Origin of the sequence: Methyloversatilis universalis FAM5 (assembly GCF_000214035.2) — a bacterium.
Lineage (GTDB): Bacteria > Pseudomonadota > Gammaproteobacteria > Burkholderiales > Rhodocyclaceae > Methyloversatilis > Methyloversatilis universalis.
In genome coordinates this window covers 56272-171614 of record NZ_AFHG01000029.1, presented here as the reverse complement: position 1 = coordinate 171614, position 115343 = coordinate 56272, and the positions used below count along the sequence as shown (strand labels likewise).

At 66.4% G+C, this 115343-nt stretch carries 102 protein-coding genes, 1 tRNA gene and 1 riboswitch (2 of these 104 only partly in view); of the genes, 39 read left to right on the top strand and 64 right to left on the bottom strand.

Translation table 11 applies throughout. The annotated features are described in order from the left end of the window. The 4 genes in view from METUNV1_RS02060 to nth are tightly spaced (at most 30 nt apart) and all read left to right on the top strand, a layout consistent with a single transcriptional unit that may run on beyond the window. On the top strand, positions 1-549 hold the 3' portion of the coding sequence (locus METUNV1_RS02060) for an RnfABCDGE type electron transport complex subunit D (RefSeq protein WP_008058354.1). The gene continues 456 nt to the left of window position 1, outside the view; the window shows 549 of its 1005 coding nt (coding positions 457-1005); the start codon falls outside the window, past its left edge; it ends in the stop codon at positions 547-549. After that, positions 546-1265 carry an RnfABCDGE type electron transport complex subunit G gene (locus METUNV1_RS02055; RefSeq protein ID WP_008058353.1) on the top strand — a complete coding sequence of 240 codons (720 nt, stop codon included), beginning with the start codon at positions 546-548 and terminating at the stop codon, positions 1263-1265. Before METUNV1_RS02060 ends, METUNV1_RS02055 begins: the two co-directional genes overlap by 4 nt. A gap of 30 nt (positions 1266-1295) precedes the next feature. Further along, positions 1296-1979: an electron transport complex subunit RsxE gene (gene rsxE, locus METUNV1_RS02050; protein WP_008058352.1), complete on the top strand. Its 684-nt coding sequence runs from the start codon at positions 1296-1298 to the stop codon at positions 1977-1979. Further along, entirely contained in the window at positions 1979-2638 is a 660-nt protein-coding gene (gene nth / locus METUNV1_RS02045) for an endonuclease III (protein WP_008058350.1), read from the top strand. The genes rsxE and nth overlap by 1 nt, the downstream gene beginning before the upstream one ends. Positions 2639-2951: 313 nt before the next feature. Here nth and METUNV1_RS02040 read toward each other — a convergent pair whose 3' ends face one another. From METUNV1_RS02040 to guaB, 9 genes are all read right to left on the bottom strand, one after another. After that, positions 2952-6338, bottom strand: coding sequence for an EAL domain-containing protein (locus METUNV1_RS02040; RefSeq protein ID WP_008058349.1), 3387 nt, complete (start codon positions 6336-6338; stop codon positions 2952-2954). Continuing rightward, a complete protein-coding gene (locus METUNV1_RS02035) occupies positions 6338-6781 on the bottom strand; it encodes a response regulator (RefSeq protein WP_008058347.1) in 444 nt (147 codons plus the stop codon). Before METUNV1_RS02035 ends, METUNV1_RS02040 begins: the two co-directional genes overlap by 1 nt. Beyond that, the gene (locus METUNV1_RS02030; RefSeq protein WP_008058345.1) at positions 6778-9798 is read right to left on the bottom strand and encodes a PAS domain S-box protein; all 3021 of its coding nucleotides are present in this window, start codon (positions 9796-9798) and stop codon (positions 6778-6780) included. Before METUNV1_RS02030 ends, METUNV1_RS02035 begins: the two co-directional genes overlap by 4 nt. Then, the gene (locus METUNV1_RS02025; RefSeq protein ID WP_008058343.1) at positions 9795-10808 is read right to left on the bottom strand and encodes an ABC transporter substrate-binding protein; all 1014 of its coding nucleotides are present in this window, start codon (positions 10806-10808) and stop codon (positions 9795-9797) included. The genes METUNV1_RS02030 and METUNV1_RS02025 overlap by 4 nt, the downstream gene beginning before the upstream one ends. A 132-nt stretch (positions 10809-10940) precedes the next feature. Next, the gene (locus METUNV1_RS02020) at positions 10941-13835 is read right to left on the bottom strand and encodes a PAS domain-containing protein (protein ID WP_008058341.1); all 2895 of its coding nucleotides are present in this window, start codon (positions 13833-13835) and stop codon (positions 10941-10943) included. Beyond that, on the bottom strand, positions 13819-14946 hold the full coding sequence (locus METUNV1_RS02015; protein WP_008058339.1) for a response regulator: 1128 nt from the start codon (positions 14944-14946) through the stop codon (positions 13819-13821). Before METUNV1_RS02015 ends, METUNV1_RS02020 begins: the two co-directional genes overlap by 17 nt. Before the next feature lie 353 nt (positions 14947-15299). Next, entirely contained in the window at positions 15300-16904 is a 1605-nt protein-coding gene (gene guaA / locus METUNV1_RS02010) for a glutamine-hydrolyzing GMP synthase (protein WP_008058337.1), read from the bottom strand. 35 nt (positions 16905-16939) lie between these two features. Then, positions 16940-17320: a four helix bundle protein gene (locus METUNV1_RS02005; RefSeq protein WP_043358830.1), complete on the bottom strand. Its 381-nt coding sequence runs from the start codon at positions 17318-17320 to the stop codon at positions 16940-16942. Positions 17321-17364: 44 nt separating this feature from the next. Next, positions 17365-18825 carry an IMP dehydrogenase gene (gene guaB / locus METUNV1_RS02000; RefSeq protein ID WP_008058332.1) on the bottom strand — a complete coding sequence of 487 codons (1461 nt, stop codon included), beginning with the start codon at positions 18823-18825 and terminating at the stop codon, positions 17365-17367. Positions 18826-18971: 146 nt separating this feature from the next. Here guaB and METUNV1_RS01995 point away from each other — a divergent pair, with 146 nt between their 5' ends. Then, the gene (locus METUNV1_RS01995) at positions 18972-19427 is read left to right on the top strand and encodes a DUF4124 domain-containing protein (protein WP_008058330.1); all 456 of its coding nucleotides are present in this window, start codon (positions 18972-18974) and stop codon (positions 19425-19427) included. Positions 19428-19473: 46 nt separating this feature from the next. Here the strand turns inward: METUNV1_RS01995 and METUNV1_RS01990 are convergent, their stop codons facing one another. After that, a complete protein-coding gene (locus METUNV1_RS01990; RefSeq protein WP_008058328.1) occupies positions 19474-19818 on the bottom strand; it encodes an RnfH family protein in 345 nt (114 codons plus the stop codon). Between the two features lie 4 nt (positions 19819-19822). Then, positions 19823-20263: a type II toxin-antitoxin system RatA family toxin gene (locus tag METUNV1_RS01985; protein WP_043358828.1), complete on the bottom strand. Its 441-nt coding sequence runs from the start codon at positions 20261-20263 to the stop codon at positions 19823-19825. Between the two features lie 93 nt (positions 20264-20356). On the opposite strand from METUNV1_RS01985, the gene smpB reads away from it, so the two are divergent. Further along, positions 20357-20803, top strand: a complete 447-nt coding sequence (gene smpB / locus METUNV1_RS01980; RefSeq protein WP_008058324.1) for an SsrA-binding protein SmpB — start codon at positions 20357-20359, stop codon at positions 20801-20803. A 7-nt stretch (positions 20804-20810) separates the two neighbouring features. Here smpB and METUNV1_RS01975 read toward each other — a convergent pair whose 3' ends face one another. Beyond that, complete coding sequence (locus tag METUNV1_RS01975; protein WP_008058316.1) at positions 20811-21236, bottom strand: hemerythrin domain-containing protein; 426 nt, start codon at positions 21234-21236, stop codon at positions 20811-20813. Between the two features lie 171 nt (positions 21237-21407). Between METUNV1_RS01975 and folK the strand changes: the two genes are divergently transcribed. Further along, positions 21408-21920 carry a 2-amino-4-hydroxy-6-hydroxymethyldihydropteridine diphosphokinase gene (gene folK / locus METUNV1_RS01970; RefSeq protein WP_008058315.1) on the top strand — a complete coding sequence of 171 codons (513 nt, stop codon included), beginning with the start codon at positions 21408-21410 and terminating at the stop codon, positions 21918-21920. Between the two features lie 18 nt (positions 21921-21938). Here the strand turns inward: folK and METUNV1_RS01965 are convergent, their stop codons facing one another. The 26 genes from METUNV1_RS01965 to METUNV1_RS01840 form a co-directional block, all read right to left on the bottom strand. After that, a complete protein-coding gene (locus tag METUNV1_RS01965; protein WP_008058313.1) occupies positions 21939-22487 on the bottom strand; it encodes an NUDIX domain-containing protein in 549 nt (182 codons plus the stop codon). A gap of 11 nt (positions 22488-22498) precedes the next feature. Then, positions 22499-23980: an NADH-quinone oxidoreductase subunit NuoN gene (gene nuoN / locus METUNV1_RS01960; RefSeq protein WP_008058311.1), complete on the bottom strand. Its 1482-nt coding sequence runs from the start codon at positions 23978-23980 to the stop codon at positions 22499-22501. A gap of 12 nt (positions 23981-23992) precedes the next feature. Beyond that, positions 23993-25471 carry an NADH-quinone oxidoreductase subunit M gene (locus METUNV1_RS01955; RefSeq protein ID WP_008058306.1) on the bottom strand — a complete coding sequence of 493 codons (1479 nt, stop codon included), beginning with the start codon at positions 25469-25471 and terminating at the stop codon, positions 23993-23995. Between the two features lie 102 nt (positions 25472-25573). Beyond that, positions 25574-27601 (bottom strand): NADH-quinone oxidoreductase subunit L, encoded by a 2028-nt coding sequence (nuoL, locus tag METUNV1_RS01950; protein WP_043358826.1) that lies wholly within the window; start codon positions 27599-27601, stop codon positions 25574-25576. Positions 27602-27606: 5 nt separating this feature from the next. Beyond that, on the bottom strand, positions 27607-27927 hold the full coding sequence (gene nuoK / locus METUNV1_RS01945; RefSeq protein ID WP_008058302.1) for an NADH-quinone oxidoreductase subunit NuoK: 321 nt from the start codon (positions 27925-27927) through the stop codon (positions 27607-27609). 13 nt (positions 27928-27940) lie between these two features. Next, a complete protein-coding gene (locus tag METUNV1_RS01940; protein ID WP_008058300.1) occupies positions 27941-28543 on the bottom strand; it encodes an NADH-quinone oxidoreductase subunit J in 603 nt (200 codons plus the stop codon). Positions 28544-28599: 56 nt separating this feature from the next. Further along, positions 28600-29079 (bottom strand): NADH-quinone oxidoreductase subunit NuoI, encoded by a 480-nt coding sequence (nuoI, locus tag METUNV1_RS01935; protein WP_197315191.1) that lies wholly within the window; start codon positions 29077-29079, stop codon positions 28600-28602. Positions 29080-29097: 18 nt separating this feature from the next. Then, positions 29098-30165 (bottom strand): NADH-quinone oxidoreductase subunit NuoH, encoded by a 1068-nt coding sequence (gene nuoH / locus METUNV1_RS01930; RefSeq protein WP_008058297.1) that lies wholly within the window; start codon positions 30163-30165, stop codon positions 29098-29100. After that, positions 30165-32489, bottom strand: coding sequence for an NADH-quinone oxidoreductase subunit NuoG (nuoG, locus tag METUNV1_RS01925; RefSeq protein WP_008058295.1), 2325 nt, complete (start codon positions 32487-32489; stop codon positions 30165-30167). The genes nuoH and nuoG overlap by 1 nt, the downstream gene beginning before the upstream one ends. Then, complete coding sequence (gene nuoF, locus METUNV1_RS01920; protein ID WP_008058293.1) at positions 32483-33817, bottom strand: NADH-quinone oxidoreductase subunit NuoF; 1335 nt, start codon at positions 33815-33817, stop codon at positions 32483-32485. The genes nuoG and nuoF overlap by 7 nt, the downstream gene beginning before the upstream one ends. Then, positions 33814-34296, bottom strand: coding sequence for an NADH-quinone oxidoreductase subunit NuoE (nuoE, locus tag METUNV1_RS01915; RefSeq protein WP_018228658.1), 483 nt, complete (start codon positions 34294-34296; stop codon positions 33814-33816). Before nuoE ends, nuoF begins: the two co-directional genes overlap by 4 nt. Positions 34297-34318: 22 nt before the next feature. After that, entirely contained in the window at positions 34319-35572 is a 1254-nt protein-coding gene (locus tag METUNV1_RS01910) for an NADH-quinone oxidoreductase subunit D (RefSeq protein ID WP_008058283.1), read from the bottom strand. Then, on the bottom strand, positions 35565-36164 hold the full coding sequence (locus tag METUNV1_RS01905; RefSeq protein WP_008058282.1) for an NADH-quinone oxidoreductase subunit C: 600 nt from the start codon (positions 36162-36164) through the stop codon (positions 35565-35567). The genes METUNV1_RS01910 and METUNV1_RS01905 overlap by 8 nt, the downstream gene beginning before the upstream one ends. Positions 36165-36179: 15 nt before the next feature. Beyond that, positions 36180-36656 carry a NuoB/complex I 20 kDa subunit family protein gene (locus METUNV1_RS01900; protein ID WP_008058281.1) on the bottom strand — a complete coding sequence of 159 codons (477 nt, stop codon included), beginning with the start codon at positions 36654-36656 and terminating at the stop codon, positions 36180-36182. A 57-nt stretch (positions 36657-36713) separates the two neighbouring features. After that, positions 36714-37070: an NADH-quinone oxidoreductase subunit A gene (locus METUNV1_RS01895; RefSeq protein WP_043358821.1), complete on the bottom strand. Its 357-nt coding sequence runs from the start codon at positions 37068-37070 to the stop codon at positions 36714-36716. Positions 37071-37216: 146 nt separating this feature from the next. Then, on the bottom strand, positions 37217-37588 hold the full coding sequence (gene secG / locus METUNV1_RS01890; RefSeq protein WP_043358819.1) for a preprotein translocase subunit SecG: 372 nt from the start codon (positions 37586-37588) through the stop codon (positions 37217-37219). A 9-nt stretch (positions 37589-37597) separates the two neighbouring features. Further along, a complete protein-coding gene (gene tpiA, locus METUNV1_RS01885; RefSeq protein ID WP_043358817.1) occupies positions 37598-38347 on the bottom strand; it encodes a triose-phosphate isomerase in 750 nt (249 codons plus the stop codon). A gap of 94 nt (positions 38348-38441) precedes the next feature. Next, complete coding sequence (gene pstB / locus METUNV1_RS01880; RefSeq protein WP_008058277.1) at positions 38442-39227, bottom strand: phosphate ABC transporter ATP-binding protein PstB; 786 nt, start codon at positions 39225-39227, stop codon at positions 38442-38444. Positions 39228-39272: 45 nt separating this feature from the next. After that, positions 39273-40196, bottom strand: a complete 924-nt coding sequence (gene pstA / locus METUNV1_RS01875) for a phosphate ABC transporter permease PstA (RefSeq protein ID WP_008058276.1) — start codon at positions 40194-40196, stop codon at positions 39273-39275. Positions 40197-40199: 3 nt separating this feature from the next. Further along, entirely contained in the window at positions 40200-41156 is a 957-nt protein-coding gene (gene pstC, locus METUNV1_RS01870) for a phosphate ABC transporter permease subunit PstC (RefSeq protein WP_008058275.1), read from the bottom strand. Positions 41157-41251: 95 nt separating this feature from the next. Further along, the gene (locus METUNV1_RS01865) at positions 41252-42253 is read right to left on the bottom strand and encodes a PstS family phosphate ABC transporter substrate-binding protein (protein WP_008058274.1); all 1002 of its coding nucleotides are present in this window, start codon (positions 42251-42253) and stop codon (positions 41252-41254) included. 113 nt (positions 42254-42366) lie between these two features. Continuing rightward, positions 42367-43638, bottom strand: coding sequence for an O-acetylhomoserine aminocarboxypropyltransferase/cysteine synthase family protein (locus METUNV1_RS01860; protein WP_008058273.1), 1272 nt, complete (start codon positions 43636-43638; stop codon positions 42367-42369). 128 nt (positions 43639-43766) lie between these two features. Beyond that, positions 43767-45122, bottom strand: coding sequence for a phosphoglucosamine mutase (gene glmM, locus METUNV1_RS01855; RefSeq protein WP_008058272.1), 1356 nt, complete (start codon positions 45120-45122; stop codon positions 43767-43769). Between the two features lie 12 nt (positions 45123-45134). Next, the gene (gene folP / locus METUNV1_RS01850) at positions 45135-45980 is read right to left on the bottom strand and encodes a dihydropteroate synthase (protein WP_043358815.1); all 846 of its coding nucleotides are present in this window, start codon (positions 45978-45980) and stop codon (positions 45135-45137) included. A gap of 64 nt (positions 45981-46044) precedes the next feature. Beyond that, complete coding sequence (gene ftsH, locus METUNV1_RS01845; RefSeq protein ID WP_008058270.1) at positions 46045-47931, bottom strand: ATP-dependent zinc metalloprotease FtsH; 1887 nt, start codon at positions 47929-47931, stop codon at positions 46045-46047. Between the two features lie 141 nt (positions 47932-48072). Then, positions 48073-48705 carry an RlmE family RNA methyltransferase gene (locus METUNV1_RS01840; protein WP_008058269.1) on the bottom strand — a complete coding sequence of 211 codons (633 nt, stop codon included), beginning with the start codon at positions 48703-48705 and terminating at the stop codon, positions 48073-48075. A gap of 39 nt (positions 48706-48744) precedes the next feature. Between METUNV1_RS01840 and yhbY the strand changes: the two genes are divergently transcribed. Then, positions 48745-49200, top strand: coding sequence for a ribosome assembly RNA-binding protein YhbY (gene yhbY / locus METUNV1_RS01835; protein WP_008058268.1), 456 nt, complete (start codon positions 48745-48747; stop codon positions 49198-49200). A 39-nt stretch (positions 49201-49239) separates the two neighbouring features. Here yhbY and greA read toward each other — a convergent pair whose 3' ends face one another. From greA to METUNV1_RS01805, 6 genes are all read right to left on the bottom strand, one after another. Next, positions 49240-49713 carry a transcription elongation factor GreA gene (gene greA, locus METUNV1_RS01830; protein WP_008058267.1) on the bottom strand — a complete coding sequence of 158 codons (474 nt, stop codon included), beginning with the start codon at positions 49711-49713 and terminating at the stop codon, positions 49240-49242. 1 nt (position 49714) lies between these two features. After that, on the bottom strand, positions 49715-52930 hold the full coding sequence (gene carB, locus METUNV1_RS01825) for a carbamoyl-phosphate synthase large subunit (RefSeq protein WP_008058266.1): 3216 nt from the start codon (positions 52928-52930) through the stop codon (positions 49715-49717). Between the two features lie 86 nt (positions 52931-53016). Continuing rightward, a complete protein-coding gene (gene carA / locus METUNV1_RS01820) occupies positions 53017-54159 on the bottom strand; it encodes a glutamine-hydrolyzing carbamoyl-phosphate synthase small subunit (RefSeq protein WP_008058265.1) in 1143 nt (380 codons plus the stop codon). Positions 54160-54347: 188 nt separating this feature from the next. Beyond that, positions 54348-56960 carry a PAS domain-containing hybrid sensor histidine kinase/response regulator gene (locus tag METUNV1_RS01815; protein WP_008058264.1) on the bottom strand — a complete coding sequence of 871 codons (2613 nt, stop codon included), beginning with the start codon at positions 56958-56960 and terminating at the stop codon, positions 54348-54350. An 81-nt stretch (positions 56961-57041) separates the two neighbouring features. Beyond that, positions 57042-57839, bottom strand: a complete 798-nt coding sequence (gene dapB / locus METUNV1_RS01810; protein WP_008058263.1) for a 4-hydroxy-tetrahydrodipicolinate reductase — start codon at positions 57837-57839, stop codon at positions 57042-57044. A 58-nt stretch (positions 57840-57897) separates the two neighbouring features. Next, the gene (locus METUNV1_RS01805) at positions 57898-58365 is read right to left on the bottom strand and encodes an outer membrane protein assembly factor BamE (protein ID WP_008058262.1); all 468 of its coding nucleotides are present in this window, start codon (positions 58363-58365) and stop codon (positions 57898-57900) included. A gap of 103 nt (positions 58366-58468) precedes the next feature. Here METUNV1_RS01805 and fur point away from each other — a divergent pair, with 103 nt between their 5' ends. After that, entirely contained in the window at positions 58469-58912 is a 444-nt protein-coding gene (gene fur, locus METUNV1_RS01800) for a ferric iron uptake transcriptional regulator (RefSeq protein WP_008058261.1), read from the top strand. Between the two features lie 55 nt (positions 58913-58967). Further along, complete coding sequence (locus tag METUNV1_RS01795) at positions 58968-59531, top strand: TMEM165/GDT1 family protein (protein WP_008058260.1); 564 nt, start codon at positions 58968-58970, stop codon at positions 59529-59531. A gap of 73 nt (positions 59532-59604) precedes the next feature. Here METUNV1_RS01795 and recN read toward each other — a convergent pair whose 3' ends face one another. Together recN and METUNV1_RS01785 are read right to left on the bottom strand one after the other, a co-directional pair. Continuing rightward, positions 59605-61260 (bottom strand): DNA repair protein RecN, encoded by a 1656-nt coding sequence (recN, locus tag METUNV1_RS01790; protein ID WP_008058259.1) that lies wholly within the window; start codon positions 61258-61260, stop codon positions 59605-59607. A gap of 83 nt (positions 61261-61343) precedes the next feature. Next, a complete protein-coding gene (locus METUNV1_RS01785) occupies positions 61344-62234 on the bottom strand; it encodes an NAD kinase (protein WP_008058257.1) in 891 nt (296 codons plus the stop codon). A gap of 174 nt (positions 62235-62408) precedes the next feature. Between METUNV1_RS01785 and hrcA the strand changes: the two genes are divergently transcribed. Next, positions 62409-63428, top strand: coding sequence for a heat-inducible transcriptional repressor HrcA (gene hrcA, locus METUNV1_RS01780; RefSeq protein ID WP_008058256.1), 1020 nt, complete (start codon positions 62409-62411; stop codon positions 63426-63428). Between the two features lie 82 nt (positions 63429-63510). Further along, positions 63511-64608, top strand: a complete 1098-nt coding sequence (gene hemH / locus METUNV1_RS01775; protein ID WP_008058254.1) for a ferrochelatase — start codon at positions 63511-63513, stop codon at positions 64606-64608. 61 nt (positions 64609-64669) lie between these two features. On the opposite strand, the gene METUNV1_RS01770 is transcribed toward hemH, so the two are convergent. Then, positions 64670-65203 (bottom strand): AP2 domain-containing protein, encoded by a 534-nt coding sequence (locus tag METUNV1_RS01770; protein WP_008058252.1) that lies wholly within the window; start codon positions 65201-65203, stop codon positions 64670-64672. A 146-nt stretch (positions 65204-65349) separates the two neighbouring features. After that, entirely contained in the window at positions 65350-66732 is a 1383-nt protein-coding gene (locus METUNV1_RS01765) for a protein kinase domain-containing protein (protein ID WP_008058250.1), read from the bottom strand. Between the two features lie 175 nt (positions 66733-66907). On the opposite strand from METUNV1_RS01765, the gene grpE reads away from it, so the two are divergent. The 3 genes from grpE to dnaJ all read left to right on the top strand — a co-directional run bounded on the left by grpE (position 66908) and on the right by dnaJ (position 70692). After that, positions 66908-67435: a nucleotide exchange factor GrpE gene (gene grpE / locus METUNV1_RS01760; protein WP_008058248.1), complete on the top strand. Its 528-nt coding sequence runs from the start codon at positions 66908-66910 to the stop codon at positions 67433-67435. A 91-nt stretch (positions 67436-67526) separates the two neighbouring features. Next, on the top strand, positions 67527-69455 hold the full coding sequence (gene dnaK, locus METUNV1_RS01755) for a molecular chaperone DnaK (protein ID WP_008058246.1): 1929 nt from the start codon (positions 67527-67529) through the stop codon (positions 69453-69455). Positions 69456-69558: 103 nt separating this feature from the next. Then, positions 69559-70692 carry a molecular chaperone DnaJ gene (gene dnaJ / locus METUNV1_RS01750; RefSeq protein WP_008058244.1) on the top strand — a complete coding sequence of 378 codons (1134 nt, stop codon included), beginning with the start codon at positions 69559-69561 and terminating at the stop codon, positions 70690-70692. Positions 70693-70769: 77 nt separating this feature from the next. On the opposite strand, the gene METUNV1_RS01745 is transcribed toward dnaJ, so the two are convergent. The 6 genes from METUNV1_RS01745 to cysS all read right to left on the bottom strand — a co-directional run bounded on the left by METUNV1_RS01745 (position 70770) and on the right by cysS (position 79325). Further along, the gene (locus tag METUNV1_RS01745) at positions 70770-72821 is read right to left on the bottom strand and encodes a TonB-dependent receptor (protein ID WP_008058243.1); all 2052 of its coding nucleotides are present in this window, start codon (positions 72819-72821) and stop codon (positions 70770-70772) included. Between the two features lie 63 nt (positions 72822-72884). Next, a complete protein-coding gene (locus METUNV1_RS01740; protein WP_008058239.1) occupies positions 72885-73673 on the bottom strand; it encodes a DUF4465 domain-containing protein in 789 nt (262 codons plus the stop codon). Between the two features lie 26 nt (positions 73674-73699). Then, entirely contained in the window at positions 73700-74518 is an 819-nt protein-coding gene (locus tag METUNV1_RS01735) for a hypothetical protein (RefSeq protein WP_008058237.1), read from the bottom strand. 169 nt (positions 74519-74687) lie between these two features. Further along, positions 74688-74910: riboswitch (cobalamin riboswitch) on the bottom strand. Positions 74911-75062: 152 nt separating this feature from the next. Beyond that, positions 75063-76928: a phosphoenolpyruvate carboxykinase (GTP) gene (locus METUNV1_RS01730; protein ID WP_008058235.1), complete on the bottom strand. Its 1866-nt coding sequence runs from the start codon at positions 76926-76928 to the stop codon at positions 75063-75065. A gap of 267 nt (positions 76929-77195) precedes the next feature. Beyond that, positions 77196-77924: a Crp/Fnr family transcriptional regulator gene (locus METUNV1_RS01725; protein ID WP_008058232.1), complete on the bottom strand. Its 729-nt coding sequence runs from the start codon at positions 77922-77924 to the stop codon at positions 77196-77198. A 21-nt stretch (positions 77925-77945) separates the two neighbouring features. Continuing rightward, a complete protein-coding gene (gene cysS, locus METUNV1_RS01720) occupies positions 77946-79325 on the bottom strand; it encodes a cysteine--tRNA ligase (RefSeq protein ID WP_008058231.1) in 1380 nt (459 codons plus the stop codon). A 150-nt stretch (positions 79326-79475) separates the two neighbouring features. Here cysS and METUNV1_RS01715 point away from each other — a divergent pair, with 150 nt between their 5' ends. The 6 genes from METUNV1_RS01715 to METUNV1_RS01690 all read left to right on the top strand — a co-directional run bounded on the left by METUNV1_RS01715 (position 79476) and on the right by METUNV1_RS01690 (position 84235). Then, on the top strand, positions 79476-80594 hold the full coding sequence (locus tag METUNV1_RS01715) for a nuclear transport factor 2 family protein (RefSeq protein ID WP_008058230.1): 1119 nt from the start codon (positions 79476-79478) through the stop codon (positions 80592-80594). Continuing rightward, positions 80591-81820, top strand: a complete 1230-nt coding sequence (locus tag METUNV1_RS01710; RefSeq protein WP_008058229.1) for a L,D-transpeptidase family protein — start codon at positions 80591-80593, stop codon at positions 81818-81820. The genes METUNV1_RS01715 and METUNV1_RS01710 overlap by 4 nt, the downstream gene beginning before the upstream one ends. 73 nt (positions 81821-81893) lie before the next feature. Next, positions 81894-82469 (top strand): peptidylprolyl isomerase, encoded by a 576-nt coding sequence (locus METUNV1_RS01705; protein ID WP_008058228.1) that lies wholly within the window; start codon positions 81894-81896, stop codon positions 82467-82469. Positions 82470-82529: 60 nt separating this feature from the next. Beyond that, on the top strand, positions 82530-83018 hold the full coding sequence (locus tag METUNV1_RS01700; protein WP_008058227.1) for a peptidylprolyl isomerase: 489 nt from the start codon (positions 82530-82532) through the stop codon (positions 83016-83018). Between the two features lie 15 nt (positions 83019-83033). Continuing rightward, complete coding sequence (locus METUNV1_RS01695) at positions 83034-83792, top strand: UDP-2,3-diacylglucosamine diphosphatase (protein ID WP_008058226.1); 759 nt, start codon at positions 83034-83036, stop codon at positions 83790-83792. A gap of 11 nt (positions 83793-83803) precedes the next feature. After that, on the top strand, positions 83804-84235 hold the full coding sequence (locus METUNV1_RS01690; protein WP_008058225.1) for a hypothetical protein: 432 nt from the start codon (positions 83804-83806) through the stop codon (positions 84233-84235). Positions 84236-84255: 20 nt separating this feature from the next. On the opposite strand, the gene METUNV1_RS01685 is transcribed toward METUNV1_RS01690, so the two are convergent. The 6 genes from METUNV1_RS01685 to METUNV1_RS01660 all read right to left on the bottom strand — a co-directional run bounded on the left by METUNV1_RS01685 (position 84256) and on the right by METUNV1_RS01660 (position 92165). After that, the gene (locus tag METUNV1_RS01685; protein ID WP_043358809.1) at positions 84256-85608 is read right to left on the bottom strand and encodes a sensor histidine kinase; all 1353 of its coding nucleotides are present in this window, start codon (positions 85606-85608) and stop codon (positions 84256-84258) included. Continuing rightward, complete coding sequence (locus METUNV1_RS01680) at positions 85605-86276, bottom strand: response regulator (RefSeq protein WP_043358807.1); 672 nt, start codon at positions 86274-86276, stop codon at positions 85605-85607. Before METUNV1_RS01680 ends, METUNV1_RS01685 begins: the two co-directional genes overlap by 4 nt. Next, positions 86251-89397 carry an efflux RND transporter permease subunit gene (locus tag METUNV1_RS01675; protein ID WP_008058217.1) on the bottom strand — a complete coding sequence of 1049 codons (3147 nt, stop codon included), beginning with the start codon at positions 89395-89397 and terminating at the stop codon, positions 86251-86253. The genes METUNV1_RS01680 and METUNV1_RS01675 overlap by 26 nt, the downstream gene beginning before the upstream one ends. Continuing rightward, complete coding sequence (locus METUNV1_RS01670; RefSeq protein ID WP_008058216.1) at positions 89397-90575, bottom strand: efflux RND transporter periplasmic adaptor subunit; 1179 nt, start codon at positions 90573-90575, stop codon at positions 89397-89399. Before METUNV1_RS01670 ends, METUNV1_RS01675 begins: the two co-directional genes overlap by 1 nt. Positions 90576-90580: 5 nt before the next feature. Beyond that, entirely contained in the window at positions 90581-91888 is a 1308-nt protein-coding gene (locus tag METUNV1_RS01665) for a TolC family protein (protein WP_008058215.1), read from the bottom strand. Between the two features lie 201 nt (positions 91889-92089). Further along, a tRNA-Thr gene (locus tag METUNV1_RS01660) sits at positions 92090-92165 on the bottom strand. Positions 92166-92299: 134 nt separating this feature from the next. On the opposite strand from METUNV1_RS01660, the gene METUNV1_RS01655 reads away from it, so the two are divergent. From METUNV1_RS01655 to METUNV1_RS01600, 12 genes are all read left to right on the top strand, one after another. After that, positions 92300-93820 carry a hybrid sensor histidine kinase/response regulator gene (locus METUNV1_RS01655; protein ID WP_008058207.1) on the top strand — a complete coding sequence of 507 codons (1521 nt, stop codon included), beginning with the start codon at positions 92300-92302 and terminating at the stop codon, positions 93818-93820. Next, the gene (locus tag METUNV1_RS01650) at positions 93817-94467 is read left to right on the top strand and encodes a response regulator (RefSeq protein WP_008058205.1); all 651 of its coding nucleotides are present in this window, start codon (positions 93817-93819) and stop codon (positions 94465-94467) included. The genes METUNV1_RS01655 and METUNV1_RS01650 overlap by 4 nt, the downstream gene beginning before the upstream one ends. A 126-nt stretch (positions 94468-94593) precedes the next feature. Continuing rightward, positions 94594-96333 (top strand): GGDEF domain-containing protein, encoded by a 1740-nt coding sequence (locus tag METUNV1_RS01645; RefSeq protein ID WP_008058203.1) that lies wholly within the window; start codon positions 94594-94596, stop codon positions 96331-96333. 332 nt (positions 96334-96665) lie between these two features. Next, complete coding sequence (locus METUNV1_RS01640; protein ID WP_008058201.1) at positions 96666-97856, top strand: flagellin N-terminal helical domain-containing protein; 1191 nt, start codon at positions 96666-96668, stop codon at positions 97854-97856. Positions 97857-97921: 65 nt separating this feature from the next. Beyond that, the gene (locus tag METUNV1_RS01635) at positions 97922-98269 is read left to right on the top strand and encodes a flagellar protein FlaG (protein WP_008058200.1); all 348 of its coding nucleotides are present in this window, start codon (positions 97922-97924) and stop codon (positions 98267-98269) included. Positions 98270-98279: 10 nt separating this feature from the next. Further along, positions 98280-99689: a flagellar filament capping protein FliD gene (gene fliD, locus METUNV1_RS01630; RefSeq protein ID WP_008058199.1), complete on the top strand. Its 1410-nt coding sequence runs from the start codon at positions 98280-98282 to the stop codon at positions 99687-99689. A gap of 79 nt (positions 99690-99768) precedes the next feature. Continuing rightward, positions 99769-100155, top strand: coding sequence for a flagellar export chaperone FliS (gene fliS / locus METUNV1_RS01625; protein WP_081471306.1), 387 nt, complete (start codon positions 99769-99771; stop codon positions 100153-100155). Positions 100156-100294: 139 nt separating this feature from the next. Further along, complete coding sequence (locus METUNV1_RS01620; protein ID WP_008058197.1) at positions 100295-100594, top strand: flagellar protein FliT; 300 nt, start codon at positions 100295-100297, stop codon at positions 100592-100594. A 7-nt stretch (positions 100595-100601) separates the two neighbouring features. After that, positions 100602-101846 carry a flagellar hook-length control protein FliK gene (locus METUNV1_RS01615; RefSeq protein WP_008058196.1) on the top strand — a complete coding sequence of 415 codons (1245 nt, stop codon included), beginning with the start codon at positions 100602-100604 and terminating at the stop codon, positions 101844-101846. Next, positions 101843-102151, top strand: coding sequence for an EscU/YscU/HrcU family type III secretion system export apparatus switch protein (locus METUNV1_RS01610; protein ID WP_008058195.1), 309 nt, complete (start codon positions 101843-101845; stop codon positions 102149-102151). Before METUNV1_RS01615 ends, METUNV1_RS01610 begins: the two co-directional genes overlap by 4 nt. Positions 102152-102203: 52 nt before the next feature. After that, positions 102204-102959 (top strand): flagellar brake protein, encoded by a 756-nt coding sequence (locus METUNV1_RS01605; RefSeq protein WP_008058194.1) that lies wholly within the window; start codon positions 102204-102206, stop codon positions 102957-102959. A 137-nt stretch (positions 102960-103096) separates the two neighbouring features. Beyond that, positions 103097-103984, top strand: coding sequence for a DUF4394 domain-containing protein (locus METUNV1_RS01600; protein WP_008058193.1), 888 nt, complete (start codon positions 103097-103099; stop codon positions 103982-103984). Positions 103985-104101: 117 nt separating this feature from the next. Here METUNV1_RS01600 and METUNV1_RS01595 read toward each other — a convergent pair whose 3' ends face one another. The 4 genes from METUNV1_RS01595 to METUNV1_RS01580 all read right to left on the bottom strand — a co-directional run bounded on the left by METUNV1_RS01595 (position 104102) and on the right by METUNV1_RS01580 (position 108627). After that, the gene (locus METUNV1_RS01595; RefSeq protein ID WP_008058192.1) at positions 104102-105457 is read right to left on the bottom strand and encodes an MBL fold metallo-hydrolase RNA specificity domain-containing protein; all 1356 of its coding nucleotides are present in this window, start codon (positions 105455-105457) and stop codon (positions 104102-104104) included. Between the two features lie 104 nt (positions 105458-105561). Continuing rightward, positions 105562-105885 (bottom strand): flagellar hook-basal body complex protein FliE, encoded by a 324-nt coding sequence (fliE, locus tag METUNV1_RS01590; protein ID WP_008058190.1) that lies wholly within the window; start codon positions 105883-105885, stop codon positions 105562-105564. A gap of 127 nt (positions 105886-106012) precedes the next feature. Continuing rightward, positions 106013-107419 (bottom strand): sigma-54-dependent transcriptional regulator, encoded by a 1407-nt coding sequence (locus METUNV1_RS01585; RefSeq protein ID WP_008058188.1) that lies wholly within the window; start codon positions 107417-107419, stop codon positions 106013-106015. Next, positions 107416-108627 carry a sensor histidine kinase gene (locus METUNV1_RS01580; protein ID WP_008058186.1) on the bottom strand — a complete coding sequence of 404 codons (1212 nt, stop codon included), beginning with the start codon at positions 108625-108627 and terminating at the stop codon, positions 107416-107418. Before METUNV1_RS01580 ends, METUNV1_RS01585 begins: the two co-directional genes overlap by 4 nt. A 203-nt stretch (positions 108628-108830) precedes the next feature. Here METUNV1_RS01580 and fliF point away from each other — a divergent pair, with 203 nt between their 5' ends. The 6 genes from fliF to METUNV1_RS01550 form a co-directional block, all read left to right on the top strand. Continuing rightward, positions 108831-110579 carry a flagellar basal-body MS-ring/collar protein FliF gene (gene fliF / locus METUNV1_RS01575; RefSeq protein ID WP_008058184.1) on the top strand — a complete coding sequence of 583 codons (1749 nt, stop codon included), beginning with the start codon at positions 108831-108833 and terminating at the stop codon, positions 110577-110579. Beyond that, complete coding sequence (fliG, locus tag METUNV1_RS01570) at positions 110572-111564, top strand: flagellar motor switch protein FliG (RefSeq protein ID WP_008058182.1); 993 nt, start codon at positions 110572-110574, stop codon at positions 111562-111564. The genes fliF and fliG overlap by 8 nt, the downstream gene beginning before the upstream one ends. Before the next feature lie 30 nt (positions 111565-111594). Then, positions 111595-112293 (top strand): flagellar assembly protein FliH, encoded by a 699-nt coding sequence (locus METUNV1_RS01565; protein ID WP_008058180.1) that lies wholly within the window; start codon positions 111595-111597, stop codon positions 112291-112293. After that, the gene (gene fliI, locus METUNV1_RS01560; protein ID WP_008058178.1) at positions 112286-113758 is read left to right on the top strand and encodes a flagellar protein export ATPase FliI; all 1473 of its coding nucleotides are present in this window, start codon (positions 112286-112288) and stop codon (positions 113756-113758) included. Before METUNV1_RS01565 ends, fliI begins: the two co-directional genes overlap by 8 nt. 96 nt (positions 113759-113854) lie before the next feature. After that, positions 113855-114292, top strand: a complete 438-nt coding sequence (gene fliJ, locus METUNV1_RS01555; protein WP_008058176.1) for a flagellar export protein FliJ — start codon at positions 113855-113857, stop codon at positions 114290-114292. 71 nt (positions 114293-114363) lie between these two features. Beyond that, positions 114364-115343 carry the 5' portion of a flagellar hook-length control protein FliK gene (locus METUNV1_RS01550; RefSeq protein WP_008058175.1) on the top strand. Its footprint extends 40 nt past the window's final position, so only the first 980 of its 1020 coding nucleotides appear in the window; its start codon is at positions 114364-114366; its stop codon lies beyond the right edge, outside the window.

Sequence of the window (115343 nt, the reverse complement as noted above, 5' to 3'; positions counted from 1 at the left end):
GTGTTCGGCGGCGAACGCGTGGTGGACGGCATGACCGGCGCCACGCCGCTGGACGCACTGCGCACCGGCCTGCTGACCGGCGGCGATGTAGGGGCGGTCATGCAGTCGCCCGCCTTCGGCCATGTCGCCGGCGCCGGCTGGGAATGGGTGGCGCTGGCCTGGGCGGCCGGCGGCCTGCTGCTGCTCGCGCTGCGCATCATCACCTGGCACATTCCGGTCGCCTTCATCGGCGCAATGGCGCTGGTGTCCGCGATCGGCTGGCTGATCGACCCGACGCAGTTCGCCAGCCCGGCTTTCCACCTGCTGGCGGGCGGCACGCTGATGGGCGCCTTCTTCATCGCCACCGATCCGGTGTCCGGCGCCACCACGCCACGCGGCAAACTCGTCTTCGCCGCCGGCATCGCGCTGATCGCCTGGCTGATACGCGCCTTCGGCGCCTATCCGGACGGCATCGCCTTCGCGGTGCTGCTGATGAACATCTGCGTGCCGCTGATCGACATGAAAACCCAGCCGCCGGTGTTTGGCCACAAGAAGGGGGACGCGCCATGAGCGAGGCCGCCGACCGCCCGGACCCCGCCCCCGCCGAGCCGGCCGACGCCATCGAGGCGCCGGGCGCCGCGGGCAGCGCGCTGCGTTCGGCCGCGCTGCTGGGGCTGTTCACGCTGGTGTTCACCGCACTGATGGCGCTCACCCAGGACGCCACCCGCGAACCGATACGCGCCTCGGTCGAAGCCCGCCGGCTGGAACTGATCGCCCAGGTGCTGCCGCGTGCCGACTACGACAACGCGCTGCTGGAGGACACGGTCACATTGCCGGTGCTGCCGGCGCTCGGTCTGAGCGAGCCGGTCACCGTGCACCGCGCCCGGCTGGGCGGGGCCCCGGTGGCGCTGGTGTTCGAGGCACAGGCGCCGGACGGCTACAGCGGCGCGGTCCGCCTGCTGATGGCGCTGCGCGCCGACGGCACGCTGGCCGGCGTGCGGGTGGTGGCGCACAAGGAAACGCCGGGCCTGGGCGACTACATCGACCCGGCCAAGGACCGCGCGAGTCCGAAATGGATTGCCCAGTTCGCTGGCCGCGACAGCGCCGACGGCGCGCGCTGGACCGTGCGAAAGGACGGCGGCGACTTCGCCTACATGACCGGCGCCACCATTTCCGCTCGGGCGGTGACCCGCGCCGCAGGACGCGCCGCGGCGGCGCTGGCACCGGTGCGCGACACGCTGTTCGCGCTGCCGGCAGGCAGCTCGGCCGAACCGGCATTCAGATGAGCCCCATGACGAGCGATCCGGACACACGACATGAACGCTGACGACCGCGCCCTGTACGGCGACATCACCCGCAAGGGCCTGTGGGAGAACAACACCGCGCTGGTGCAGCTGCTCGGGCTGTGCCCGCTGCTCGCGGTGAGCACCAGCTTCGTCAATGCGGTGAGCCTGTCGCTGGCCACCGTGCTGGTGATGGCGCTGTCCGGTGGCACCGTGGCCGCGCTGCGCACGCTGATTCCGCATGAAATCCGCATTCCGGTGTTCATCCTCATCATCGCCGCGCTGGTCACCTGCCTCGATCTGGCCTTCAACGCCTGGCTGCACGACCTCTATCTGGTGCTGGGCATCTTCATTCCGCTCATCGTGACCAACTGCATCGTGCTCGCACGGGTCGAGGCCTTCGCCGCCAAGAATTCGCCGCTGGCCGCCGCCTGGGATGGTGCGGCCATGGGCGTGGGCCTGCTGTGGGTGCTGGCGCTGCTGGGCAGCCTGCGCGAACTGGTGGGTGCGGGCACGCTGTTCGGCGGCATCGACATGGTCATTCCGGGCGCGCACGCACTGCAGGTGTTCGGCGAACACTACCGCGGCCTGCTGATCGCCATCCTGCCGCCCGGCGCCTTCATTTTCCTCGGCCTGCTGGTGGCGGCGCGCAACGCCTGGGTCGCCCGCGCGCAGGCGCGTGCCAGCCGCCCGCCCGCAGCGGCGGTGAGCGCCTGATGGCGGGGCGTGCGAGCCGGCTGACCCGGGCCGAGATACAGACGGTTTTCGAGCGTTTCCGCGCTGCCAACCCCGAGCCGAAGAGCGATCTCGAATACGGTTCGCCCTTCCAGCTGCTGGTCGCCGTCGTGCTGTCAGCACAGGCCACCGACAAGGGCGTGAACGTGGCCACCCGCAAGCTGTTTCCGGCCGCGCCGACGCCGGAGGCCATCGTCAGTCTCGGAGTGGCCGGCGTCGAGGACTACATCAAGACCATCGGCCTGTTCCGCGCCAAGGCAAAGAACGTGGTGGCGCTGTCGCACCAGCTGCTGGAGAAGCACGGTGGCGAAGTGCCGAATGACCGCGCTGCGCTGGAAGCGCTGCCGGGCGTCGGCCGCAAGACCGCCAACGTGGTGCTCAACATCGTGTTCGGCGAACCGACGATGGCGGTGGACACCCACATCTTCCGCATTGCCAATCGCATCGGTCTGGCGCCGGGCAAGGACGTGCTGGCGGTCGAGCATGCTCTGCTCAAGGTGGTGCCGAAGGCATTCATGCTGCACGCCCACCACTGGCTCATCCTGCACGGGCGCTATGTGTGCACCGCGCGCAAGCCGCTGTGCGAGCGCTGCAGCATCGTCGACATCTGCCGCTACCGGGACAAGACGGTCGCCACCTGAGCGCGTGGCCCACCCGGCAGGACGCGGCGGGCCGCTGCGATGGCGGCCCTGAACCGGAGACAGCGCGTACCCGGAGGCCCGATCGCGGCGAGGGCGCCGCTCCCACGGGGTCTCCGGCAACGGACTGGGCGAAGTTCCGCGGGAGCGGCGCCCGGCGGCGGTGACCGCCTCGAATCAGAGACAGCGCGAGCTCAGAGGCCCTTCGCGGCGAGGGCGCCGCGCCCACAACAGGCTGGGGCAACGGATTGAGCCGGTTTCCGTGGGAGCGGCGCCTTTGCCGCGATGACCGCCTCGAATCAGAGACAGCGCGTGCTCAGAGGCCCGATCGCGGCGAGGGCGCCGCGCCCACAGCGTCGCTGCACAGCAGGAAGCGCTGTTCGAATTCATCGGCCGGCACCGGCCTGCTGCGCAGATAGCCCTGCCAGGCGTCGCAGCCGCGCTCCTTCAGGAAGGCGTGCTGTTCGGGGGTTTCGACGCCCTCCGCGATCACCCTGAGCTTCAGCGTATGTGCCATCGCGATGATGGTGGCCGCGATTTCCATGTCGTTGCGGTCCTGCGGAATGTCGCGCACGAAGCTCTGGTCGATCTTGAGCACGTCGATCGGGAAGCGCTTCAGATAGGCCAGCGACGAATAGCCGGTGCCGAAATCGTCGATCGACAGTTCGACGCCGAGCGCCTTCAGCGCCTGCAGCCGCGCCTCGGTCTGCGCGTGATCGCCGGCCAGCATGGATTCGGTCAGCTCCAGTTCCAGCCGTCCGGGCCCCAGGCCGAATTCCCGGAACAGTTCGGCCAGCCGGATCGCCATGTCGGCGTGCTGCAGCTGACGCGCCGACAGATTGACCGCGATGCTCAGTTCATGACCGGCCGCCTGCCAGGCCTGCGCCTGGGCACAGGCGGTGCGCAGCACCCATTCTCCGATCGGCACGATGAGGCCGGATTCCTCGGCCACCGGAATGAAGCGGGCCGGCGACACCATGCCCTCTTCCGGATCGAGCCAGCGGATCAGCGCCTCGGCGCCGATGATGCGGCCGCTGGCCATGTCGATCTGCGGCTGGTAGTGCAGCGCGAACTCGCCGCGCTCCAGCGCCCGCCGCAGACGGGTATCCAGATGCAGCCGGTCCTGGGCGGCACGGCTCATCGCTTCGGTGTAGAAGCGGAAGGCACCGCGGCCGGCTTCCTTGGCCTGGTACATGGCCACGTCCGAGTGCTGCACCAGTTCGGTCACCGTCCTGCCGTCGTCCGGATAGACCGCGATGCCGATGCTGGCGCCGATGTAGATGTCGCGCTCCTGACTGACACGGAAAGGCTTGTGCAGCAGATCGAGCAGCGACTGCGCGACCTGGGCGGCGTCTTCCGGCATCTGGATGTTCTCCAGCAGCAGCACGAATTCGTCGCCGCCCAGCCGGGCCAGCGTGTCAGCCTCGCGCAGCCGGGTGCGCAGCCGATGCGCGATCTCGGTCAGCAGTTCGTCACCCACCGGGTGGCCGAGGCTGTCATTGACGTTCTTGAAGTGGTCGAGGTCGATGAACAGCAGCGCGAAGTGATCCCGCTGGCGCTCCGCCCGCTCGATCGCGTGCTGCACCCGCGACTGCAGCAGCAGCCGGTTGGGCAGATCGGTCAGCGGGTCGTGATGCGCGAGGTAGTCGAGCTGCGCTTCGGAGCGCTTGAGCTGGCTGATGTCGGTCATCACGCCGACATAGCGGCTGGCCCGTCCGGCCTCGTTGCGCACGGTGCTGATGGTGAGCAGCTGCTGGTACAGCTCGCCGTTCTTGCGGCGGTTCCACACCTCACCCTGCCAGTAGCCGCTTTCCAGCACGCTTTCCCACATCGACTGATAGAAGGCGGCATCGTGCCGGCCGGACTGCAGGATGCGCGGGTTCTGGCCCAGCGCCTCCTCCTGCGGATAGCCGCTGATTTCGGTGAAGGCCCGGTTGAGCGCGACGATGCGCGCGTCGAGGTCGGTGATGAACACGCCGTCGCGGGTGCTTTCGAACACCGCCGCCGCCTGTCTGAGTTCGGCCGCGGCCCGCACCTTCTGCACCGCCAGCGCGGTGATGCGGCTGAACTCGGTCATCATCGACAGCTGGGTCGCATCCGGAAGACCGGGCCTGTCCATGTAGACCGCGAAGGTGCCCAGCACCTTGCCGTCCTCGTCCTTGAACGGGACTGACCAGCAGGCACGGAAACCGCCCAGTGCCACCAGCGGCTGATAGTCCGCCCAGTACGGATGGTCGAGCACATCGGCCACCAGCACCGGTTCGCCCAGCCAGGCTGCGGTGCCGCATGAACCGACCGCCGAGCCCGGCATGGCGCCGTCGATGGCCGCGTTGTAGGCGGCCGGCAGCGCGGGGGCGGCGCCGGTACGCAGCGCGCCGGTCACTTCGTCGCACAGCAGGATGGACACCCGCATGTCCGACTCGATGGCCTGCATGTGACGCACGATGGTTTCCAGCACCGATCCGATCGGCGCCAGGCGCACCACCTGATCCAGCACCTCGCCGCGCGCCTCGTTCAGCAGCGCCAGCCGCTTGTCATGGGTGATTTCTGTCCAGGCGCCGACCAGTTCCATTTCGCTGGAGGCGGCCTCGTTCACGCGCCGGAGTTCGTCACGCACCCAGATCTCGCGGCCGTCGAGGCAGCGGAAGCGGTATTCGAGACTGATCTGCCCGTCGGCGGTCAGGCTGTCCATCCGGGCCAGCACCGCGTCGCGGTCCTGCGGATGCAGATGGGTCAGCCACCAGCCCTCGCGGCAGATGTCCTCCATCGGGTAGCCGAGGATGCGGCTGGCGTTCTCGCTCACCCAGAAGGTTTCATAGCGCCGGCCGTGGGTGCGCAGGTTGTAGACGATGGTCGGGCTGGACGCCATCAGCCAGCTCATGCGCCGGTTCATGTCGCGCAGCCGCTGTTCCTCGCGCGCCAGTTCGGCACGCCGATGCACTTTTTCCAGCGTGGCCGGCAGTTCGTAAAGCCAGCCCTCGTGCCGCACCAGGTAGTCATCCACGCCCAGATGCAGCGCGCTGGACGCCAGCTCCTCGCTGTCGCGGCCAGCCACCACGACCACCGGCAGCGCCGACTGACGCTCGATCCGGATCAGCTTCACCAGTTCGAGCGCATCGGCCGGCTGCGAACCTGAATCGATCAGCAGCACGTCGAATTCGGCCTCACCGCCCTCTGCCGGTACCCGTGCGGCCGCCTCTTCGGTGTCGACCGCCGCCTCCAGCCGGATGTGCGGCGCATGCCGCTGCAGGTGGGTGCGCATGCCCTCCAGCCCGCTGCCGCTGGCGGCCGCGGACAGCACGCGGATCGGACGGTCGCGTCGCGCGCGCATCGTGCGCTGGCGCTGCAGCGCCGCTTCGAGCACGCGCGGCAGACGCTCGAGATAGTGGTCCCGCTTGATCAGGTAGTCGTCGGCGCCTGCCTTGAGCGCGCGGATCGCGGCGTCGCCATCGCCCGAGCCGGTCAGCACGATGACCGCCAGCGGCAGGCCCCGTTCGCGCACATCGGCCAGCAGTTCGAGGCCGGTGCCGTCCGGCAGCTTCAGATCTGTCAGCAGCACGTCGAAAGGAGTCTGCGCCAGCAGTTCGCGCGCGCGGCCGATCGAGGTGGCGATGCGCAGTTCGATGTCGAGCCCGCAGCGTGCAAGGGCGCGCTGCGTCAGGTCGGCATCGAATTCCGAATCTTCGGTATAGAGAACGCGCATCACGACGGATGTTGATTCAGTTCGCACCAGTAACGTTCAATCTGGCTCGCGGTTTCGACGAAACGGTCGAAGTCTATCGGCTTGACGATGAAGGAGTTCACGCCCAGCGCATAGGCGTCGAGCAGGTCGCGGTCTTCGGACGACGAGGTCAGCACCACCACCGGTATGCGCCGGAACACCGGGTGCGTCTTCAGGTGACGCAGCACTTCGAGCCCGTCCACCCGCGGCAGCTTGATGTCGAGCAGGATGAGGGACGGCGGCAGCTCGCCATCTTCCCAGCGCTGCATCAGACCGAGCGCCTCCTCGCCGTCACGCGCGATGCTGATCGGGTTGGCGAGCCGGTTGCGCGCGAAGGCGCGACAGGTCAGATCGATGTCGACCGGGTTGTCCTCCACCAGCAGGATGGGCAGTCCGGACGACGGCTGCAGGTGAGTCGCGATCATGCGGGAAGCTCCAGATTGAAACAGGCACCTTCGCCCGGGGCGCTTTCCGCCCATACGCGCCCGCCCATGCGCTGCATGGCCTTGCGCACCAGCGCGAGACCGACACCGGTGCCGGCGAACTCGTCGCTGCGATGCAGGCGCTGGAATATCTCGAAAATGCGTTCGTGGTATTTCATGTCGAAACCGATGCCATTGTCGCGTATCGACAGCGTGACGCGGTCACCGTCGACCCGGGTCGAGAGCGAAATCACCGGCGGCCGGGCGTCGCGGCTGAACTTGAGCGCATTGTCGATCAGGTTGCGCAGCACCAGATCCAGCCCCTGGCGATCGGCGCGGACCACCAGCGACGGCACTTCGCCGATCACCTGCACCGAAGCCGCCGCCAGTTCGTCCGCCCGGCGCGCCAGCACCGACTTCACCAGTTCGCCCAGATCGACCCGGCTGCTTTCGAGCGACCGGCGCTCCATGCGCGAATAGGCCAGCAGGTCCTCGATCAGCGCGTGCATCTGCGCGGCACCGTTGCGGATGTTGCCGAGGAAGCGCCGCGCCTGGTCATCCAGCCGGTCGCCGTAGTCCTCCTGCAGGATGCGGCTGTAGCCGTCGATCCCGCGCAGCGGCGCTTTCAGGTCGTGCGACACCGCGTAGGAGAAGGATTCCAGCTCCTTCATCGCATCGGACAGCGCACGCGTGCGCTCGCTCACCCGCTGTTCCAGCTCGCGGTTCAGCGCGCGCAGCTCTTCCTGGGTTTCGTGCAGCGGCGTGATGTTGCGGGCGATGCCGAGCACCCCGATCAGGTCGCCGGCTTCATTGCGCATCGGCAGCTTGATGGTCTGCATCAGCATGCGCTCGCCGGTGTCCCGCACCGTGAGCCACTCGTCGTTGATGTGACGCCCGCCCACGCGGACCGCCATTTCGTCGTGCGAGCGGAAGCTGTCCGCCACCTCGCGCGGAAACAGGTCGTAGTCGGTCTTGCCCACCAGTTCCGACTCGCGCAGGCCCATCACCCGCTCGGCCATGCGGTTGCAGGACATGAAGCGGCCCTCCGGCGACTTCAGCCAGACCATGTCGGGCAGCGCTGCGAACAGGGTCCGCAGATGGGTGCGCTCCTTCTCGACCGCCTGTTCGGCCCGGCGTCTCGCGGTGATGTCGACGCCCATGCAGACGAAGATCGGATCGCCGTCGCTGCCCGGAATGCAGAAGGTGCTCGATTCGATATGGCGCAGCGTTCCGTCGCGATGGCGGACGGCTAGTTCTTCCGGGCCGATGCGCAGGTTCTCGCGCCGTATGCGCTCCAGCCGCGCCATGAAGGCCTGTGCTTTGCTGCCGGCAAGAACCAGATCGTCGATTCGCCGGCCGATCGCCTCGTCGATGGCCCAGCCGTACAGCGTGGCCGAGGCGTGGTTCCAGTACAGCACGCGGCCATCGCGGTCGAACCACTGCACCGCGACATTGGGCGCGCATTCCAGCGTGGCACGCAGGCGCTCCTCCGAGGCGCGCAGCGCCTGTTCGGCGCAGACCGCCTCGGTGGTGTCCATCAGCGTTCCGGCATATTTCAGCACCCGGCCTTCATCGTCGGTCACGATCTGGACCGAGGGCTGCAGATGACGGACCGGACCACGTGCCGGCGACGTGCGGTAGGCGAGCGCACCCAGCGTGCTGGCGCCGGCCTTCATCTGCTCCAGCGCGCTGGCCACCGCCGCACGGTCCTCCGGATGCACCAGGTCGAGGAAGCCGTCGAGCATGGGTGGCTGGGCGGCCACGTCCAGACCGAACAGCACGAACATTTCCGCCGACCACCAGACCCGGCCGGTGACCGGATGCACCTCCCAGCTGCCCAGCCCGGCAATGCGCTCCGCTTCGCGCAGGCGGTTGCGCTCGAGCGTGAGCGCCTGATCGGCCTCGTACCTGTCGGTGATGTCCTGCACCACCGCGATGTGAAAGTCCGGGGCTTCGCCCGCTGACCACAGGGGCGTGACGCTCAGCGTCACCCAGACGGTGCGCCCGTCGCGCTGGCGCAGCCGCTTGTCCATCGAGAACTCGCGGATGCCGCCACTCCGCAGTGCGTCCATCTGCGCCAGTTCGGCCGGCAGGTCGTCCGGATGGGTGATGTGCATGAAGTCGAGGGCCAGCAGGTCGTGGCGGCCATGACCGGCAATTTCGCAGAACTTGGCATTCACGTCGAGGAAACGGCCGCGCAGCGTATCGATCCGGGCGACCCCGACACCGGCCAGTTCGAACATGGCGCGCATGCGGCGCTCACCGTCGCGCAGCGCGGCGTGCTGGGCCTGCAGACGCAGTGCCATGTCGTTGAATGCATTGGCCACCAGCGCCAGCTCGTCGCGTCCGCCGATGTCCACCCGGGTGTCGAGATGGCCGCGGCCAATCGCCCGCGCCGCCTCGGACAGCCTGTTCGCGCGGCGCAGCCAGAACACGTGCAGGAACAGCGCGAGCACCAGCGCCGAAACCAGGATGGTCGCGGCATTGCGCCACAGTTCGAGCCGGCTGGCATGCAGTCGCTGGGCCAGCGGCAGTTCGAGGTCGGACCGTACCAGCAACCGGTAGCCGGACTGCAGACTGAGCACCGCCAGCAAGGCCCGGCCGTCCGGCGAGCGCTCGATGTGCAGCGTCTGGTCCGGCCGCACCTGCAGGTCCAGCAGGGCGCTGCCGTCAGCGTCGACCACCCGGTCGATGCGGTCCTGCCCGACGTCGGCCCGCGCCAGCGAACCCGCCACGTGGCCGCCCGGCGCAATCAGGTAGGCATGGGTCAGGTAGGGCCGCAGCCCCAGTTCGGCCACCACGCGGCGCAGCTGGAGCTGGTTGCCGTTGGCGACCAGACGGTCGAGCATCGCCTGTTCGACCCCCAGGCGCTCGGTCAGCGCATGGATCTGTTCGTCCTGAACCACGCTGCGGTACTCGCGCACCTGCAGCTGATTGTTCACGACGCTCAGCATCAGCGCGAACACCACCAGCAGCAGCGGCACCAGGGTGCGCGAGGGCAGCGCGGCAATCGATCTCATCGCCGCACCTCGGCCGGCTGGACGAACAGACGGCGCCAGTCCGGCTCCAGCATGATGCGTCCGCTCGCCTTGAGGTCACCGCCGGTGCGGGACAGGGCGAGCAGCGGCGAATCGGGCAGCGCCCTGAGCGCGGCATCGCTGTGCTCGCGGCTGAACAGCCGTATGCGGGCCAGGGCGCTGACGTATTCCTCCACGCTGAGGTCGGCCCCGGCCGCCAGCTCGCGCGCAGCCGCCTCGGGGTCGGCCAGCAGCGCACGGCGGCCCTGCTCGAAGGCCTCGAGCAGCAGCGCGACCTGGCGCGGCCGGCTCTGCAGTATTTCAGCCCGCACGGCCAGCACGTCCACCACCTCGCCCTGCATGTTGGCGCTGTCGAGCACGATGTTGAAACCGGCGGAGGCGAGCCGGGAAATGACCGGCTCGAAGGTGATGACCGCGTCCACGCTGCCCTGGGTCATCGCGGCTTCGTGCTCGGTCGCGGGCATGATGACCGCCCGCACCTCGTCCTGCCGCAGACCGCCCGCTTCCAGCAGCCGCTGCAGCATGATGGCGGCGAGCGCGCTGTCCTCCATGCCCAGCCGGGCGCCCCGCAGATGTTCGGGCCGGCTCATCCCGGCGCGCGCAAGCACCGCGTCCGCACCTCTGGACAGGCTGAGCACCGCGACCACGCGTACATCCACACCGGCGGCCGCCAGCTCCATCGCCTCCGGCAAGGTGAGGCCAGCCGCGTCGATCAGCCCGTTGCGCAGCTGACGGACGCTTTCACCGCTGGTTTCAAGCTCGACCACGCCCAGATCCGCCGGCGGGAACAGACGGCGTTCGCGCGCCAGCACCAGCGGGTCGTAGCCGATCCAGGGATTGAGACCGACCCGGAGCGGCTGTTCCGGTGCGCTGTCGCAGGCGGCCAGCAGCCCGGTCACCGCGATCAGCAGTGCGATGACCGCACCCCACCGGAAGGAGGGGCGGAAGGATGCGTTCGTGCCAGCGGGCGTGCAGCGGATTCCGGGCGGCATAGGGCTCACGGGTTAAGCCGGCGGTACCGGCGCCGCCAGTCTGCGTTTCGAATGCAGACAGTGCAACGGCATGCGCGAAAAAAGCTTTAAAACGACCGCCGTGCGGCCCCGGCGACGACCGCGCAGGCGAACTCAGGCAGCACCGGCCGCGACCCCGGTGGGCAGGACCAGACGCTGCGCGGACGCCAGCGCCGCGTCGTAATCGAAGGCGGCGATGCAGCGCAGCAGCGCGCCGCCCTCCTCGCCCAGCGACTCGATATCCGCCGCCATGTCACGCGCCAGTGCGCCGGCCCGGGTGTCGCCGGCCGCCAGCAGCGGCAGCAGGGCCTCGATGCGGCCGCGCAGCGCGCTGTCCGGCGCGCGCCGTGCCGTCGGGGGATTGCTGCTCCTGCGCTCCAGCCAGCGCAGCACCACCCGGTAGAACTCGTCCGGATCGACCGGCTTGGCGATGAAATCGTCCATGCCGGCCTCGACACAGGCGCCACGATCCTCGGCGAAGGCGTTCGCGGTCACGGCGATCACCGGCACCGTCGACCAGCCCGCCAGCCGCCGCAGCTGACGGGTGGCGTCCATGCCGTTCATGCGCGGCATCTGCAGATCCATCAGCACCAGATCGTAGCGCCGCTGCGCGGCCCGTTCGAGCGCCTCGATGCCGTCTACCGCCACGTCCGCCGACAGCCCGGCGTCCTGCAGCAGTGCCAGCGCGACTTCGCAGTTGGTGGCGTTGTCCTCCACCACCAGCACGTGACGATGGTGCCAGTCGCGCAGCAGGCGGGCGCGGGCGTCGTCGGTGACGCCGAAGCCGCCGCTGGCGTCGTCCGCGCCCACACCCAGCCGCGCGGTAAACCAGAAGCGGCTGCCCTGCCCCGGCTTGCTGATGGCACCGGCATCGCCGCCCATCAGCTGGGCCAGCCGTCGCGTGATGGACAGGCCGAGACCGCTGCCGCCGAAGCGGCGGGTGGTGCTCGGGTCGGCCTGTTCGAAGGCCCGGAACAGGCGGGGAATTTCCCGTGAATCGATGCCGATGCCGGTGTCGCTCACATCGAAGCTCACCACCACGCTGTCCGCGTCACGCTCGACCACCGACGCCGACAGTTCGATCTGTCCGCGCTCGGTGAATTTGACCGCATTGCTGAGGTAGTTCAGCAGGGCCTGGCGCAGCCGCGTCATGTCGCCGCGCAGCACCGCGGGCACGCCTTCGTGCCGGACACGGATGACCAGCCCGCGCTCCTCGGCGCGTTCGAGCATCATCGAACGCGCCTGATCGAGCAGTGCATCGATGCGGAAGGCGCTGGTTTCCAGCACCAGCTTGTCGGCCTCGATGCGCGACAGGTCGAGCACGTCGTCGATGATGTGGCGCAGATGGCTGGCCGCAGCTTCGATCTTGCGTGCCTGGGCCAGCTGCGTGGCGTCCAGCACCGATTTCGACAGCAGGTGGGTCAGCCCGATGATGGCGTTCATCGGCGTCCGCATTTCATGGCTCATATTGGCCAGGAACAGGCTCTTGGAACGGTTGGCCGATTCGGCCGCCTCCTTGGCCACCGCCAGTTCAGACGTGCGCTGCTGCACCTGCTCCTCCAGCTGTTCCTGGTGTGCCAGCAGTTCGTCCTTCAGGCGACGCCTTTCGGTGATGTCCTGCACCGTGCCGCGCAGCCGCACCACATGACCGTCCTCGACCACCGGCACGCCCAGCGCGCGCACCCATTTGATCTGTCCGGCGGTGGTGGTGATCGGCAGTTCGAGGTCGTAGGAGGTGCCGTGCGTCACCGCGCGCGAAATCGAGTCCAGCACCCGTTGTCGCCCTGCGTCCTCCAGCCGGTCCAGCGCGAGATCGAGCGAGGCAAGCTGGCCCGGTTCGGCACCATAGATGTGCATGACCTCGTCGGTGACCGACAGCCGTCCGCTGGCGATATCCAGCGACCAGCCGCCCACCTGGGCGATCTCGCCGATCTCGCGCAGCAGGGTTTCACGTTCCTCGAGCGCGCGCCGGGCCTCCGCCTGATCGGTGATGTCGGTCAGCACGCAATGGGTGCGCATGAACTGGCCCTGGGCATCGGTCTCGACACGCCCCACGATCAGACAGACTTTTTCGTGTCCGTCGCGATGCAGCAGCCGCACTTCGCCCCGCGCCTTCAGCGTGCATTTGAACCGCTGGAAATTGCCCTGGAAACGGTCGCGCTGTGACGGCACCCAGAAATCGCCGAAAGGCCGGCCCAGCATCTCCTGCGCCTCATAGCCCAGCAGTTCGCACAGCATCGGGTTTACGTCGAGGAAACGGCCTTCCTGGTCCAGCGACTGGTAGGCGACCGGAGCGAATTCGAACAGGCGGCGGAAGCGCGCCTCGCTGTCGCGCAGCGCGTGTTCGGCGTGCAGGCGCTCGGTCATGTCGCGCGCAACACCGTACAGGCCGATCACCCGACCGCCGGCATCGAGCAGCGGCCCCTTGGTGGTGAGGAACACACGCTCGCCGTCCACCGTGGGCAGACGCTCCTCGAAACGCAGTACCTTGCCGTGTTCCATCACCAGGCGGTCATTGGCGCGTACGCGGCGCGCAACCTCCGGCGGAAGAAAGACGCTGTCATCGCAACCGAGCAGCGCCTCGGCATCGACCTTGAACAGGCGCGCCACCTCTGGATTCATCAGCAGGTAGCGGCCTTGTGCGTCCTTGGCGAAGACCGGATCGGACGAACTGCGGATGATGGCATCGAGCAGTGCCTGCGTCTGGGCGCGCTGCGCCAGCATCGCGTGCTCGCTCTCCAGCGCGTCGATAGAACGCGCGTAGAGGCGGCTCACCAGCAGATAAAGCGCCAGCGCCGTTATCGCGACGAACAGCCCCCCCTTGATCATGCTGGCGTGCGCGAAATCCAGCGAATCGCGGGTCAGCGCATACAGCAGGTGATCGGACAGCAGTATCCAGCACGCCGCCACGCCGGCGTAGCCGAGCACCACCATCAGCACCGCTGCCCGGGCGTCGGCACGCGCCCGGCTCACCGGTGTATCCCTGTCTGCTTCAGTCAGGGTCTGCATGTCGCCGCGCGATTTCGAGGAAATCCGGATAGCAGCGCACGAAGGCCTCCACGACGTCGGGATCGAAATGACTGCCGCTGCGCCCGACGATGTAGGCATGTACTTCGTCGGCCGGCAGCGCGGACTTGTATACGCGGCGGGACAGCATGGCGTCGAACACGTCGGCCACCGTCATCAGTCGCGCCGACAGCGGAATGGCGTCGCCGGCGAGGCCGTCCGGATAGCCCGAGCCATCCCAGTGCTCGTGATGCCAGTGCGCGATCTCCCGCGCCAGCGCAAGAAACGCGGCCGGCCTCTCCTCGTCGCGCTCGGCGAACTCGATCGCACGCGCGCCCAGCGCGGCGTGCGTCCTCATGACGGTCCATTCAGCGTCGTCCAGACGGCCACGCTTGTGCAGGATGTGATCCGGTATGCCCACCTTGCCGATGTCGTGCAGAGGGGCCGAGCGGGTCAGCAGGTCGATGTAGGCCGGCGTCAGGACCGCACTGTGTCGCGGGTGGTCGGTCAGCGCCTCGGCCAGCAGCCGGACATAGGCCTGGGTGCGGCGGATGTGGCGGCCGGTCTCCTGGTCACGCGTTTCCGCCAGATTGGCCAGCGCGCGGATGCTCACCGCCTGGATATGCTCGTTCTCCTCCATGCGCCGGGCGACCTCGGCTTCCAGCCACGCGTTCTGGTCGCGCATCAGGTCGCGTGCGAGCTTGGCCTGCAGCTGCGTGCGCACCCGGGCGAGCAGCACCGCCGGCTTGATCGGCTTGGTGATGTAATCGGCTACCCCGAGCGCCAGTCCCGCCTCCTCGTCGCCGGCTTCAGCCAGCGCGGTCACGAAGATGACCGGAATGTCGCGCGTCGCCTCGTCGGCGCGCAGCCTTTCCAGCACTGCGTAGCCGTCCATGCCCGGCATCATCACGTCGAGCAGGATGAGCGACGGCTTCTGACCCTCCGCCGCCAGCCGGAGCGCGGTGCGGCCGTTGTTGGCCGCCTTCACCGCATACCCGGCCGCGCGCAGCAGACCGTCGAGAACCTCGAGGTTCTCCGGCATGTCGTCGACGATGAGCAGGGTTTCTACCGCAGGCTGCAGGGGCGGCGGCGCAAACTCGGCACGGAGGTTCACCGTTCGCTCCCGCGGGCGACAGCACTGAATGCCGAGCGGTCGGGCACCACTCTGGCCGGTGGTTTGGACATGGACATGGCGATACGGATATGAGGTCTGGCGGACCGGTTCTCGTTGTTCTGGCGGGCGCCCGGCCGGCCGGAAAGCGCGGACAGGCGTCGAGAATTCTCGCACCAATTTCGGCCGTCAGCGCGACGAAAGCGCGTCCGGAAGCGCGCACACAAGATTTAACCGAACGCCGGCGCACGCCCCCCTGCAAGGCGGGGGCACAAAACGAAGAAAGCCCGGATTTCCGGGCTTTCAGAGGAATCAGGTCTGCGCCGGCCAGCGGCCCGGGCAGGGCCTGACCGGTTTCACTCCCACTCGATGGTCGCCGGCGGCTTGCCCGAAATGTCGTACACCACCCGGTTGATGCCGCGCACCTCGTTGATGATGCGGTTGCTGACGCGGCCGAGCAGGCTGTGCGGCAGTTCGGCCCAGTGGGCGGTCATGAAGTCCTGGGTCTGCACCGCACGCAGCGCGACCACCCATTCGTAGGTGCGGCCGTCTCCCATCACGCCGACCGACTTCACCGGCAGGAACACCGCGAAGGCCTGGCTGGTGAGGTCGTACCAGCTCTTGCCGGTCTGCGGGTCGATGGTGGCGCGCAGTTCCTCGATGAAGATGGCGTCGGCGCGGCGCAGCAGGTCGGCGTACTCGGCGTGGATCTCACCGAGGATGCGCACGCCCAGGCCCGGGCCCGGGAAGGGGTGGCGATACACCATGTCGCGCGGCAGGCCGAGGGCCACACCCAGTTCGCGCACTTCGTCCTTGAACAGTTCGCGCAGCGGCTCCAGCAGCTTGAGACCCAGCTGTTCCGGCAGGCCGCCGACGTTGTGGTGGCTCTTGATCGTGGTGGCCTTCTTGCTCTTCGCGCCACCTGATTCGATCACGTCCGGATAGATGGTGCCCTGGGCGAGGAAAGTCGCCCCCTTGTGGCCGCCGTCGCCCGCCTTCAGCTTGGCCGCTTCCGCCTTGAACACCTCGACGAATTCGCGGCCGATGATCTTGCGCTTGGCTTCCGGGTCGGACACGCCCTTCAGATGGCCGAGGAACTGGTCGGCGGCATCGACGTGGATCACCCGCGCATGCAGGCGGCCGGCGAACATGTCCATCACCATCTGTCCTTCGTTCAGGCGCAGCAGGCCGTGATCGACGAACACGCAGGTGAGCTGGTCGCCGATGGCGCGGTGGATCAGCGCGGCAGCGACCGACGAATCGACGCCGCCGGACAGACCAAGGATGACCTCCTCGTCACCCACCTGTTCGCGAATGCGCTCGACCGCCTCGGCGATGTAGTCGCCCATGATCCAGTCGCCCTGGCAGCCGCACACGTCCAGCACGAAGCGGCGCAGCAGATCGGCGCCGCGCGCGGTGTGGGTGACTTCCGGGTGGAACTGCACGCCGTAGAAGCGGCGCGCCTCGTCCGCCATGCCGGCGATCGGGCAGCTGTCGGTGGACGCCATTACGACGAAGCCCGGCGGCAGCGCGGTCACCTTGTCGCCATGGCTCATCCACACCTTGAGCATGCCGTGGCCCTGATCGTTGCGGAAATCCTCGATGCCGTCGAGCAGCTTCGTGTGGCTGCGGGCGCGCACCTCGGCGTAGCCGAACTCGCGCACCGTACCGGCCTCTACCTTGCCGCCCAGCTGCTGCGCCATGGTCTGCATGCCGTAGCAGATGCCCAGCACCGGCACGCCCAGTTCGAACACCGCCTGCGGCGCGCGATCGGTCGATTCCTCGTAGGCCGACATGTGGCTGCCGGACAGGATGACGCCCTGCGCGCCGAAGCCGCGCACGAACTCGTCGCTCACGTCGCACGGATGGATTTCGCAATACACGTGCGCCTCGCGCACACGGCGCGCGATGAGCTGGGTGACCTGGGAGCCGAAATCGAGGATGAGGATCTTGTTGTGCATGGGGTATTCAGGAATCAGGGGACAGGGGCTGGGGGCTAGGGGGAGTCCGCGAGACGCGACGAGAGGGAGGCTTGCAGGCCTCTGATCATCCGGCCGAGTTCATCGGCGTCCTTCAGCGTGACGTTCATACGTTGCGCATCCACGTAATCAAGGCGATGCGACAGAAGGAGCTGGGTTTCGATCTCGGCAAGAGAGCCGGCAGCGATCGACAGAAAACGCAGGAAATCACGCGTGGAGCTTCTTGCATGGCCTTCGGCGATATTCGAGGGGACCGAAACAGCGGCGCGTCGCAACTGGCTCACCAGCGCGAAGCGCTCGCACTCGGGGAAACTTCGGCTCAGGGAATAGACAGCAAGGGCAAGGTCCATTGCGCGTTGCCAGACCAGCAAATCGCGATAGCTTCGCACCTCGCTCATTAAGCCCCGGCCCCTCCAGCCCCTAGACCCTGTTCCCCAGCCCCTCAATCCACGTGATAGTTCGGCGCTTCCTTGGTGATCTGCACGTCGTGCACGTGCGATTCGCGGATGCCGGCCGAGGTGATCTCCACGAACTGCGCCTTCGAGCGCATTTCGTCCACCGTGGCGCAGCCGCAGTAGCCCATCGATGCGCGCAGGCCGCCCATCAGCTGAGTGATCACGTTCACCACCGGGCCCTTGTAGGGCACGCGACCTTCGACGCCTTCCGGCACCAGCTTGTCCGCATTGGACGCCGGATCCTGGAAGTAGCGGTCGGCGGCGCCCTGCTGCATCGCGCCAAGCGAACCCATGCCGCGGTAGGACTTGTAGGAACGGCCCTGGAACAGTTCGATCTCGCCCGGCGCCTCTTCGGTACCGGCCAGCAGGCCGCCCAGCATGACGGCGTTGGCGCCGGCAGCGACCGCCTTGGCGATGTCGCCCGAGTAGCGGATGCCGCCGTCGGCGATCATCGGCACGTCGGTCGAGGCGAGTGCGGTGGCGACGTTGTCGATGGCGGTGATCTGCGGCACACCGACACCGGCGACGATGCGCGTGGTGCAGATCGAACCGGGGCCGATGCCCACCTTGACGCCGTCAGCGCCGGCGTCAACCAGCGCGCGGGCCGCGTCGGCGGTGGCGATGTTGCCGCCGATCACGTCGATGTGCGGGAAGGTGCGCTTGACCCAGCTGACGCGGTCCAGCACGCCCTGCGAATGGCCGTGCGCGGTGTCGACGACGATGACGTCGACGCCTGCTTCGGCCAGCGCTGCAGCGCGGTCTTCGGTGCCTTCACCGACGCCGATCGCGGCACCGACACGCAGACGGCCGTGCGCGTCCTTGGCGGCCAGCGGGTGTTCGGTCGACTTCAGCATGTCCTTGACCGTGATCAGGCCACGCAGCGTGTCGTTCTCGCCCAGCACCAGCACACGTTCGAGGCGGTTCTTGTGCATCAGCGAACGCGCTTCGTCGAGCGACGCGCCTTCGCGCACGAACACGACGCGCTCACGCGGCGTCATGATGCGCGAGACCGGCTGGTCGAGATTGGTTTCGAAACGCAGGTCGCGGTTGGTCACGATGCCGACCACGCGCTCACCGTCGAGCACCGGAAAACCGGAAATGCGGTGACTGCGTGTCAACCCGAGCAGCTCCCGGACCGTCATTTGCGGCGAGATGGTGATCGGGTCCTTCAGCACGCCGGCTTCGAAGCGCTTCACCTTGGCGACTTCGGCGGCCTGCTGCTTGGCGGTGAGATTCTTGTGGATGATGGCGAGGCCGCCTTCCTGGGCGAGCGCGATCGCCAGGCGGGCTTCGCTGACCGTGTCCATCGCGGCGGACATCAGCGGAAGATTGACACGGATATTGCGGGAGATACGGGTACTGAGACTGACGTCGCGCGGCAGCACGTTGGAGTGGGCCGGCACAAGCAGGACGTCGTCGAAGGTCAGCGCCTTCTGGATAACACGCATGACTACTTTCCCAACTAGCAAAAACGTATTATACGCTGGTCGGCGCAGCCGTCTGCATCCGGCCCCGCATCAGGCCCAGCGTCCAGGCCCTCAGTGTCCGGACCTTTACGCGGTGCCCCCGGGCACCCAGACCAGGAGTTTCCGCCGTGTTCACCGCTGAAGCGCGCGTACGCATCGCCGCAGTCCTGCTGCTCGGACTGCTGCCCCTCACCTGCGCCGCGCAGGTCTATCAGTACAAGGATGCCCAGGGGCGTACCGTGTTTTCGGACACGCCGCCGCCCGGCGCCAATGCCACGAAGAAGAGCCTGAACGTGCCGCAGCCGTCCGGTGACGCCACCCGCTCGACCCAGGACAAGCTGCAGGAATTCCAGAAGCGCCGGGAGGACCGGCTGGAAGCCGAATCCAAGGCGGCCAAGGAACAGGCGGAAAAGGACAAGGCGGCCGAAAACTGCACCCGGGCGCGCAACCGCCTGACCGCGCTGCAGTCCGGCCAGCGCATCGTGCGCTTCAACGCGCAGGGCGAGAAGGAATACATCGACGATCCGACCCGGGAAAAGGAAATCGCCTCGGCCCAGCAGTCAGTCGCCGAATGGTGCAAATGAAACCGTCTGCCGGGCGCCGACGCCCCGGGTCAGGGGCAGGCTCCGCTCAGGTCGCCTGCTCCGCCTCACCCCCGCCCTTCTTCAGCACCTTGCCTTCGGCTGCCCGCTGACGCCGGACTTCCTTCGGGTCGGCAATGAGCGGGCGGTAGATTTCCACCCGGTCACGATCACGCAGCGCCTGGTCCGCCTTCACCAGCTTGGCAAACACGCCGAGCTTGTTCTTCGCCAGATCGATGTCCGGGTATTTCTGCAGCAGCCCCGAGGCCTCGACCGCCTGCTGTGCGGTCGCGCCCGCCGGAAGCTCGACGGTCACGATGTCCTGCCGCTCCGGCAGCGCGTAGGTGACCTGTACGCGTATGCGATCGTTCGCGACGCCAGTGCTTTCGCTCATCGCCTCATGCTCCCCGGCCGTACGCCCGATCTGCCTGTTTCACGAAGGCATCGACGAAGGTATTGGCGATATGGCTGAACACCGGCCCGACCACCTTTTCGATCAGCCGGCTGGAGAATTCGTAATGCAGGTTGAACTCGATCTTGCACGCGGCATCGCCCAGCGGCGTGAACAGCCAGGTGCCGTCCAGCCGGTTGAAGGGTCCTTCGACCAGCCGTATCGTCATGCTGCGCGGGAACACCTTGTCGTTCGCGGTGACGAAGTGGGCCTTCACGCCGTGATAGTTGATGTCGATGCGCGCGCGCGTGAGCGTGTCGGTGCGCTCGATCAGCTGGCTGCCGCCGCACCAGGGCAGGAAATTCGGGTAATGCTCGACGTCATCGACCAGCCGGAACATCTGTTCGGCCGTACGCTCGATGAGCACGGTTTTTCGGACTTCAGCCATGTCATCAGAAGGTAAAATCCCGATTCTAGCCGCGCTGCATCACCCGGCGCAGCCCTGACTTCATTTCCGCACTCCCCTCACCGGTTCCGTTTCATGAGCATCGCCGACAACAAGAAGGCCTTTCACGACTATTTCATCGAGGAGCGCTACGAAGCGGGTCTGGTGCTGGAAGGCTGGGAAGTGAAGGCGATACGCGCCGGACGCACCCAGCTGAAAGAAGCCTATGTGGTGCTGAAAGGCGAGGAAGTATGGGTGATCGGCATGCACGTGTCGCCGCTGGCCACCGCCTCCACTCACGTGAAGCCCGACCCGACGCGCAGCCGCAAGCTGCTGCTCAAGGCCGAGGAAATCCGCAAGCTGATCGGCGCGGTCGAGCGCGCCGGCTATACGCTGGTGCCGCTGAACCTGCACTTCACCCGCGGCCGTATCAAGCTGGAAATCGGACTGGCCAAGGGCAAGAAGCAGTACGACAAGCGCGAAACCGAAAAGAAGCGCGACTGGGACCGCGAGAAGGCGCGCCTGATGCGCGACAAGGTGTAACCGCCGCTCAGGTGGTCACCAGCCCGTCCAGCGTGGTTTCGGCGATGTAGCCGGTGGCGGCGATGTGCTCGGCCAGCACGGTGTCCATGGTCGAGGCGTGGTGTTCGAACCACTGCGGCAGTTCGCGCACCAGCGTGCGCACGATGCCGTGATCGCCGCCCGCCGCCAGCCTGCGCACCTCGTGCAGCACCTCCAGCACCCGCTCGTGTTCGCCACGGTGGCAATGCATGGGCGGAAAGTCGCTCGCGTCCATCCACACGTCCTCCTGCGCGAAATGAGCTTCGGTGTGGGCCAGCAGCGCGTCCAGCACCGGCAGCTGGCCGGCGTCCGGCGCGTCATCCAGCGCGGCGAGCAGGCGCATGAATTCGTGATGGATGTCGTCCATCGGCGGCAGGCCGAGCACGTGTTCGGGTTTGAGCGTGAGCGCGGACATGAGGTTTTTGCTCTTGGTCGGGATGGCGCGCACGGTAACCGCGCACGGCTCTGCACATCTTGATCCAGATTAGGTTTGAGCCGTACCGGCGGTGTCACAGCCCGGACGGCCGCGGTGGTGCGGGCAGAGGTCGGTGCTAAAGTGCGCGCACCTGAGCTTTCCGAACGCATCATGAGCAGCGTCCCCTCCCCTAACGCGTCCTGGCACATTGCCCACATCGGCCTCGGTGCCAATCTGGACGACCCCGAACAGCAGGTCCGCGCCGCGCTGGACGAACTGGCGGTCACGCCGGGCGTGACGCTGGAGCGCCGCTCGTCGCTCTACCGCACCGCACCGATCGGCTACGACAACCAGCCGGACTTCATCAATGCGGTCGCCCGCGTACGCACCACGCTGGCGCCTCAGGCCCTGCTCGACGCGCTGCTCGACATCGAACGCCGGCACGGCCGCGTGCGCGAATTCCTGAACGCACCGCGCACGCTGGATCTGGACGTGCTGCTGTACGAGGACCGCCAGATCAGCACCGACACGCTGAACGTGCCGCACCCGCGCGCGCACCTGCGCGCCTTCGTGCTGCTGCCGCTGCTGGAGGTATCGCCGGATGTGGTCATTCCGGGCATCGGAGCGGCCAGCGACTTCCTGGCGCAGGTCCAGGACCAGGCGATTTCGCGCATCCCGCAGTGAGCGGAGCGCGGTCCGGCGTCAGAAACCCTGGTTGATGACGCGCTGGGCCCAGATCAGGGCCGCCAGCGTCTTGGCGTCGGTCAGTTCGCCGCGCCAGACCGCTGCCATGGCGGCGTCCAGCGACAGCGCAGTGACTTCGAGAAATTCGCCTTCGTCCAGCGACGCGCCGACATGGCGCAGATCACGGGCAAGAAAGATTTCGATGCGCTCGTCGGAATAGCCGATGCAGGGGTGCATCGTGCCCAGATGTTCCCAGTACCCTGCCTCGTGGCCGGTTTCCTCGCGCAGTTCGCGGATCGCAGTCTGCTCGATCGGCTCGCCGGCGTCGATCTTGCCGGCCGGGAATTCTAGGAAGACACGGCGCGGACCGTAGCGGAACTGCCGTTCGAAAACCATGCGGCCGTCGGGCAGCAGCGCGATGATGACCACCGCGCCCGGATGCCGGATGTACTCGCGGACCGCTTCGCCGCCATCGGGAAGACGGACCGTGTCCTTGTGAACCTTCAGCAGTACGCCGTCGTAGACCTGACGGCTGTCCAGCGTGTGTTCGGTCAGGTCCGTCGACATGCAGCCCGGTCTTACTTCATCGCCTGGCCGAGCGCGGTGGCGCACAGCGTGAGCAGCGACTGCGGCATCAGACCGATCACCGCGATGGCCAGCGCGTTCACCGACAGCAGCGCACGCATTTCACTCGACGCCACCAGCGGCGCGGTATCGAGCGGCTCGTCGAAGTACATCAGCTTGACCACCCGCAGGTAGAAGAAGGCACCGATCAGCGACAGCATGACCGCGAACACCGCGGTGTAGAGGTAGCCCGCAGCGACAACCGCCTGCAGCACCGCCAGCTTGGCGAAGAAGCCGATGAAGAACGGGATGCCGGCCATCGAGAACATGACCATCATCAACACCGCGGCGAACCACGGGCTGCGGCGGTTCAGACCCTTCAGGTCGTCCAGCGTCTCGGCTTCGACACCGGCCCGGGTCAGCAGCAGCAGCACGCCGAAGGCGGCCGCACTCATCAGCACGTAGGCGATGGTGTAGAACATCGCGCTGCCGAAGGCATAGGACAGCTGGATGTCACCCGAGGCACGCAGCTCGATCACGCCGCTGACCAGACCGAGCAGCATGAAGCCCATGTGCGAAATGGTCGAATAGGCCAGCATGCGCTTCACATTGGTCTGCGCGATCGCCACCACGTTGCCGAGCGCGATCGACAGGACGGCCAGCATCATCAGCATCTGCTGCCATTCCACCGCCAGCGTCGGCAGGCCGTCGACCAGCAGGCGGATGGCCATCGAGAAACCGGCCAGCTTGGGCGCGGAGCCGATGAGCAGCGTGATCGCGGTCGGCGCGCCGTGATAGACGTCGGGGATCCACATGTGGAAGGGCACGACGCCGATCTTGAAGGCGAGGCCGGCAACCAGGAACACCAGACCGAAGCGCAGCACGTCCATATTGGTGGCCGGATCCGACAGCTTGCGGGCAATGGCCGAAATTTCCAGCGTGCCGGTCGCACCGTAGATCATCGACATGCCGTACAGCAGCAGACCGGACGCCAGCGCGCCAAGCACGAAGTACTTCATCGCTGCTTCGGTCGAGCGGGCCGACTCGCGGTCCAGCGCGACCAGCGCGTAGATCGCCAGCGACAGCAGCTCCAGGCCCAGATACAGGGTCAGGAAGTGGTTGGCGGAAATCATCACCTGCATGCCCAGCGTGGCGAACAGCACCAGCAGGTAGTACTCGCCGCGTTCCAGGCCGCGTGCCATCAGGTAATCGCGGCTGTAGACGACGACCGCGAATACGGTGATGTACAGGCAGCTCTTCAGCACATCCGACAGCCGGTCATCGACGAACATGCCGCTGAAGGTGAGCGTGGTGTCCGCGCCGGCGGTGCCGACCTGGATGGCCAGCGCACCGGCCAGCGTGGCCAGCGTGAGCAGATAGGGCAGCCAGCCCTGGCGCTCGGACTTGAACAGGTCTGCGAGCAGTACCACGCAGGCCATCACCAGCACGAAGATTTCGGCCGATGCGGGGAAGAAATCGGGCAGAGGGAAGTTCATTCTTTTGGTCCGTCAGAGCTTGCCGGCTGCGACATGGTCGAGCAGCTGGTTCACGGTCGCGTGCATGATTTCGGTCACCGGCTGCGGCCAGATGCCCATGGCCAGCGTGCACACCGCAAGCACGCCCAGGATGAGCATTTCACGCGAGTTGATGTCGTCCAGTTCGGCGACATGGCTGTTGGCGACATCGCCAAACACCACGCGTTTGTACATCCACAGCGTGTAGGCCGCTCCGAGCACCAGCGTCGTGGCGGCGGCGAAACCGGTCCAGAAGTTGAACTGGATGGCCCCCATCGCAACCATGAATTCACCGACGAAACCGGACGTGGCCGGCAAGCCTGCGTTGGCCATCGCGAACAGCAGGAACAGCGCGGCAAACTTCGGCATGGTGTTCACGACGCCGCCGTAGTCGGCGATGTTGCGGGTGTGCATGCGGTCGTACAGCACGCCGATGCACAGGAACATCGCGGCCGACACGAAGCCGTGCGAAATCATCTGCACCAGCGCACCTTCGATGCCCAGCGGATTGAAGATGAAGAAACCCAGCGTGACGAAGCCCATGTGCGAGATCGACGAATACGCCACCAGCTTCTTCATGTCGGTCTGTGCCAGCGCGACCAGACCGATGTAGATCACAGCGATCAGCGACAGGCCAATCACCACCGGCGCGAAATGCTGGGCCGCGTCCGGCACGATGGGCAGCGAGAACCTCAGGAAGCCGTAGGCGCCGAGCTTCAGGCCGATGGCGGCCAGCACGGCCGAGCCGCCGGTCGGCGCTTCAACGTGGGCGTCCGGCAGCCAGGTATGCACCGGCCACATCGGCACCTTCACCGCGAAACTGGCGAAGAAGGCCCAGAAGATGAGCGACTGCGCGGTCATCGCGAGCGGCTCGCGGTGCCAGTCGAGGATGGCGAAGCTGCCGCTCTTGTGGAACAGGTAGAGCAGCGCGACCAGCATCAGCAGCGAGCCAAGCAGCGTGTAGAGGAAGAACTTGAAAGCGGCATAGACGCGGTTCTTGCCGCCCCACACGCCGATCACCAGGTAGAGCGGGATCAGCGACGCTTCGAAGAACACGTAGAACAGGATGCCGTCGAGCGCCGAGAAGATGCCGTTCAGCAGGCCTGACATGATCAGGAAGGCGGCGAAGTACTGCGAGGGCTTGTACTCGATCACCGTCCAGCCGGCCATCACCACCAGCACGGTGATGAAGCTGTTCAGGATGACGAAGGGCATCGAAATGCCGTCGACCCCGAGGTGGTAGTTGATGTTGTAGTCGCGTACCCAGGGCATCAGCTCGACGAACTGCATCGAGGCGCTCGACGCATCGAAACCGGTGTAGAGCGGAATCGTCACCAGGAAACCGAACAGCGCGGTCACCAGCGCGATCAGCTTGGAAAACGCCGTGTTGCGGCCGTCTCCGCTGGCGAGCACGAGCAGACCGCCGGCGATCGGCAGCCAGATGGCAAGACTGAGAAGAGGAATATCGGTCATTTCTGTGTTTGTTCAGCCGACACGATCACCGGTCCCGGTGACCGTGCCTGGCACTCCCTCTGAATTCACGCCACGGGCGGCACCCTCACCGCCCGCACCACATCACTTGAAGCCCAGTCTCCACACCAGCAGGAGACAGACGCCGATCACCATTGCAAACGCGTAGCGGTAGATGTAGCCAGTCTGTATGCCGCGGGCCAGACGCGCCACCGCGCCCACTGCCGAAGCGGAACCATTGACCAGCACACCGTCGATGATCGTGCGGTCGCCAGCGGCCCACAGGCCGCGGCCCAGCAGGCGGGCACCGCCTGCGAACACGATCTCGTTGAAGCGATCGAAGAAGTACTTGTTCTCGAGCACCTTGGTGATCGGCGCGAACAGCGGCGCGATGCGACCCGGCAGCGACGGCACCAGGATGTACATGACCCAGGCCAGCACCACGCCACCCAGCGCCAGCCAGAACGGCAGCGCGGTGAAGCCGTGCATCGCCATGCCGGCGGCGGAGTGGAAGTGTTCGCCCGCCTTGGCCAGCACGTCGTGCTGCGGCAGCACGGTCACGATGCCGGCGAACCAGTCGCCGAACAGCATGGGCTGTATCGTGTAGTAGCCGATGAACATCGACGGCACGGCCAGCAGCACCAGCGGCAGCCACACCACCCACGGCGACTCGTGTGGCTTCTGGCCGGGGGCGAGACCGTGGTGTTCGTCGTGGTGATCATCGTCATCGCCGTGGTGATCGTCACCGTGGGCGTGATGGTCGTCATGCGCCTTGCCGAAGTTCTCCGGGCCGTGGAAGACGCGGAAATACATGCGGAAGGAGTAGAAGGCGGTGATGAACACGCCGGCGACCACGCAGAAGTAGGCGTAGCCCGCTCCCGGAATGTTCGAGAAATGCACCGCCTCGATGATCGAGTCCTTCGAGTAGAAACCGGACAGGAAGGGAACGCCGATCAGCGCGAGCGAACCGATGAGCGAAGTGATCCAGGTCAGCGGCATGTACTTCCACAGGCCGCCCATGTTGCGCATGTCCTGGTCGTGGTGCATGCCCATGATGACCGAGCCGGCACCGAGGAACAGCAGCGCCTTGAAGAAGGCGTGGGTCATCAGGTGGAAGACCGCGGCCGAATAGGCGGACACGCCCAGCGCCACCGTCATGTAGCCCAGCTGCGACAGCGTCGAGTAGGCGACCACGCGCTTGATGTCGTTCTGGATGATGCCGAGGAAGCCCATGAACAGCGCAGTCGTCGCGCCGATCACCAGCACGAAGGACAGTGCGGTTTCCGACAGCTCGAACAGCGGCGACATGCGGGTGACCATGAAGATGCCCGCGGTCACCATCGTCGCAGCGTGAATCAGCGCCGAGATCGGGGTCGGGCCTTCCATCGAATCCGGCAGCCACACGTGCAGCGGCACCTGGGCCGACTTGCCCATCGCGCCGATGAACAGCCCGATGCAGGCCGCGGTCAGCAGCGGCCAGCCGGTGCCGGCCACGGTCATCGCGACCAGTTCCTCACGCTTGGCAAACACTTCCGCGTAGTTCAGCGTACCGGCGTAGGCGGCGATCAGGCCGATGCCCAGCAGGAAGCCGAAGTCACCGACGCGGTTGACCAGGAAGGCCTTCAGGTTGGCGTACACCGCGGTCGGGCGCTTGAACCAGAAACCGATCAGCAGGTAGGACACCAGGCCCACCGCTTCCCAGCCGAAGAACAGCTGCACGAAGTTGTTGCTCATCACCAGCATGAGCATCGAGAACGTGAACAGCGAAATGTAGGAGAAGAAGCGGTTGTAGCCCGGATCTTCGGCCATGTAGCCGATGGTGTAGACGTGCACCATCAGCGACACCGAGGTGACGACCATCATCATCATCACGGTGAGCTTGTCGATCTGGAAGCCGATCTCCATCTTCAGGTTGCCGCTGGTCGCCCAGGTGTAGAGCGCACCGTTGAAGGTGTTCCCGGCCTGCACGTCCTTGAAGATGACCCAGGAAGCGACCAGCGCGACCGCGACACCGAGGATGGTGACGCTGTGCGCGACCCAGCGCGGAATGACACGACAGAACAGACCTGCGATGGCAGCGCCGAACAGAGGCGCCAGGGGTACGAGCAGATAGAGCTTTTGCATCGATGTCATGTCGCTCAACCTTTCAGGCTGCCCAGATCATCGACGTGGATGGTGTTCAGATTGCGGAACAGCACCACGAGGATGGCCAGCCCGATCGCGGATTCCGCGGCGGCTACGGTAAGGATGAAGAAGACGAAGATCTGGCCGGACGGGTCGCCGAGGTAGTGCGAGAAGGCGACGAAGTTCATGTTCACCGCCAGCAGCATCAGTTCGATGGCCATCAGCAGAACGATGAGGTTCTTCCGGTTCAGGAAGATGCCGACGATGCTGATCGCGAACAGCACGGCGCCGAGCACCAGGAAATGGGACAGGGAAAGTGTGGCCAGGGAGTTCATGTCGGGCGCGTCCTTACTCTTTCTCGGCAGGCATCGACACCAGACGCACGCGGTCTTCGCGGCGGACGGCGATCTGCTTGGCCGGCTCCTGGAACTTGGTGTCCTTGCGCTTGCGCATGGTCAGCGCGATCGCCGCGATGATGGCGACCAGCAGGATGACCGACGCGAGTTCGAACGGATATACGTACTCGGTGTAGATCAGGCGACCCAGCTCCTTGGTGTTGCTGTAGTCCATCGCCGGCGCTTCCGGCGCCGGTGCGGCACCGGCCGAGAAGTACTTGGCACCGAGCACCGCGAACATTTCCGCCAGCATCAGGCCGGCCACGATGAGGCCGGGTACCAGATTGGCCCAGAAGCCCTCGCGCAGCCGCTCGATGTTGATGTCCAGCATCATCACGACGAACAGGAAGAGCACCATCACCGCGCCGACGTAGACCAGCACCAGTGCGATCGCGAGGAACTCGGCGCGCAGCAGCATCCAGACGCCGCCGGCGGTGAAGAAGGACAGCACCAGGTAGAGCGCGGCGTGCACCGGATTGCGCGCGGTGATCACGCGCAGCGATGCCACCACCAGTATGGTGCTGAGGAAATAGAAGACTGCTGTCTGGAAATCCATCATCGGTTTCGTTCTTGTCCGTTCCCTAGAGACCGCCCGCGGTGGCGGGCCGGCCGTCAGCGGTACTTCGCATCCGCCTGCCTGTCCTGAGCGATCTGCGCTTCGTAGCGATCGCCGACGGCCAGCAGCATCTGCTTGGTGTAGTACAGGTCGCCCCGCTTCTCGCCGTGGTACTCGAGCACTCGGGTTTCCACGATGGCATCCACCGGACAGGCTTCTTCGCAGAAGCCGCAGAAGATGCACTTGGTCAGGTCGATGTCGTAACGCGTGGTGCGACGGGTGCCGTCATCACGCTGATCCGACTCGATCGTGATCGCCATCGCCGGACACACTGCCTCGCACAGCTTGCAGGCGATGCAGCGTTCCTCGCCGTTCGGATAACGGCGCAGTGCGTGCAGGCCGCGGAAGCGCGGCGACTGCGGCGTCTTCTCTTCCGGGAACTGAATGGTGATCTTGCGCGCGAACAGGTGACGGCCGGTCAGCGCCATGCCCTTCACCAGTTCGGTCAGCATCAGCCCACCGAACAAATCTCTCATCGAACCCATGAGCGTTCCTTACTTCCAGATCGACAGCGGAGACATCATCCAGCCGCCGATGAACACCAGCCACACGATGGTGACCGGGATGAACACCTTCCAGCCCAGACGCATGATCTGGTCGTAGCGGTAACGCGGGAAAGTCGCGCGCAGCCACAGGAAGAAGAACAGGCAGAACGCGCTCTTCGCGGCCAGCCAGTGGAAACCGTCGGGCAGGAAACCGACCGGCGAAAGCCAGCCGCCGAGGAACATGATCGAGGTCAGCGTCGCGATCAGGATCATGTTCGCGTACTCGGCCAGGAAGAACAGCGCGAACGCCATGCCCGAGTACTCGATCATGTGACCGGCCACGATTTCCGATTCGCCTTCCACCACGTCGAACGGCGAGCGGTTGGTTTCGGCCACGCCGGCGATGAAATAGACGATGAACATCGGGAACAGCGGCAGCCAGTTCCACGACAGCACGCCCAGGCCCATGTTGGCGAACATGCCCTCGCCCTGCCCGCGCACGATGTCGGACAGGTTCAGGCTCTGCGACACCATCAGCACGGTCACCAGCGCGAAGCCCATCGCGATTTCGTAGGCGACGATCTGGGCCGCCGAACGCAGGCTGCCGAGGAAGGCGTACTTCGAGTTCGAAGCCCAACCGGCGATGATGACGCCGTACACGCCCATCGAGGTGATGGCCATGATGTACAGCAGGCCGGCGTTGATGTCGGCCAGCACCAGACCTTCGCTGAACGGGATCACCGCCCAGGCGGCCAGCGACGGCGCCAGCGCGAGTACCGGAGCCAGCACGAACAGCGTCTTGCTCGAGGCCGACGGCAGCACGATTTCCTTGAACAGCAGCTTCAGGCCGTCGGCGATCGGCTGCGCCAGACCGCCCAGTGCCTTGATGCCGAAGAAGGTGACGCGGTTCGGGCCGTTACGGACCTGCATCCAGCCGATGATCTTGCGCTCGGCCAGCGTCAGGTAGGCGACACAGCCCATCAGCGGCAGGATGATCGCGAAGATCTTGACCAGGGTCCACACGGGCACCCAGGCGGCGCCCAGCAGGGCCTGCACGGGTTGCAGCAGGGCTTCCATTACACCGCCTCCACGTTCAGGGTGCCGGACAGCGCGCCCAGCGGCGCGGTCTGCGGCCAGCCGGCGGACACGCGCACGCAGGACGCGGGCACGGTGTCGTCCAGCGTCAGATCAAGTTCGCACGCACCGGCGGCACTGCGCACCCGTACACGCTTGGCAGTCGCGAGGCCGGCGGCCTGCGCGGTGCCCGTGCTGATGCGGGCCGAAGGCACCGCCGAGTCACGGGTGGCTGCCAGCGCGGGCGCGCGGCGGGCCAGTGCGTCGTTGCGGTAGATCGGGAAATCCGCCACACGCTGCAGGCCCTCCACCGCAGCCGGGGTCGCGCAGGCGACATCGCTGGCGGTGTTGCCGAGCTTGTATTCGGGCAGCCAGCCGGTCGCGCCGGACAGCGCCTCGTCGCGGACCTGCTCCGAAGAATCGAAGCGGAAACCGCCCAGCTCGAGCATGCTGCCCAGCACGCGCAGCACCTTCCACGCCGGGCGGGTTTCGCCCTTCGGGCGCACCACCGCGTGGAAGCTCTGGATGCGGCCTTCGATACTGACGAAGGTGCCTGAGGTTTCGGTAAACGGCGACACCGGCAGCAGGCAGTCGGCGTAGTCAAGACCGGTCTTGAATGGCGACATCACGATGACCGTGTCGGCGCGCTTCAGTGCCTCGACCGCGGCCGCCGGGTTGGCAGCATCCAGTTCCGGTTCAGCATGCAGCAGCACGCAGGCGCGCAGGTCACCTGCGAACATCTGCTGCGGGTTCAGTCCGGTCTGGGCGCCGACCACTGCGGCGCCGACGCTGTTCGCGCCCTCGCCCAGATAGCCCAGCGTGGCACCGGTCAGGCGGGCCAGTTCCTGTGCCAGCGCATGCAGGCCGGCGGCCTGCGCATGCTGCTGCACCACCGCGCCGAGGAAAATGGCGCGCGCGCCGTCGTCGATGAGGCTCTGCGCGATGCGACGCGCGGCGTCCGACACCGACGCCGATGCGGCAGCGGCCGGCGCGGCGACACCGCGGATGTCGGCGGCCGCCTTCACCAGGCCGGCCAGTTCGGCGGCCAGCTGCGACGGCGCCACGGTCACGCGGGCGTGGGTGGTCATCAGCCAGTCTTCACCGCTCACGCCGAGCGCGCTGACGCGGGTACCGCGACGCGCAGCCTGACGCAGACGCTGGGCCAGCAGCGGGTGATCCTTGCGCAGGAAGCTGCCCACGACCAGCGCGGCGTTCAGCTTGGACACGTCGGCGATCTTCATGCCCAGCCAGGGCGTACCCGACAGCTTGCCGTCCAGGCCGAAATCGCTCTGGCGCAGACGGGTGTCGATGCTGCCGCCACCGAGGCCGCGCATCAGCTGGGCACCGAGGTAGAGCTCTTCAACCGTGGCGTACGGCGCCGCCAGCATGCCGACTTTGCCGGCGCCATGTTCATCGGTGACACGGCGCAGACTGCTGGCCGCGTATTCCAGCGCGGTCTGCCAGTCCACCTCGAGCCACTGACCGTTCTGCTTGATCATCGGCTTGGTGAGGCGCTCCTCACCGTTCAGCGCTTCGTACGAGAAGCGGTCACGGTCGGAAATCCAGCATTCGTTCACGTCCTCGTTTTCCAGCGGCAGCACGCGCTTCACTTCGTCGTGCTTGACCTGGACGATGAGGTTGCTACCCAGGCTGTCGTGCGGACTCACGGTCTTGCGGCGCGACAGTTCCCAGGTGCGGGCGGAGTAGCGGAAGGGCTTGGAGGTGAGCGCACCGACCGGGCACAGGTCAATCATGTTGCCGGACAGTTCGGAATCGACGGTGTGACCGACGAAGGTCATGATTTCCGAATGCTCGCCGCGGTTGGCCATGCCCAGTTCCATGACGCCGGCGATTTCCTGGCCGAAGCGCACGCAGCGGGTGCAGTGGATGCAGCGGGTCATGTCGGTCGAAATCAGCGGACCGAGATTCTTGTTCATCACCACCCGCTTCTCTTCCTGGTAGCGGGAGGAGGACGCGCCGTAACCCACGGCCAGATCCTGCAGCTGGCATTCGCCGCCCTGATCGCAGATCGGGCAGTCCAGCGGGTGATTGATCAGCAGGAACTCCATGACGCCCTTCTGGGCGGTCACGGCCTGTTCCGAGTGCGTCTGCACCTTCATGCCGTTGGTGACCGGCGTCGCGCAGGCCGGCAGCGGCTTGGGCGCGCGCTCGACCTGCACCAGACACATGCGGCAGTTGGCGGCGATGGACAGTTTCTTGTGATAGCAGAAGTGCGGAATGTGCAGGCCCAGACGGTTGGCCGCATCCATCACGGTGCTGCCGTCCGGCACTTCCAGCTTCTGGCCGTCGATCTCGATCTCTAGCATGCTGCGTGTTCCACGTAAATGCGGCTGCCTTCGCGCTGCACGTCCACCGGGACGAGGCAGTGCTTGTGCTCGACGTGATACTCAAATTCGGACCGGAAGTGCTTGATGAAGCTCTTCACCGGGAAAGCGGCGGCGTCGCCCAGCGCGCAGATGGTGCGGCCGGCGATGTTGCTGGCGACGTTGTCCAGCGTGTCGAGGTCGTCCGGACGGCCCTGGCCGTGCTCGATGCGATGCACCATGCGGTACAGCCAGCCGGTGCCTTCGCGGCAGGGCGTGCACTGGCCGCAGGATTCCTCGTGATAGAAATAGGACAGCCGCTCCAGCGACTTCACCATGCAGGTCGTTTCGTCCATCACGATGACCGCGCCCGAACCCAGCATGGAGCCGGCCTTGGAGATGGAGTCATAGTCCATCGTGCAGTCCATCATGATGTCGCCCGGCAGCACCGGGGCCGACGAACCGCCGGGAATGACCGCCTTCAGCTTGCGGCCGCCGCGCATGCCGCCGCACATTTCGAGCAGCGTCGAGAACGGCGTACCGAGCGGAATTTCATAGACACCCGGGCGATTCACGTGGCCGGACACCGAGAAGATCTTTGTACCGCCGTTGTTCGGCTTGCCCAGCGCCTGGAAAGCCTCGCCACCGTTGTTGATGATCCACGGAATGGCGGCGAAGGTTTCGGTGTTGTTGATCGTGGTCGGCTTGCCATACAGGCCATGGCTGGCCGGGAAAGGCGGCTTGAAGCGCGGCTGGCCCTTCTTGCCCTCGATCGATTCGAGCAGCGCGGTTTCTTCGCCACAGATGTAGGCGCCCCAGCCATGGTGCGCGAACAGGTCGAAGTCGAAACCCTTGCCCAGGATGTTCTTGCCGATGAAGCCGGCGGCGCGCGCTTCCGCCAGCGCCTCTTCGAAACGCTGGTAGAGCGAGAAGATTTCGCCGTGGATGTAGTTGTAGCCGCGGGTGCAGCCCATCACGTAGCCGGCGATGGCCATGCCCTCGATGACCAGGTGCGGGTTGTAGCGCAGCAGGTCGCGGTCCTTGAAGGTGCCCGGTTCGCCTTCGTCCGAATTGCAGACGACGTACTTGTCCATCGGAAACTGACGCGGCATGAAGCTCCACTTCAGGCCGGTCGGGAAACCTGCGCCGCCACGGCCGCGCAGATCGGACTTCTTCACCTCGGCGATGATCTGTTCCGGCGTCATGCCGGATTCGAGGATCTTGCGCAGGGCGGAATAGCCGCCACGCTTGATGTAGTGCTCGATGCCCCAGGTGTTGTCACCGTCGAGGCCGGCGAGCAGGATGGCTTGCGGGTTCTCGGGGGCGTTCATTTCAGTTCGTCCAGCAGTGCGTCGATCTTTTCGCGGCTCATCCAGCTGCACAGGCGGGTGTTATTCACGATGATGGCCGGTGCGTCGCCGCACACGCCCATGCACTCGCCTTCCTTCAGCGTGAAGCGGCCGTCGGCGGTGGTTTCGTTGAAACCGATGCCCAGCTTTTCCTTCACGTACTCGGCCGCCTGCTCGCCACCGGACAGCGCACAGGGCAGATTGGTGCAGACGGTGATCTTCCAGCGACCGACCGGCTTCACGTCGTACATGTTGTAGAAGGTCGCCACTTCCATCGCCGCCATCGGCGGGATGTTCAGATGGGTCGCCACGGCTTCGATCGCCTCGGGCGTGAGCCAGCCGTTCTGTTCCTGCGCGATGCGCAGGCCGGCCATCACGGCGGAAATCGCCTGGCCTTCGGGATACTTCGCGACTTCGCGGTCAATGGCCGCGCGCGAAGCTTCATTCAGCGAGAAAGTCATTCTGTCGATGCTCACCGGATGCTTATCGGTCAATCTCGCCGAACACGATGTCCATCGTGCCGATGATGGCCACGACGTCGGAAATCATGTGTCCGCGGGACATTTCATCCATTGCGGCCAGGTGTGCGAAACCGGGCGCGCGGATCTTCAGGCGGTAGGGTTTGTTGGCACCGTCCGACATCGCGTAGATGCCGAACTCGCCCTTCGGATGCTCGACCGCCGCATAGCATTCGCCGGACGGCACGTGGATGCCTTCGGTGAACAGCTTGAAGTGGTGGATCAGCTCTTCCATATTGCCCTTCATCGCTTCACGCGACGGCGGGGCGACCTTGTGGTTGTCGCTGATGACCGGGCCCGGATTCTTGCGCAGCCAGTCGATGCACTGACGGATGATGCGGTTGGACTGGCGCATTTCCTCGATGCGCACCAGATAGCGGTCATAGCTGTCGCCATTGGTGCCGACCGGGATGTCGAATTCCATGCGGTCATACACTTCGTACGGCTGCTTCTTGCGCAGGTCCCAGGCAATGCCCGAACCGCGCAGCATCGGGCCGGTGAAACCGAGCGCCTTCGCGCGCTCCGGCGTCACGATGCCGATGTCGACCAGACGCTGCTTCCAGATGCGGTTGTCGGTGAGCAGGGTTTCGTACTCGTCGACATAGCGCGGGAAGCGGTCGGTGAAGTCCTGCAGGAAATCGAGCATCGAGCCGCTGCGATTCTCGTTCAGGCGCTTGATCGCGTCCGCGTTCTTGAACTTGTTCGCCTGGTACTGCGGCATCGTGTCCGGCAGGTCGCGATACACGCCGCCCGGACGGTAGTAGGCCGCATGCATGCGCGCACCCGACACCGCCTCATAGGCGTCCATCAGGTCCTCGCGTTCGCGGAAGGCGTACAGGAACACCGTCATCGCGCCGACGTCGAGCGCGTGCGCACCGAGCCACAGCAGGTGGTTCAGGATGCGGGTGATCTCGTCAAACATGACGCGGATGTACTGGGCACGCTCCGGCACGTCGAGATTCAGCAGCTTCTCGATCGCCATGCAGTAGGCGTGCTCGTTGCACATCATCGACACGTAGTCCAGGCGGTCCATGTAGGGCACGCTCTGAACCCAGGTGCGGGTTTCGGCCAGCTTTTCGGTCGCACGGTGCAGCAGACCGATGTGCGGATCGGCGCGCTGGACGACTTCGCCGTCCAGTTCGAGCACCAGACGCAGCACGCCGTGGGCCGCCGGATGCTGCGGCCCGAAGTTCATCGTGTAGTTGCGGATTTCAGCCATGGCCGACGTCCCCGTAGTTTTCTTCGCGCACGACGCGCGGCGTGACTTCGCGCGGTGCGATGGTGACCGGCTGATAGATGACCCGCTTGGTGTCCGGGTCGTAGCGCATTTCGACGTGACCGGAAATCGGGAAATCCTTGCGGAAAGGATGACCAACGAAACCGTAGTCGGTCAGCAGGCGGCGCAGGTCGCCGTGACCGGCAAACAGGATGCCGTACAGGTCGAAGGCCTCGCGTTCGAACCAGTTCGCGGCCGGCCAGACGTCGTTGACCGAAGCGACCACCGGGAAGCCGTCGTCGGCGGCGAAGGTCCGCAGGCGCAGACGCAGGTTGGCCGCGACCGACATCAGGTGCACGACCACCGCATAGCGCAGGCCTTCGCTGCGCGAGGTGTGGGTCGAGTAATCGACGCCGCACAGGTCGATCAGCTGTTCGAACGGCGTATCCGCGTGGTCGCGCAGGGCCAGCGAAATGTCGTGATAGTCGTCGGCGGACACTTCGATGGTCAGCTCGCCCAGGGCGATCGTGGCGCGTACCTTGTCGCCGAACTGCGCGACCAGGGCGTCGCGCAGGGATTCAATGCGTGTGCTCATGGCGGTCGTCGGGCCTCAGCGTGCGATCGTGCTGGTGCGACGGATCTTGTTCTGCAGCTGCATCAGACCGTAGATCAGCGCCTCGGCGGTCGGCGGACAGCCCGGCACGTAGACATCGACCGGCACGATGCGGTCACAGCCGCGCACGACGGAATAGGAATAGTGGTAGTAGCCGCCACCGTTGGCACAGGAGCCCATCGAGAGCACCCAGCGCGGCTCGGGCATCTGGTCATACACGCGGCGCAGCGCCGGTGCCATCTTGTTGCAGAGCGTGCCGGCAACGATCATCAGATCGGACTGCCGCGGACTGGGCCGGAACACGATGCCGAAGCGGTCAAGGTCGTAGCGCGAGGCGCCCGCCTGCATCATTTCGACCGCACAACAGGCCAGACCAAAGGTCATCGGCCACAACGAACCGGTACGCGTCCAGTTGATCAGCTTGTCCAGCTGCGTCGTGACGAAGCCTTCCTGAAGAACGCCTTCAATGCTCATCGATCAATCCGTCTTGATTACGTGTGTGGGCGCAGCGCGCCCCGACGCCAGAGGGAATCACTCCCAGTCCAGCGCGCCCTTCTTCCATTCGTAGATGAAACCCACGACCAGGATGCCGAGGAAAATCATCATCGCGACAAAGCCGAACATGCCGATCTCTTCGAGCACGATGGCCCACGGGAAGAGGAAGGCGATTTCCAGGTCGAACAGGATGAACAGGATGGCCACGAGGTAGTAGCGCACATCGAACTTCATGCGCGTGTCTTCGAACGCTTCGAAGCCACACTCGTAGGGGGAGAGCTTTTCGGGATCCGGCTTGCTGGGGCCAACCAGCTTGCCGGCGATCATCGGCACGAAACCGAAACCGATGCCGATGAGAATAAACAGGAGGATCGGAAAATATTCGATCAACATGACGGGTCATTCATGCCTGAAATCATGTCCGGCGGCGCGGCGAGTAATCCGGGGCCGGTTTACGGCGCACAACCGGTCGGCTGCGCACCACGTTGCACTGCAGCGTGAAACGCGCGGAGTATAGCGCGTTTCACGACGTCTGCGACTTACTTCGGAATGTCCGCGGCCTTGGAATCAGGCTGGGCCGGGGTTGCCGGGGCTTGTTGCGACGCATCAGGCGCCACCGGAACAGTGACACTCTTGGCCGCATCGATCACCGAACTGGCACCCGATTTCGGCTGGTTGGTCGCCAGATAGCTGAGGGCCAGACTGGTGCAGAAGAACACTGCCGCCAGCGCCGCGGTCGTGCGGCTCAGGAAGTTGGCCGAACCTGACGAACCGAACAGGCTGCCGGAGGCACCGCTGCCGAACGCGGCGCCCATGTCGGCACCCTTGCCGTGCTGGAGCAGCACCAGAACGATCACGCCCACGCCGACCAGCACGTGAACCGACAACACCAGAGAAAAAACGATACCCATCACATCACCTCAAGAAGCGGCCGCCGCCACGATGGCGAGAAAATCCCCGGCCACCAGTGACGCACCGCCAATCAGACCACCATCGATATCCGCCCGCCCGAACAGCTCGGCGGCGTTCTGCGGCTTGACACTGCCGCCGTAAAGAATCGTCGTGCGCGCAGCCACTTCGGCGCCGCACCACTCGATCAGACGAGCGCGGATGAAGGCATGCACCGCCTGCGCCTGATCCGGCGTCGCGGTCTTGCCGGTGCCGATGGCCCACACCGGCTCGTAGGCCAGCACGCAGGCACCCAGCGCCGCGGCACCGCCGCGCTCGAACACGGCGCGGAGCTGACGCTCGACCACCGCTTCGGTCACGCCGCGCTCGCGCTCGTCCAGCGTTTCGCCGACGCACAGGATGGGCACCAGTTTCGCGGCCAGCGCCGCTTCGACCTTGGCTGCCACCCGCTCATCGCTGTCGCCGAACAGCGCGCGCCGTTCGGAATGCCCGACGATGGCGTAACGACAGCCGAAATCATTCAGCATCGCACCGGACACCTCACCGGTGTAGGCGCCCACCGCGTGCTCGCTCAGGTTCTGCGCACCCCATGCAATCCCGGAGCCGGCCAGCAGGGACTGCGCCTGGGCCAGATAGGGGAACGGTACGCACACCGCCGACGGACAGCCCTGATCGCCCGCTGCGCGCAATGCGCCGAGCAGTTCGACGTTGGCCGCCAGACCGCCGTGCATCTTCCAGTTGCCTACAACGAGTTTCCGCATTCGAATCCGCCTGCGCGCCAAAAGCAAAGCCCCGGATTCTAGCGCATCGCAGCGCAAAAATCCGGGGCGGGCACGGCGAGGAATCTGATCGATATCAGCCGAAGCGGCCGGTGATGTAGTCCTCGGTTTCCTTTTTCTGCGGCTTGATGAAGATCTGGTCGGTCAGGCCGAACTCGACCAGTTCGCCCATGTACATGTAGGCGGTGTAGTCGCTGACGCGCGCCGCCTGCTGCATGTTGTGGGTCACGATCAGGATGGTCACCTTGTCCTTCAGCTCGGTCACCAGCTCTTCGATGCTGGCGGTGGCGATCGGATCGAGCGCGGAGGTCGGTTCGTCGAACAGGATGATTTCCGGATCGGTCGCAAGCGCGCGGGCGATGCACAGACGCTGCTGCTGGCCGCCGGACAGATTGGCGCCCAGCTCGTTCAGGCGATGCTTCACCTCGTCCCACAGCGCGGCGCCGCGCAGCGCCTGCTCCACCCGCTCGTCGATCACCGAACGGCGCTTCTCGCCCCGCACGCGCAGGCCGTAGGCGACATTCTCGTAGATCGATTTCGGGAACGGATTCGGCTTCTGGAACACCATGCTGATGCGCATGCGCACCTCGATCGGATCGACCTGTTCGTCGAGCAGATTGGTGTTGTCCGGGTGCAGCAGGATCTTGCCGTCGTAGCGGTTGCCCGGATACAGGTCATGCATGCGGTTGAAGCAGCGCAGCAGCGTGGACTTGCCGCAGCCGGACGGGCCGATCAGCGCGGTCACCTTCTTCTCGTGCACCGGCATGTTGATGCCCTTCAGGGCATGGAAGGCGCCGTAATGGAAGTTCAGGTTCTGGACTTCAGCCTTCGCCTGGGTGCGCACATCGGTCGCAATGGTCATGGTCGGTCTTTCTTGAATGTTGGATTCAGCGGGGGCCGGCGTGGATCACCACTTGATGTTGCGACGCAGGCGGTAGCGCAGCCAGATCGCGGCGCCGTTCATGCACAGCGTCATCAGCACCAGCAGGAAGCCGGCAGCCGCCGCATTGACCTGGAAGGCCGCTTCCGGGCGCGAGGTCCAGTTGAACATCTGGATCGGCATCACGGTGAAGGGGGCGGTCAGCCACTCGAAGCTGATGAAGGGGAACACTTCGGTGTAGGGCGCGGGCGGCAGGAAGGCGATGAAGGTGAGCGCACCGATGGTGATGATGGGGGCTGTTTCGCCGATCGCGCGAGCCATGCCGATGATGACGCCGGTCAGGATGCCCGCGCTCGAGTACGGCACGATGTGGTCGCGCACCGTCTGCCAGGTCGTCGCGCCGCAGGCATAGGCGCCTTCGCGCACCATCTGAGGAATCGCGCGGATGGACTCGCGGGTCGCCACGATGACCACCGGCAGGATGAGCAGACCCAGCGTCAGGCCGGCAGAGAGGATGGACTGGCCGAAGCCGAACTTGTAGACGAACAGGCCCAGCGCCAGCAGGCCATACACGATGGACGGCACGCCCGCGAGGTTGGTCACGTTGATCTCGATGATGTCGGTCATCCAGTTCTTCGGTGCGTATTCCTCGAGATAGACACCGGCGGCCACGCCCAGCGGCACCGCCGAGAAGGCGGTCACCAGCATGACCAGGATGGTGCCCACCCAGGCGGACAGGATGCCGGCGCTGCCTGCGCGGCGCGACGGAAAGTTGGTCAGGAAGTCGTAGTCGATGCGGGCTGCGCCCTTGATCGCCATGTCGGCGAACAGCACGGTCAGGGTCAGCACGCCCACCATCAGCGCGAGCAGACCGAGCAGGCCGAACAGCATGTCCCAGCGCTTGTGACGGGTGATGATGGCCCGGATGGCCTGGAGGTCCTGTTGGTTCATGGATCAATACACCTCGCGGAAGCGCTTGCGCAGGTAGTAGCCAAGCAGGTTGAAACAGAGGGTCATCAGCATCAGCGTCAGGCCGGCGGCGAAGATGGTCTGGTAGCCGACCGAACCGTGCGGAAGGTCACCCAGCGCCACCTGCACGATGTAGGACGTGATGGTCGCGCCCGGCTCGGCCGGGTTGAAGGTGAGATTGGGCTGCATGCCGGCGGCCACCGCCAGGATCATGGTTTCGCCCACCGCGCGCGAAATGCCCAGGATGTAGGCCGAGGCAATGCCGGAGGTCGCGGCCGGCACCACGGTGCGCAGCGCGGTCTGCAGACGGGTCGCGCCCATCGCGTACGAGCCCTCGCGCAGACTCATCGGCACCGCGCGCATCGCGTCCTCGGACAGCGAACTGACGTAGGGGATGATCATGATGCCCATGACCAGGCCTGCGGACAGCAGACTGAAGCCTGGCAGATCGGGCCAGATGGCCTGCAGCGCCGGCGTCACCACCATCAGCGCGAAGTAGCCGTAGATGATGGTGGGCACACCGCCCAGCAGTTCCAGCACCGGCTTGGCGAACTCGCGGGTCCGGAAGGAGGCGAATTCCGACAGCCAGATCGCGATGATGGTGCCCAGCGGCAGCGCCACCGCCAGCGCGACGAATGAACTGGTGAGCGTGCCCGACAGCAGCACCATGATGCCGTAGTGCGCATCGTCGAACAGCGGCGTCCATTGCGTGTCGGTCAGGAAGTCCCACAGCGACACGTGCTCGAACAGCGTCAGCGATTCGCTGATCAGGATGTAGACGATGGCCGCGGTGGTCAGCACCGAAATCGAGGCGGCGGAAAAGAGGATGAATTCGATCACCCTCTCCTTGACGTGGCGGGATGCGCGCTTGCGCAGGCGGTCACTGACCGTATCCGGAGCACTCGACAGGGGAGCGGACATGGGCGGGGCGTTGGCGGACATGTGAAGGGCGCTCATTTTATCGGTGCCGGGCGGTTACCGGGCACCGGACGACAAAAAGCCCCGGAACGCTGTCCCGGGGCCTCCTTACGCGACGCTTATTCCTTCGGATCGCGCTTGAGCAGATCGGACACCTTGACGCCCACTTCCGAGTGGCCACCGAAAGCCGTGCCGGTCTTCTTCTTGCTGAAGTTGTCCAGCGCGTGCTTGTAGTCGGCGTCAGTCAGCGGCACGTACTTCACTTCCTTGGTCAGCGCGGCGCCGTTCTTCAGGTAGAACTCGACGAATTCCTTCACTTCCGGCTTATCCACCGAAGCGGCATTCACGTAGATGAAGATCGGGCGCGACAGCGGCTGGTAATCGCCGGAAATGACCGCCTCGAGCGACGGCTCGACCGCCTTGCCGGTCTTCGGATTGACCACCGGCACCGCCTTCAGCTTGTCCTTGTTTTCCAGGTAGTAGGCGAAACCGAAGTAGCCCAGTGCGCCAGCGTCACGCGACACACCCTGCACCAGCACGTTGTCGTCTTCCGACGCGGTGAAGTCGCCGCGGCTGGACTTGGCCTTGCCGACGACCGCTTCGGTGAAGTAATCGAAGGTGCCCGAATCGGCACCCGGGCCGAACAGCTTCAGGCCGGTATCCGGCCAGGCGGCGTTGATCTGGTTCCACTTCAGCACCTTGCCCTGGGCCGCCGGTTCCCACATGGTCTTCAGTTCGGCGACCGTCACCTGCTTCAGGAAGGCGTTCTTCGGGTTCATGACCAGGGTCAGCGCGTCGAAGGCCACCGGCAGCTCGATGTACTTGATGCCGGCAGCCTTGCAGTCAGCCATTTCCTTGTCCAGGATCGGACGCGAGGCATTCGAGATGTCGGTCTCGCCACGGCAGAACTTCTTGAAACCGCCACCGGTGCCGGAAATACCCACGGTCACGCGGACGGAACCCTTCTTGGCCTTCTGGAACTCTTCCGCCACCGCTTCGGTGATCGGGAACACCGTGCTCGAACCGTCGATCTTGACCAGCGGCTGGTTGGCCATGGCCGACACCGAGACGAACAGGGTGCCGACAGCGGCTGCGAGGGTGGTGATCTTGCGTACGTTCATCAGACTCTCCGTAAGATTGCGTCGTGTTGCGATGCGACGGAACGCAGTTTATGAATGCTTTGTTACGCCTCTGTGACGGTGAAACAATTCATCCAGCCACCCTCTGACCCCGATCAAACAGCCTGCAGTGCCTGGTCCAGATCGGCCAGGATGTCCTCGATGTGCTCGATGCCGATGGACAGCCGCACCATGTCTTCCGACACCCCCGCCCGCTTCAGTTCGTCCGGCGACAGCTGGCGATGGGTGGTCGACGCCGGGTGGCAGGCCAGCGACTTGGCGTCGCCGATATTGACCAGCCGGGTCACCAGCTTGAGCGCGTCCTGGAAGCGCGCGCCGGCCTCGCGACCGCCCTTCACGCCGAAGGTGAGCAGTCCCGACGCCTTGCCGCCGAAGTAGCGCTGTACCAGCGCGTGACTCGGATGGTCCGGCAGACCGGCGTAATTGACCCACTCGACCTTGGGATGCCCGCGCAGATGGCGGGCGACCGCGAGCGCGTTGTCGCAGTGTCGGTCCATCCGCAGCGCCAGGGTTTCCAGCCCCTGCAGGATGAGGAAGCTGTTGAACGGCGAAATGGCCGCGCCCATATTGCGCAGCGGCACGGTACGCGCGCGGCCGATGTAGGCGGCCGGACCGAGCGCTTCGGTATAGACCACGCCGTGATAGCTCACCTCGGGCTCGTTCAGCCGGCGGAAGCGCGCCTTGTGTTCAGCCCACGGAAAGCGGCCGCTATCGACCAGGATGCCGCCCAGCGTGGTGCCGTGACCGCCCATGTACTTGGTCAGCGAATGCACGACGATGTCGGCCCCGTGCTCGAACGGCCGGGTCAGATAGGGCGACGGCACCGTGTTATCGACGATGAGCGGCACGCCGGCCTGGTGCGCAACCTCGGCGAACGCGGCGAAATCGACCACATTGCCCAGCGGATTGCCGATCGACTCGCAGAACACCGCCTTGGTGCGCGCATCGATCTTCGCCGCGGCCGACTGCGGATCCGACGCATCGACGAAACGCACCTCGATGCCGTACTGCGGCAGCGTGTGCGCGAACAGGTTGTAGGTGCCGCCGTACAGCGCCGACGTGGCGACGATGTTGTCGCCCGCCTCGGCGATGGTCAGGATGGCATAGGTGATGGCAGCCTGCCCGGACGCGAGCGCCAGCGCACCGATGCCGCCCTCGAGCGCCGCGACGCGCTGCTCGAGCACGTCGCTGGTCGGGTTCATAATGCGGGTGTAGATGTTGCCCGCGACCTTCAGATCGAACAGATCGGCCCCGTGCTGGGTGTCGTCGAAGGCGTAGCTCGTGGTCTGGTAGATGGGGACCGCCACCGCGCGGGTGGTCGGGTCGGGCGAATAGCCGGCGTGAATGGCGAGCGTGTCGAAACGCATGGCGACCTCCTCCTTGTCATGAGGGTTCGCAATCTACACGCGTCCGGCATGCCCACCCAAGCACCCGCAAACGAAAAAGGGCCGCCCTCAACCGCGAGGACGGCCCCGTATTCCGATCAGCGCGGCGTTCAGGCCGCCATGGCGGATTCGACGACTTCGGCCAGACGGCGGGCCAGCCGGCTCACCTCGTCGGCGTCCTGACCTTCCACCATTACGCGCAGCAGCGGTTCGGTGCCCGACGGACGCAGCAGCACCCGGCCGCGCTGGGCCAGCTCCTGCTCGACCTCGGTCCGGGCGCGGTCGATGGAATTGGCCGCCTTCCAGTCGAATCCCGGCCGCAGCTTCACGTTGACCAGCTTCTGCGGGTACAGCTTGAGACCGGCACAGGCCTGATCCAGACCCACGTTCTGGTACTGCAGCGCGGCCAGCACCTGCAGCGCCGCCACGATGCCGTCGCCGGTGGTGTGGCGGTCGAGGTCAATGATGTGGCCGGAGTTCTCGCCACCCAGACGCCAGCCCTGCTGGTGCAGGGTTTCCAGCACATAGCGGTCGCCCACCTTGGCGCGCGCCAGGCCGACGCCCATCTCGTTCAGCGCGTGTTCCAGCGCCAGATTGGTCATCAGCGTACCGACCACGCCGTTCAGGCGGCCTTCGCGCAGACGCTGGCCGGCGATCACATACAGCAGTTCGTCGCCGTCGTAGACGCGGCCGCTCGCGTCGCACATCATCAGGCGGTCGGCGTCGCCATCCAGCGAAATGCCGATGTGGGCACCGTGGGCGCGCACCGCTTCGGACAGCGACTTCGGCACCGTGGCACCGACGCCGTCATTGATGTTCATGCCGTTCGGGCTGCAGCCCACCGTCACCACCTCGGCGCCCAGTTCATGGAACACCTTGGGCGCGATGCTGTAGGCGGCGCCATGCGCGCAGTCGAGCGCGATCTTCAGGCCACGCAGATCCAGTTCGGTCGGGAAGGTGCTCTTGCAGAACTCGATGTAGCGGCCGGGCGCGTCCTCGATGCGGCGCGCCTTGCCAAGGCGGGACGATTCCATGCAGCCCATGGGCTCGTCCAGCAGCGCCTCGATCTGCAGTTCGACCTCGTCCGGCAGCTTGGTGCCACGGGCCGAGAAGAACTTGATCCCGTTGTCCTCGAACGGGTTGTGCGAGGCGCTGATGACCACACCGGCCTGCAGGCGCAGCGCGCGGGTGAGGTAGGCCACTGCCGGCGTCGGCACCACCTTGGCCAGCACCGTATCGACCCCTGCGGCGGCAAAGCCAGCTTCGAGCGCCGCTTCCAGCATGTAACCGGACACCCGGGTGTCCTTGCCGATCAGCACCGCAGGGTGTTCGCCCGCCGGCAGATGCTCGGTCGCCACCAGCGCACGACCTGCGGCATAGCCGAGGCGCATCACGAAATCCGGCGTGATCGGGGCCTGACCCACCCGACCGCGCACACCGTCGGTCCCGAAATAGCGTCTCGACATCTGCTGAATCTCCTAAGTATCCGTCCGTTCGAAAATGCCGGCCACCTGCCAGACCGCGATCGCGTCACGGGTGGCTGCCACGTCGTGCACGCGCACCATGTGCGCGCCGCGCGCGATCGACGCCAGCGCGGCCGCCACGCTGGCCGCCACCCTGTCCGTCGCCGGGCGGCCGGTCAGCCGGCCCAGCACCGACTTGCGCGACAGCCCGACCAGCAGCGGATAACCGTAATCGGCCAGGACCTTCAGTCCCTTGAGCAGCGTCAGGTTGTGATCCGACGTCTTGCCGAAACCGAAACCCGGATCGAGCATGATGCGTTCGCGCGCGATGCCCGCATCTTCCGCGAGCCGGGCCTGTTGCAGAAGGAAATCAGTCACTTCCGCACACACGTCGGCATATCGGGGCTCGATCTGCATGGTTTGCGGCGTGCCCTGCATGTGCATGATGCAGACGCCGGCATCGGTGGCGGCCACCGCCTCGATCGCGCCCGGTGCGCGCAACCCGTTGATGTCATTCACCAGCGTCGCGCCGGCCGCCAGCGCAGCCCGCATCACCTCCGGCTTCCAGGTGTCGATCGACAGCGGCACGCCCAGACCGGCCAGCGCCTCGATCACCGGCACCACCCGGCGCATTTCCTCGTCCGCCGCCACCGGGTCGGAGCCCGGGCGGGTCGATTCGCCGCCGATGTCCAGCATGTCGGCGCCGTCGGCGATGAATTTCTCGGCCTGCGCGACCGCGCGGGCCAGATCGAAACCGACGCCGTCACCGGAAAAGGAGTCGGGCGTCGCATTGATGATGCCCATGACCAGCGGGCGATCGAGTGGAAGGCGGTAAGTACCGCAGTGCAGGACAGGATTCATGGTTCTCGCACAAAGAAAAACCGGAGGCCTGGGCCTCCGGTTCGGGGTGGGGTGAAAGGACCGCTCAGGCCGGGGCCGCCGCGTTCGCCGGGGCCCCCGGCGCGCCACCGTCGGACGAGGCCTTGGGCGGACGCGAGGTCGGCTTCGGCGGGCGTACCGGACGGTCGTTCATGATGTCGTCGATCTGGTCGGCATCGATGGTTTCGTAGTCCAGCAGCGCCTGGGTCATGGCCTCGACCTTGTCGCGGTTGTCCTCCAGCAGCTTGCGGGCGACAGCGTAGCGGTTGTCGATGATGCTGCGGATTTCCGCATCGACGTGCTGCATCGTCGTTTCCGACATGTTGCGGTGGGTGGCGACCGAGCGGCCGAGGAATACCTCGCCCTCCTCTTCGCCATACACCATCGGCCCCATCGCGTCCGACATGCCCCACTGCGTCACCATGCGGCGGGCCAGATCGGTCGCGCGCTGGAAGTCGTTCGCGGCGCCGTTGGTCATCTGGTTCATGAAGATCTCTTCGGCGATGCGGCCGGACAGCATCATCGAAATGAGCTGCAGGCAATATTCCTTGTCGTAGCTGTAGCGGTCCTTCTCCGGCAGCGACATGGTCACGCCCAGCGCACGGCCGCGCGGAATGATGGTGACCTTGTGCACCGGATCGCACTTGGGCAGCAGCATGCCGACGATGGCGTGACCGGACTCGTGATAGGCGGTGTTCTTCTTCTCTTCCTCGTCCATCACCATGGTGCGACGTTCGGCACCCATGATGATCTTGTCCTTGGCGCGCTCGAAGTCGTCCATGTCGACCACGCGCTTGTTGCCGCGCGCGGCGAACAGCGCCGCTTCGTTCACCAGGTTGGCGAGGTCGGCACCGGAGAAACCAGGCGTGCCGCGGGCGATTATTTCCGCCTTGACGTCCGGCGCCAGCGGCACCTTGCGCATGTGAACCGCGAGAATCTGTTCGCGGCCGCGGATGTCCGGAAGCGGCACGACCACCTGACGGTCGAAGCGGCCCGGGCGCAGCAGCGCCGGGTCGAGCACGTCCGGACGGTTGGTCGCGGCGATCACGATGATGCCGGTCTGGCCTTCGAAACCGTCCATCTCGACCAGCAGCTGGTTCAGCGTCTGTTCGCGCTCATCGTTGCCACCACCGAGGCCGGCACCACGCTGGCGACCGACCGCATCGATTTCATCGATGAAGATGATGCACGGCGCCTGCTTCTTGGCCTGTTCAAACATGTCGCGCACGCGGGCCGCGCCCACACCGACGAACATTTCGACGAAATCGGAACCGGAAATCGAGAAGAACGGCACCTTGGCTTCGCCGGCGATGGCCTTGGCAAGCAGCGTCTTGCCGGTTCCCGGCGAGCCGACCATCAGCACACCCTTCGGAATGCGGCCGCCCAGCTTCTGGAACTTGGAGGGGTCGCGCAGGAACTCGACCAGTTCGCCCACTTCTTCCTTCGCTTCGTCGCAGCCGGCGACGTCGGCGAAAGTGACCGTGTTGGTGGACTCGTCCAGCATGCGTGCCTTGGACTTGCCGAAGGAGAAGGCGCCGCCGCGCCCGCCGCCCTGCATCTGGCGCATGAAGAAGATCCATACGCCGATCAGCAGCAGCATCGGGAACCACGACACGAAGATGCTCATCAGGAAGCTCTGTTCCTCTTCCGGCTTGGCGACCACCTTCACGTTGCTCTTGAGCAGATCGCTCACCAGCCAGATGTCCTGCGGCGGCGCGTAGGAAGTGATGCGCTTGCCGTCGGTGGTCTGGGCGTTCAGCGAACGGCCCTGGATTTCCACCTTCGACACCCGGCCGGCCTTCACCTCGTCGAGGAACTCCGAATATTCGACCATGCCCTGGGTGGCCTGGCGCTGGTTGAACTGGTTGAACACCGTCATCAGCACGATGCCGATCACCAGCCAGATCGCAAGATTTTTGAACATGTTGTTCAAGGCAATTCCTCTGTATTCCGTACCCGTATCGCTCGGGCAGATCAATGTCGCACCGCTGCGACCATCGACAGACCGGCTGAAACGCCGCTTGTTCCGCCGCGCGTTGCCTAAGCCGTCCCCGCCGGTCCTGAAAAGCCGGTTTCAGGCGGTCGGTTCGCCCCGCCTGCCACGACACAGAAGATACACCTCTGCGCTGCGGTCGCGGGAACTGTCGGGCTTGCGCACCGCCACCGACGTGAAAAGTTGTTCCATTTCACGTCTCAGCTCGTCGAAACCCGACCCCTGGAACACTTTTACGAGCATGTCGCCGCCGCTCTTGAGGTGTTCACGCGCGAATTCGAGTGCCAGTTCGAGCAGATGGATGGAGCGCGCCTGATCGGTCACCGCGATTCCGGACAGGTTGGGGGCCATGTCCGACAAAACAAGGTCGACGCGACGGCCTTCCAGCGATTCGACCAGTTCGCCCAGCGGCCCGTCCTCGCGGAAGTCGCCCAGGATGAAGCGCACGCCGTGCACCGGCTCCATCGGCAGCAGGTCGATCGCCACCACCTTGCCGGACGCACCGACCTTCTTCGACGACACCTGGGACCAGCCACCGGGCGTGCTGCCCAGATCGACCACCACCTTGCCCGGCGCGAGCAGACGGTCCTTGTCGTCGATCTGCATCAGCTTGAAGGCGGCACGCGAACGGAAGCCCTGCGCCTGCGCCTGCTTTACATAGGGGTCGTTGATGTGGTCATGTACCCACTGCCGGCTGGTTTTGTTCTTGGCCATGACTTAGCTTAGACTTGCGCGCCTTTCTGGAAGAACGCCATGTTGACCCTGACTCCCGATGAACGTCGCGCCTTGCGCGCACAGGCCCACCCGCTGAAGCCGGTTGTGATGATCGCGCAGAACGGGCTGACCGCTGCGGTGCTGAAGGAAATCGAACTGGCGCTGAAGTCGCACGAACTGATCAAGGTCCGGGTGTTCGACGCCGAACGCGAACAGCGCGACGCCTGGCTGAACGAAGCCTGCGAGGCGCTGGGCGCAGCCGCAGTGCAGCGCATCGGCAAGATTCTGGTGCTGTATCGCCCGAACCCGGAGCTGCACAAGGCTGCAGAAGCCCCCAAGACGGTGCGCAAGACACCGGCCAAGGCCGGCGCGAAAGCATCGGCCGAGCGCCCGGGCAAGCCGGTACCCACCCGCAGCACCCCGGGAAAGCCGGTCGCAAACCGCCGCGGCGTCGCACGCAACAGCACCAAGCCGCGCAGCCGTCCGGCGCGCTGACGCGGGGTCGCCACCCTCAGGTGGCGCAACCCGCAGACCTCAGATGTAACGGACGTCCACCACCTCGTATTCACGGATGCCGCCCGGGGCCTGCACTTCGGCCACGTCGCCGGCGTACTTGCCGATCAGCGCGCGCGCGATCGGCGAATTCACCGAAATCATGCCCGCCTTCAGATCGGCCTCGTCGTCACCGACGATCTGGTAGGTCACCTGCTTGCCGGCTTCCACGTCTTCCAGATCGACGGTCGCGCCGAACACGATGCGGCCATCCGCATCCAGCGTCTTCGGATCGATGATCTGGGCGTTCGACAGCTTGCCCTCGACTTCGGCAATACGGCCTTCGATGAAGCCCTGACGCTCCTTCGCCGCGTCGTACTCGGCGTTTTCGGACAGGTCTCCGTGCGAACGCGCTTCGGCGATCGCGGCAATCACGTTCGGACGGTCTACGGTTTTCAGGCGGTGCAGTTCGGCCTTCAGCTTTTCGGCACCGCTGACGGTAAGGGGGACGCTCATATCAGTTCATCTGGGCGTGCAGGTCCTGCAGCGCATAGGTTTCAAGTTGGGAAATGCGCATGCCCGCACACGCGGCACGCGCGCCCTCTACGGTGGTGAACAGCGTGACCCGGCTGGCGAGCGCGCTGGTCCGGATGGAGCGCGAGTCGTTGATCGCCGAGCGCTTCTCATCCACCGTATTGACGATGAAGGTGATTTCATCGTTCTTGATCATGTCCACGATGTGCGGACGGCCTTCATTGACCTTGTTCACCGGGGTGACCGGCAGGCCGGCTGCAGCGATGGCGGCCGCGGTACCGCGGGTGGCCACCAGCGTGAAGCCCAGTTCGTGCAGTTCGCGCGCCACCTCGATCGCCTTGGCCTTGTCGGCCGGTTTGACCGAAATGAAGGCGCGGCCGCCGGTGGGCAGGCGCACGCCAGCCGCGAGCTGACTCTTGACGAAGGCTTCGCCGAAGGTACGGCCGACGCCCATCACTTCGCCGGTGGACTTCATTTCCGGGCCAAGGATGGTGTCCACGCCCGGGAATTTGACGAAGGGGAACACCGCTTCCTTGACCGAGTAGTACGGCGGCACGATTTCGCCGGTCACGCCCTGATCGGCCAGCGAGCGGCCGGCCATGCAGCGGGCGGCGATCTTGGCCAGCGGCAGGCCGCAGGCCTTGGACACGAAGGGCACGGTGCGCGACGCACGCGGGTTCACTTCGAGCACATAGACCGTGTCGCCCGAGGCGTCACGCTGGATCGCGAACTGCACGTTCATCAGGCCGACCACGTTCAGCCCGCGCGCCATCAGCTCGGTCTGGCGGCGCAGTTCGTCGCACAGTTCCGGCGTCAGCGAGAACGGCGGCAGCGAGCAGGCGGAGTCGCCCGAGTGCACGCCGGCCTGTTCGATGTGCTCCATGATGCCGCCGATGATGACCTGCTGGCCGTCGGAGAAGGCATCGACGTCCACCTCGGTAGCGTCGTTCAGGAAGCGGTCCAGCAGCACCGGCGAATCGTTGCTCACCTTGACCGCCTCGCGCATGTAGCGCTCGAGGTCGGACTGCTGATGCACGATTTCCATCGCGCGGCCGCCCAGCACGTAGCTCGGGCGCACCACCAGCGGGTAGCCGATCTCGGCCGCCAGGCGCACCGCCTGGTCTTCCGCCCGCGCGGTGCGGTTGGGCGGCTGCTTTAGGCCGAGGTCGTTCAGCAGCTTCTGGAAGCGCTCGCGGTCTTCCGCTGCGTCGATCATGTCCGGCGTGGTGCCGATGATGGGCACCCCATTGGCTTCGAGATCACGCGCGAGCTTCAGCGGGGTCTGGCCACCGAACTGCACGATGACGCCGACCGGCTTCTCGATGGCGACGATTTCCAGCACGTCTTCCAGCGTCAGCGGCTCGAAATACAGACGGTCGGAGGTGTCGTAGTCGGTCGACACGGTTTCCGGGTTGCAGTTGACCATGATGGTCTCGAACCCGTCCTCGCGCAGCGCGAGCGCCGCGTGCACGCAGCAGTAGTCGAATTCGATGCCCTGGCCGATGCGGTTCGGTCCGCCGCCCAGCACCATGATCTTGCGTGCCGAGGTCGGGTTGGCTTCGCACTCCTCTTCGTAGCTGGAGTACATGTAGGCAGTGTCGGTCGCGAACTCGGCCGCGCAGGTATCCACCCGCTTGAACACCGGGCGCACGCCCAGGGTCTGGCGGTGCAGGCGCAGCGCGGTTTCGTCGCACTGGAACAGCTTGGCCAGGCGGCGATCGGCGAAGCCCTTTCGCTTCAGATCGCGCATCGTCGCGGCATCGACGCTCTTCAGGCTGCGGCCGAAGAAGGCACGCTCGGTCAGGATGATGTCCTCGATCTGCGCCAGGAACCACGGGTCGATCTTGGTCAGCTGATGCACTTCGTCCAGGCTCATACCGTTGCGGAAGGCCTGACCGACATACCAGATGCGCTGCGGACCGGGCAGCGCCAGTTCGCGCTCCATCTCGTCCTGGTCGGTCTCGACCTCGTCGAAACCATAGACGCCGACTTCGAGGCCGCGCAGCGCCTTCTGCATCGATTCCTGGAAGCTGCGGCCCATGGCCATCACTTCGCCGACCGACTTCATCTGCGTGGTCAGACGGTCGTTCGCCTGCGGGAACTTCTCGAACGCGAAACGCGGAATCTTGGTGACCACATAGTCGATCGACGGCTCGAAGGACGCCGGCGTAGCGCCGCCGGTAATGTCGTTCTTCAGTTCGTCCAGCGTGAAACCGACCGCCAGCTTGGCAGCGATCTTGGCGATCGGGAAACCGGTGGCCTTGGACGCCAGCGCCGACGAACGCGACACGCGCGGGTTCATTTCGATCACGATCATGCGGCCATCGGCCGGGTTGATCGAGAACTGCACGTTGGAACCGCCGGTATCGACGCCGATCTCGCGCAGCACCGCGATCGAGGCGTTGCGCATGATCTGGTATTCGCGGTCGGTCAGCGTCTGCGCCGGGGCCACGGTGATCGAGTCGCCGGTATGCACGCCCATCGGATCGAGGTTCTCGATCGAGCAGACGATGATGCAGTTGTCGGCGCTGTCGCGCACGACTTCCATCTCGTATTCCTTCCAGCCGAGCAGCGATTCCTCGATCAGCAGCTCGTTGGTCGGCGAGGCTTCGAGACCGCGCTTGCAGATCTCGACGAATTCCTCGTGGTTATAGGCGATGCCGCCGCCGCTGCCGCCCATCGTGAAGGACGGACGGATGATGGCCGGGAAGCCGATGGTGGTCTGCACCTGCAGCGCCTCTTCCATCGAGTGGGCGATGCCGGAGCGGGCCGAACCGAGGCCGATCTTGGTCATCGCCTGCTTGAACTTCTCGCGGTCCTCGGCCTTGTCGATCGCTTCCTGCTTGGCGCCGATCAGTTCGACCTTGTACTTGTCGAGCACGCCGTGGCGGGCGAGGTCGAGCGCACAGTTCAGCGCGGTCTGGCCGCCCATGGTGGGCAGCAGCGCGTCCGGGCGCTCCTTCTCGATGATCTTCTCGACCATCTGCCAGGTGATGGGCTCGATATAGGTCACGTCGGCCATGCCGGGGTCGGTCATGATCGTGGCCGGGTTGGAATTCACCAGCACGACGCGGTAACCCTCTTCACGCAGCGCCTTGCAGGCCTGGGCGCCGGAGTAGTCGAACTCGCAGGCCTGGCCGATCACGATGGGACCGGCGCCGATGATCAGGATGGATTGGATGTCTGTACGTTTGGGCATTTGTCTGTGAGGGACTAGGGATCAGGGGTCAGGGATCAGGGTGAAATTTCCGGGCGGCTGCGCCGCCCGCATGCTTTCCCTAGGCCCTAGCCTCTCGCCCCTTTCCCCTCCTCCATCATCTTCACGAATCGATCGAACAGATAGGCCACGTCGTGCGGACCGGGGCTGGCTTCAGGGTGGCCCTGGAAGCAGAAAGCCGGACGGTCGGTCCAGGCCATGCCCTGCAGGCTGCCGTCGAACAGCGACACGTGGGTCACCCGCACATTGGCCGGCAGCGTGGCCGGATCGACCGCGAAGCCGTGGTTCTGGCTGGTAATGAGCACGCGGCCGGAGTCGTTGTCCTTGACCGGGTGGTTGGCGCCGTGGTGGCCGAACTTCATCTTCAGCGTCTTCGCGCCGGCGGCCAGACCCATCAGCTGATGGCCGAGACAGATGCCGAAGGTCGGAATCCTGCGGTCGAGGAAGGTGCGGATGGCCGCAATCGCGTAGTCGCAGGGCTCAGGATCGCCGGGGCCATTGGACAGGAACACGCCGTCCGGATTCATCGCCAGCACGGTGTCGGCCGGCGTCTGCGCCGGCACCACGGTCAGGCGGCAGCCGCGGCTGGCCAGCATGCGTAGAATGTTGCGCTTGACGCCGAAGTCATAGGCCACCACGTGGAAAGGCGTGGCGTCGGGCTTCACGAAGCCCTGGCCGAGCTGCCACTCGCCCTCGGTCCATTCGTAGGGCGCGGTCGCGCTGACTACCTTGGCCAGATCCATGCCTGCGAGACCGGCAAATTCGCGCGCCTTGGCCACCGCTTCCGCGGCGTCGACCTTGCCGGCCATCAGGCAGGCGCTCTGCGCACCCTTCTCGCGCAGCAGGCGGGTGAGCTTGCGGGTATCGATGTTGGCGATGCCGGGAATGCCCTGTTCGCGCAGGTAGGCATCCAGCGTCTGGTGACTGCGGAAATTGGACGAACGCAGCGGCAGGTCACGGATGACCAGGCCGGCGGCGAACACGCGGCCGGCTTCGACGTCCTCGACGTTGACGCCGGTATTGCCGATGTGCGGATAGGTCAGCGTGACGATCTGGCGGGTATAGCTCGGATCGGTCAGGATTTCCTGATACCCGGTGAGCGCGGTGTTGAACACCACTTCGCCGGTCGTGACCGTTTCCGCCCCTATGCTTTTGCCGTGAAAGACCGTTCCATCGGCGAGTGCAAGCAGCGCGGGCGCATGGGCGGACACGTTTTACTCCTGAATTGCGAATCTGGGGGACGGTGACGCGCGTGCGCCACATATGCGAAGCGGGAGGCGCCGTTTTGGGCACCTCCCGCTGATCGATACATTATAGCCCGAGGGTGGTGCGGCGCGCAATTTCGGTGCGTGCAGACACCGGTGACAAAGCGTAAACCAGAGCGAGCCGCATCCCGCTGTCAGGCCAGGACCGAAGCGCGCCCCGCCACCAGCGCCTCGCCCAGCCGAGCCAGAAGATGGTCGGCATCACGATGCAGACTGGCCAGGGCGCCGCTGTCGCCCGCCCGGGCGGCCTCTTCCAGACGGGACACGCAGACTTCGGTGCCGCGCGCACCGAACACCGACAGCGAACCGCGCAGCCGGTGGCCGACCCGGGCCACGACCTCGCAGTCCTGACCCTGTACGCCTGCCGCCAGCGTGCGACGCAGTTCCGGCAGCTCGCCAAGGAACACGTCGATCACCCTGAGCACCATGGCGCGGTCACCTTCCAGCGTTTCCAGCGTATGGGACAGGTCGATCGCCGGTTCGGCCGCCTCAGCACCCCAGTCGGCGGACACATGGCCGTGACCCGCACTGCGCATCAGACCGTTGATGTCGGAAATCGCGGTGTGCGTCATCGCGGCATCGTCGTCCGGCCGTTCGAGCACCCGTTCGAGCGCCGCCAGCAGATCTTCCGCCTTGACCGGCTTGCTCACGTAATCATCCATGCCTTCGTCCAGGCACAGTTCGCGGTCGCCCTTCATCGCGTTGGCGGTCATCGCGATGATGGGCAGATGCTGCACATGGTCGGTATCCACCACCCAGGAGCGGCGCTGCTCCCGCGCGCGTATGGCACGGGTGGCTTCGATCCCGCCCATGACCGGCATCTGCACGTCCATCAGCACCACGTCGAAGGATTCGCTGTCTATCAGGTCGAGCGCTTCCTGGCCGTTGTTGGCGACCGTCACCTTGTAGCCCGCCCGCTCCAGGGTACGTACCGCGACCAGCTGGTTCACCGGATTGTCCTCGGCCAGCAGCACATGCCGCACCGTCGCACTGCCCAGGCCGGAATGGACCAGCGAGCGCTCGATGTCGAGGTCACCGATGGTGAGCGCGAAATCGTCCAGTTCGTGCGCACTGTCGTCCGGCTGGCTGCTCAGGGCGTCGGTCAGCGCCGTCGCGAGTTCGCCCGCCGAGAACGGCTTGTGCAGGCGACCGCGCACGCCGAGCGAGCGCGCCAGTGCGTTGTCTGCGGCCTGGTTGGCGCCGCTGAGCATCATCACCACGCGATTGAGCCGGTTCGGCCCCTCGCAGAAGCCGGACACGAAATCGAAGGCGTCCTCGTCTGGCAGCGTGCGGTCGACCATCAGGATGTCGAACGGCCGTCCGCTGTCATGCGCCTGCCGCAGGGCCTGGCGCGCAGCCTGCACGGCGCCGACCGCCAGCGCCGAGGCCCCCATGTCGCCCAGCATGGCCGCCACGGCACTGCGGCTGGGCGGATGATCCTCGATCAGCAGCACCCGCAGACCGGGGAAACGCTGGAAATGCGGCGACAGGCCAGCGGCCTCGAGCACGCGGCAGCGCATGGTGAAATGGAAGGTGGAGCCCTGGCCCGGCGTGCTTTCCAGCCACAGCCGGCCGCCCATCAGCGACACCAGTCGGTTGCAGATGGCCAGGCCCAGACCGGTACCGCCGAAGCGGCGGGTGGTCGAGGTATCGGCCTGGGCAAAGGCTTCGAACACCAGGGCCTGCTTGGCGGCATCGATGCCGATGCCGGTGTCGCGCACCCACAGATGCAGTTCCGCATGATCACCCACCGCGGAGGGCATGCCGACCGCCTCGCAGCCGACCTCGATTTCGCCGCGCTCGGTGAACTTGACGGCGTTGCCGATCAGATTGACCAGAATCTGGCGCATGCGGCCCGGGTCGCCCAGCACGCGGCGCGGCAGATCGGGCGCGATACGGCAGTACAGCTCAACGCCCTTCTGCTGGGCACCGATGGCCAGCCCGCGCGCGGCTTCGCCGACCAGATCGGACGGCACGCACTCGACCTCCTCGATCGCCAGCTTGCCGGCCTCGATCTTCGAGAAATCCAGGATGTCGTTGATGATGACCAGCAGCGCATCGGCCGAGGTCTTGATCGCGTGCACGTACTCGCGCTGCTCGCTGTCCAGCGAGGTGTCCTGCAGCAGCGCCGACATGCCCATGATGCCGTTCATCGGGGTGCGGATTTCGTGGCTCATATTGGCCAGGAAATCGCTCTTGGCGCGGCTGGCGGCTTCCGCCTTTTCCTTCGCGCGCAGCAGTTCGACCTCGGCCTGACGACGTGCGTCGAGCAGACCGATCAGGCCGGATACGCTGACCACGCGACCGCGATCGTCGCGCTCGGTGGCGGTGGATTCGATGCGCAGCCACAGCACCTCGCCGTCGGCACGCCGCAGACGCAGGTCGAACGCCGGCTGCGCAGTGGCCCCTGCCAGCCGGTCTTCCAGCCAGCGGTCGAATCCGGCGACGTCGTCTTCATGAACGATGTCTCGCCACACCGCCAGCAGTTCGGGCAGTTCTGCCTGGCTGTAGCCCAGCGACTGGCGGAATTCCGGCGGCACCGCGAAGCGCGCGGTGGCGGGCTCCCACTGCCAGGCGTGGCGGGACGCATCGAGTTCGCTGCCCGCCTCGACCAGCCTGTCCATCTCCTGAAGCGCTGCCGACAGCGCGGCCGGTGCGGGCCCGGACGCAAGCCAGTCGGCGACCGCCCGCTCATCGGTGCCGGTCAGGCCGATCTGCTGCAGCAGGGATGACAGCGATGGATGCATGAATGAGGGTCAGAAAACTCCAGCCCCAATTAACGGCCTGCCGGGCGCCGACTGTAGTCGTGGCACCCGGCCCGACGGCGCTCAGCGCAGGCCGAGCACGTCCTGCATGTCGTACAGCCCGCTGCTGCGATCGACCAGCCAGCGCGCGGCGCGCAGACTGCCCAGCGCGTAGGGCATGCGGCTGGCCGCCTTGTGCGTGATTTCGACCCGCTCGCCGATGCCGGCGAACAGCACGGTGTGATCGCCGACGATGTCGCCGCCGCGCACCGTGGCGAAGCCTATCGTGTTCGCGTCGCGTTCGCCGGTATGGCCTTCGCGGCCGTAGATCGCGCAGTCGGTCAGCGAACGGCCCAGCGCGCCGGCCACCACCTCGCCCATGCGCAGCGCGGTGCCGGACGGCGCGTCCACCTTCATCCGGTGATGGGCCTCGATCACCTCGATGTCGTAGCCGCTGTTCAGGATGCGCGCGGCCACGTCGAGCAGCTTGAACACCGCATTGACGCCGACCGCCATATTGGGCGCGAACACGATGGCCAGCTCCTTCGACGCCTCGGCCAGCTGGGCGCGCTGCGCCTCGCTGAAACCGGTGGTGCCGATGATCATCTTGACGCCCAGGCGCTTGCAGATGTCCAGATGGGCCAGCGTGGCTTCCGGCCGGGTGAAGTCGATCAGGAAATCGGCACCGGCCAGCGCCGCCTCGACATCGCCGCGGATGAGCACGCCGCTTTTCACGCCCAGGAAGGCGCAGGCGTCTTCGCCGATCGCCGGCGAGTCCGGGCGGTCGAGCGCCGCGGCAAGCTGGGCGCCTTCGTCGCGCGTGGTGGCTTCGATCAGCATGCGGCCCATGCGGCCGGATGCCCCCGCGATCGCAATGCGCATCGGTGACATGAAATCCTTTCGGTTCGCTGGACGGGCGCGCCGGGCGCCCGGTGGAAAGTTACTTCTTCTTGTCCGGTGCCGCGACCTCGGACAGGTCGAGCGTACGGGTGCGCTGTTCCGGCGGCTGGATCTCGCCCTCTTCCGCCGCCACCACGTCGCCGCCCACGCTGACCAGCCTGTCGTCCTCGAAATAGACGATGAGGCGGCGCTGCTGCGTGTCTTCCGGCTTGTTGCCCGGCTTGAAGAAGTACACGTAGTCCCAGCGGTCCGGGTGGAACACGTCGGCCAGCATCGGCGTACCGAGCAGGAAACGCACCTGTTCGCGGCTCATGCCGGCCTTGAGCTGGCCCACCATTTCCTGGGTAACGAGGTTGCCCTGGCGGATGTCGATGCGGTAAGGATTGAGCTTGCTCACCACGTCGAGCGAATCCGGCACCTGGAAACTGCTGCAGCCCGCGATCAGCGGAACGAGGGCGACGCAGGCGCGGCGGGCGGTGACAAGGCGAACCAGGGGGGCGAAGGACATCGCGGCAGGACTCGAATGAAGATCGGACGGCCGGCGCAGCACGCCGGGCCGGACACGAAAGTCTATATTATAGCGACCTTGCCAATGCCTCCAGGCGACCCGGATGAGCGCAAATTCCCAGAACCTGAAAAACATCGGGCTCAAGGCCACCCTGCCGCGACTGAAGATACTCGAGCTGTTCCAGCGCGCGGACGTACGCCACATGAGTGCCGAAGACGTCTACAAGGCGCTGCTGCAGGAAGACATGGACATCGGTCTGGCCACGGTCTACCGCGTGCTGACCCAGTTCGAGCAGGCCGGCCTGCTCGAACGGCACTTCTTCGAGTCCGGCAAGGCGGTGTTCGAACTGAACGAAGGCCACCACCACGACCACCTGGTGTGCATCCAGTGCGGCAAGGTGGAAGAGTTCTACGACGCGGAGATCGAGCGCCGCCAGATCAAGGTGGCCAAGGAACGCGGTTTCACGGTGCACGACCACGCACTGACCATCTTTGCCGACTGCGCCACCGACGACTGCCCCAACCGCCGCAAGACGCTGCGGGGCTGAGCCCCTTCCACGCCTCCGATTCAGGGCCGCGCGCGGCCCGCTCCTGTCTTTTTCCATGGACGCACTGATCGCCTCGACCGCGCTGGTCGCGCTCGCCGAAATCGGCGACAAGACCCAGCTCCTCTCCTTCCTGCTGGCCGCGCGGCTGCGCAGGCCACTGCCCATCTGCCTCGGCATCCTGGTGGCCACCGTGCTCAATCATGCGCTGGCCGCCTGGCTGGGCGCGCTGGTGGCCTCGGTGCTGTCGCCGGATGCGCTGCGCTGGATCGTCGGTCTGGCCTTCATCGGCTGCGGCCTGTGGGCGCTGGTGCCGGACGAGCTGGAAGACACCGAGGTGGGCAGCGCGCACGGCGTATTCCTGACCGCCACGCTGCTGTTCTTCATGGCCGAAATGGGCGACAAGACGCAGCTGGCGACCGTGGCGCTGGGTGCCCGCTTCGAGCACGCGTTCTCGTGGGTGGTGACCGGCACCACGCTGGGCATGATGATCGCCAACGTGCCGGCGGTGTATGTCGGCCAGAAACTGGCCGCCCGCCTGCCGGTGAACTGGATACGGCGCATCGCCGCCGGCCTGTTCGTCGCCACCGGCGTCATCACGCTGGCGATCACCGGCAGCTGACCGGCGCGCCGGGGCTTCGGGCCGCCCACCGCCGGTCGCGGGCTCAGGGCATCCTGAACCGGTCGTCCGGCCTTCAGTAACCGAGCATTTCCCGCGCATGCGCGCGGGTGGTGTCGGTGATCACCTCACCACCCAGCATGCGGGCGATCTCATCGACGCGTGCATCGGCATCGAGCGGGGTCACCGCACTGCGCGTCTGGCCGTTGTCGCTGCGCTTGGCGATGGACCACTGCCAGTGCGCACGCGCTGCCACCTGCGGCAGATGGGTGACGCACAGCACCTGACGCGCCTCGCCCAGCCGCGCCAGCTGACGGCCGACCACCTCGGCCACCCGGCCGCCGATGCCGACATCCACCTCGTCGAACACCAGGGTCGGCGTGCCGCTGCGCGCGCTGGCGATCACCTGTATCGCCAGACCGATGCGCGACAGTTCGCCGCCGGACGCCACCTTGGCCAGCGGGGCCAGCGGCTGGCCCGGGTTGGCAGCGACATGGAATTCGATGTCCTCCAGCCCGGTGGCGGACGGCAGTTCGCGCGGCTGCATGACCACTTCGAAGCGGCCGCCCTGCATCGCCAGTTCCGACATGGCCGCGGTGACCGCATCGGACAGCTGGCGCGCCGCCGGCGCGCGCGCAGCGGACAGCGCACGCGCTGCCTCGATGCAGGCCGCCAGCGCCGCGTCACGCGCAGCGGCGAGTGCGGCCGGGTCGGATTCCAGCTGCAGCTGTTCAAGCCGGATACGGCTGTCCGCCAGCAGGCCGGGCAGACCTTCCGGCTCGACCCGGTGCTTGCGTGCGCAGTCCAGGACTGCCGCGATCCGTTCGTCGGCCCGCGCCAGCGCCTGCGGGTCGGCGTCGATGCGGTGGGCGTAGGTGCGCAGCGCACGCGCCGCCTCGTCCACCTGAGTGGCGGCGGATTCGACCAGGCCGCGGCATTCGGCCAGCGTCGGGTCGTAGGCCTCCAGCTTGCCGAGCAGCGCCGCGACATGCGCGAGCTGGGCGTCAAGCGCGGTGTCGCCCTCCTCGATCAGCGCCAGCGCTTCGGCCGACCCCTCCAGCAGCTGGGTGGCATGCGCCAGCCGGCCGTGATCCTGCTGCAGTTCGGCCCATGCCTGGGGTTCGAAGGCCAGCGCCTCCAGTTCCTCGACCAGCCACTGCAGCCGCTCGCGCTCGCGCGCAGCCGATTCGCTGTCCTGCAGCGCGCGCGCCAGCGCCTGTTCGCGCTGCTGCCATTCGCGATGCAGCCGGCCGACCGTCGCCACCTGGGCGGTCAGCCCGGCGTGCTGGTCGAACAGCGCGCGCTGGGCGGATTCGCGCATCAGCGCCTGGTGCGCGTGCTGGCCGTGGATGTCGATCAGCAGCCCGCCCAGCTCCTTCAGCTGGGCCACGCTGGCCGGCGCGCCATTGATGTAGGCGCGGGAGCGGCCGCCGGCGTCGATCACGCGCCGGGCGATCACCACACCCTCTTCCGGCTCGAAATCCTGCTCGCGCAGCCAGTCGGCCAGCGCGTCGTGGCCGGCACAGGCGAATTCGGCCGACAGTTCGGCGCGCTCGCAGCCATTTCGCACCACAGACGCCTCGGCCCGGCCGCCCATCAGCAGGCCGAGCGCATCCACCAGAATGGATTTTCCGGCGCCGGTCTCGCCGGTCAGCGCGCCGAAGCCGGACGAAAAATCGAGCTCCAGCCGGTCGACCAGAATGAAATCGCGGATGAATAGACGTTCGAGCATGAAACCCCGGCAGGAAACGGACAGTTCTGGACGATACGGGACGATACAGGGACCGCGGCTCTCCGGCGCAACCCGGGCGCGGCTCAGACTTCCTTCGGCGCCTCGCTCCACCGCAGCTTCTCGCGCAGCATGGCGAAATAGCTGTAGCCGGGCGGATGCAGCAGGGTCACCTGGTGCGGCGAGCGCTCGATGCGCAGCACGTCGTCGCCCTGGAGATTGACATGCTCCTGACCGTCGAAGTGGGCACGCGCGTCATGGCGGGAAAACAGCCGCACGTTCAGCACCGCGCTGTCGCCGAGCACGATGGGCCGCGACGACAGCGCGTGCGGACACAGCGGCACGATGAGCATGCCGCCGAGTGAAGGATGGACGATGGGGCCGTTGGCCGACAGCGAATAGGCGGTCGAACCGGTGGGCGTCGCGACGATGAGCCCGTCCGACCGCTGGCTGTAGACGAATTCGCCATCCACCCGCACCTCGAACTCGATCATGCGGCCGAGGTCGCCCTTGGAAATGACCACGTCGTTGAGCGCGAAGGCGGAAAACACCGCCCTGCCCTCGCGCAGCACCTGGGCCTGCATCAGCACCCGCCGCTCGGCACGGAAGTCGCCGCGCAGCAGCGATTCCAGCGATTCAAGCATGCTGGAGCGGGCAACGTCGGTCAGGAAACCCAGCCGGCCCTGGTTGATGCCGACCAGCGGCACGCCGAAGGGCGCGAGCTTGCGGGCCGCGCTGATCAGCGAACCGTCGCCGCCGACCACCACCGCGAGCTGTGCGCGCCGGCCCAGCGCGTCGAAATCGGCCGACTCGAAGCGGTCATCCGGCATCACTTCGGCCGATGCCTGCTCGATCAGCACCTCGCGGCCGGCGTCGCGCAGCCAGTGCGCCAGCGTGCGCAGCGACTCGGCCACTTCGGCGCTCTGGTACTTGCCGATCAGCGCAACGCAGCCGTAGGCCGGAGATTCGGTATTCATGCGCGGATTAAACCACAAAGGCCGGGCCCGACCGTGACACCGGGCCTGCCACGCGCGGCCTCCGGTGTCACTGTGTCAAGATGGCGGACAGGATGCCTGACGCCACGGCGCGCACTGCTCTAGAATCAGGCACTGGAAACATGATTCGCCCTGCGATGCCCCTCTGCCCGTTCCATGCTTGAAGACCGTTCGAGACTGCTGCTGAAAACCCTGGTCGAGCGCTATATCGCGGACGGCCAGCCTGTGGGTTCCCGCACGCTGTCGAAATTCGCCGGCCTGGACCTGTCGCCGGCCACGATACGCAATGTCATGTCCGACCTGGAGGAACTGGGCTACATCGCCAGCCCGCACACCTCGGCCGGCCGGGTGCCGACGCCGCGCGGCTACCGCTTCTTCGTCGACACGCTGCTGTCGGTGCAGCCGCTGGAGCCGGGTCAGATCAGCGAACTGAAGGGAGAACTGCGGCCGGCGGACCCGCGCCTGCTGGTCAACCAGGCTTCGCAGCTGCTGTCCCAGCTCACCCGTTTCGCCGGCATCGTGGTGGCGCCGCGCCGCCAGCTTCCGCGCATCCGCCAGATCGAGTTCCTGAGCCTGTCGGACAAGCGCATCCTGCTCATCATCGTGACCGAGTCGGGCGAGGTGCAGAACCGCATCCTGCTGACCGAAAAGAATTTTTCGCCGTCCGAACTGGTCACCGCGGCCAACTTCCTGAACCAGCACTACGCCGGGCTCGACTTCGATGAAATCCGCAACCGGCTGCAGGCGGAACTGAAGCAGCTGCACGGCGATCTGACGACGCTGATGGCGGCGGCACTGCAGGCCGGCAACGAGGCGTTCTCGGACGACAAGGGGCAGTACGTGATCAGCGGCGAGCGCAATCTGCTCGAGGTCGACGATCTGGCGTCCAACATGTCGCGCCTGCGCGAACTGTTCTCGCTGTTCGACCAGCGCACCCAGCTGGCCAGCCTGCTCGACCTGTCCCAGCGCGCCGAAGGCGTGCAGATCTTCATCGGCGGCGAATCCGGGCTGGCGCCGCTCGATGAGTGCAGCGTGGTCACCGCACCCTACGAGGTGCAGGGCCAGGTGGTCGGTACGGTGGGCGTGATCGGCCCCACCCGCATGGCCTACGAGCGGGTCATTCCCATCGTGGACGTGACCGCCAAGCTGCTGTCGAGCGCGCTCAGCCAGACCTGAGCCGGGCGCAGCCCGGCCCCGGTCACCCCTCAGTCAAACCCGAACGCCGTCCTTTCCCGGGCGGCCACAACAAGAACACGACATGTCCCGCTTCATCGCCGAACCGCCCTATACCCACGGCCAGACCGCCCGCACCGGCGTGCTGCTGGTCAATCTCGGCACGCCCGACCAGGCCGACGCACCGTCGCTGCGCCGCTATCTGAAGGAGTTCCTGTCCGACGACCGCGTGGTCGAAGTGCCCAAGCCGGTCTGGTGGCTCATCCTGAACGCCATCATCCTGAACGTGCGACCGAAGAAGTCGGCCGAGAAGTACGCCACCGTGTGGACCGACGAAGGATCGCCGCTGCGTGTGCATACCGAACGCCAGACCCGTCTGCTGCGCGGCTGGATGGTGGCCGAAGGCCAGCCGGACATCGAGGTCAGGCACGCGATGCGCTACGGCGCGCCTTCGATTGCCGACGTGCTGCAGCAGATGAAGGCGGAAGGTTTCACCCGCATCCTCGCGGTTCCGATGTATCCGCAGGGCGCGTCCAGCACCACCGGCTCGGTGGTGGACGAACTGGCGCGCGCGCTGCTGCGCTGGCGCAACCTGCCTGAACTCCGCTACGTGCGCGCGTTCGCGGGCGATCGCAGCTATATCGACGCGCTGGCCGCCAGCGTGCGCGAGCACTGGCAGAAGAACGGCCGCGCCGACAAGCTGGTCATGTCCTTCCACGGCGTGCCGCACTTTCACCTGATGAAGGGCGACCCCTACCACTGCGAATGCCACCGGACCGGCCGGCTGCTGGCCGAGGCGCTCGGTCTCGGAAAGGAGGACTATCTGGTCACCTTCCAGTCCCGCTTCGGCCGCGCCCGCTGGCTGGAGCCCTACACCCAGCCGACGCTGGAAAAGCTGGCGGATGGCGGCCTGAAGAGCGTGGACGTGATGTGCCCCGGCTTTGTCGCCGACTGTCTGGAAACACTGGAGGAAATCGCAGTGGAGAACCGCGACGCCTTCATCGCGCACGGCGGCCAGCGCTTCAGCTACATCCCCTGCCTGAATGAAAGACCGGACTGGATCGCCGCACTGGGCGGCCTGGTGCGGCGCGAACTGGGCCACTGGTGGGACGAGGCCGGCCAGCCTCAGCCTGAGCGCGCACTGCAGGCGCAGCGCGCCCGGGACATGGGCGCTGCGCGCTGAAGCGTGCAGCGCAAAGAAAAAGGCGACCCGCGGGTCGCCTTTTTTCATCGGCCGGAAGACATCAGGCGGCGGCGCGCGCCGGCAGTACGTTCTCGTCGTTCTTGGCCTTGCGCGGACGTCCGCGACGGGCCGCGCCCGGGTCGAACTGGCCGTCCAGCTTCTTCAGCGCATCCTTGCGCGCCTTCAGCGCCATCTTGAACGCACCTTCCTCGCCGTACTTGTTCACCGAAAACTTCACCCGCTTGCGGCGACCCGACGGCAGCGGCCAGGACGCCACCCAGAACCAGCGCTGCTTGTCCTCGGGCATGTCACGGGTTTCCGACGCACAGTAGCGGCAGACGCCAACCACGCCGGAGCGGTTGTTCTTCTTGACGATGCTGGAGTACTCCCGCAGCGAGAACGGCGGGAATTTCGAAATGATGTCGTCGCGGAACTGCTTGGCAGCGGTAAACGCTTTCTGCTTACCGCCGAACACGCCGTCGCTGAAATGCTTGCGGTGAATCACCCCGCGTCGCTGTATGGTCACGAGCCAGCCGTGGGTGCGGCTGGCCTCGTTATCAACGCGGCTGATGCCATAAACTGAATTGCGGCTCAAGGTTGCTCTCCTTCGATCAGCACCAGGGTGAAGCCGTGTGCTTGCAGGGAGAGTTTCGGCCTGCGGGATGGAAACTTTAGAAGCGGTCCGAGGGCAGGCGTCACGCTCGGCGTGCGCCGAGGCCCACCTGCAGGGCCGGCCGCCGGTCAGCGACGGACCGGGGCGTCAGGCAGCAGTTCGAGATCCAGACCCGAGCCGACCACCGAAAAACCGGACTCGGTCGGCATCATCACCTCCTCACCCTGGGCCGCAAGCGCGGCGTTGGCCCGTGCCAGGCGCTGCACCACGGTACTGATGAGCTGACCGCGGAAGTGCTCAAGACACTCTTCCGACGCCAGCGCCAGCGCCGACGGACTCACCTCGAGGAAGGCGACCGGCGAGATCGCCACCACGGTGGCCGATCGACGCAGGTGCGTCGGATCGAGGTAGCCCATTTCACCCACCACCTCGCCCGGCCCCAGCTCGGCCAGCAGGCGACCGCCCACCACCACGCGGACGTGACCGGACACGATGAGACCGAAACGGTTGTCGCCCTCGCCTTCACGCATCAGCACCGTACCTTCCGCGTACTGGCGCCAGTTCGAGAAACGCAGCACCTCCCACACCTCGACGTCGTCGAATTCGGTGAAGAAGGGCATCTTGCGCAGGATGGAAAAGCGCGTGGTGTCCGGCGGCACGTACTTGTCGTCGAGGATCTTGAAGCGGACCGACGACAGATCCTTGGCGAACTCCGCGCCGTTCTTGTAGCGGGAGTACAGATCCTTTTCCAGCGCCTTGCGGATCACCCGGTCCATCGCCTCCGGCACTTCCGGGTTCAGCTGGGACGCCGACGGCGGATCGGCGTTGATGATCTTGTAGATGAGCTGGGCCGGGTGCTTGGCGCGGAAGGGCAGCCGCCCGGTCAGCAGGTGGAACAGCACCACCCCCAGCGAGTACAGATCGGTCTTCTGGTTCAGCGGATAGCCCTTCACCTGTTCCGGGCTCATGTAGGCCGGCGAGCCCACGCCCATGATGAAGGTCGAATCCTTGTCGTTTTCCTTGGCCACGTTCAGCGCCAGACCGAAATCGGTCACCTTCACCAGGTCGTTGGCGCCGATCAGGATGTTGGCCGGTTTGATGTCTCGATGCACGACGCCATGACGGAAGGCGTAGTCGAGCGCCATCGCGCACTTGAACACGATGCTCACCGCCCGCGGCAGCGGCAGCATGGTGTTGAATTCGCAGTAATGGTCAAGCGGCTGGCCGTCGATGAATTCCATGACCAGATAGGCCCGGTTCTCTTCGACCTGCGCGTCGTAGATGCGGATGATGTTGGGGTGGTCGAGCCTGGCGGCGATCGCCGCCTCGGTCAGGAACAGTTTGCGCATGCGCCGCGACCACTTGCCCTGATCCCGGTTCTTGTCGCCGAAATCGACCAGCTTGACCGCGACCATTTCCTCGATGTCGTCGCACTTGCACAGGTAGACGGTCGCGGTGGCGCCTTTGCCGATTTCGCGGATGACCCGGTATTTGCCGATGCGCTCAAGCATGAGAAAGACAGGAAGGAAGCGTGGAACGCGTCATGAAGCGGGAATGATAGGGCATCGCCGGGAGCACGACAAAATTACCCACGTCGGCAGACCGGACAAGCCCCCGGAAAGGGGGCTTGAAAACCGTCCGGACGCCCCCATGTGCGGCGGGTCTCAGAATCAGAGGATCCCCGGAATGACCGAACAGACCCCTAACCCGACGCCGGAAAACCTCGCAGACGCCGCTCCGGACACGCCGGCCGCTGCCGAAGCGCCGGACGCGCTGGCCGCCGCCGAACAGAAGATCGCGGAACTGCAGGATGCGCTGCTGCGCGCCAAGGCCGAAACCGAGAACATGCGCCGCCGTGCCGCCGAGGACGTGATCAAGGCCGGCAAGTTCGCCGCCGAGAAATTCGCCTCCGCCATGGTGCCGGTCAAGGACAGTCTGGAAGCCGCACTGGCCGACACCTCGAACGACGTCGCCAAGACCCGCGAAGGCGTAGAACTGACGCTCAAGCAGCTGGTGCAGGCCTTCAGCGGTGCCAGCGTCGAGGAAGTGAATCCGCTGGGCGAGAAGTTCGACCCGCACAAGCACCAGGCGATCAGCCAGATCGAGGCGCCGGGCGAACCCAATCACGTGGTGCAGGTGCTGCAGAAGGGCTATCTGCTGCACGAGCGCGTGCTGCGCCCGGCCCTGGTCATCGTTTCGAAGGCGGCGGGCTGAAAAGCCCCTTGAAATGCAGGGGCAAACGCCCCACTTCGACCTCAGACAAGCTCTTTCCTCCACCCGAACATACATATAGAGGACCCCGAACATGGGAAAAATCATCGGTATCGATCTGGGCACCACCAATAGCTGCGTCTCCGTGATGGAAGGCGGCAAGCCCAAGGTGATCGAGAACTCGGAAGGCGCGCGCACCACGCCGTCCATCGTGGCCTACGCCGAAGACGGCGAAATCCTGGTCGGCGCCTCGGCCAAGCGCCAGGCGGTCACCAACGCCGCGAACACGCTGTTCGCGGTCAAGCGCCTGATCGGCCGCCGCTTCGAAGAGAAGGAAGTGCAGAAGGACATCGCACTGATGCCCTACAAGATCGCCAAGGCCGACAACGGTGACGCCTGGGTGGAAGTGCGCGGCAAGAAGATCGCGCCGCCGCAGGTGTCGGCCGAAGTGCTGCGCAAGATGAAGAAGACCGCCGAAGACTACCTCGGCGAAGAAGTGACCGAAGCTGTCATCACGGTGCCGGCCTACTTCAACGACAGCCAGCGCCAGGCCACCAAGGACGCCGGCCGCATCGCCGGTCTGGACGTGAAGCGCATCATCAACGAGCCGACCGCGGCTGCGCTCGCCTTCGGCATGGACAAGAAGCCGGGCGACTCCAAGATCGCGGTGTATGACCTGGGCGGCGGTACTTTCGACGTGTCCATCATCGAAATCGCCGACGTCGATGGCGAGCACCAGTTCGAAGTGCTGGCCACCAACGGCGACACTTTCCTGGGCGGCGAGGACTTCGACCAGCGCATCATCGATTACGTGATCGACGAGTTCAAGAAGGACCAGGGCGTCGACCTGAAGAAGGACATCCTCGCGCTGCAACGCCTGAAGGAAGCGGCGGAAAAGGCCAAGATCGAGCTGTCGTCGAGCGCGCAGACCGAAATCAACCTGCCCTACATCACCGCCGACGCGTCCGGCCCGAAGCACCTGGCGATCAAGATCACCCGCGCCAAGTTCGAATCGCTGGTGGAAGAGCTGATCGAGCGTTCGATCGAGCCCTGCCGCATCGCGCTGAAGGATTCGGGCGTCAAGATAGGCGACATCGACGACGTCATCCTGGTCGGTGGCATGACCCGCATGCCCAAGGTGCAGGAAAAGGTGCGCGAATTCTTCGGCAAGGAGCCGCGCAAGGACGTGAACCCGGATGAGGCGGTTGCCGTCGGCGCGTCCATCCAGGGCGGCGTGCTGCAGGGCGACGTCAAGGACGTGCTGCTGCTCGACGTGACCCCGCTGTCGCTGGGCATCGAGACGCTGGGCGGCGTCATGACCAAGATGATCCAGAAGAACACCACGGTGCCGACCAAGTTCTCGCAGACCTTCTCGACCGCCGATGACAACCAGCCGGCGGTGACCATCAAGGTCTATCAGGGCGAGCGCGAAATGGCCTCGGGCAACAAGTCGCTCGGCGAATTCAACCTGGAAGGCATCGCCCCGGCGCCGCGCGGCATGCCGCAGATCGAGGTCACCTTCGACATCGACGCCAACGGCATCCTGCACGTGTCGGCCAAGGACAAGGGCACCGGCAAGGAAAACAAGATCACCATCAAGGCGAACTCGGGTCTGTCGGAAGAAGAGATCCAGCGCATGGTGAAGGACGCCGAACTGCACGCCGAAGAGGACAAGCGCGCACATGAGCTGGCAGACGCCCGCAACCAGGCCGACGCGCTGGTGCATTCGACCCGCAAGGCGCTGACCGAGCACGGTGACAAGGTCGACGGCAGCGAGAAGGAAGCGATCGAAGCCGCGATCAAGGAACTGGAAGACGCGATCCGCAGCGGCGAGAAGGACGCCATCGACGCCAAGAGCGCAGCGCTGGCCACCGCCGCGCAGAAACTGGGCGAGGCGATGTACGCGCAGCAGCAGGCCGAAGCCGGCGCAGCCGGTGCGGCGGGCGCGGCACCCGGCGGCAAGAAGGACGACGACGGCGACGTGGTCGACGCCGAATTCACCGAGGTGAAGGACAAGAAGTAAGCTGCGCGTCGGGTCTGCGGACCCGCACTCAACAAGCGGGGCACAGCGCGGCGGGAGCCTCTCCTGACGCACTGTGCCTTTGCCGCATCTGTGGTGAACACGAATGGCGAAGAAAGACTTTTACGACATCCTCGGCGTCAACCGCGACGCCTCCGATGACGAAATCAAGAAGGCTTACCGCAAGCTGGCGATGAAGTACCACCCGGACCGCAATCCGGACAGCAAGGAAGCCGAGGACAAGTTCAAGGAAGCGAAGGAAGCCTACGAAATCCTGTCGGACGGCCAGAAGCGCGCGGCCTACGACCAGTACGGCCACGCCGGCGTCGACCCGAACATGGGTGGCGGCGCAGGCGGCGGTCAGGGCTTCGGCGGTTTCGGCGACGCCTTCGGCGACATCTTCGGTGAAATCTTCGGCAACCAGGGCGGACGCGGCGGCGGTCGCAGCGGCGTCTACCGCGGCGCCGACCTGCGCTACAACCTCGAAGTGTCGCTGGAAGAAGCGGCCCGCGGCACCGACACCCGCATCCGCATTCCGACCATGGACGACTGCGGCACCTGCGGCGGCACCGGCGCCAAGCCGGGCACCAAGCCGGTCACCTGCACCACCTGCAACGGCGTGGGTCAGGTGCGCATGCAGCAGGGTTTCTTCTCGATCCAGCAGACCTGCCCCAAGTGCCACGGCACCGGCAAGATGGTGAAGGATCCCTGCCACGACTGCCACGGCGCCGGACGCGTCAAGGGCAGCAAGACGCTGCAGGTGAAGATTCCGGCCGGCATCGACGAAGGCGACCGCATCCGTCTGGCCGGTGAAGGCGAACGCGGTCAGGGCGGCGGCCCGGCCGGCGACCTGTACGTGCAGATCCACATCAAGCCGCACGCGGTGTTCCAGCGCGAGGGCGACGATCTGCACTGTGAAATGCCGATCGGCTTCGCCACCGCGGCGCTGGGCGGCGAGATCGAGATTCCGACGCTGGATGGCGCGGCCAAGATCAAGATCCCGGCCGAAACCCAGTCCGGCAAGGTGTTCCGCCTGCGCGGCAAGGGCATCAAGGGCGTGCGCAGCAGCTACCCGGGCGACCTGATGTGCCACGTGGTGGTCGAAACGCCGGTGAACCTGACCGCGCGCCAGCGTGAACTGCTGAAGGAGTTCGACGACATCAACCGCAGCGACGAAGCGAACCACAGCCCGCGCGCGAAGTCGTGGATGGACAAGATGAAGGACTTCTTCGCCGGCTGACCGGCGCGGAATCCGCATCCGGAAGGACTGAAGGGGCCGCTGACGCGGCCCCTTTTTTCATTGCGCCGCCGCCCTGCTCACTCGAGCTGCCAGCTCACGCCCATCCACGCGGTGCGCTCGGGCATCGGGTAGTAGGTGCTGCTGTAGGCGATGGTGGAGTACGCCCTGTCGAACAGGTTGTTCACCCCGGCCGACCAGGTGGCGGCGCCGCTGCGCACGCTGAGCGCAAGGTCGAACACCGTGTACGACGGCAGCGGCGCGAAACTGCGGTTGCCCGTATCGTTGCCGTCGAAGCGGCGACCCGCATGGCGGGCGCCGAAGTTCAGCCGGATGCGCGCATCCGGCGACCACTCGACGCGGGTATGCGCGGTGCGGCGTGGCACCAGCGGCACGTCGGCCGCCATGCCCTCGAAGCGCGGCTGCACATAGCCCGCATTGGCCACCCACAGCAGCGACGGCCGGATGCGCCAGCGCAGCTCGAGCTCGACGCCGGTGCGCACTGTGGGCAGCGCGTAATTGCGGTTTACGCTGAGGCCGCTCGCACTGTCGAAATGGATTTCGTCCTCGATGCGCATGCGGTAAGCGGTGGCTCCGAACTCGACCGTGTCGGTCCGCACGCGCAGGCCGGCTTCGCGGGTACGGCCGCGCTGCGGTCGCAGATCGGGCGCGGCCAGCGCCAGCTCGTCGATGTTCGGATTGCGGAAGTGGCGGCTTTCCGACACGAAAGCGGTGAGCGCCTCGCTCAGCTGCCAGCTCGCGCCCAGTTCGCTGGCGCGGTTGCGCCAGACCGCGGCCTGGGCGTCGGTCAGCCGGAAAGCGTCGACGCAGCTGCCGGGCACCACCACCGGGAACGGAATGAAAACGTACTGGCAGCTCCGGCTGTAGCGACGGCCTTCGCTGCGGCTTTCGGCCCGGTCACGCCGCAGTCCGGCGTTGACGCTCACGCCGCCACCCAGCCTGAACACGCCTTCGGCCCACAGCGCACGTCCGTTCAGTTCGCCGCTGCGCCGGGCGGAACTGTCGAGCACCGTCTCTCCGTTCTCTTGCCTCAGATAGTCCGACCACTGCCGGACATGGCCCACCGCCACATCGTGCCGGCCACCGAAGGCCTCGAACTCCAGTTCGTGGGTGAGCTTGAGGTCGCGCCGGCCGGATTCGATCAGGTTGCGCTGGTCGGCCGGGGGCAGGCCGGACTGCACGCCGATGAAATACGGATTGTCGCGGTCACGTCGGTCGAGCTGCAGCATGCTCAGGCCGGCCGCGCCGAAATCTGCCCGCAGCCGGGCGCCGAGCGTGCGGTCTTCGGTGCGGCCGCCATCGAACGGTGACGCGGTACTGGCCCGCCGCTGTGCGCGGCTGCCGCGGAAGGCGTCGGCACTGACCGGCCCGGGCAGGCCGTACTCGTCGCTGTGGCGGGCGGCGCGCAGCGTCAGATCCAGAAAGGACCACCGGCCTTCCGGCAGCAGCGACAGCTCGACTGCGGCATCGCGCGCCCGGTAGGCGTCGTTCCGGCGATAGCCGTCGCTGTCCTGCGCAGCCAGCGACAGGCCGAGCGCCAGCGGCCCGTTGCCGCCGCCGGCACTGGCCCTCACCTCCCGCAGCCCCCAGGCACCGCTGCGCAGATCCACCCTGCCCGTCAGCTCACCGGATGGCGGCCGTCGGGTGCGGATGTGCACGATGCCGCCGACCGCGCCGTCGCCGTAGCGCACCGCCCCGGCGCCACGCAGCACCTCGATGCGTTCGACCTGCGACAGCGCCACCGATGACAGGTCGGCGCCCGACAGGTCGTCGGCATTGAGCCGCACGCCATCGACCAGCACCAGCACATTGCTGACCGCGGTCGCGCCCAGGCCGCGCATGTCGACCGTGGCGCCCTTGTCGCGGCCGAAATAGCTCTGCAGGTTGAGCCCGGCCTCGCGGCCCAGCAGATCGCCCAGCCCCTGGGCACCCGCGCGTTCGATGTCGCCGGCGGTGATGACCGATACGCCGTGCGGCACGGTGCGCAGCGTGTCGTCGGCCGACGGCGCGCTGATCACCACCTCGTCCAGCCGCAGCGCGTCGTCCGCCCGCGCGTGCGGCGCGAGCAGGCACAGCAGGCCGGCGAACGCCGGCCTGAACAGGATGTTCATGAAGATCGCCTCCGCACCGGCGCCGCCCCACGGGCAGCGCCGGGCATGCCTCAGGACATGGCGTCAGGCCATGCGACGGCGGGCGACCGCGCCCACCAGCGCCAGACCGGCCAGCAGCAGCGCCGCCTGTTCCGGTTCCGGCACCGCAGCGACCGTGAGACTGTCCATCGCGAAATAGGCCGGCGTATTCATGCCGAAGGGACCACTGTCGCTGGAGGACAACGCGAACTGCAGGCCGCTCACGGTGCCCAGCCCGCTCAGATCCAGCCAGCGCCAGTCGGTCACGATGTAGTCGTCGGCGCCATTGGCGTAGCGATAATCCGCCAGCATGAAATCCACGCTGCCGGTGTGGCGGCCGACGCTGTCGAGGCCGGTCACGGTGAGCATGAACCAGTCGGCATCACGGCCATCCTCGCCGCCGAAACGCTTGGCGAAGCCGTCGCCATTGAGCATGGACAGCGCGGCGTAGGTGCTGTTGGTGAAGAAGGCGCCCAGCACGGTGACCGGTGCGGCGAAGGTGGCCACCGGCGCGCCGGCATTGGCCACCGCGTAATTCGCCGAGCCCTGGGCGCCGCCGCCGGCGATGGCGCTGTGCTGGTTCAGATAGCCCTCGGTGGTGGTGTCGGTGCGGTTGGAATACACCCAGTCGGTATGGCAGCAGTCACCGCCCCAGTCGTTGAAGCCGTGATTGAAGGTGGCGGCACCGCTGGTGAAGGTCGTGGACACCTTCGGGAAGAAATGGCTTTCCGGACTCAGTGCCAGATCGTCGAAGGTCGAGACCTCGACCGCGGCAGTGGCCGACTGGCTGAGGGCGAACGCGCCAAGGGCGCAGGCAAGCATGCGGATGTTCATGTGCGGAATTCCCTGTGCGGCGCGCTTCAGGCGCGGTGACGGCGGATGACGACGGACAGCAGGCCCAGCGCGGCGGCGTACATCGCCCACTGCGACGGTTCGGGCACCGGCGGTGTCTGGGCGGCGAAGGCGGCGTAGTGGATGACGCCCACCGCGTCGAGGTCGAAGCCGCTGCTGCCCGAGGTCGGGTACGGGTCGTAGATCGGGTGCGGACCGCCGTAGGCGGCCGGGTAGCTGTCGAAGGTCGAGCCGTTGCCGACGACGTCGATCAGGCGCACGTACTGCACCCTGTTCACGTCCAGCCCGGCGATGCCGCTCAGCTGGTCCAGATCCAAGGGCGTGCCGTAGCCCTGGCGGTACTTGCCGGCCAGGCCATCGATATTGGTCGGATCGATGGTGCCGAAGCCGGACACCGGGCTGGCGGTGAAGGAGTAGTTCGGGAAGCGGAAGAAATCGGTGCCGTTGGACGACACTTCGACGAAAGCCAGTTCGAGGAAGGTGTTGCTGAAGCTGTTCTCGAACACCGCGAAATCGGCGCCGGCACCGTTGGTGATGTAGCCGTCGAAAGTGAGCGTGATGCGCCCGCCATCGCCCAGCACCACCACGTCGGTGGACGTGCCTTCGGCCTTGCCCAGACCCTTGGCCGGGTTTTTCCAGGCGGCGTCCACGTTGGGGCCCGGCTGGTAGTCGCGATAGCCGGTGGCCCACTGGACAAACGCACTGCTGTCCTTGTGAAGGGCGGTGGAGCCGGGGCTGCCGGCTGCCGGCGCGAACGGACCGGCGTGGGCGGAAGGCGCCAGCGCGAGGCCGGCCAGAGCGATCAGGGGGGTCAGTGAGTTACGCATGCAGATCTCCGTGCATTGCCGGCATCACCCGCCGGCGAAAAGCAGAAAATCCGATGGCACGCGGCAGGCCGCGCGAGAAACGCACAGGAACGGAATATGACGGCCGCGTGGCGGCCGAACGAACGCATGCGCCCCAGGCCGCCCACCGCAGCCATCGGTCCGAAGGTCGAAAGACCTTGCGCGCCAGGCCGGTCTCCGGGCTTGCGAGGGGGTGTGTGCGATCCGCCTTCCCGTGCGTGGGGCACAGTGGCTGAATGGAGCGCTACGACTCGCTTACCGTTGCGGGGGCAGCGCCGGAATTGCATCACCGTGAGGCGGTCATGCGCACCGGACTTCCCGTTTCACCCCTTGCGACGACAGCCGCGCGGGGCACCTGAGGCGTGCGCAGGGTATGCGATCGGGAAGCGCCGGGTCAAGCCCGGGTGCACCGGCGAATGCGGAGCGCTCGTGTCGCGGAAAAGAAAAAAGCCCGCCGGAGCGGGCTTTGAAACGGTCTGTGCGGCGTGTGCAGCAGGTCGCGGCACCCCCGCGACCTGCGTCGCCATCAGGCAGCGAGCTGGCGGGCGATCTCTGCCTTCACCGCCGACAGTGCTTCCGGCAGACGGTGCTGCAGACGCTCGAACAGCTCGTCATGCAGCGCGATTTCCTGCTGCCATGCGGCCACGTCGATCGAGGTGATGCGATCGAACAGTTCGCGGCTGAACTCGGTGCCGGCCCAGCTCAGGTCGTCGTAGCGCGGGCTGGTGCCGAACAGGTGCTCTGCACCTTCGGCGCCGCCGGCCACGCGGTCCAGCATCCACTTCAGCACGCGCATGTTCTCGCCGAAGCCCGGCCACACGAACTTGCCGTTGTCGTCGGTACGGAACCAGTTCACGCAGAAAATGCGCGGCACCGGATTGCCCTGCGCCGACAGGTTCTGGCCGACGCGCAGCCAGTGCGCGAAGTAGTCGCTCATGTTGTAGCCGCAGAACGGCAGCATGGCGAACGGGTCGCGGCGCACCACGCCCTGCTGGCCGGCGGCCGCAGCGGTGGTTTCCGAACCCATGGTGGCGGCCATGTAGACGCCTTCCACCCAGTTGCGCGCCTCGGTCACCAGCGGCACCGTGGTCGAACGACGGCCACCGAAGATGAAGGCCGAAATCGGCACACCGGCCGGATCGTCCCAGGCCGGGTCGATCACCGGATTCTGGGTGGCGGCCACGGTGAAGCGGGCGTTCGGGTGAGCGGCCTTGGCGCCGGTCTGCTTCGCGATTTCCGGCGTCCAGTCCTTGCCCTGCCAGTCGGTCAGATGCGCCGGCGGGGTCTTGGTCATGCCTTCCCACCACACGTCGCCATCGTCGGTCAGCGCGACGTTGGTGAAGATGGTGTTGGACGCGAGCGAAGCCATGCAGTTGGCGTTGGTGCTGTCGTTGGTGCCCGGGGCGACGCCGAAATAGCCGGCTTCCGGGTTGATCGCGTACAGGCGACCGTCCTTGCCCGGCTTGATCCAGGCGATGTCGTCGCCGATGGTGGTCACCTTCCAGCCCTCGAAACCCTTGGGCGGAATGAGCATCGCGAAATTGGTCTTGCCGCAGGCCGACGGGAAGGCCGCCGCGACGTAATGCTTCTCGCCCTGCGGATTCTGCACGCCGAGGATGAGCATGTGTTCGGCCAGCCAGCCTTCGTCGCGACCCATGGTCGAGGCGATGCGCAGCGCGAAGCACTTCTTGCCGAGCAGCGCATTGCCGCCATAGCCGGAACCGAAACTCCAGATCTCGCGGGTTTCCGGGTAATGGACGATGTACTTGGTGGCGTTGCACGGCCACGCCACGTCCTGCTCGCCGGCGGCCAGCGGCTTGCCGACGGTGTGCACGCAGGGCACGTACTCGCCGTCCTCGCCCAGCACGTCGTAAACGGCCTTGCCCATGCGGGTCATGATGCGCATGTTGACGGCGACATAGGGCGAATCGGAAAGCTCGATGCCGATCTGCGAAATGTGCGAACCCAGCGGACCCATCGAGAACGGCACGACGTACATCGTGCGGCCACGCATGCAGCCGTCGAACAGGCCGTTCAGCGTCTGGCGCATTTCGGCCGGGGCCATCCAGTTGTTGGTCGGGCCGGCGTCTTCCTGGCGTTCGGAACAGATGAAGGTGCGGTCTTCGACACGCGCTACGTCGGACGGGTCGGACCAGGCGAGATAGGAATTCGGGCGCTTCTCGGGGTTCAGGCGGCGCATGGTGCCGGCGGCGACCATGTCGGCGCACAGGCGGTCGTACTCCTCCTGCGAACCATCACACCAGTGGATCGCGGCGGGCTTGGTCAGCGCAGCGATCTCGGCAACCCATTTCACCAGCTTGCGGTTTTTGACCCAGGCCGGAACGGGGATCTCTCCGGAGTTCAGCTGCTCCGGCGACAGGACGACTTTCATTGCGACGCTCTCCAAAATCCACCGGAATCGGACAAGGGTGGTAACCATTGCCGTCCCGGTTCGACGGTTGAAACAGACTCGGCATCCACCGGGTAGGTGTATGCGTCGGACCCTGCTGACCGCCGACTGCGCCTGCGGTCATCCTTGCGGAAGTGGCACTTTAACCATAACCGTGTCTTATGTCTGCTATAAGAGTCACGAATGATGCGATTTGGGCGGACGCACCCGCCCCTGCCCGCGAAAGGCATTGCATTACGCAACAAACAATCAGTTTTCCTGATCTTGCGCCGCAAGAAGAGCGGCCAGGCCTGAAGAATCAATCCGCCAGTGGTAGCGGCTTTCCGCGTCGGACAGCAGCTTGCTGCGACGCAATACACCCAGCGCGCGGCTGGCCGATTCCGGAGCGACGCCGAGGATGGCGCCGAAATCCTCGAGGCTGAGCCGGATCACCCGGTCCGGGGCCTCGGCAGTGCGCAGGCGCATCAGCAGCCGCGCGACCCGGGTCTTCACGTCGGCATGACCCGCCGCCAGCTCGGCCAGCCAGGCGTCGGCTTCGGCCAGTGCGGCGTACCAGTGTTCGAGCAGCGGCTTCTGCAGGCGGGGGGTTTCGCGGTTCAGCCGCTCGATCAGCGTGCGCGGGATGCGGCACAGCTTGACCGGCGCCAGCGTGATCGCGGTGTGGTCATAGCCGGGCCGGACCAGCGCCTCCAGCCCGCACACGTCGCCCGGCCGGAGGATGCGCAGGATGCGCTGGTTGCCGTCGGTGCTGTAGCGCACCAGCTTGACCGCGCCTGCTCGCACCGTAAACAGCCAGTCACCGTGCGCGCCGGCATGGTAGATGACCGACCCGGACGGGTAGTCCAGGTCGTCTATCTGGTCATGCAGCAGCGCGAAATCGGCCTCGACCAGATCGGCAAACAGCACCGAACGACGGATGCTGCACCCTTCGCAATCGCTGTGGCCGTTCCACGCTGCCTTGATCGTGATCGCACGCATGTCTTGCGGCCAAACCCCATGTCACTCCCGTCGCCAGGTCGTTCCAGCGGCGGAATCTTCCAGAATGATGCCTTGCTGTTTCAGCTCGTCGCGCACCCGGTCCGCGGTCGCGAAGTCGCGCGCCTTCTTGGCGGCAACACGCTGGGCGATCAGTGCCTCGATCTGCGCGTCGTCCAGACCGCCGGCCTGTGCACGCCCTTTGAGGAAGTCTTCCGGAGATCGTTCCAGCAGACCGAGCACGCCGGCCAGGGCCCGCAGCTCACCGGCCACCGCTGCGTCATTGCCGCGGTTGGCTTCGTTCGACAGTTCGAACAGCACCGCCAGCGCCTCGGCGGTGTTGAAGTCATCGTCCATCGCGGCGCGGAAACGGCTGCCGGCCGGCGTGTTCCAGTCAGGCTGACAGGCGGCGGGCGGCACATTCTTCAATGTGGTGTACAGACGGGTGAGCGCACCGCGCGCGTCGTCGAGGTGGGCGTCGGAATAGTTCAGCGGGCTGCGGTAGTGGGCGCGCAGGATGAAGAAGCGCACGACTTCCGGGTCGTACTTCTGCAGCACCTCGCGGATGGTGAAGAAATTGCCGAGCGACTTCGACATCTTCTCGTCATCGACCCGCACGAAACCGTTGTGCATCCAGTAGTTGACGAAGGTGTGGCCGTGCGCGCCCTCGCTCTGGGCGATCTCGTTCTCGTGGTGCGGGAACTGCAGGTCGGCGCCGCCGCCGTGGATGTCGAACCGGTCGCCGAGCAGCTGCGAGCTCATGGCCGAGCATTCGATATGCCAGCCCGGACGGCCATCGCCCCAGGGCGACGCCCACTTCGCCTCTGCCGGCTCGGCCGGCTTCGCGTGCTTCCACAGCACGAAATCGAGCGGATCCTGCTTGTCGTCGATCACGTCCACGCGCTCGCCGGCCCGCAGGTCGTCCAGCGACTTGCCGGACAGCTTTCCGTAGCCGTCGAACTTGCGCACGCTGTAGTTCACGTCGCCACTGGCGGCGCGATAGGCCAGGCCCTTCGCTTCCAGCCGCTGGATCAGCGTCTGCATCTGGGGCACGAATTCGGTGGCGCGCGGCTCGTGGTCCGGGCGCAGCACGCCCAGTGCATCGGCATCCTCGTGCATGGCGGCGATGAAGCGGTCGGTCAGCGCCCGCATCGTTTCGCCGTTCTCGGCGGCCCGCCTGATGATCTTGTCGTCGATGTCGGTGATGTTGCGGACGTAGGTCACCGTGTAGTCCGAGGCCCGCAGCCAGCGGGTGACCATGTCGAACACCACCATCACCCGCGCATGGCCCAGATGACAGAAGTCGTACACCGTCATGCCGCACACATACATGCGCACCCGGCCGGGTTCGATCGGCACGAAATCCTGTTTTTCGCGGGCGAGGGTGTTGTAGATCTTGAGCATGGCAGGGGACGGTTTCGGAGCAACGGCTGGAGGACGGCCCGGCTGGGGCGGGCGGCGAACCGAATCAGGCGCAACGGCAGGACGCCGGGGCACCTTCTTGATAAGATCCGGGGTTGTCAAACGACGTATTCACGCCAAAAAGTCTATCACATGGCCTTCTCGCCCCGCTCCGCCCCGCGCTTCGCCTCACGTCTGCTCGCCGGCCTGCTCATGCTCGGCGTATCGCTCGCGCCGGCCTTCGCCAACAGCGTGCAGGAAGCCGAACAGCTGCTGCGCCAGAAGCAGCCGCAGCAGGCGCTGGAAAAGATCGATGCCTTCCTCGCCCAGAGGCCGCGCGATCCGCAGGGCCGCTTCTTCAAGGGTCTCATCCTGACCGAACTGGGCAAGATCCCGGAAGCGACCTCGGTATTCCAGAAACTGACCGAGGATTACCCGGAACTGCCGGAGCCGTACAACAACCTCGCGGTGCTCTACGCACAGCAGAAGCAGTACGAAAAGGCCAAGACCGCGCTTGAAATGGCGATCCGCACCCACCCGAGCTATGCGGTGGCGCACGAGAACCTGGGCGACATCTACGCCCGCATGGCCACCCAGGCCTACGACCGCGCGCTGCAGCTGGATTCGTCGAACGCCGGCGCCCAGAGCAAGCTGAACCTGATCCGCGAAATGGTGAGCAACGGCGCCCGCGGCCAGCACCGCCCGTCGGCGCTGGCCCAGGTAACACCGACGCCGCAGCCGCCGGCGGCGGCGGCCCCGGCGGCCAAGCCGGCCGATGCGCCCAAGCCGCCCGCGCCCGCGCCGCAGGTGGCTGCACCGGCCCCGACGCCGGCCAAGCCGGCACCGGCCGCTGCCCAGCCGAGCGCACCGCAGGCCGCGCCAGCGGTGCCGGTCAAGGCCGCGGTGCAGGCCCCGCCCGCGGATGCGCTGCCGGAAGCCGAACTGTCCCGCACGGTCGAGGACTGGGCGTCCGCCTGGTCACGCAAGGACGTGAAGGGCTACCTCGGCCACTACGCAGCCGACTTCAAGGTGCCGGACGGAAAGTCGCGCAGCGCCTGGGAAAGTGACCGCCGTGTGCGCATCGAGAAGCCGGGTGCGATCGAGGTAAAGGTGGAGAGCTTCAGGATCAAACCGGCCGGCACCGACCGCGCCGACGTGAGCTTCCGCCAGCACTACCGTTCGGTCGGCCTGAAGACCAGTGCCACCAAGACGCTGACGCTGGTGAAACGCGATGGCCGCTGGCTCATCCAGCAGGAGCGGGTCGGCGGATGAGCGCGTGGCAGCATCCGGGCAGTCGCGCGTTCGCGCGCGTGCTGCGCAACGCCCTTTTACTGTCGTCGCTGTGCGTGCCGCTGGCCATCGGATCCGGTCAGTCGGGCGACGCGGTGCGCTATTCGGACAGCGGACCGGAACCGATGCTGGAGCAGGTGTTCCGGCAGATCGAGCACAAGCGGCTGGACCTCGCGCTGGAGCAGGTCGACGCCCTGCTCCGCATCTGGCCCAACTTCCGGCTCGGCCACCTGATCCGCGGCGATCTGCTGCTGGCCCGCGCCAGCGCGCTGACCACCATAGGCAATGCGCCGAACGCGCCGGCCGAAAGGCTGGCCGATCTGCGCGACGAGGCGGTGGTGCGCATCCGCGCCTACCGCGACAAGCCGCCGGTCGACAGCGTGCCGCGCTATCTGCTGCAGATGCCGGCCGACCAGCGGCACGCGGTGGTGGTCGACACCCGTCGTTCCCGCCTCTACCTGTACGAGAACGTGAATGGCCGTCCGCGTTTCGTCGCGGACTGGTATGTGTCGCACGGCCGGCTCGGCACCGACAAGACGCGCGAGGGCGACAAGAAGACGCCGCTCGGCGTGTATCAGGTAACCGGCTTCCTGCCGCCGGAACGACTGACCGATTTCTATGGCGCAGGCGCCCTGCCGATCAACTATCCGAACGCCTGGGACCGCAAGCAGGGCAAGAACGGCCACGGCATCTGGCTGCACGGCACGCCGTCGGACACCTTCTCGCGCCCGCCGCGTGCGTCCGACGGCTGCGTGGTGCTGGCGAATCCGGATTTCCTCGCGCTGAACCGCTATCTGCAGGGGGCGCCGGTGCCGGTGGTGATCAGCGATCAGGTCGAGTGGCTGTCGCTGGACGACTGGCAGGCCGAGCGCAGCGAATTCAACCGGGCGATGGAACAGTGGCGCGTAGACTGGGAAAGCCGCAACCCGGACCGCCTGCTCGCCCACTACTCGCCGAAGTTCAGCGCCGACGGCAAGGACTTCGCCGCCTTTGCCCGCAGCAAGCGCGATGCACTCGTCACCAAGCAATGGATCAAGGTCGGCGTGCGCAATCTGAGCACCTTCCGCAATCCGGGTCGCGATCCGGTGGTCGTGGTCACCTTCGAACAGGACTATCGCAGCGACGCGCTGTCCAACGTGATGCGCAAGCAGCAGTACTGGCAGAAGGAAAACGGCCGCTGGCGCATCGTGTTCGAAGGTTCGGCCTGAACCGGCGGCGTCCGGCCCTGTCTGTGTCGCCGCATCCTTTCCATCCACCCTTCACCCACACGGAGTCTCCCGCATGAAGAAACTGCTGCTCGGCCTGCTGGCCGGCCTGATGCCGCTGATCGCATTCGCCACCAACCCCCAGGTCGAGCTGAAGACCAGCCAGGGCAATGTGGTGATCGAACTGTTCCCGGAAGCCGCGCCGGCCACGGTCGATAATTTCCTGCAGTACGTGAAGTCCGGCTTCTACGATGGCCTCATCTTCCATCGCGTGATCAACGGCTTCATGATCCAGGGTGGCGGCTTCGACCCGCAGATGAACCAGAAGGCCACCCGCGCACCGGTGAAGAACGAGGCCAAGCAGGCGATCGAGAAGGGCGTGCGCAACGCGCCGGGCAGCATCGCGATGGCCCGTACCAATGACCCGCACTCGGCCACCGCCCAGTTCTTCATCAATCTGGTCGACAACCGCATGCTCGACTACCCGTCGCGTGACGGCTACGGCTACACCGCATTCGGCAAGGTGGTGAAGGGCATGGAAGTGGTGAACAACATCGCCAACGTGCGGACCGGCAACGCCGGCATGCACCAGGACGTGCCGATGACGCCGGTGGTGATCCAGACCGCCCGCGTGCTCGAAGCCAAGCAGTAAGCACTGCGGGCGGTTCGCCCGCAGAAACAAGAAACGCACAACGCAACCGGAGATACAGCAATGGTCAAACTGCACACCAATCACGGCGTCATCACGCTCGAACTCGACGCCGAAAAGGCGCCGCAGACGGTGGCCAACTTCCTCGCCTACGTCGAGGCCGGCCACTACGACAACACCATCTTTCACCGCGTGATCGGCAACTTCATGATCCAGGGCGGCGGTTTCGAGCCGGGCATGAAGCAGAAGGACACCCAGGCCCCGATCAAGAACGAAGCCGGCAACGGTCTTTCGAACACCGCCGGCACGATTGCCATGGCCCGCACTTCGGACCCGCATTCGGCCACCGCCCAGTTCTTCATCAACGTGAACGACAACCTCTTCCTGGACAAGGCACAGTCGCAGGACGGCTGGGGCTACTGCGTGTTCGGCCGCGTGACCGAAGGCATGGACGTGGTGAACAAGATCAAGGGCGTGGCCACCGGCCGCTCCGGCTTCCACCAGGACGTGCCGAAGGAAGACGTGGTGATCGAACGCGCCGAAGTGGCCTGATCCGGCGGGCGCGGCATGGACCTGCTCTGTTCCGACCTGCACCTGTCTGCCGCCACGCCCGCACTGAACACGGCCTTCGTCGCCCTGCTCGAAGGCCGTGCGCGCCAGGCGCGCCGGGTGTTCCTGCTCGGTGACCTGTTCGAGGCCTGGGCCGGTGACGAGGACGTCACCGATCCGGCCGTGCGCCCGGTGATCGCAGCGCTGCGCTCGCTGCACGACGCCGGCATCGAGGTGCACGTACTGCCGGGCAACCGCGATTTCCTGATGGGAGCCGGCTTCACCGAAGCCACCGGTGCACGCATTCACGGTGACTGGCTGATCGCCGACATCGGCGGCCGCAATACGCTGCTGCTGCATGGTGACACGCTGTGCACCGACGACCTGCCCTACCAGCAGTTCCGCGCCATGGTGCGCAACCCGCAGTGGCAGGCCGCCTTTCTCGCCAAACCGCTGGCCGAACGTCACGCGATCGCCGAAGACATGCGCCGGCGCAGCAAGGAAGCGACCGCCGGCAAGGGCGAGTACCTGATGGACGCCAACGCCGATGCGATCGCCTCCATGTTCCGTCACCACGACGTGGACACCCTGATCCACGGCCACACCCACCGGCCGGCACAGCACCGGCACGTGGTCGACGGCGCCGCCTGCATCCGCCACGTGCTGGCCGACTGGCGCGACCGTGCCTGCTGGTTCGAGGCGGAAGATGGCGCGCTGCGCGCCATCACCACCGACGGCGCCGGCCAGCCGGTGGCCGACCCCCGCTACCCCGCCTGAGGACTTTCACGATGAGCACTTCCGAACTGCGCATCCGCATCGGCGCGGATGGCCGCATCGAATGCCGCAGGGGCGACGCCGCCCCGGCAGTCACGCTGGACCCGGATTTCTTCGGCAGCCCGGACGCCGCCGACGCGCAGCGCGCGCTCGGCCGTTTCGTGTTCGCGCTGCTGCAGGGCGTGAGCCCGGCCGACGCCGGCGATGAGGCACCGGCCGAGCCGGCCTTCGATCCGAACAGCCCGGCCGCGCTCTATCAGAGCTTCGTCGACCTGCAGAACCGCGCCATGACCGAATACTCGGGCAGCCTGCTGTCGCTGGCCGAACAGTCGCTGCAGCGCTCGGCCGCCGCCGGTTTCGAGCAGGCGATCGAGGCGCTGAAAGACTGGCCCACCATCAAGGGCGTGGCCAGCATGATGATCGCGCGCGGTCCGGAAAACCGCTGACGCATGCCCGCCGGCGCGCGTCAGGGCGCGCCGGATGCCGGAAACTTCACCCGCACGCACACGCCCCGTCCGCCCGCCCGCGGCGGATGCACGCAGGCCTCCGCATCGTGCAGCTGCGCGATCTCGCGCACGATGGCCAGACCCAGACCGCTGCCCGGCCCGCGGGTCTGCGGACACCGATAAAAGCGGTCGAACACCCGCTCCCTGTCCTCTTCCGCGATGCCCGGCCCGTCGTCTTCGACTTCGAGAAAGGGGCGTCCGTCCTCGACGCCGGTACGTACCGTGACGCGAGCGCCCGTCGGCGCGTGGGTCAGCGCGTTGTCGATCAGATTGGACATCACTTCGCGCAGCAGCCAGGTCGAGCCCAGTATCCGCGCCGGGGCCGCTTCGAGCCCGAGGTCGATGCCGCGCTCCAGCGCACGGTCCAGCGCGTCACTCACTGCTTCGCCCGCCAGTTCGGGCAGATCGACCTGGTGGTGGTCGTGCCCGGCCGCCGCTTCGGGCGCCGCCCGCGCGAGTGCCAGCAGCTGGTGCGCCAGATGGCCGATGCGGTGCGCGGCCGCCAGCAGCTGACGGATGCGTCCCTGCTGGGCCGGTGGCGCTTCCTCGTACGCCAGTTCGAGCTGGGTCTGCAGCGCCGCCAGCGGCGTGCGCAGCTGATGCGCCGCGTCCGCCAGGAATTTCTGCTGCGATTCGGAGGCGGCGCGCAGCCGGCCGAGCAGACGGTTGATCGCGGTAACCAGCGGCAGCGTCTCGGCCGGCACGCCGTCCACCGGCAGCAGGCCCAGATCGCGCGCCGAACGCGCCTCGATTTCGCTGCTCAGCACTCGCAGCGGACGCAGGCCGATGCTGACCGCCGCGATCACCAGCACCAGCGCGACCAGCATGAAGGTCAGGTTCGGCCACATCACCGCGAACAGGATGCGGTCGGCCACCAGCCGCCGCTTGTGCGTGGTTTCGGCCACCACCACGGTCACCACGCCGGCGCTGGTGGGGGTGCGCAGCACCGCGGTGCGGACCGGGCGCGCGTCCAGCGTGTCGTCGCCGATGCGCAGCGTGTCGCCGTGGGCGGAGGGCTTCAGGTCGGGCACGCCGGCCAGCGTTTCGCCGTCGGGCGCGATCACGCGGTAGAACAGCTCGTCACCCGAGCCACGCAGAATGCGGATCACGTCTTCCGGCAGCGTGACCTCGATGCCGGTATCACGCACCCGGATGCGCGCCGCGATGGCGGCCGCGGCGTCGGCCAGTTCATGGTCGTAAGCGTCGTTGGCCTGGTCAAGCGCGAAGCGGTAGTCCAGCAGCAGGCTCACCACCAGCAGCAGCACCAGCGGCACGATGAGCAGCGCCATCAGGCGCCGGCGTATGCTTTTCATTCGGCCGGTGCCTCGATCCGGTAGCCCAGTCCGCGCACCGTCAGGATGCGCACACCGCCCGGTTCCAGCTTGGCGCGTAGCCGCGACACATACAGTTCGACCGCGTTCGGACTCAGTTCGCGGTCCCAGGCGCTGAGGCTGTCCAGTATCTTTTCCTTCGCCACCACACGCGGCGCCGCCAGCAGCAGCAGTTCCAGCGTCGCCCATTCGCGACCGGTCAGCGCCAGCGGCGCATCGCCGAGCTTCGCCTCACGGGTGGCCATGTCCAGCGTCAGCGCCCCATGGGTGATCAGCGACGACGCCACCGCGCGGCTGCGCCGGATCAGCGCCCTCACCCGCGCCACCAGTTCGCTCAGGTGGAAGGGCTTGATCAGATAGTCGTCGGCGCCCAGTTCGAGCGCATCCACCCGGTCTTCCAGCGTGTCGCGCGCGGTCAGGATGAGCACCGGCAGCGCCAGGCCGTCGCGTCGCATGCGGCGCACCAGTTCCAGCCCGTCCATGCGCGGCAGGCCGATATCGACGATGGCGAGGTCGTAGGGCGTGAGCCGGAGGCCGGTCAGCGCCGCCTCCGCGGTATCGATCGCGTCAACGTTGTAGCCCTGGGCCTCCAGCCCCTCGCGCACGCCGCTCGCCAGCAGCACGTCATCCTCGACCAGCAGCAGTCGCATTGCGGTGTCCGTCCTTGGTGGGTCCGGCATCGTAACGCGGCGGCGGCACCGCGAAGCGGGCGTAGAGCGTGGGCAGCAGCAGCAGCGTAAACAGCGTGGCCGAAATGACGCCGCCGACGATGACCACCGCGAACGGCCGCTGCGTCTCGGAACCGATGGCATGCGACAGTGCGGCCGGCAGCAGGCCCAGACCGGCCATCAGCGCGGTCATCAGGATGGGCCGCAGCCGCGCCACCGCGCCTTCGGTGACCGCTTCGAGCGCCGACTTGCCGTTGTTCAGCAGTTCGACGATCTGTTCGACCATGATGACGCCGTTCTGGACCGAGATGCCGGCCACCGCGATGAAACCGACCGCGGCCGACACCGACAGGTGCAGCCCGGCCAGCCACAGGCCGACCAGACCGCCGACCAGCGTGAAAGGCACCAGCGCCATGATGAGCGCGGCCACCCGCATCGAACGGAAGGCCCAGAACAGCAGCGAGAAGATGGCCAGCAGGCTGACCGGCACGATGACCGCCAGCCGCTTCATCGCCCGCTGCTGGTTCTCGAACTGGCCGCCCCAGGTCATGCGGTAGCCGGCCGGCAGCTTCACCTCGCGCTCGACCACGCCCATCGCCTCGGCCACGAAACTGCCCTGGTCGCGGCCGATCAGGTTGGCCTTCACCGCCACCGTGCGGCCGCCTGCCTCACGCTGGATGCGCGAGGCGCCCTGGCGGATTTCGATGTCGGCCAGTTCGGACAGCGGCAGCACGCCGCCTGCCGGCAGCGACACCTGCAGCCGGCCGAGGTCCTCGACTGCATCGCGGTGCGCCTTGTCCAGTCGCACCACCACGTCGAACACCCGTTCGCCCTCGTAGAACTGGCCGACCGCGTGGCCGCCGAAGGCGGTCTGCACGACACCTGACACGTCGCCCACCCGCAGGCCGTAACGCGCCAGACGGGCGCGATCGGGCGTGACCAGGATTTCGGTCTGGCCGCCGGTCTTGATCGCCGCCACGTCGGTGCTGCCGCGGATGCGGCCGAGGATGGCGGCCACCTGATCCGCCTTGTCCTGCAGGATGTCGAGATTGGGCCCGTAGATCTTGACCGCCACCTCGCCCTTCACGCCGGACAGCGTTTCCTCGACGTTGTCCTGGATCACCTGCGAGAAATTGGTCGGCAGGCCCGGTATCGCCCTGAGCTTCGCGGTCATGTCGGCGACCAGCGCTTCCTTGCCGGCGAAACGCCACTGTTCGTGCGGCTGCAGGTCGGCCAGCACTTCGATATTGTTCGGGCCCTTCGGGTCGGTGCCTTCGTCCGGCCGACCGACCTGGGTGAGCACGCTCTTTACCTCCGGATACTGGCGCAGCAGCGCGCGGATGTCGCGTTCGACTTCCTTGGTCTGCGCCAACGCGGTGGCCGGTGCGAGCGACACGGTGAGCCAGATGTTGCCTTCGTCGAGCTTGGGCAGGAATTCACTGCCCAGCCAGGGCACCAGCGCCAGCGACGCGCACAGCGTGCCGACACTGGCCAGCAGCAGCGCGGCCAGCCGGGTGCGCAGCATGCCCAGCAGCGCGCGGTAGCGGTTCTGCAGCGCTTCCATCCAGTGCAGGTGCACCTCGGCCATGTCGCGCTTCATCAGCACACCGGCGAGCAGCGTGGGCACCAGCGTGAGCGTGAGCAGGATAGCGCCGAGCAGCGAGAAGGACAGCGTGTAGGCCACCGGCGAGAAAATCTTTCCCTCGACCCGCTGGAAGGTGAAGATGGGCAGGAAAGCCAGGATGATGATGGCCTTGGAGAACAGGATGGGCTTGGCCAGGCTGGTCACGGTGTTGCGCAGCGCGTGCAGCCTGAAGGACACCGGGTGTTCGCGCGCCGACACGTCGTTGGCATGTACCGCCAGCCTCACCATGAGCGCCTCGACCATCACCACCGCACTGTCGATGATGATGCCGAAGTCGACCGCGCCGAGCGAAATCAGGTTGGCCGAAATGCCACGTGCATCCATCAGGATGAAGGCGAACAGCAGCGTGAGCGGAATGATGCTGGCCACGATGAGCGCGGCACGCCAGTTGCGCAGGAACACGATGAGCACCGCCACCACCAGCGCGGCGCCGACCGCGAGGTTTTCCGCAACGGTATGCACCGTGTGGTTGATCAGGTCGGTGCGTTCGTAGATCGAGCGGATCTTCACGCCGGCCGGCAGCTGCCCCTCGGTGTTCAGGCGGTCCACGCGCTCCTTCAGCGCCTCGACCACCTTGACCGCGTTCTCGCCCTTGGTCATCACCACGATGCCCTGCACCACCGAATCGCGGTCGTCATAGGCGACCACGCCGGCGGGCAAGGCTTCGCCGGTGGTGACGGTTGCGAGGTCACCGACGGTGACCGTGCGCCCCTGATCGGCGCTCACCACCACGGCGCGGATGTCGTCCAGCGAGCGGAACAGGCCGATCGAGCGCACCAGCAGGTTTTCCTCGCCGCGCCGGAGCACGCCGCCGGACGCATTGGCGTTGTCAGAGGACAGCGCCGCCGAAATCTGATCCAGCGTGACGCCATAGCGACCCAGTCGCGCCGGGTCGACCGATACCTGGAACTGCTTGACCGTGCCGCCGAAGCTCACGATGTCGGCGATGCCGGGCACCCGGCGCAGCGTGGGTCGCACCACCCAGTCCTGCAGCGCGCGCACCTCGGCCATCGGCATGTCGGGCGGCGCGTCGACCACGTAACGGAACACCTCGCCCACTGCAGTCGCCAGCGGACCGAGCTGGGGCTGCACGCCGGGCGGCAGATCCACGGTCTGCAGCTTTTCCAGCACCTGCGAGCGCGCGAAGCGGTCTTCGGTGCCGTCGGAAAACACCAGCGTCACCACCGACAGGCCGGTCATCGACACCGAGCGGATCTGGGTGGCACGGGGCACGCCGCTCATCTCGCGCTCGATCGGCAGGCTGATCGAGCGTTCGACCTCTTCCGGCGACTGGCCCGGAAACTGGGTGACCACCTGAACCTGCACGTCCTGCACGTCCGGGAAGGCCTCGATCGGCAGTTCAAGCCAGGCGCGCAGACCGAACACGGTGAGCGCGAAGGTGATCAGCAGCACGAACACGCGCTGCTGGATGGCAAAGGTGGCAAGCCGCGCAAACATCACTTGGCCTCGCCCAGTTCGGCGTCCAGCAGCAGCGCGCCGCGCACCACCACGGTGTCACCGCCGCGCAGGCCGTCCGGTTCGGCCGGCTGCACATAGGCTTCGCGCGCATCCTGCCGCAGCGCCTTGACCCGGCGCTTGCTGAACTGGCCTGAGGCGGTCTGCACGAACACCGCGGTATACAGGCCGTCACTGACCAGCGCAGAGGTGGGCAGGCGCAGCACCCGCTGGCCGCTGTCCGACAGCACGTGCGCACGGGCGAACATTTCCGGGCGCAGCCGGCCGTCGGCGTTCGGCAGGTCGCAGCGCACCTGCACGCGGCGGGTCTGCGGGTCCAGCACCGGCGCGATGCGCGACACGGTGGCGGAGAAACGCTCCTCCGGCCAGGCATCGACCGACACCTCGATACGGTCGCCGACGCGGAACTTGCCCAGTTCCTGCTCCGGCAGGTCGATCAGCAGCCACAGCCGCGACAGGTCGGACACCACGAACAACGGCTGTTCGGCGTCCGGCCGCACTTCCAGGCCGGGCGTGGCATGGCGCTCGGTCACCACGCCGGCCACCGGCGTGCGCAGTGCCAGGGTCTGACCGCTGGCTCCGCGCGGCGCCAGGCTCTGCAAGCGCTGGCGGGCGCGCTGCACCTCGGCATCGGCGGCGGCCGCCTCAGCCTGCGCGACCTCGAATTCGCGCCGCGGCAGTACCTCGGCGTCGAGCAGCGTGCGCGCCCGCGCCAGCGCCTTGCGCCGCAGGTCGGCATCGGCTTCGGCACGACGGGCATCGGCCGAAGCCTGGCCAAGATCCGGCGCGTCGATGTCGGCCAGCGTGGCGCCTGCCGGCACCGTGTCGCCCGGCGCGGCGGCCAGCCGCAGCACGCGCCCGACCAGCGGGCTGAACACCCGTGCGGTGCGGTCCTCGGCCACCGCAACCCGTGCATTCAGCGGCGCGGTGAGCGGCAGTTCGACCTCTTCGGTGCGTGCGGTGACGATGAAGGACAGCTGGCTCGCGCCCTGCGGCAGCGCAACGCCGCTGGCGGGTGCGGCCGCGGCGCCGGGCGCGGCTGCTTCGGCCGGCGGGCGGCTGCGCAAAAATCCGTAGGCTACAGCGGCGGCCAGCACGGTAGCGGACACGATGAGGACGGTACGACGCCGGCGCGCGGCGACAGGAGACGTTTCGGTCATGGCGGTCAGAAATCGGTGTTGAGGGCGGCGGCCAGTTCGGCGCGCGCGCGGGCAAGGTCGGCCTGGGCGTCCAGCGCCTCGGATTCGATGGCGCGCAGCGTGCGGCGAGCGTCGAGCACGTCGAGCACGCCCACTGCGCCGTGGCGGAAGGCGAATTCGGTCGCTTCGGCCGAACGGCGGGCGGTGGGCAGCACGGTGTCGAGGTAACGCGCGGCGCGGGCGGCCTGCACCTCCAGTTCGGCGCGACGCAGCTTCAGGCCGGCGTCGGCTTCGGCCGCGATGCGCAGGCGGTCGTCCTCGGCCGCGCCCAGTTCGGCGTAGGCGGAATCCACTTCGCCGCTGTAGTCATAACCGTTGAACAGCGGGATGGACACGCCAAAGCCGTACATCGCCCGCCCGTCCGGCGGGAAATGTTCGTACTGCACGCCGACCGTGATGTCACGGGTGCGCAGGCTTTCCGCCAGGCTGCGCCCCTGCTGCGCGGCCTGCAGCCGCGACTGCGCCGCGCGCAGGTCGGGCCGGTCGGCCGGCAGTTCGCCGACGGCGGCAGGCACGACGTTCGGCCGCGGCCAGGGGTCGCTGGCGTGCAGCCGGCCGGCCATGCCCTCCAGCGCCAGCAGCCGGGCAAGTTCGGCCTGGGCACGGCGCTGTGCGGTTTCGGCCACGCGGAGGTCGGATTCGGCGCGCAGCCGGTCGAGGCGGATGCGCTCCAGGTCACTGGGTGCCAGATCGCCGGCCTTCACCCGCACTTCGGCGCGGGCGACCGTGTCGTCCAGCAGGCCCAGGGTCTGCTGCAGCAGCGCCAGCTTGTCCTCGGCCAGCTTGAGATCGAAGTAGGCGATGCGCAGCGTGCGCAGCTGCTGCCGCAGTGCGTCGGCCTGATCGGCGCGCGCGGCGTCGAGCAGCGCGTCGGCGCGGGCCATGCGCAGTTCGCGCTTGCCGCCACGCTCGAAGGTCTGTTCCAGCCGCACGGTGGTGTCGACCTGCTTGTCCCAGGCCGGACCGGCACCGATGCCGCGGCGCGGATTGATGTCGGTGGTGTCGATGGACAGCGTCGCGTTCGGACGCGCGGCGGCGCTGCCGGTCGCGGCCTGTGCGCGTTCAACGTCTCGGCGGGCGCGCTGCAGGTCACGGCTGGCTTCGCGCAGCCGCGTTTCGGCCGCCTGCAGCGTGAGCGCGCCCTCGGGCAGCGTCTGTGCCAGCGCGTCGCGGGCGGGATGCATCAGACCGAGCGCGCAGGCGAGCAGCAGCAGTCTGAGCCGCAGGCCACGGTGCCTGCATCGGGAACGGGGAGCGTGTGCGGAATGGGACATGGTCCGCACAGGCTAGGCCGGCGAGCCTGTCACTTTCCTGTCAGACGCTGTCGGCGGCGGGAGCGACCTGCCGCCGGCGAAGGGAATACGGGGGATACGAGCGTGGAGATGTTGCCGGGGCGCGGCCTCGCGACATGCGAAGAACGCTGTTCCGCTGTCCGGCGGGTTCTGCCGCCACGCGGACGACAAAGGGGCATTCGGTGGTGCCGCTTGTCGGATTCGAACTGACGACCTACCGCTTACAAGGCGGTTGCTCTACCAACTGAGCTAAAGCGGCGAAGACCGCGATTATATCGCCTGTCCATCGCCTGCCGCAGCGCAATCTGCATGGATTAAACTCACGACCATACATAACAATGCCTTCGCGCGTCAGCGCGGCGATCAAGGTCGCTGCGGACGGAGGCCCAGCCGATGCCCGATCCGACCACGCCCAACCCGACGGCTCAGCGCACGCTCAATGTCCTCCTGATCGAAGATTCGGAGGATGACGCGCTGCTGCTGCTGCACCGCTTCCGCCAGGCCGGCTATGCGGTGCGCTCGACCCGCGTCGAGGACGAGGCCGGCCTGCGCGAAGCGCTCGCCGCACGCACCTGGGACGTGGTGCTGTCCGACCACAACATGCCGTCCTTCTCGGCCATGGCCGCGCTGGGCATCCTGCAGGCGCTGGGGCTGGACCTGCCCTTCATCATCGTGTCCGGCGTGATCGAGGAGGACATCGCGGTGTCCGCGATGCGCGCCGGCGCGCACGACTACCTGAGCAAGGGCAATCTGGACCGTCTGGTGCCGGCGGTCGAGCGTGAAATGCGCGAGGCGCGCAACCGGGCCGAAAGGCACAGCGCGCTCGATGCGGTCCGCGACAGCGAGGCACGCTTCCGTGCGCTGGCCGCCAACATTCCGGGCATGGTGTTCCAGCTGCTGCGTCACGACGACAGCGGCTGGCGCTTCCTGTTCGTCAGCGACGGCTGTCTGGCGCTGCTCGGTCTCAAGCCCACCGACCTGATCGCGCAGCCCAGCCGCTTCCTTGAAATGGTGCTGCCGGAGGACATGCCTGAGCTGAACCGCTCGATGAAGCTGTCAGCCCAGACGCAATCGACGGTGAACTGGGAAGGCCGCATCCGGCTGCCGGACGGCGACGTGAAGTGGGTGAACCTGCGTTCCTCGCCGCGCCTGCTCGCCTCCGGCGTGCCGATCTGGGAAGGCATCGTTTCCAATATCACGCAGAGCAAGCTGACCGAGCGCGAACTGCGCCAGTCGCGCGGACAGCTGGCCGAGCTGTCGTCCCATCTGCAGATGGCGAAGGAAGAGGAGCGCGAGCGCATCGCGCGGGACATTCACGACGAACTGGGCGGCCTGCTGGTGGCGCTGAAGTTCGAGGTGTCGCTGCTGGCGAGCAAGACCACCGCCGACCCGGAGGCCATCCGCAAGCGTTCGGACAGCATGGGCAAGCTGGTGGATGACGCGATCAGCACGGTGGGCCGCATCGCACGCGAACTGCGCCCGGGCATCCTGAAGGAGTTCGGACTGGCGCCGGCAGTGGAAAGCCACGCCGAGGACTTTGCCGCCCGTACCGGCCTGCAGTGCGAACTGCTGTGCGTGGACCACGACATCGAGCCGGACGAGGAAACCGCGATCGCGCTGTTCCGCGTGTTCCAGGAAGCGCTGACCAATGTGTCCAAGCACGCGCAGGCGCACAAGGTCGAGGTGCGCATGACCCAGGAAGACGACGACATCGTGCTCGAGATCGCGGACGATGGCCGCGGCCTGTCGGCGGCTGATCTGAACAAGCCCAAATCATTCGGCCTGCGCGGTATCCGCGAGCGGGTCGCCCACCTGAACGGCCGCTTCGAGGCCAGCCGCCGCGAAGGCGGTGGCACCCGGCTGCTGCTTCGGGTTCCGGCCTGTCGCCGCACCGTACTGGAGTTCGCACGATGAGCAGCATCCGTATCCTGATCGCAGACGACCACGCCATCGTGCGTTCCGGGCTGCGGCAGATCCTGTCCGACAGCCCCGATCTGGTGGTGACCGGGGAAGCCGAGAACGGCGTCGAGGCGATGCACAAGCTGCGCGACGGCAATGGCAACGCGAGTTTCGATCTGGTGCTGATGGACGTGTCGATGCCGGACCGCAACGGCATCGACACACTGAAGCTGGTGCGCAAGGAATATCCGAAGCTGCCCGTGCTGGTGCTGTCCATGCATCCGGAAGAGCAGTACGCGATCCGCGCCCTGAAAGCCGGTGCCGCCGGTTACCTGACCAAGCAGAGCGCGCCCGATCAGCTGGTGAATGCCATCCGTCAGGTCGCCAGCGGCAAAAAGTACGTATCGCCCTCGCTGGCGATGGAACTGGCCAACGCGATCACCGACGACAGCGAGCGGCCGCCGCACGAAAAGCTGTCCGACCGCGAATACCAGACCCTGGTCATGATCGCCTCCGGTCGCACGCTCACCCAGATCGGCGAGGAACTGAATCTGAGCGTCAAGACGGTCAGCGTCTATCGCGCGCGCCTGCTGGAAAAGATGCGCATGAAGAACAATGCGGAACTGACCCACTACGGGCTCAAGCACGGGCTGGTCGACTGAGGCCGACCCGGGCGCGCCCTTGAGGTGTGCATCTTTTCACGGGCTGCCCCCCTAAAGACCGAAGGACAGCTGCCGTTGTTGTCCTTCGTTACAGACCGTTAAACTCTGCTTCCCATGACTGATTCCATGCAGCCGCTCGATATCGCTCGCGAAGCCTTGCGACGGCTGGCCATGCGTCAGTTGCAGCCGACCCCGGAAAACTACCGCTCGCTCTACCACGAGATCGCCGGCACCAAGGCGGAAGAACTGTTCCCGGAACGCGCGCTCAAGCTGGTGTGTTCGACGCTGCCGCGGCTGAACCAGGCACAGATCGAATTCGTGCAGCGGCTCGAAAGCGCGGTCGGCAGCCGCAGCTGGTCTGCCATCAGCGGCTCCCTGGTTGGCCTGCTGCGCGCCCAGGCGGCGCCGCAGCGCAAATGGACCGCCCTGCTGAAGGACGTGTTCAAGCAGCTAGAACGCAACCACGCCTCGCTGTCCTTCGCGCAGAAGCATCAGGCCCTGCAGCAGGTGCTCGATTCCAGCAATGGCGAACTGGACGCGCTCTATTCACGGATGAGCGCCCTGGCTGACAAGTGGGAATCAGCCGATGAAGCGGGGCCGACGCCGGCTCCGGCGGGCGTTGAGGCCGTGACCGCAGCCACCGACAACAGCGACGCCGCACTGCGCGACCTGTTCGCGCGCACGCTCGAAGGCGTGGTGTCCAGCCTGCTCATCGCCGCACCGGACCTGCGTGACGAAGCGCTCGAACTGGGCACCGTGCTGCGCGAGGTCCGTGACATGCGCGGTGTGGATGACCTCGCTGCCCGGCTGCGCAACCTGATCTACCGCCTCAACTGGGTGGTGGACGATCAGGCGGAAATCCGCGCCGGCCTGATGTCACTGCTCGATCTGCTGCTGAAGAACATCAGCGATCTGGTGATCGATGACCGCTGGATGCGGGGGCAGATCGACGCGCTGCGCAATCTGTGCGACCACCCGATCAGTGCGCGCGAACTCGACGAGGTGGAACGCCGCCTGCGCGAGGTGATCGAGCGGCAGGGGTCGCTGCGCGGCAACATCGACGACGCCAAGCACCAGATCAAGCTGATGCTGGCCGGTTTCGTGGAACAGCTCGGCAGCTTCACCGACGCGACCTCGGGCTTCGGCAACAAGATGGAAGGCTATGCACGCACCATCGCCGAAGCCGATGACATCGGCGCGCTGCAGGGCGTGATCGCCGAGGTCATTTCGGCCACCCACGAGATGCGCCAGACCACCGAACGTTCGCGCAACGAGGTCGACACCATGCGCGACAGGGTGCGCGCAGCCGAGGCCGAGATCGAGCGCCTGCAGCTGGAGCTGGAACAGACCAGCGAACGCATGCGGCACGACCCGCTCACCGGTGCGCTCAACCGCAAGGGCCTGGAAGAGTCGTACGCCAAGGAGGTGTCGCGTGCATCGCGCCGCGGAACCAAGCTCTGCCTGGCGGTGCTCGACATCGACAACTTCAAGCGGCTCAACGACACCTACGGTCACAACACCGGCGACGAGGCGCTGCTGCATCTGGTCGCCACCGTGCGCGACTGCCTGCGGCCGCATGACACGCTTTCGCGCTATGGCGGTGAGGAGTTCGTCATCCTGCTGCCGGAAACGTCCATCGATGACGCGGTGATCGTGCTGCAGCGTCTGCAGCGCGAACTCACCAAGCGCTTCTTCCTGGCCAATAACGACAAGCTGCTTATCACGTTCAGCGCCGGCGTCACCGTGGTGCTGCAGGATGAACAGCAGTCCTCGGCCATCGAACGCGCCGACGTCGCGATGTACCAGGCCAAGGCCACCGGCAAGAATCGCGTGGTCGTCGCATCGGCCGACACCGTCTCCGCCTGATCCGCCCGTACCGGGCGGCAACGCGGCCGCTCTCACATTTGGTAACAGTTGAAGCCCAGTCCAGGCGCGGGTTTCAGGGCGAATTTCACGCCTGCCTAGCAGCAGAAAGTGCGCTCGATGAGCGCCCTAAAGTTTCTGGCGGCTGCGGCACACCCGCACCGGCGGGCCATTTCCGCAGCATGTGCCTGAAAACCGCGAGCACAAAGGCTTTCACCCGGACAAAGGACTAAAGTTTTGTCCGACCTCTCCGTTACTTGACTCATCGGCGACACACACGTCGGGACAGACCCGGCACCGCCGTAACAAGACCACTTCGTGACAGGAGAAAGAAAATGCCGCAAATCATCAACACCAACGTTGCCTCGCTCACCGCTCAGCGCAACCTCAATTCCTCGCAGAATTCGCTTGCCACTTCGCTGCAGCGTCTGTCGTCCGGTCTGCGCATCAACAGCGCACGTGACGATGCCGCCGGTCTGGCGATCTCGCAGCGCATGAACGCGCAAGTCAAGGGCCTGAATCAGGCTGCCCGCAACGCCAGCGACGGCATCTCGATGATCCAGACCGCTGAAGGCGGCATGTCGCAGATCCAGGACATGCTCATCCGCATGAAGGAACTGGCGACCCAGGGTTCGAACTCGACGCTGGCCGATGCCGAGCGCTCCTTCATCTCCGATGAAATGACCCAGCTGCGCGACGAAATCAACAACATTTCGACCCGCACCAAGTTCAACGGTCAGCAGCTGCTGAACGGTTCGTTCGGCAAGGCGCTCGATACGACCTCGACTGTTCAGGTCGGTATGAACCTGGCCACCACCGCACAGGCCGCGGTGACCAAGGTCGACATCTCGGGTGCAGCGGCTGGCACGACCTTCACCTTCGCGAATGCTGCCGGCGTGCTCACCCTGAGCGATGGCACGAACTCGCAGGCAATCGATCTGACGGCGGTGACCGTGGCGGCCGGCGGTTCTTACGAACTCAACTTCAACCAGCTGGGCGTGAAGGTGAACGTGAGTGCCGCGGCCAGCAAGGCCGGTGCAGACATCGCAACGGATCTGGACGCCGGCACGATCATCACGACCGCCGCCACCGGCGCGGAAATCCAGGTCGGCGCTGACGACGCAGCGGACAACCGCCTGACGCTGACCTTCGGCGACACCCGTATCGGTGCCACCTCGTCCGACGCCCGCATGGTCGCCCTGAACACCGACCTGACGGCTTTCGCCGGCGCGACCACGGCTGCGAACTCGCAGAAGCTGCTGACGTCGGTTGAGAACGCCCTGACCTATGTGTCTGAACAGCGTGCGGGCCTGGGTGCTCAGCAGAACCGTCTCGACTACACCGTCGCCAACCTGCAGACTCAGGCCGAGAACATCACGGCTTCGAAGAGCCGGATCACCGACGCGGACTTCGCGGCTGAAACCGCGAACCTGACCCGCGCCCAGATCCTGCAGCAGGCCGGTACCGCGATGCTGGCGCAGGCCAACTCGCTGCCGCAGAATGTGCTGAGCCTGCTCCGCGGCTAAGCAGCCCGCAAAACCGGGCGGGGTACGGGTGACCGTACTCCGCCCCTGATGTAAGGGAGACCATCATGGCCATCACGCCGATCTCGATGACCCCGGCCCAATTCACCCCGTCCGTCCCCGCGACGAACGGGGTGAAGTCCATGGGGGATTCGTCCACGCAGGGCGACGTCACCGCGGCTCAGGCACTGACCAGTGAACAGATCGAACAGACCGTCGATGAGATCCGCAAGCGGATCGAACCGGTGGCACAGAATTTGCAATTCTCGATCGACAAGGACACTGGAAAGACCATCGTGAAATTGATCGACACGAGCACCAAGGAAGTACTGCGGCAGATTCCCTCGGAAGAACTGGTGGCGATCGCCCGAGCCCTTGGCAAGAGCCAGAGCGGCCTGATCGAACGCAAGGCCTGAGGAGACCGCCATGGCATCGTCGCTGGCATTCGGTACCAACCTGGATATCAACACCATCGTCACGCAGCTGATGACGGTGGAAAAGCGTCCGCTGACGCTGCTGGCTGCCAAGCAGTCGGCGATCGACGCCAAGATTTCCAGCTACGGCATGCTCAAGAGCGCCTTCTCCACGCTGCAGACCGCCGCGGAGGGGCTGAGCAAGGCAGACGTTTTTGCCGCCAGGAAGGCAACGATTGCCGACGGCAATGTGGCAACAGTTGCCGCCTCGACCACCGCCACGCCCGGGAACTATTCGATCGAAGTCAGCAGTCTCGCGCGTGCCCAGGTCACCGCGTCTGCAGCGTTCGCGGGCGGCTCCAGCGCCACTGTGGGCAGCGGCACGCTGACCATCGAACTGGGCAGCTACAGCGGCGGGGCATTCACGGTCAATCCGGACAAGACGCCGGTCACCGTGACGATTCCGAATACCGCCACTTCGCTGGGCGACGTGCGCGACGCGATCAACGCGGCCAACGCCGGCGTGACCGCCTCGCTGCTGAACGACGGCACCGGCACCCGTCTGGTGATTGCCTCCAAGGAGGGTGGCACCGCCAACACGGTGCGCATCACGGCCAACGACAGCGACGGCGACAATACCGATGCGGCCGGTCTGTCCCGGCTGACCTATGACGCCTCCACCGGCGGCAGCTCGAACATGAGCGAGAAAGTGACGGCGACCGACGCACTGCTCAAGGTCAACGGCATCGATGTGGTGTCCAGCACCAATACGCTGACCAGCACGATCGAAGGGGTGACGCTGACGCTCAAGAACACCAATGTCGGAAGCCCGACCACGCTGACCGTCAGCAACGACTCGAGCGGCGCGAAGGCGGCGGTCGACAAATTGGTCAAGAGCTATAACGACGCCATCCTGACGATCAAGAACCAGACCGCCTACAACTCGACCACCGACAAAGGCGCGGCACTGAGCGGCGAAAGCACGGTACTCAGCCTGCGCAGCCGGCTGGCTTCGGTGGTGACCGGTGAGATCGCGCCTGGCGTTTCGCTTGCCAGCATCGGGGTGTCTGTCCAGAAGGACGGTTCGCTGAAAGTGGATTCGGACAAGCTGGCCACCGCGCTGGACAACGGCAAGGCCAAGGCGCTGTTCGTCGGAAGCACCGGCGTCACCGGACTGGCTTCCAGAATCGATTCGATGATTGCCGCGGCCATCGACGACGAGGGCCTGATCGGTAACCGTCTCGCGGGCATGGACGATGCCAAGAAAGCGATGAAGGTTCAGGAAGAGCGCCTGAACACGCGGATGGATCTGATCGAAGCGCGCTACCGCCGGCAGTTCAGTGCGCTGGACTCGATGATCAGTTCGATGAACCAGACCAGCGCCTATCTCACCAAACAGCTGGCCAGCCTTTCCAGCTCGTAAGCAGGCTTAAGGCGTTGCAGTTCCAGCCACTCAAACGGGAATACTGAACATCATGTTTGCCTCTCTTTCCAATCCGCGCATGGCATACAGCCAGGCAGGCGTAGAAGCCCGGGTCGCCAGCGCAGACCCGCATCAGCTCATCCTGATGCTGTACGACGGCGCGCTGATGGCGATCGCCACCGCCAGTCACCAGATGGACATCGGTGACGTTGCGGGCAAGGGTCAGTCCATCTCGCGCGCGATCGACATCATCGGCAATGGCCTGAAGGTCAGTCTGGACATGGAAGCCGGTGGCGAGCTGTCGCAGCGCATGTACTCACTTTACGAATACATGTGCATGCGGCTGCTGCATGCCAATTCGCAGAACGATCGCTCTGCGCTGACCGAAGTCAGCGCCCTGCTGGGCGAACTGCGGAGCGCATGGGAAGAGATCCGGCAAAAATTGGCGCAAGGCGCGCCGGTTTGACCGGAAACGGTTGAAATAGCGCTGTAAAAATCGGCCAGATGCACGCCTTGAACACCGGATGTGGCGGTAGGCTTGCGGCAGGTTTGGATGCCCGGCGGCTCGGCCTCCGGCGCCCCTCATGACAAGACGGTTCGGACACATGAACTCACTGATACTGCTCGAAAACATGCGCCAGATCGCCAGCGACATGGTCGAGGCCGCTCGTGCCAACGACTGGGATCGTCTGGTCGCGCTCGAACAGACCGTGGCAGCGATGCGCAACAGCCTCGCCGCCAACGACGAGCCGTCATCGTCGCCGGCAGAACGGGCGCGCAAGTTCGACCTGATGAAGCAGATCATCGCCGACGACGCAGAAGTGCGCCGTCACGTCGAACCCTGGATGCAGCAGGTCAAGAGCTATCTCGGCCGGCTGCCCGCGGGAACGGCGGAGAACAGCTGAAAGCGGCATGAACAACCTGCTGCCAGGGCTCGCACAGCGTCTGGCGGCGCTGACCCGCGACGCAGTCCAGACCACTGGGTCGATTGCGGCGATCACGGACCAGCTTCCCGAATTCCAGCCGGGCGAACGCTATACCGCCCGCATCCTCCAGTCCCTGCGTGACGGCCTGATACGCGCCGACATCGGGGGACAGACCGTCACCGTAAAGCTGCCGGAAGGCGCACCGCTGCCACAGGGCAGCACCGTCACGCTGACCCACGTCGAGCGCTCCGCGCAGACGCTGGTTGCCACACTGGACCGAGACGCCCAGCCGTCGGCGCCCGCCAATGCGGCGCCCCGGAGCGACGATGCCGATCCGGTCCGCCTGAGTACCCCGGGACGCACCATCGCCAGCCTGCTCGACGATCCACCACCCCAGCCGCCGAGGCTGGCGAACGGTCAGCCCCTGCTGGACCCGGCCCGCATGCTCGATCCGAGTACCGGCGTGCCCACCGGCAATGCCATGCCCCAGATCGCCGGCCGGCTGGCGCAGGCGATTGGCGACAGCGGTCTGTTCTACGAATCGCACCAGGCGCAATGGGTGGCCGGCCAACGACCGATCGAAGCGAGTGCCGCAGAACCGCAGCGCGCGTTCGACCCCGGTCTTCCGCAGCCCGCAGCAGCCGATCGCAGCGCGGGCCTGGCCCCTGCACCGACGGGTCTGCCCGGGGCGGCGGGCGCGACCGACGAAGCACCGGTCCAGACGCCCGACGGCGACGGCGGCGAACCGCCCGCCGTGCGCAGCGAAAGCACCTTAAGGTCACGGGACGACGCGAACCGCGCCGACAACGGCCCACCCGCCGAACTGCGGCCTCTGGTGCAGAACCAGTTGCTCGGCCTTGCCCAGCATACGCTGGCATGGGAGGGGCTGGCCTGGCCCGGCCAGCCGATGCGACTCGAAATCGACGACCCGCAGCCCGAACGCAGTGGCAGCGGCGAAGCGGGCGCTGACGAAGGTGCGCCGGAAGTGCCCTGGACCACACGCGTGCGCATGGTGCTGCCCGGCCTGGGCGAGATCGAGACTTCACTCACGCTGTGGAACCGGGACCATGCGCTCACGCTGGGCATTGCCGCCGACGGCGACGCACGCCTGCGCATGGGCGCGGCGCTGCTCGATCTGCAGCAGCGCATGACCGACGCCGGATTGCGGCTGGGAACCGTCAACTTCAGCGACGCGCCGCTGCCCGACGATGAAGCCGGAGCCGCCGCATGAACACCTCTCCCCGCGCCCAGGCGGTCGCGCTGGCCTATGGCGCCGGTGACGCCGCTCCGCGCGTGGTCGCCAAGGGGCGCGGCATGGTGGCTGACGAAATCATCCGCCGCGCACGCGAAGCCGGCGTGTTCGTTCATGAGTCGCGGGAGATGGTGTCGCTGCTGATGGGACTGGACCTGGATCAGCGCATTCCGCCCGAACTGTATGTGGCGGTTGCGGAACTGCTGGCCTGGATCTATCGCATCGAGAACGGAATGTCCGGCCTGCCCGCCCCAACCGTTAAACTGCCGCCTGCCCAGACGTGATTTCCCGTGCGGGGGCCGCTCGCCTCCGCACTTTCGTGACAGGAATGCCTGAATGACCGACGCCATCCGCTTCGATCTGCTCGAGGCCGACGATTTCGCACGCTACGTGCTGGACGGCCAGACCGATATCGCCTTCTACCTGCGCGCGATGAAGGACAAGCGCGTCAATCTGTCCGTCTATGCCGGGCGGGCGCCGACCCCTTTCCTGACCGCCGTGCTGGCGGTCGACGATGCCCGCGGCACGCTGGTGCTGGACGCGCCGCGCGACCTCGCACTGCTCGATCAGGCCGCTTCGGCCTCGCCGCTGGTGGTGCTCACCTCGCTGGAAAAGGTGAAGATCCAGTTCATGGTGGAACGCGGCACGGTGATCGACCACGAAGGTCACCCGGCGCTGGAACTGCCCTTCCCCAGCCGCATGCTGCGTCTGCAGCGTCGCGACTACTACCGCCTCATCCTGCCGCCCAACCCGCCGCTGCGCTGCCTGATGCCCTCGCCCGACGGCGAAAGCCGCATGGTCGATGCCGCAGTGGTCGATATTTCCGGCGGGGGTCTGGCAGTCATCGTGCCGCCCAGCGGCCTGGACGTGAAGGTGGACAGCGTGATCGACAACTGCCAGATCACGTTGCCGGAACTGGGCACGGTCACCGCCACGCTGCAGGTGCGCAACATGTTCCGGGTGACCGAGCGCGGCGGCACCGAACTGCGGGCCGGCTGCCAGTTCATCGGCCTGCCGGCGGCCGCCGATGCGCTGATCCAGCGCTACATCCTGCGCATGGAACGCGACCGCAACGCCCGTCAGGGCGCCTGACCGGGGCTGCAGCGGCCCGGCCGGATGAAGCTTTCGTGACAGCTGCATCCGTTTCCGGCCCTCCTGTGTAGAGCGGGGGACAACTCACCGATGGTGACGCGTCCCTCTTCAACCGCACTGCACAGGAAAGGTCAGACATGTCCGTACGCCTCGTCACGGCGCTCGCCGCCACGCTCGGCTTTGCCGCCCACTCCGCCCACGCCGCCGATTTCATCGGTCTCACCACCGGCAACCAGATCGGCATGATCAGCAGCGCCAATCCGGGAGCCGCCAGCTTCACTGCGATTTCCGGTCTGGCCGCCGGCGAGCGCATGCTCGGCATCGATCTGCGGCCCAGCAACAACATGGTCTACGGGGTATCCAGCCTGAACCGGCTGTACACTCTGAACGCCGCGACCGGTGCCGCCAGCTTCGTCACCGCGCTGAACAGCGCCATCATCAATACCGGCATCGCCTACGGCATCGACTTCAACCCGGTGGCCGACATCAACGGGGCGGCTTCGCTGCGTTTCGTGAGCCAGGCTGGCAACAACTACGCGATCAACGCCAGTACCGGCGCGGTTGGCAATCTGGGCGGCGTGATCCAGAGCGGCATCACCGCGGTCGCCTACAGCAACTCCGATGCATCGAAGCCCACCATGGCACCCGCGTCGACCACGCTGTATTACATCAACACCGCCACCGACAGCCTGCTGTTCGCGCCCTCCGCCTTCAACGCCCCGACGCTGACCCAGGTGGGTTCGCTGGGCCTGGGCGCCGACGTGATCGGCGCCAACGGCTTCGAAATCGACGCAATGGGCCGCGGCTGGGCCGCCCTGACGCTGGATAACGGTGACAGCGGGCTCTACATGATCAATCTCGCGACCGGAGCGGCCACGCTGTCCGGCGCACTGAACGCCAATCTGCGCGGGCTGACCTCGACCCCGTTCACGGCGCCGGTGCCTGAACCCGAAAGCTATGCGCTGATGCTGGCCGGACTGGGCCTGATCGGTGCCGCGGCGCGCCGTCGCATGACGCGCAGCTGATCTCTTCCGCCTCCGTGCGCGGCCTGCTCCCCCGGGTCGCGTTTCGGGCGCCGCCTGCGTGCGGCGCCCTTTTTCGTCATCCGACGCGCGCGCATCCACGCCGCCCGGCCGGCGCCGTCAGTCGAGGTCGAACTCGTCGTCCTGTTCAGGTACCACCGCGCGCCAGCCCAGTTCGCGTTCCAGCTTCTGGCGCAGGCTGTCGGCGGCGAGGGGTTCGCCGTGGGTGACGAAGACGCGCTCAGGCGCCCGGTCAAGCGGTCTGAGCCAGTCCAGCAGTTCGCGATAATCGGCATGGGCCGAGAGGCCTTCGATCTGGGCCACCTCGCAGCCTATCGGGGCGTCACGGCCGAAGATGCGCAGGCTGCGCGTACCCTTGAGCAGCGCATCGCCGCGTGTGCCTTCGGCCTGGTAACCGGCGATCACCACGGTATTGCGCGGATCGCCTCCGAAGGCCAGCAGGTGATGCAGGATGCGCCCGCCATTGAGCATGCCGGCGCCGGCCAGGATGATTTTCGGAAAGCGGTTGGCCGACAGCGCCTCGGAATCCTCGGGCGAGCGGGTATAGGTCACCATGGACTGCAGACGGTCGCAGGCGTCCGGCCCCAGACGGTGCTCGCCCTGAAAGTGGCGGAACACGCCGGTCACGTCTATTGCCATCGGGCTGTCGAGAAACACCGGCAGAGACGGGATGCGCTGTTCGTCCATCAGACGGGAAAGCAGATACATCAGCGCCTGGGTGCGTCCGACCGCGAACGAGGGCAGCAGCACGGTGCCGCCGCGCGACACCGTACGGTTCACGATGTCGGCCAGTGCGGCATACGGATCATGTTCCGGATGCAGACGGTCGCCATAGGTCGACTCCAGCACCAGCCAGTCGGTAGGCGCCAGCCGTTCCGGCGGCAGCATGACCGGGTCGTCCGGCCGTCCCACGTCGCCGCTGAAGCTGATGCTGCGCCCGGCGCATTCCACCCGTACGCTGGCCGCGCCGAGGATGTGACCGGCACGCTGGAAGGTGATCCGGAACGGCCCCACATCCACCGGCTCGCCGAAACCGGTGGCGCGGAACTGCTTCATCACCTGCCGCGCATCCTCCGCGGTGTAAAGCGGCTCGGCCGGATGGTGCTTGCTGTAGCCGTAGCGGTTGGCGTGACGCGCGTCCTCCTCCTGCAGATGGGCACTGTCTTCGAGCAGGATGTCGGCCAGCTCCCGCGTGGCCGACGTTGCCCACACCGGGCCGTGAAAACCCTCGCGCATCAGTCGCGGCAGAAAGCCGGAGTGGTCGAGGTGGGCGTGGGTGAGCACGACCGCGGAAAGGTCGCGCGGCGCAACCGGAAACGGCTTCCAGTTGCGGCTGCGGATGTTCTTCACCCCCTGGAACAGGCCGCAATCGACCAGCAGCCGGTGAGCACCGTGGGTGAGCAGGTAGCGCGAACCGGTGACGGTGGCCGCTGCGCCAAGAAATCGTATTTTCATGCGTCGCCTCCTGCAGCGCAGTGTAGAACGCCTGAACGGACGAAAACCCGGTGCGAAAAAAAACCGGCCCGAAGGCCGGTTTGCGTGACGTCAGGGCCGTGGCCTCAGACGCTCATGTTCATGATGTCCTGGTACGCATTCACCAGCTTGTTGCGGACCTGCACCATCTGCTGGAAGGACAGGCTGGCTTTCTGGGACGCGATCATCACGTCCTGCAGATTGGCTTCGGTATTGCTGCCGGTAATGAAGCCCTCGGACATCTTCTGCGCTTCCTGCTGGGCGGCATTGACCTGCTCGATCGCATTCTTCAGCGCCTCGCCGAAATCGGCGCCACCGGCAGCCGCATCGACCTTGCCGACCGGCTTGTTGCCGGCGACCTGCGCGGTCGAGCGCAGTTCGGTAATCATCTGGTTCAGGCTGGTGTTCATGCACGTTCTCCTGTGTCCACCGGCAAAAAATGCCGGCCGCGGACGACCCGGGTAGGTATTTCGGGGGTTTGCCCCCTGTTCAGCAGATTCCTTGCAATATCCGGGCCAGATTCGACTCGCGGGCTGCCTAGCCTTCGCGCAGCAGTCCGTCCGCCTTGTAGCGGGCAAGTTTATACCGCAGCGTGCGTTCGGAAATACCCAGTTTCTCGATCGCCTTCTTGCGCGAACCGCCGACCGCAGCCAGCGTTTCGAGGATGAGGTCGCGCTCCATGTCGCGCACCGACTTCACCTTGACCGGCGCGTCCGGCGTGGCATTGAGCGGTGCGTCGTTGGCCGCGGACGGCGCTGCCGGCGCACTGTTCACCGGCGCCGGCTCGGCCAGCGGCCGGCCGGCCGGCCGCTGGCTGCCGAGCACGATATGTTCCGCCTCCACCGTATCGTCCGGCGCCAGGATGGCGGCGCGCTGCATGGTGTTTTCGAGCTCGCGCACATTGCCGGGCCAGTCGTGGGCGGCAAGGATTGCCGCTGCCGATTCGCCCAGCTTGAGCGCCCTGCCCTGCGCCTTGGCGCAGCCGGCGAGGAAGTGACGCGCCAGCGGCACGATATCGCCCGGACGTTCGCGCAGCGACGGAATCGCGATCGGGAACACGTTCAGCCGGTAATACAGATCCTCCCGGAAGCGACCGACGCGGGCTTCGGCCTCCATGTCGCGGTTGCTGGTGGCCAGTACGCGAATGTCCAGCGGCACCGGTTTCTTGCCGCCGACGCGCTCGACCTCGCGCTCCTGCAGCACGCGCAGCAGCTTGGCCTGCAGCGACAGCGGCATTTCGGAAATTTCGTCCAGCAGCAGCGTGCCGCCGTCCGCCTGCTCGAACTTGCCGGCCTGGGCGGTGGTGGCGCCGGTAAAGGCGCCCTTCTCGTAGCCGAACAGCGTGGCTTCAAGCAGATTGTCCGGAATGGCGGCGCAGTTGATCGCGATGAAGGGCTTTGCGGCGCGCGGTGACTGCTGATGGATGTAGCGCGCGAATACTTCCTTGCCGGTGCCGGATTCGCCGGTCAGCAGCACGGTCGCCTCGGATTTCGCGACGCGCGAGGCCAGACCGAGCACCTGACGGGTGCGCGGGTCTTCCGCCACCATGTCGGTCGGGGTCACCACCGGCGCCGCATAGCGCTCGATGTGGGCCAGCAGCACGTCCGGTTCGAAGGGCTTGAGCAGGAAGTCGCAGGCGCCGGCGCGCATGGCCGCCACCGCCTTTTCGACGTCGCCGAAGGCGGTCATGAGCAGCACCGGCAGCGCCGGCTCGCGGGCGCGGATTTCCTTCAGCAGCGTCAGGCCGTCCATCGGCAGCATCTTGAGGTCGGTGATGACCAGATTCAGCGCGTGCTCGCCGGTGTTGCGCTCCAGCATGCGCAGGGCCTGCGGGCCGTCGGCCGCGCCGATCACGCGGTGGCCGGCGCATTCGATCGCCAGGCACAGCGCATCGCGCAGATTGGGTTCGTCCTCGACCACCAGGATGTTCAGCTTTTCGCTCATTGCCCGTTCTCCAGCACAACTTCTTCCGGCGTCTGCACAGGCAGACGCAGGGTGAAACGGCTGCCCGCGCCGGGCGCGGACTCGCATTCGATGTCGCCGCCGTGCACGCGGGCCACACCGCGTGCAATCGCCAGCCCCAGCCCGGTCCCGTCCTCACGTGTGGTGAAGAAGGGCTCGAACAATCTTTCCTGTATCTCGCGCGGGATGCCGCGACCGTTGTCACGCACCACGAAACCGACCTCGTTGCCGGCAAAATCGACCGACAGGCCGACTTCTCCGCCGCCGACGCAGGCCTGTACCGCGTTCTCCAGCAGGCTCACCAGCGCACTGGCCACCGCCTTGCGATCGCCGGACACGGTGCCGGCTGACGGCGGCGTGACGGTCAGCGTCACGCCGGCCTGGCGCGCCACCGGCTCCACCGTGTGCTGCAGTTCGTCTACCAGCGCGGCGACATCGATCGCTTCACGCCCGAGCACCTCGCCGCGCGCGAACATGAGGGTGTCGCGGATCAGCCGCTCCAGGTGGCGCAGCCTGTCCTGGGCGCGCGAGGCAATGGATTTGACGTCGGCAGGCGCCATTTCGCGCGAAAGGAGCGTGCCGACGTAGAGCGTGGCCGCCGCCAGCGGCGTGCGCAGCTGGTGCGCCAGTGAGGCGGCCATCTCACCCATGGCCGCCAGTCGTTCATTCCGTGCGGCCGCGATCTTCAGCGCGTGCTGGCGGGTCATGTCGTGCAGCAGCACGATGCGGGCATTGCCGCCGGCCAGTGCCGCTTCATTCATCGACAGCCGGCGTGGCTGTCCGTTCTCGCCGGTGCAGTCCCACTCGGCCGGCGCATCCGCCGGTAACAGCCGCGCGGCGCTGGCGCCCCATCCAGCGCCCGGCCGGGCGCCGACCATGTCCAGCGCGGCCGGGTTGGCCTCTTCAATCACGCCATTGCCATCGACCACCACCACGCCGGCAGGCAGCTGATTCAGCAGCGTGCTGAGGCGATCGGTGAGGCGAGCCTTCTCCTCGTACTGGCGACGCAGTTCGCCATTCGCCTGCGCCAGTTCCTCGGTCAGACTGGCCACCTGCTTTTCCAGCGCGCCATAGGCCTCGGTCAGTTCGGCCGACGCGGCGTTGAACAGGCGGAATGCTTCCGCCAGCCGCGCCGCCTCTTCCGGGGCGATGCGGGCGGGTTCTGCCGGGCTGACGGGCGGTTCGGACATGCGCACGGTGCAGAGGGATTGATCGACCGTTGCAGCGTAGCAAGCCGCCCATCGCCCCTAGGCCGGAATCAGCCGGCCAAAAACCCGCCTTATCCACAGACCGCCGCGCGCGGGACAGTCCGAAAATCCGTGCCATCCTCGCAGAAGTACCGGTCGTGCCCGCTGGATGGCACGGCCCGGCGAGCAACCGCAAGAGACGAACCATGGCCGAAGCCGTACTCGATCCGAACGCCGCACCGTCCGCCCTGCCCTCGACGCCGCTCGCGCTTGCGCAGCAGCGCCTGGCCGCGATGCCGATGCAGAAGAAAATGGCGCTGGCCGGCGGGCTGGCGATGGCGATCGCGCTGCTGGTCGGCCTGCTGCTGTGGAGCCGGGCGCCCAACTACGAGGTGCTGTTCTCCAACATCAACGACAAGGACGGCGGCGCCATCGTCGCAGCGCTGCAGCAGGCCAACGTTCCGTACAAATACTCGGAAGGCGGTCACGCCATCCTGGTGCCGTCGCAGTTCGTGCACGACACCCGGCTCAAGCTGGCCGCCCAGGGCCTGCCGCGTGGCGGATCGGTCGGCTTCGAACTGATGGAAAGCCAGAAGCTCGGCCAGTCCCAGTTTTCCGAACAGGTGACCTATCAGCGCGCACTGGAAGGCGAACTGGCGCGCACCATCGGTACGCTGGCTGCGGTCGATGGCGCCCGGGTGCATCTGGCCATTCCCAAGCAGAGCGCCTTCCTGCGCGACGACCAGAAGCCGTCGGCTTCGGTGGTGGTGAGCCTGCTCGGCGGCCGCACGCTGTCGCCGGAACAGGTCGGCGGCATCGTGCATCTGGTGGCCTCCAGCGTGCCGCAGCTGCAGCCGGCCGCGGTGTCGGTGCTGGACCAGAACGGCAATCTGCTGTCGAACAACCGCGACGCCAAGGACAATGCCTCGCTGAATCCGACCCAGCTCAAGTATGTGAGCGAGATCGAGGCCGCCACGATACGGCGCATCGAAGGCATCCTGGAACCGCTGGTGGGCCGCGGCAACTACCGGGTGCAGACCGCCGCCGACGTCGACTTCAACCAGGCTGAGCAGACCGCAGAAACCTACAAGCCGAACCCGCTGCCGCAGGCCGCCATCCGCAGCCAGCAGCTCAGCGAATCGGTGAGCAACCAGCCGAACGCGGGTGGCGTGCCGGGTGCGCTGACCAACCAGCCGCCGGCACCGGCCACCGCACCGATCACCACGCCGCCGGCGCCGGGCACGCCTGCACCGGCCACCGGCGCGGCCGGCGCCCAGGGTGCGCAGGCGGCGACCAGCGCGGCCGTTCCGATCAACAGCCGCAAGGATTCGACCACCAATTACGAACTGGACAAGACCGTCCAGCACGTGAAGCAGTCGGTGGGCCAGATCAAGCGGCTGTCGGTGGCGGTGCTGGTGAACCAGAAGGTCGAGACCGACAAGGACGGCAAGGCGGTGCCGGTGCCGCTGAAGGACGAGGAAATCCAGCGCATCACTGCACTGGCACGTGAAGCGATGGGCTTCAACGAGGCACGCGGCGACACGCTGAACGTGGCGTCCGCGCCCTTCACCGCAGTGGCCGAGCCCGAGCTCGATACCCCGATCTGGAAGGATCCGGAAACGATGGGCTTTGCGCGCGAGCTCATCAAGTACCTGCTGGTCGCCGGCGTTGCCGCCTACCTGCTGCTGGGCGTGCTGCGCCCGCTGGTACGCAGCCTGACCACGCCAGCGGACACCGAGGACGAAGAACCGGAAGTGCGCGACGTGACGCTGGACGAGAACGGCCAGCCGGTCGGTGCCCTGCAGGGCGGCGACGCCGCCCAGATCGAGATGTCGCCGGAGGCGCGTGCCCAGCTCGACTTCGAAACCAAGCTGGGTGCGGCACGCGAATACGCGAAGAACGATCCGAAGGCGGTGGCCGAAGTGATCAAGCACTGGGTGAGCGGCGATGAATGAAGAAGGCATTGAGCGGAGCGCGCTGCTGCTGGTGACGCTCGGTGAGGACGCGGCGGCCGAGGTGCTCAAGCATCTGGGTCCGCGCGAAGTGCAGAAGATCGGTACCGCGATGGCCGGGCTGAAGAATGTGCCGCGCGAGAAGGTGCAGGCGGTGCTCGATCTGTTCGACGAAGCCACGTCGGCCGGCAGCCGCCTGTCAGCCGACGAAACGCTGATCCGCAACATGCTCACCAAGGCGCTGGGTGAGGAACGCGCCGGCCACCTGCTGTCGCGCATCCTGAACGACTCGGATACCGCCGGCATCGAAGGCCTGAAGTGGCTGGACCCGGCCACCATCGCCAATCTGATCAAGAACGAACATCCGCAGATCATCGCCACCATCCTGACCCACCTGGAATTCGACCAGGCGGCCGAGGTGCTCAAGCTGTTCGCCGAACGACTGCGCAACGACGTGGTGCTGCGGATCGCGACCCTGGACGGTGTGCAGCCGGTGGCGCTGAAGGAACTGAACGACGCCATGTCGCGCGTGCTGTCCGGCTCGGCCAAGATGAAGAAAACCACGCTGGGCGGCATCAAGGCCACCGCGGAAATCCTCGGCTTCGTCGGCAGCGCCAACGAATCGGCCATTCTCGATGCGGTCAAGGAGTACGACGCCGACCTGGCGCAGAAGATCGTCGACGAAATGTTCGTGTTCGAGAACCTGCTCGACATCGACGACCGCGGCATCCAGACCCTGCTGCGCGAAGTCAGCGGCGACCAGCTGGTGCTGTCGCTCAAGGGTGCGTCGCCGGAACTGCGCGAGAAGATATTCAAGAACATGTCTTCGCGCGCCGCCGAATCGCTGCGCGAGGATCTGGAAGGTCGCGGTCCGGTCAAGCTGTCCGAGGTCGAGGCCGAACAGAAGGAAATCCTCAAGATCGCCCGCCGCCTCGCGGAAGAGGGCCAGATCGTCATGGGCGGCAAGGGCGGCGAGGAAATGCTGTAATCGGGGCATTCGCCCGACCGGCTCGACACCATGACAGGACAACACTTTTCCGCCTGGCAGCTGCCGGTGTTCGACGCACCGCAGTCGCCTGCCCCTGCCGCACCTGCGCCATCCGCGGTCGAAATCGACCTGCCGCCGGCGGTAGACGCTGAGCCGGCCGACGCGGTCGCGGTCGACAGCGCGGAGGTGAGCGAGGAAGAGATTCCGGCCTTTCGCCTGCCCACCGCGGACGACATCGAGAAGCTGCAGCAGGAAGCGCACCGCGAAGGCTATGCGGCCGGCTACGAGGAAGGCACCGCCCGCGTGCGCATGGAAGCGATGCGCCTGCACAGCGCCGTCGAACAGCTGGAAGAGGCGCTGGCCGCGCTCGATACCTCGATCGCGCGCGAGGTGCTCAATCTCAGCGTCGAAATCGCCCGCAACGTGGTGCGCCAGACCATACGTGTGAACCCCGAAGCGGTGATCGCGGTGGTGCGCGAGGCCATCAACCAGCTGCCGCACCAGCACACCGCCATCTATCTGAATCCGGAAGACGCATCGGTGGTGCGCAGCCACATCGGCGACCAGCTTACCCACGCCGGCCACCGCATCTTCGAGGACGTCACGATTGCCCGGGGCGGCTGCAAGGTGGAAGCAGGCGGCAGCCAGATCGACGCCACCGTGCCCACGCGCTGGCGCCGCATTGTCGAATCGCTGGTCGACGGCGCGGAATGGATGGACCATGAGTGACAGCGTGACCGACGAGGTGCTCCTTACCCAAGGCGAGCGCGCCGAAGACGCCAGCGATGCGGTCAATCCGCACATCGGCAAGTGGGCCGGTTTCCTGTCCGACTGCGGCACGCTGGCCGGCCGGGTAAGCCCGTATCAGCACGCCGGCCGCCTGACCCGCATCAACGGACTGGTGATGGAAGCCGCCGGCCTCAAGCTGCCGCTCGGGTCGGGCTGCCGCATCATGGTGCCCGGCGGCAACAGCTGCGAGGCGGAAGTGGTCGGCTTCAACGGCGAAAAGCTGTTCATGATGCCGACCGACGACGTGGTCGGCCTCGCGCCCGGGGCACAGGTCATTCCGCTGGAAACCGCGCCGCAGCGCCCCACCACCACCGAACGTCTTGAGCCGCGCCGGCGCGCGTCCGACCGCGCCAAGCACCTGCCGGTCGGCGATGCGCTGCTCGGCCGCGTGGTCGATGGCGCAGGCCGTCCGCTCGACGGGATGGGTCCGATCGTGACCCGTCATTCGCGTTCGGTGGCCAGCCGCGCGGTGAACCCGCTGCTGCGCGAACCGATCAAGCGCACGATGGATACCGGCATACGGTCGATCAATTCGCTGCTCACCGTCGGCCGCGGTCAGCGCATCGGCCTGTTCGCGGGTTCCGGCGTCGGCAAGTCGGTGCTGCTGGGCATGATGGCCCGCTTCACGTCGGCCGAGGTGGTCGTGGTCGGGCTGATCGGCGAACGGGGCCGCGAGGTGAAGGAATTCATCGAACAGATCCTGGGCGCTGCCGGGCTGCAGCGTTCGGTCGTGGTGGCGGCACCGGCGGACACCAGCCCGCTGATGCGGCTGCAGGGCGCAGCCTACGCCACGACGGTGGCCGAGTGGTTCCGCGACCAGGGCCGCCATGTGCTGCTCATCATGGATTCGCTCACCCGTTACGCGATGGCGCAGCGCGAGATCGCGCTGGCCATCGGCGAACCGCCGGTCACGCGCGGTTATCCGCCGAGCGTGTTCGCACGGCTGCCGCAGCTGGTCGAGCGGGCCGGCAACGGCCCGGAAGGCGGCGGTTCGATCACCGCGTTCTACACGGTGCTGGCCGAGGGCGACGACCAGCAGGATCCGATCGCCGACTCGGCGCGCGCCATCCTGGACGGTCACTTCGTGCTCACCCGCCAGCTCGCCGATTCCGGCCACTATCCGGCGATCGACATCGAACAGTCGGTGTCGCGCGCGATGCACGGTCTGGTCAAACCCAGCCACTTCGATCTGGTGCGCCGCTTCAAGGGCCTGTGGTCGCGCTATCAGCGGGCACGCGACCTGATCGCGGTCGGTGCCTACGCCCCCGGGTCCGATCCGCAGCTCGACCAGGCGGTGAACATGTTCCCGACGCTTGAAGCCTTCCTGCAGCAGCGCATGGACGAGCGCGAGGGCTATGAAGACGCGGTGCTCAAACTGCACCAGATCTTCGGACTTACCCCCTGACCTTCACGCGGACGGATTGCAAAAATCCGTGGCAAGCCGAAAATGCTTGACTCAGATCACGCCTGAACCCGGCGTGCGGATAGAATCTGCCGGACCATGGCTGACGCATTCCGACTCCAATCCATACTCGACCTGAGCATCACCCGCATGGACGAGGCCGCCAAGGCCCTCGCCGCGCTGATGGCCAGCGAGAAGGATCAGACCCAGAAGCTCCAGATGCTCGAGCAGTATCGTGCCGAGTATCAGGGGCAGTTCATGGCGGCCGCACGTACCGGCCTCACGCCCAACCAGTGGTCGAACTACCGCGCCTTCCTGGCGCGCATCGACGACGCCATCGTCCATCAGCAGCGCCAGGTCGATCACTCCCGCGACCGCGCACAGGCCGGACAGCGCGAATGGCTGGATACCCGCACCCGGGTGAAGGCCTTCGAAACCCTGTCCGACCGCCATCAGGTCACGGTGCAGCGCAAGCAGGCCAAGGCGGAACAGCGGGTAGCCGACGACCGCTCCGGTCGTCAGGTGAATCAGGACTGAAACGAGCGCCTCAGCACACTCAAGGCTGGCACGGATAGTGCTCTGAAGCCTCCGTCACAGGAGACTTCAACATGCCTGATATCGCACTGAACATTCCCACGAGCGCCACGCCACTGGCGGGTTCCGCCCCGGTCAGCGAAGCACGCGCAGTCACCGGCGAGCTGGGCGCGGAAGACGCGGCCAGCTTTGCCAATCTGCTCAAGGACAATCTGCAGGCCAGCCAGGGCAAGGAATTGCCGCCCGGACTGCTGGCCGACCTCATGGCCGATGCCATGAAGCCGGACGAGGACGTGCAGACCCTGATCACCAGCGAGGACCTGCCGGCAGGCGCCGAAGCCATGGCCGCCGCGCTGCTGCTGGCACCGGCGCTGCAGCAGGCAGAAGCCCTCAAGGGCATGCAGCCTTCAGGCGACGCGGCGGACGACGCGCTGGCGTCGGCCACCGAAGGGGGTAGCCGCGCAAAGGGTGACGATCTTGCCGCCCTGTCGCGGCAGGCGGCAGGGATTGCCGCCGAGGGCGGCAGCGCGGCCGATGCCGCCGGCAAAGCGGTGCCGGAACTGGAGCGCGCCAACGAACTGCTCAAGGACAGCTTCGCCGACGGCACCTCAGGTACGCTGCAGCATGCACAGCACGCGGATTTCCGCGCGCACATGGCCGCCGCCCAGGCGCCGAAGACCGAAATGGCGGTGGCCACGCCGATCACTCATCCGGGCTGGGCGGAAGACGTCGGCCACCAGATCACCTGGCTGGCTGAACAGGGCACGAGCAAGGCGGAGCTGGTGCTCACGCCGCCGCATCTGGGTCGCATCGAGATCAAGCTCGAAATCGGCACCGACCTCAGTACCGCGCAGTTCGTATCGGCCAGCCCGCAGGTGCGCGAGGCGCTCGAACAGGCCATGCCGCGACTGCGCGAAATGCTCGCCCAGAGCGGCATTTCGCTGGGCGAAGCCAATGTGAGCAGCGACCAGCCTTCGCGCGACGGCGGCAGCGGCGGTGATTCCCGCGGTCAGCGGGGTCGCGACAGCGGTGGCGATATCGCGGTCGCCCCGGC

Coding starts and splice junctions, on each gene's coding strand:
- fliG (WP_008058182.1), top strand. CDS start 110,572: ATGAATGAAGAAGGCATTGAGCGGAGCGCGCTGCTGCTGGTGACGCTC.
- tpiA (WP_043358817.1), bottom strand. CDS start 38,347: ATGCGGAAACTCGTTGTAGGCAACTGGAAGATGCACGGCGGTCTGGCG.
- METUNV1_RS01700 (WP_008058227.1), top strand. CDS start 82,530: ATGGTCAAACTGCACACCAATCACGGCGTCATCACGCTCGAACTCGAC.
- METUNV1_RS01645 (WP_008058203.1), top strand. CDS start 94,594: ATGCAGCCGCTCGATATCGCTCGCGAAGCCTTGCGACGGCTGGCCATG.
- METUNV1_RS01985 (WP_043358828.1), bottom strand. CDS start 20,263: ATGGCTGAAGTCCGAAAAACCGTGCTCATCGAGCGTACGGCCGAACAG.
- nuoG (WP_008058295.1), bottom strand. CDS start 32,489: ATGCTAGAGATCGAGATCGACGGCCAGAAGCTGGAAGTGCCGGACGGC.
- METUNV1_RS01620 (WP_008058197.1), top strand. CDS start 100,295: ATGAACTCACTGATACTGCTCGAAAACATGCGCCAGATCGCCAGCGAC.
- METUNV1_RS01865 (WP_008058274.1), bottom strand. CDS start 42,253: ATGAACGTACGCAAGATCACCACCCTCGCAGCCGCTGTCGGCACCCTG.
- METUNV1_RS01745 (WP_008058243.1), bottom strand. CDS start 72,821: ATGAACATCCTGTTCAGGCCGGCGTTCGCCGGCCTGCTGTGCCTGCTC.
- pstA (WP_008058276.1), bottom strand. CDS start 40,196: ATGAACCAACAGGACCTCCAGGCCATCCGGGCCATCATCACCCGTCAC.
- METUNV1_RS01860 (WP_008058273.1), bottom strand. CDS start 43,638: ATGCGTTTCGACACGCTCGCCATTCACGCCGGCTATTCGCCCGACCCG.
- METUNV1_RS02035 (WP_008058347.1), bottom strand. CDS start 6,781: ATGATCGCGACTCACCTGCAGCCGTCGTCCGGACTGCCCATCCTGCTG.
- nth (WP_008058350.1), top strand. CDS start 1,979: ATGGCGGGGCGTGCGAGCCGGCTGACCCGGGCCGAGATACAGACGGTT.
- METUNV1_RS01605 (WP_008058194.1), top strand. CDS start 102,204: ATGACCGACGCCATCCGCTTCGATCTGCTCGAGGCCGACGATTTCGCA.
- fliE (WP_008058190.1), bottom strand. CDS start 105,885: ATGAACACCAGCCTGAACCAGATGATTACCGAACTGCGCTCGACCGCG.
- METUNV1_RS02030 (WP_008058345.1), bottom strand. CDS start 9,798: ATGAGATCGATTGCCGCGCTGCCCTCGCGCACCCTGGTGCCGCTGCTG.
- METUNV1_RS01685 (WP_043358809.1), bottom strand. CDS start 85,608: ATGAAAAGCATACGCCGGCGCCTGATGGCGCTGCTCATCGTGCCGCTG.
- glmM (WP_008058272.1), bottom strand. CDS start 45,122: ATGTCGAGACGCTATTTCGGGACCGACGGTGTGCGCGGTCGGGTGGGT.
- METUNV1_RS01595 (WP_008058192.1), bottom strand. CDS start 105,457: ATGAAAATACGATTTCTTGGCGCAGCGGCCACCGTCACCGGTTCGCGC.
- METUNV1_RS01665 (WP_008058215.1), bottom strand. CDS start 91,888: ATGTCCCATTCCGCACACGCTCCCCGTTCCCGATGCAGGCACCGTGGC.
- secG (WP_043358819.1), bottom strand. CDS start 37,588: ATGGGTATCGTTTTTTCTCTGGTGTTGTCGGTTCACGTGCTGGTCGGC.
- pstC (WP_008058275.1), bottom strand. CDS start 41,156: ATGTCCGCCAACGCCCCGCCCATGTCCGCTCCCCTGTCGAGTGCTCCG.
- rsxE (WP_008058352.1), top strand. CDS start 1,296: ATGAACGCTGACGACCGCGCCCTGTACGGCGACATCACCCGCAAGGGC.
- METUNV1_RS01940 (WP_008058300.1), bottom strand. CDS start 28,543: ATGGATTTCCAGACAGCAGTCTTCTATTTCCTCAGCACCATACTGGTG.
- METUNV1_RS01740 (WP_008058239.1), bottom strand. CDS start 73,673: ATGAACATCCGCATGCTTGCCTGCGCCCTTGGCGCGTTCGCCCTCAGC.
- METUNV1_RS01900 (WP_008058281.1), bottom strand. CDS start 36,656: ATGAGCATTGAAGGCGTTCTTCAGGAAGGCTTCGTCACGACGCAGCTG.
- fliS (WP_081471306.1), top strand. CDS start 99,769: ATGGCATACAGCCAGGCAGGCGTAGAAGCCCGGGTCGCCAGCGCAGAC.
- METUNV1_RS01955 (WP_008058306.1), bottom strand. CDS start 25,471: ATGACCGATATTCCTCTTCTCAGTCTTGCCATCTGGCTGCCGATCGCC.
- METUNV1_RS01580 (WP_008058186.1), bottom strand. CDS start 108,627: ATGTCCGAACCGCCCGTCAGCCCGGCAGAACCCGCCCGCATCGCCCCG.
- fur (WP_008058261.1), top strand. CDS start 58,469: ATGAGCGCAAATTCCCAGAACCTGAAAAACATCGGGCTCAAGGCCACC.
- nuoH (WP_008058297.1), bottom strand. CDS start 30,165: ATGGAAGCCCTGCTGCAACCCGTGCAGGCCCTGCTGGGCGCCGCCTGG.
- nuoN (WP_008058311.1), bottom strand. CDS start 23,980: ATGAACTTCCCTCTGCCCGATTTCTTCCCCGCATCGGCCGAAATCTTC.
- METUNV1_RS02040 (WP_008058349.1), bottom strand. CDS start 6,338: ATGCGCGTTCTCTATACCGAAGATTCGGAATTCGATGCCGACCTGACG.
- METUNV1_RS01805 (WP_008058262.1), bottom strand. CDS start 58,365: ATGTCCTTCGCCCCCCTGGTTCGCCTTGTCACCGCCCGCCGCGCCTGC.
- cysS (WP_008058231.1), bottom strand. CDS start 79,325: ATGCTCAAGATCTACAACACCCTCGCCCGCGAAAAACAGGATTTCGTG.
- fliF (WP_008058184.1), top strand. CDS start 108,831: ATGGCCGAAGCCGTACTCGATCCGAACGCCGCACCGTCCGCCCTGCCC.
- METUNV1_RS01895 (WP_043358821.1), bottom strand. CDS start 37,070: ATGTTGATCGAATATTTTCCGATCCTCCTGTTTATTCTCATCGGCATC.
- METUNV1_RS01910 (WP_008058283.1), bottom strand. CDS start 35,572: ATGGCTGAAATCCGCAACTACACGATGAACTTCGGGCCGCAGCATCCG.
- fliD (WP_008058199.1), top strand. CDS start 98,280: ATGGCATCGTCGCTGGCATTCGGTACCAACCTGGATATCAACACCATC.
- nuoE (WP_018228658.1), bottom strand. CDS start 34,296: ATGACTTTCTCGCTGAATGAAGCTTCGCGCGCGGCCATTGACCGCGAA.
- METUNV1_RS01565 (WP_008058180.1), top strand. CDS start 111,595: ATGACAGGACAACACTTTTCCGCCTGGCAGCTGCCGGTGTTCGACGCA.
- METUNV1_RS01705 (WP_008058228.1), top strand. CDS start 81,894: ATGAAGAAACTGCTGCTCGGCCTGCTGGCCGGCCTGATGCCGCTGATC.
- METUNV1_RS01675 (WP_008058217.1), bottom strand. CDS start 89,397: ATGTTTGCGCGGCTTGCCACCTTTGCCATCCAGCAGCGCGTGTTCGTG.
- METUNV1_RS01840 (WP_008058269.1), bottom strand. CDS start 48,705: ATGGCCAAGAACAAAACCAGCCGGCAGTGGGTACATGACCACATCAAC.
- METUNV1_RS01615 (WP_008058196.1), top strand. CDS start 100,602: ATGAACAACCTGCTGCCAGGGCTCGCACAGCGTCTGGCGGCGCTGACC.
- METUNV1_RS01680 (WP_043358807.1), bottom strand. CDS start 86,276: ATGCGACTGCTGCTGGTCGAGGATGACGTGCTGCTGGCGAGCGGCGTG.
- METUNV1_RS01635 (WP_008058200.1), top strand. CDS start 97,922: ATGGCCATCACGCCGATCTCGATGACCCCGGCCCAATTCACCCCGTCC.
- hemH (WP_008058254.1), top strand. CDS start 63,511: ATGTCCCGCTTCATCGCCGAACCGCCCTATACCCACGGCCAGACCGCC.
- nuoK (WP_008058302.1), bottom strand. CDS start 27,927: ATGAACTCCCTGGCCACACTTTCCCTGTCCCATTTCCTGGTGCTCGGC.
- fliJ (WP_008058176.1), top strand. CDS start 113,855: ATGGCTGACGCATTCCGACTCCAATCCATACTCGACCTGAGCATCACC.
- METUNV1_RS02020 (WP_008058341.1), bottom strand. CDS start 13,835: ATGCAGACCCTGACTGAAGCAGACAGGGATACACCGGTGAGCCGGGCG.
- guaB (WP_008058332.1), bottom strand. CDS start 18,825: ATGCGTGTTATCCAGAAGGCGCTGACCTTCGACGACGTCCTGCTTGTG.
- yhbY (WP_008058268.1), top strand. CDS start 48,745: ATGTTGACCCTGACTCCCGATGAACGTCGCGCCTTGCGCGCACAGGCC.
- METUNV1_RS01650 (WP_008058205.1), top strand. CDS start 93,817: ATGAGCAGCATCCGTATCCTGATCGCAGACGACCACGCCATCGTGCGT.
- carB (WP_008058266.1), bottom strand. CDS start 52,930: ATGCCCAAACGTACAGACATCCAATCCATCCTGATCATCGGCGCCGGT.
- METUNV1_RS01785 (WP_008058257.1), bottom strand. CDS start 62,234: ATGAATACCGAATCTCCGGCCTACGGCTGCGTTGCGCTGATCGGCAAG.
- METUNV1_RS01795 (WP_008058260.1), top strand. CDS start 58,968: ATGGACGCACTGATCGCCTCGACCGCGCTGGTCGCGCTCGCCGAAATC.
- METUNV1_RS01640 (WP_008058201.1), top strand. CDS start 96,666: ATGCCGCAAATCATCAACACCAACGTTGCCTCGCTCACCGCTCAGCGC.
- METUNV1_RS01965 (WP_008058313.1), bottom strand. CDS start 22,487: ATGTCGACGGACCTGACCGAACACACGCTGGACAGCCGTCAGGTCTAC.
- METUNV1_RS02025 (WP_008058343.1), bottom strand. CDS start 10,808: ATGCCGCCCGGAATCCGCTGCACGCCCGCTGGCACGAACGCATCCTTC.
- dapB (WP_008058263.1), bottom strand. CDS start 57,839: ATGCGCATTGCGATCGCGGGGGCATCCGGCCGCATGGGCCGCATGCTG.
- folK (WP_008058315.1), top strand. CDS start 21,408: ATGAGCAGCGTCCCCTCCCCTAACGCGTCCTGGCACATTGCCCACATC.
- METUNV1_RS01610 (WP_008058195.1), top strand. CDS start 101,843: ATGAACACCTCTCCCCGCGCCCAGGCGGTCGCGCTGGCCTATGGCGCC.
- grpE (WP_008058248.1), top strand. CDS start 66,908: ATGACCGAACAGACCCCTAACCCGACGCCGGAAAACCTCGCAGACGCC.
- METUNV1_RS01585 (WP_008058188.1), bottom strand. CDS start 107,419: ATGAGCGAAAAGCTGAACATCCTGGTGGTCGAGGACGAACCCAATCTG.
- METUNV1_RS01735 (WP_008058237.1), bottom strand. CDS start 74,518: ATGCGTAACTCACTGACCCCCCTGATCGCTCTGGCCGGCCTCGCGCTG.
- METUNV1_RS01695 (WP_008058226.1), top strand. CDS start 83,034: ATGGACCTGCTCTGTTCCGACCTGCACCTGTCTGCCGCCACGCCCGCA.
- greA (WP_008058267.1), bottom strand. CDS start 49,713: ATGAGCGTCCCCCTTACCGTCAGCGGTGCCGAAAAGCTGAAGGCCGAA.
- smpB (WP_008058324.1), top strand. CDS start 20,357: ATGAGCATCGCCGACAACAAGAAGGCCTTTCACGACTATTTCATCGAG.
- METUNV1_RS02055 (WP_008058353.1), top strand. CDS start 546: ATGAGCGAGGCCGCCGACCGCCCGGACCCCGCCCCCGCCGAGCCGGCC.
- METUNV1_RS01690 (WP_008058225.1), top strand. CDS start 83,804: ATGAGCACTTCCGAACTGCGCATCCGCATCGGCGCGGATGGCCGCATC.
- METUNV1_RS01990 (WP_008058328.1), bottom strand. CDS start 19,818: ATGAGCGAAAGCACTGGCGTCGCGAACGATCGCATACGCGTACAGGTC.
- METUNV1_RS01670 (WP_008058216.1), bottom strand. CDS start 90,575: ATGACCGAAACGTCTCCTGTCGCCGCGCGCCGGCGTCGTACCGTCCTC.
- METUNV1_RS01655 (WP_008058207.1), top strand. CDS start 92,300: ATGCCCGATCCGACCACGCCCAACCCGACGGCTCAGCGCACGCTCAAT.
- pstB (WP_008058277.1), bottom strand. CDS start 39,227: ATGACCATTGCGACCGATGTGCGCACCCAGGCGAAGGCTGAAGTCCAG.
- fliI (WP_008058178.1), top strand. CDS start 112,286: ATGAGTGACAGCGTGACCGACGAGGTGCTCCTTACCCAAGGCGAGCGC.
- METUNV1_RS01975 (WP_008058316.1), bottom strand. CDS start 21,236: ATGTCCGCGCTCACGCTCAAACCCGAACACGTGCTCGGCCTGCCGCCG.
- folP (WP_043358815.1), bottom strand. CDS start 45,980: ATGAATCCTGTCCTGCACTGCGGTACTTACCGCCTTCCACTCGATCGC.
- nuoI (WP_197315191.1), bottom strand. CDS start 29,079: ATGAGAGATTTGTTCGGTGGGCTGATGCTGACCGAACTGGTGAAGGGC.
- METUNV1_RS01715 (WP_008058230.1), top strand. CDS start 79,476: ATGGCCTTCTCGCCCCGCTCCGCCCCGCGCTTCGCCTCACGTCTGCTC.
- guaA (WP_008058337.1), bottom strand. CDS start 16,904: ATGCACAACAAGATCCTCATCCTCGATTTCGGCTCCCAGGTCACCCAG.
- METUNV1_RS01815 (WP_008058264.1), bottom strand. CDS start 56,960: ATGCATCCATCGCTGTCATCCCTGCTGCAGCAGATCGGCCTGACCGGC.
- METUNV1_RS01710 (WP_008058229.1), top strand. CDS start 80,591: ATGAGCGCGTGGCAGCATCCGGGCAGTCGCGCGTTCGCGCGCGTGCTG.
- hrcA (WP_008058256.1), top strand. CDS start 62,409: ATGCTTGAAGACCGTTCGAGACTGCTGCTGAAAACCCTGGTCGAGCGC.
- nuoL (WP_043358826.1), bottom strand. CDS start 27,601: ATGACATCGATGCAAAAGCTCTATCTGCTCGTACCCCTGGCGCCTCTG.
- dnaJ (WP_008058244.1), top strand. CDS start 69,559: ATGGCGAAGAAAGACTTTTACGACATCCTCGGCGTCAACCGCGACGCC.
- METUNV1_RS02005 (WP_043358830.1), bottom strand. CDS start 17,320: ATGAGCGAGGTGCGAAGCTATCGCGATTTGCTGGTCTGGCAACGCGCA.
- METUNV1_RS01765 (WP_008058250.1), bottom strand. CDS start 66,732: ATGCTTGAGCGCATCGGCAAATACCGGGTCATCCGCGAAATCGGCAAA.
- dnaK (WP_008058246.1), top strand. CDS start 67,527: ATGGGAAAAATCATCGGTATCGATCTGGGCACCACCAATAGCTGCGTC.
- recN (WP_008058259.1), bottom strand. CDS start 61,260: ATGCTCGAACGTCTATTCATCCGCGATTTCATTCTGGTCGACCGGCTG.
- METUNV1_RS01600 (WP_008058193.1), top strand. CDS start 103,097: ATGTCCGTACGCCTCGTCACGGCGCTCGCCGCCACGCTCGGCTTTGCC.
- METUNV1_RS01725 (WP_008058232.1), bottom strand. CDS start 77,924: ATGCGTGCGATCACGATCAAGGCAGCGTGGAACGGCCACAGCGATTGC.
- nuoF (WP_008058293.1), bottom strand. CDS start 33,817: ATGAACGCCCCCGAGAACCCGCAAGCCATCCTGCTCGCCGGCCTCGAC.
- METUNV1_RS01730 (WP_008058235.1), bottom strand. CDS start 76,928: ATGAAAGTCGTCCTGTCGCCGGAGCAGCTGAACTCCGGAGAGATCCCC.
- METUNV1_RS01905 (WP_008058282.1), bottom strand. CDS start 36,164: ATGAGCACACGCATTGAATCCCTGCGCGACGCCCTGGTCGCGCAGTTC.